The organism is Kitasatospora sp. NPDC127111 (assembly GCF_042677465.1).
Taxonomy (GTDB): domain Bacteria; phylum Actinomycetota; class Actinomycetes; order Streptomycetales; family Streptomycetaceae; genus Kitasatospora.
The window spans coordinates 57,672-151,686 of sequence record NZ_JBHXTG010000005.1 but is presented as its reverse complement, the minus strand read 5'-3'; the positions used below and the strand labels follow the sequence as shown (position 1 = coordinate 151,686).

Genomic DNA, 94,015 nt, shown 5'->3' with positions numbered 1-94,015 from the left:
GGTGTCGGTTCCTCTCCCGTCGGTGCGTCGTGGGCGCCGGGCGGGAAGCGGCCGGGGCCCCCTGCCCGCGCGGTCCTCCTACTTCCCGGGGCGGACGGTGATCTCGGTGATCTCCGCGTCCCGCGGCAGGTCGAGCGCGGTGAGCAGGGCCCTCACCACGGACTCCGGGTCGATCCAGCGCTCGGCGTCGTACGCCTTGCCCTCCTGCTGGTGCACCTTCACCTGCATCGGCGTGGCCGTGCGCCCCGGGTAGACCGAGGTGACCCGGACGCCGCCCGCGTGCTCCTCCTGGCGCAGCGAGTCGGCGAGCGCCTTCAGGCCGTGCTTGCTCGCCGCGTACGCCGACCACTCGGCGCCCGCGCTGAGGCCGGCGCCGGAGTTCACGAACACCACGTGGCCCTTGGCCAGTCGCAGCGAGGGCAGCAGCAGCCTGGTCAGCTCGGCGGGGGCGACCAGGTTGACGTTCAGGGTGTCCTGCCAGGCCTTGACCGGCAGGTCGCCGACCCGGCCGAGCTCCACGACGCCCGCCACGTGCAGCAGGGAGTCCAGCTCGACCGGCAGCGCCTGGTGGCCGAAGGCCCAGGAGAGCTTGGCCGGATCGGCGAGGTTGCCGACCAGGGTCTTCGCCGCGGGGAAGCGCTCGCGCAGCTCGGCGGCCCGGCGGGCGTCGCGGGCCAGCAGCCAGAGGTCGTCCCCGCGCTCGGTGAGGCGCTCGGCGAGGACGGCGCCGATGCCGGAACCGGCGCCGGTGATCAGATGTGCAGCCATGGTCCCGATCCTCTCAGGCCTTGAGCTGTTCGAAGACCTGCGCGGGGGTGTCGGCGAAGGTGATCAGCTCGCCGAGCGGGCGCGGCAGGAAGCCCTCGGCGTCCATCCGCTCCAGCTGGGTGCGCAGGCCCGCGTAGAAGCCCTCGGTGTCGAGGACGACCACCGGCTTGTCGTGCAGCACGTGCTTCTTGAGCTCCAGCACCTCGGTGACCTCGTCCAGCGTCCCGAGCCCGCCGACCAGGACGACGACCGCGTCGGCGCGCATCAGCAGCTGCGCCTTGCGCTCGGCGAGGTCCTTGGTCATGACGAGCTCGTCGGCGCCCTCGTAGCCCTTGTGCCTGAGCAGCTCGACGAGGATCCCGACGAGCTTCCCGCCGGCCTCCTTCACCCCGTCGGCGAGCAGGCCCATCAACCCGGCATTGGAGCCGCCCCACACCAGGGTGTGCCCGCCCTCCCCCAGCAGCCGGGCGAACTCGGCGGCGGGGCCGGTGTAGCGGTCGTCGAGGGAGTACGCGGAGCAGAAGACAGTGATGTTCATAGTGTCAACTGGTCTATCACGCGCCCACGCCCCCGCTCACCGGCTTTACGCCCTGCTATCCGACCAGGTGCCGGCCGTCATGGGTACGGACGCTGGGCGCGGCATCGCCCCGAAGAGCGTCCAGCAGCCGCACGGCGTACACCTCGGCCATCCGGTCGGACACCTCGGCGGGCGTGAGCCAGTCGACCGCGGTCGACTCGGCCGAGAGCTGCTCGGTTCCGCCCTCGGGGTGGCAGCGGAAGACCAGCGCGACGATTCCGCGATTCACGTTCTTGTAGACGCCGGTCAGCCGCTCCACGCCGACCTTGATCCCCGTCTCCTCGTAGATCTCGCGCCGCACGCCGTCCTCGACGGCCTCGGACAGCTCCAGCACCCCGCCCGGCGGCTCCCAGGCGCCGTTGTCGGCCCGGCGAATCGCCAGCACCCGGCCGTCCTCGCGCACGACTGCCCCCGCAACGGACACCGAGTGGAGTGGCGTTGACTGGGGCTTCCCGTCGCTGTTACTCATGTGCAGGAGAATAGGAGCCCTGAAGGACTATGGCGAGTGGTGACGTGGCCTCCTCGGCCAAGGCGAAGTATCTGCAGATCGCGGATGACCTCGCCGCACAGATCAAGTCGGGAGCCCTCACTGCTGGTGCGGCCGTACCGAGCGAAGCCGAACTCATGCAGCGGTACGGAGTCGCGTCCGGCACGGCCCGCAAGGCCGTCGCCGAACTCCGGACGGCTCAGCTGATCGAGACGCACCACGGCCGCGGTTCCTTCGTCCGCTCCCGCCCACCGGTGCAGCGCAAGTCATCCGATCGCTTTCGACGCGCCCATCGCAAGGCCGGCAAAGCCGCCTACCTCGCGGAGGCGGAGGTGTCCGGCGGCGTCCCGTCCGTGACCGTGTTGTTCGTCGGCCCCACCGAGGCCCCTCCGGAGATCGCCGAGCGACTGGATCTCCCCGTCGGTACCCAGGTGCTGGCGCGCAAGCGCCGGTACTTCCGAGATGGCGTACCGACCGAAGAAGCCACGTCGTACCTACCGTGGGACGTGGTGAAGGACATCCCGGAGGTCTTCGCCGAGAACCCCGGCGGCGGTGGCATCTATGCCCGCCTCGAAGAACACGGGCATTCCCTCACCGAGTTCACCGAATCCGTACGCGCTCGGCTGGCGACCAAGCCCGAGACCGCAGCACTGGCGTTGAGCCCCGGTTCGCCTGTGATCCATCTCGTCCGGGACGCGATCACCGCAGACGGCCGCGTCGTGGAGGTGTGTGACACAGTCATGGCCGCCGACCAGTTCGTTCTGGACTATCGGTTCCCTGCGCGCGACTGACGCCTGATCAACTACCCCTGCCCACTTCGGGATTCTCTCCACGGCGGCTTGACTCATGTACAGGAGTCGGGCACTCTTCTACTCGTCACTCCTGCACATAAGTACAGGATGGCGCCTCGTCTATAGGAGATGGTCGCCATGGCCACGTTTCCCGTGCAGCGCACGCTGTTGGAGGGCCGGACTCCTCCCCGTCTCGAATCGCCGCCGCTTCTGAGGGCGGATGAAGTGCTGCTGGCCTACCGGCCCGAATCGGTAGGCCAAGCCCGACGGCTGGTTCGACGCCAGCTGATGAACTGGGGGCTGCCCCGCCTGATCGACACCGCCGAGTTGGTCACCAGTGAACTGGTCACCAATGCGGCGAAGACGGGCTGCCAGCTGTTCATGACGGTCACCGTCACGCTGATCGCTGATGCCACCGTGCGGATCTCGGTGCGCGACGGGTCGCGGGCCCTTCCGGTGTTGATCCGGGCTTCGGACGACGACGAAGGCCATCGCGGGCTCGGCCTCGTCCACCAACTCACCAACGGGCGGTGGGGAGTCACGGTCGAGCCGCTCGGCAAGGTCGTCCACGCCGACATTGCTCGATGACTGCACCGCCGGTGAGGCAGTACTCCGACGACGTCGAAGCCGTCGAACCCATCCGTGTCTGGAGTGCCTACGCCGTGTCGGTGACGGCCCTCCTACAGCTCGCGGCTGTCGCGGTGGTGTTGTCCATGCGCGGCCACTGAATTCCCGCCCGAGCCGCCGGACCGGTAGCGCCAGGCAGATCAAGCCGGCAGCAACCAGTAACCACGACGACAGCGGAAACGTCCCCGCGGGCGGTCACGCGCCCTCGGGGAGCTGCTGCCCGGCATTCCTCCAGGAGGATGCGATGGGCGGCGAGGCAACACCCGGGCAGGCACTCGCCTGTCGGGCCGACCAGCACAGAGGAGCAGAGATGGGCAAGCACGGAGGCGGCTCCGGCGACGGCAAGGGCGGCGGGCAGCAGGACGACAGCAACAAGGGCGCCGGGCACGGCGGCGGAGGTTCGGACGAGGGCGGGAACACCTCCGACGGTTCGGCCCCGGCGGGCGGCGGCAAGTGACCGGCGAGACGCACAAGGAGGCGGGCCCCCTGGGGCTCGCCTCCGCGCTGGTGGCCGGCGGCGCCCTTTCCTCGGACTGGCTCCCCTCCTTCAAGGCAGTGCCCCGCGAGCTGTTCGTCCCGGACCGCATCTGGCCGGGCACCGCGAACGGCACCGAGCAGAACCCCGTGGTCCACCGCTCGCGGGACCCCGAGGCGTGGCGGAGAGCGGTCTACTCGGACATCCCGCTGACCACACAGTGGGACGACGGGGACCACGAGGGCGACGCACTCGGTACGACCCCGAGCTCGTCCAACTCCATGCCGACCATGGTCTTCTCAATGCTTCAGGACCTCGACGTGCGCCCGGGCGACCGGGTCCTGGAGGTCGGCACCGGGACGGGGTGGAACGCCGGCCTGCTGGCCCACCGGCTGGGCGGCTCCAACGTGGTCACCGTCGAGTACGACCCGGACGTCGCCCACCACGCCCGGGAGAACCTGGCCCGGGCCGGACTCAAGCCTGTCGTGGTCGAGGACGACGGTCGCTCGGGGTGGGCCGAGGGTGCTCCCTACAACCGTCTCATCGCCACGTGCTCCCTCCTGGAGATTCCTCCGGCCTGGCTGGAGCAGACGGCCCCCGGCGGGGTCATCGTCGCTCCGTTCGGCACCGAGTACGGCGGCGAACAGATCGTCCGCCTCACGGTCGGCGCGGACGGAACCAGCGCGAGCGGGCGGTTCACCCGGGGCTCCGCGTTCATGCGGCTGCGGCAGCAGCGCACGGACCGGCCGCCCTTCGAGAACTACCTGCACGGGCGGGAATGGCCGGCCGACGGGGTGCGGAGCACGACCGCCCTCGCCCCTCCGGACACCGGAGGGTGGTTCGAGCAGTTCGTCATCGGGGCCGGCGTGCCCGCCGCGTTCTGGCGCGCGGAACGCTACGAGGACGGCGCGTACACGCTGTGGCTCTACAGCCGGGACACCCTCTCCTGGGCCTCCGCCGAGTACGAGCGGGGTCGCACGGAGTACGAGGTGTACCAGTCCGGCCCCCGCAGGCTCTGGGACGAGGTGGCCGACGCGTACCGGTGGTGGGCCGACCAGGGCCGTCCCGGTTGCGAGCGGTTCGGCCTGACGGTCACCTCGGAGGGTCAGTACCTCTGGCTGGACTCCCCGGACAACCTGGTTCCACGGCGCTGAGCAGCCCGGCCGTCCGCTGCGGACGGCCGGGCCCTGAAAACCGGACTACGCGCGGACCGCCGGGCGTTCCGTGGTCGCGATGGTCGCGGAGCCGACGACGCGGGTGCCGTCGTACAGCACGACGGCCTGGCCGGGGGCGATGCCGCGGGCGGGGGTGTCGAGGGTGACGCGGAGCTCGCCGTCGACGACCGACGCCGTGACCGGCACCTCCTCGCCGTGGGCGCGCAGCTGGGCGGTGTAGCGGCCGGCCACGAGCTCCTCGGTGCCGCACCAGCGGGGCCGGATCGCGGTGAGCGCGGTCACGTCCAGGCCCTCCACCGGCCCGACCGTGACGGTGTTGTTCACCGGGGAGATGTCGAGGACGTAGCGCGGCTTGCCGTCCGCCGCCGGGCGGCCGATCCGCAGGCCCTTGCGCTGGCCGATGGTGAAGCCGTACGCGCCGTCGTGCTCGCCGAGCTTGGTGCCGTCCACGTCGAGGATGTCGCCGGTGGCGGTGCCCAGGTGCTTGGCCAGGAAGCCCTGGGTGTCGCCGTCGGCGATGAAGCAGATGTCGTGGCTGTCCGGCTTCTTCGCCACCGCCAGGCCGCGGCGCTCGGCCTCCTCGCGGATGACGTCCTTGGTGGTGTCGCCGAGCGGGAAGAGCGAGTGGGCGAGCTGGTCCGCGTCGAGCACGCCGAGGACGTAGGACTGGTCCTTCGCCGCGTCCACGGCCCGGTGCAGCTCGCGCGAGCCGTCCGGCAGGTCGATGATCCGGGCGTAGTGGCCGGTGCACACGGCGTCGAAGCCGAGGGCGATCGCCTTGTCGAGCAGCGCGGCGAACTTGATCTTCTCGTTGCAGCGCAGGCAGGGGTTGGGCGTCCGGCCGGCCGCGTACTCGGCGACGAAGTCGTCGATCACGTCCTCGCGGAAGCGCTCGGCGAGGTCCCAGACGTAGAAGGGGATGCCGATCACGTCGGCGGCCCGCCAGGCGTCCCGGGAGTCCTCGATGGTGCAGCAGCCGCGCGCCCCCGTGCGGAAGGACTGCGGGTTGGCCGACAGCGCCAGGTGGACGCCGGTCACCTCGTGCCCCGCTTCGACGGCGCGGGCGGCGGCGACGGCGGAGTCGACTCCGCCGGACATCGCCGCGAGCACGCGCAGGCGGCCGGTGGACGGAGTGGTCGGGGCACCCGGGAAATCAGTCATGATGCGTCCAAGCGTACGTGCTGCGCCGGCTGTTCCCCGAGCGGATATCGGCGCCGCGGCTCAGCGCCGGACCGACGCCAGGCCCGCGTTCCGCGCCCGCTGCACCACCGGGGCGATGGCCTCGGCGAGCGCCGCCACGTCCGCCCGGGTCGACGTGTGCCCGAGCGAGAAGCGGAGCGACGCCCGGGCCAGCAGCGGGTCGACGCCCATCGCCAGCAGCACGTGGCTGGGCTGCGGGACGCCCGCCGAGCAGGCCGAACCGGTGGAGCACTCGATGCCCCGCGCGTCGAGCAGCATCAGCAGCGCGTCGCCCTCGCAGCCGGGGAAGGAGAAGTGCGCGTTGGCGGGCAGCCGGCCCTCGGCCGCCGGGTCGCCGTTGAGGACGGCGTCCGGGACGGCGGCCAGCACCGAGGCGACCAGTTCGTCCCGCAGCGCGCCCAGCTCCACGGCGTGCTCGGCCCGCCGTTCGACGGCCAGCGCGGCCGCGACCGCGAAACCCGCGGCGGCGGGCGCGTCCAGCGTGCCGGAGCGGACGTCGCGCTCCTGGCCCCCGCCGTGCAGCAGCGGGACGGGGGCGGCACCGCGGGACAGCAGCAGGGCGCCGATGCCGTACGGGCCGCCGATCTTGTGGCCGGTGACGGTGAGCGCGGTGAGCCCGGACTCGGCGAAGGAGACCGGCACCTGGCCGAGCGCCTGGACGGCGTCGGCGTGCATCGGGATGCCGTACTCGGCGGCCACGGCGGCGAGTTCGACGACCGGCTGGACGGTCCCGACCTCGTTGTTGGCCCACATCACGGTGACCAGGGCGACGGACGCCGGGTCGCGCTCGATCGCCTCGCGCAGCGCCGCCGGGTGCACCCGGCCGAGCGCGTCCACCGGCAGGTACTCGACGGTGGCGCCCTCGTGCTCGGAGAGCCAGTGCACCGCGTCCAGCACCGCGTGGTGCTCGACCGGGCTGCTGAGGACCCTGGTCCGGGCCGGGTCGGCGCCCCGGCGGGCCCAGTACAGGCCCTTGACGGCGAGGTTGTCGGACTCGGTGCCGCCACCGGTGAGGACGATCTCGCTCGGGCGCGCGCCCAGCGAGTCGGCGAGCGACTCGCGGGCCTCCTCGACGACGCGGCGGGCCCGGCGGCCGGACGCGTGCAGGGAGGAGGCGTTGCCGACGACCCCCAGGTGCGCCGTCATCGCGGCGATCGCCTCGGGCAGCATCGGCGTGGTCGCCGCATGGTCCAGGTATGGCATAACCATCCGATTGTAGAGGGCCGCCCGGTGCCGCCAGGGCCACCAGCGCAATCCGGCCACGGCCCGGTGACGGAGGCCCACCGATCGGACGTCCGCGTCCGGTTCCGGTTTGGCCGGGTGCCGGGGCGAACCGTTAGCCTGACGATCCACCGCACATGGGGCCGAACGGGACAGGACTGGGGGAAGGGTGTCGCAGTCGGTCGATCGCGCGCTCACCATCCTCGGCTCCCTCGGCGACGGCCCGGTGACCCTCGAACAGGCCGCGACCAGCATCGGCGTGCACAAGTCCACCGCGCTGCGGCTGCTGCGCACGCTGGAGGAGCACGGCTTCGTCCACCGCCAGTCCGACCGCCGCTACCGGCTCGGCGGCCGGGTGCTCTCGCTGGCCCACCGGGCCCTGGAGGAGATCGACGTCCGGCAGATCGCGGCGCCCTACCTGGCGGCGCTGCACCGGCGCTTCGGCGTGACCGTCCAGCTCGCGGTGCTGCAGGACGGCGAGGTGCTCTACCTGGACGAGCTGGCCGGCCGGTGGCGGGCGGGTTCCGCCCGGCCGTCCCGGATCGGGCGGCGGGCACCGGCGGCCGGCACCGCGATCGGCCGGGTGCTGCTGGCCGGCCTGCCCGAGGACGGGCTGCGCGAGGAGGAGCTGCCCGCCGAGCTGGCCAAGGTCCGCCGCCAGGGCTGGGCGGCCGAGTCGGCCGAGCTCAGGGAGCCGGTGGCCTGTCTGGCCGCGCCGGTGGCCGGCAGCGCCGGACGGCCGGTGGCCGCGTGCGCGGTGAGCGCCCCGACCTACGAGATGGCCCCGTTCGAGCTGGTCCGGCTGCTGCCGGAGCTGCTCTGCACGGCCGAGGCGATCTCGCTGGCGTACGGCGGCTCGCCTACTCCTCGCTGGTGCGAGAACCGTTGCGGTGCCACGCCCGCGGTGCGCGCCAGCCGTACTTGAGGGCGAGCATCCGGAGCAGGAAGGCGGTCAGCGCGGCGGCGGTCCCGGTGAACGCGGTGAGGTGGTCGGCGGCGATCAGCGCCGCGACCAGCGCGGAGCCGACCAGCGCCGGGACGGCGTAGATCTCCCGGTCCCAGCGGAGCAGCGAGGGGATCTCGCCGGCCAGGACGTCGCGCATCACGCCGCCGCCGGCGGCGGTCACCATGCCGAGCGCCACCGCGGCGACCGCGCCGAGGCCGTAGTCGTGGGCCTTGGCGGTGCCGGTGACGCAGAACAGGCCGAGGCCGAGCGCGTCCAGGGTCTGCACCGCGCGGTTGATCCGCTCGACCTCGGGGTGCAGGAAGAACACCACCAGGCCGGCCGCGAGCGGGGTGACGAAGTACCCCAGGTTGGTGAACGCGGCCACCGGCGTGGCCCCGATGACGAGGTCGCGCATCACCCCGCCGCCCAGCGCGGTGACCTCGGCGAGCACGCAGATCCCGAAGATGTCCATGTTCTTGCGGACGGCGAGCAGCCCTCCGGAGAGGGCGAAGACGAAGATGCCGACCAGGTCGAGCGTCTGCTGGATGTCGGAGGGGAAGATCTGCGAGGTCACCGCACAACTATGGACCCGCGGAACCTTCCCCTCCGCATCGCGCCGGGCGGAGGCCCGGGCCCCCACCCGGGGCCCGGGGCGCCTCAGGCCGAGGCGAGCTCCTTCTCCCCCCGCACCCGACGGCGCGTTCTCCGGGCTGTGCTACTCGTTCCCCTCGCTCCGCTCCGGGCTGTGCTACTCGTTCCCCTCGCTCCGCTCCGGGCTGTGCTACTCGTTCCCCTCGCTCCGCTCGGGGCTGTGCTGCTCGTTCCCCTCGCTCCGCTCGGGGAAGTGACACGCGACCTGGTGCCCGGTCTTGAGCGCCGCGAGCGGCGGCTCCTGCGTGGCGCAGATCTCCTGGGCCTTCCAGCAGCGGGTGCGGAACCGGCAGCCGGACGGCGGGTTGATCGGGGACGGCACGTCGCCCTTGAGCAGGATCCGCTCCCGGCCACCCTGGTGCCGGCGGCGCGGGTCGGGCACCGGCACCGCGGACATCAGCGCGTTGGTGTACGGGTGCATCGGGCTGCTGTAGAGGGAGTCCCGGTCGGCGACCTCGACGACCTTGCCGAGGTACATCACCGCGACCCGGTCGGAGACGTGCCGGACGACCGAGAGGTCGTGCGCGATGATCAGGTAGGTCAGGCCCAGCTCCTGCTGCAGGTCGTCCAGCAGGTTGACCACCTGCGCCTGGATCGACACGTCGAGCGCGGAGACGGGCTCGTCCGCGACGATCATCTTGGGCCGCAGGGCGAGCGCCCGGGCGATGCCGATGCGCTGGCGCTGGCCGCCGGAGAACTCGTGCGGGTAGCGGTTGTAGTGCTCCGGGCTGAGCCCGCACAGCTCCAGCAGTTCCTGGACGGCCTTCTTGATCCCGCCGGCCGGCTCCGCCTTCTGCAGCCGGAACGGCGCGCCGACGATGGTGCCGACGGTGTGCCGGGGGTTCAGCGAGGAGTACGGGTCCTGGAAGATCATCTGGATGTCGCGGCGGAGCGGCCGCATCGCGCCGACGCCCAGGTGGGTGATGTCGGTGCCCTCGAACTCGATCTTCCCGCCGGTGGGTTCGTCGAGCCGGGTGACCAGCCGGCCCATGGTCGACTTGCCGCAGCCGGACTCGCCGACGACGCCGAGGGTCTCCCCCGCGTTGACGGTGAGGTCGATGCCGTCGACGGCCCGCACCGCGCCGGTCTGCCGCCGGAGCAGCCCGCCGCGGATCGGGAAGTGCCGGGTCAGGCCGGTCACCTTGAGCAGCGGCTCGCGGTCCGGCGCGGGGGTGGGCGCCGGGACCTTCTTCGCGGGTTCGTGGGCCGCGGCCTGAGTGTCCGTCATCGGTTGTCTCCAGAATGGTGGTACGAGGCCGGGCTCACAGCCGGGGCGCGATCTCTTCGGTGAAGATGCGGTGCCGGTCGGCGGCGGCGAGGTGGCAGGCCGCGTGGTGTCCGGGCGCGGCCTCGGCCAGCACGGGGGTCTCGCTCGTGGAGCGCCCGCCGGTCAGCTCGGCGTAGGGGCAGCGCGGGTGGAAGGCGCAGCCGGAGGGCACGTTGATCAGGCTGGGCGGGGTGCCCTTGACCGGGATCAGCCGGTCCTGAAGCTCGCGGTCGAGGCGCGGCATCGAGCCCAGCAGGCCCCAGGTGTAGGGGTGTTCGGGCGCGTCGAAGAGGGTTTCGGCCGGGCCGCGCTCGACGCACTTGCCGCCGTACATGACCAGGATGTCGTCGGCGAGCTCGGCGACCACCCCGAGGTCGTGGGTGATGATGATGACGGCGGAGCCGAACTCCTCCTGGAGGTCGCGGATGAGGTCCAGGATCTGCGCCTGGACGGTGACGTCCAGGGCGGTGGTGGGCTCGTCGGCGATCAGCAGCGAGGGGTCGTTGACCAGGGCCATGGCGATCATGGCGCGCTGGCGCATGCCGCCGGAGAACTGGTGCGGGTAGTCGTCCACCCGGCGGTCCGGCTGCGGGATGCCGACCCGGTCGAGCAGTTCGATCGCGCGGGTGCGGGCCTGCTTCTTGGTCGCCTGCGGGTGGTGCACCCGGTAGGCCTCGATGATCTGCGCGCCGACCGTGTAGTACGGGTGCATCGCGGTCAGCGGGTCCTGGAAGATCATCGCCATCTGGCGGCCGCGCAGCTGCCGGACGCGCTCCGGCCCGGCCGCGATCAGCTCCTCGCCGTCCAGCCGGATCTCGCCGCTGATCCGGGCCCGCTTGGAGCGGTGCAGGCCCATGATGCCGAGCGAGGTGACGGACTTGCCGGAGCCGGACTCGCCGACGATGCCGAGGGTCCTGCCCTTGTGCAGGTCGAAGCTGACCCCGTCCACCGAGCGGACCAGGCCGTCGTCGGTGTCGAAGTGGATCCGCAGGTCCCGGACGGAGAGGAACGGGTCCCCGGTCGGGGCGGCCGTCGGCGCCGGGGTCTTCTGGAGCTCGGTCACGACAGCCTCACCCGGGGGTCGACAGCGGCGTACAGGAGGTCAACCACGAGGTTGCAGAGGACGATGAAGAAGGCGCCGAGCAGGGTGACGCCGAGGATCTTCGGCAGGTCGTTGTCCTTGATGGCGGCGACCGCGAAGGCACCGACGCCCTGGAGCGAGAACACCTGCTCGGTGATCAGCGCACCGCCGAGCAGCAGGCCGAGGTCCATGCCGAAGATGGTGACGACCGGGGTGAGCGCGGAGCGCAGCCCGTGCTTGACGACCACCTTGCGCTCGATCAGGCCCTTGGCCCGGGCGGTGCGGATGTAGTCCTCGCTCATCGTCTCCAGCATTCCGGCGCGGGTGAGCCGGGCGTAGAGCGCGGAGTAGAGGAAGGCCAGCGAGATCCACGGGAGGATCAGGTTGCGGGCCCACATCAGCGGGTCGTCGGTGAAGTCGACGTACTGGAGGTTGTCCAGGATCGGCCACTCGTAGCTGAAGAGCGTGAGCAGCAGCGCGCCGGTGAAGAAGACCGGCAGCGAGACGCCGGCCAGCGCGATGCCCATGGAGAGCCGGTCGAAGATCGACCGCGGCTTGAGGGCGGAGACGACGCCGGTGGCGACGCCGGAGGTCAGCCAGAGCAGCGCGGCACCGATGGCCAGCGACAGCGTGATCGGGATGCGCTTGGTGAGCTCGGGCCAGACCTCGATGTGGTTCTTGAACGAGTAGCCGAAGCAGGGCACGTGGCAGGTGGCCGCGTCCGGACCGAACTTGTACTCGGCACCGGTGACCAGCGCCTTCAGGAAGCGCCCGTACTGGACGTAGATCGGCTGGTCGAAGCCGAGGTTCTTCTTGACCGCCGCGATCGCCTCGGGGGAGGGGTTCTTCCCGATGTACTGGGTGGCCAGCTGGTCGGGCGTCTCGCCGGCGAGGCGCGGCAGCAGGAAGAAGATCGCGAAGGTGACCGCGCTGACCACCAGGAGCAGCACCACGGCCGCGAGCGTCCTGCGGAGGATGTAGGCAAACACAGTTGGGCGGCTCCGGCGGCCCGCCGCCGTCCGGGATCTTCCGGACGGCGGCGGGCGCCGCTGCCTTCACCTGCCTTCAGGGATACGGAGCCAGGCTCTTACTTGGTCGTACCGATGTTCAGGTAGTCGTACTCACCCGAGAAGGCCGAGGTGGACACCAGGTTGGTGGCGCTGTCCGGGCGGTACAGGAAGACCTTGAAGTAGGTCAGCGGGACGTAGACGGCCTGCTCCATGACCTTCTTGTCGATCTCGGAGTAGATCTTCTCGCGGGCCGCCTTGTCGGTGTTGACGGCGGCGTCGTCGATCAGCTTGTTGATCGCGGGGTCGTTCAGCGAGGCCAGGTTGCTGTTGCCCGACTCCTTGATGGCCCGGCCGTCGACGATCTGCTGCAGGAAGCCGTAGCCGGTCGGCCAGTCGGCGCCCCACTGCATCATCATCAGGCCGATGTTCTTCTCCTTGTTCTTCGCCGGCACGCCGACGTTGTCGGAGAGGTACTTGCCCTGCGGGAACTGCTGGATCTCGGCGTTGATGCCGATCTTCTTCAGCGCGGCCTGGATCGAGGTCGCGGCGGCGATCTCGGTGGCGCGCTCGGTGCGGGCGGAGAGGACGGTGGAGAAGCCCTCCGGCTTGCCGCAGGCCTTCAGGGCGTCCTTGGCCTTGCCCTCGTCGCCCTTGTTGTCCTTGGTCTCGTACAGGTTGATGTCCTGGTGGCCCGGGATGTCGGCCGGGAGGACGCTGTCGGCGATCTGGCCGCGGATCGGGCCGCCGATCGCGGTCTGCACCGAGACCTTGTCGATCGCGTACTGGACGGCCTTGCGGCAGTCGACGTTGTCGAACGGCGCGACGTGGCTGTCGATCGCCATGTAGACCAGGCGGCCGCCGTAGGCGTTGTCCGTCTTCGCCTTGAGCTTCTGGTCCTTGAGGATCTGCGCCTGGGTCTGCGGGTCGACGCCGCCGCCGACGAGGTCCACCTGGGCGTTGCCGGCCAGCAGGTCCTTGTCGATGGTGGACTGCTCGATGTTCATCTTGAGCAGGATCTTGTCCGCGAGCTGCTTGCGGATCGGGTCGGTCTTCGCGTCCCAGTTGGTGTTCGGCACCAGCGTGAGCTGCTTGCCGTCCTCGTAGGACTCGAACTTGTACGAGCCCGAGGCGAGCGGGTGCTTGACGTAGTCGGCGCCCTTGTCCTTGTCCTTCGGGACCGGGACGGTCTGCGGGGCGGAGACCAGGTAGTCGAAGTCCGCGAAGGCGTGCTTCAGGTGGAAGACGATGGTCAGGTCGTCCGGGGTCTCGATCGACTTGAGGTCGCCCGACGGGTCCTTGTAGGGGCCCTCGTAGGGGGTCGGGTTGTCGACCAGCAGGTCGTGGAAGTACGTCGGGCCGTTGGCGAACACGTCCGGCGCCCAGTTGGAGCGCTCCACCGCGTACTTGACGTCCTTGGCGGTGATCGGCGTGCCGTCCTCGTACTTGAGGCCCGCGCGCAGCTTGTACGTCCAGCTCAGGCCGTCGGCGCTGGGCTGGCCCATCGACTCGGCGAGGTCCGGGACGAGCTTGTTGCCCTCCTCGCCGGGGCCCGGCGCGAAGGTGGTCAGCGGACGCCCGTACAGGCGGGAGAAGTTGTAGATGTAGGCGTAGTACGTGTTGCCCGGGTCCAGGGAGTCCGGGGTGCCCTTCATCTCGTAGGTGACCGTCCCGCCCTTCTTGTCCGAGGCGTTCACGACCCCCTTGGTGGCCGCGTCGGCGCCGGCGCCGGCGGCCGAGGACGAGTTGCTGTCCCCGCTCTTGGAGGAGCCGGACGAACAGCCGGTGATGACCAGGACCGCGGCGGCGGCCGCGGCGGTCAGCGCGACGGTACGGGACCTACGCATGGTGGGATCAACCCCTTGAGGAAGTGATGGCGGATCGAAGGGTACTGACGGAACGTCAGTTGCTCTTGGGATCGAGGGCGTCACGCAGCCCGTCGCCGAGCAGGTTGAAGGCGAGCACGGTGAGGAAGATCGCCAGACCGGGGACCACCATGTACTGGGGGTCGACCTGGTAGTAGTTGATCGCCTCGTTGAGCATCCCGCCCCAGGAGGCCTGCGGGGCCTGGATGCCGACTCCGAGGAAGCTGAGGCCGGCCTCGAAGAGGATGTTGGTCGGGATCAGCAGGGTCGAGTAGACCAGGATCGGACCGACCAGGTTGGGCAGCAGCTCCTTGAACAGGATGAACGGGCCGCGGGCGCCCAGGCTGCGGGCGGCGTAGACGAACTCGCGCTCGCGCAGCGAGAGGGTCTGGCCGCGCACGATCCGGCCCATGTAGGGCCAGTTGAAGAAGCCGATCACGAAGATCAGCACCATGATGTGCAGCGGGAGGCCGTGCAGGCCGAAGGCGCCGCCCTGGAGCGAGGCGGAGATCGCGATGGCGAAGAGCAGCAGCGGGAAGGCGAGGAAGACGTCCATCACCCGGCTGATCACCGCGTCCACCCAGCCGCCGTAGTAGCCGGCCATCACGCCGAGCACGGTGCCGATGGTGTTGGAGAGCAGGGTCGCCCCGAAGGCGACGAGCAGCGAGACCCAGGAGCCCTCGATGACCCGGGAGAGCAGGTCACGGCCGTACTGCGGGTCGACGCCGAGCGGGTGGTCCGCGCTCATGCCGCCCCAGTCCCCGAACGGCAGGCCGCCGAGGTTGGCGTCCAGCAGGTCCTGGTTGAGTGCGTCGGGATCCAGGCCGAAGACCGACTCGATCGGCTTGGCCAGCACGGCGAGCAGGATCAGCAGGATCACCACGATGCCGCCGGCGACGGCGGCCTTGTCCCGCTTGAAGCGGGTCCAGGCGATCTGGCCGAGCGAGCGGCCCTCGATCTTCTTGGCCGGGCTCGCGGCGGCGGCTGCCTCCGGTTCGTTCCCGGCGGTCTTGACGGGTGCGGTCATGGTCAGTTCGGTCCCCTCGCCGACGGTGGCCGGCCCACGGGTGCCGGTCGCCGGATCGGCGGTACGGCTAATGCGGACGTGCGGAGGTGCGGACGTGCGGAGGTACAGGACGGTGTTTCAACAGCGGTACGACGTGCGGTACTGCGTGCTCGGGTACTGCCGCCACGCGGGATGGGCATCGCGTGGATCTAGCGGTCCGCCTGCGCGTTCGCCTTTGTGAGGCGCCAACCACGCGCGGTGCGTTGTTGCAGAACTCTCTGCCATGCGAACTGGCTTGCGCCAGCCCTGACAACCGACAGATGCCCAACTGTGATCTGCACGCATACGCTTCCCGAGCTTCCGCATAGCGCGCTTCACACGGCTGTTACATCCATGTCAAGAGTCGAAACGGGACTTCCCCGCGGAAACGGCCGGAAACGCCGCAGGACCGGCCTGACGTGGCGTCAGACCGGTCCTGCGGAACGGTTTCGGGCGTGATGCCCGGTTCGTACCCCGGCGGCGGGGCGGCGGATCAGCGACCCGGGTAACCGGGCCACGGCTGCTGCGGCGGCTGGTGCCCCTGCCAGCCCGGGGCGGGCGCCTGGGTGCCGTAGCCGTACCCCGGGCCCGCCTGCGAGGCGTACGGCGGCGGGGGCACCGGCGGGTACGGCCCGGTCTGCGGACGGCCGTGGCCGGCCGCCTCGCGGTCGTAGAACGGCCGCGCGTTGGCCCGCATCCACAGCGCCACCGGGTCGTACTCGTCCCCCATCGCCACCGTGGAGACGGCCAGCCCCTCCGGCGCGACCGCGATCGCGCGCTGCATCAGCGCCCGGACGGCCTCCACCGCGGGTGGTGAACTCTCGTACAGCTCAAGACCGATGGCCAGGTACGGTTCGCCCACGGAGGGCTGCACCCAGGCCCGGCGCAGCGCCTTGACCGCGCGCACCTCGACCGCCTGCCGCTCCAGCAGCGCGAAGAACTGCTGCGCGGGCACCTGCGGTTCGCTCAGCTTCAGCGGCCCGGCCGGCAGCCGGTCCAGACCGGCCGCGATCCGCCGCAGGTCGGCCCAGGGCACGCCGACCCCGCCGCCGGGCGCGTGCGGGTTCAGCCAGAGGCCCCAGCGGGTCCGGTACAGCGAGGCGGCGATCTCGCGCCCCGAGATCACCTCGTGCGCCCGCGCCCAGCCGGAGGCCGCGAGCTGCTCGGGCGAGGTGACCGCCGGCGCGTAACCGTGGCCGCTGATCTCCATGTTCCCGTACTGGGCGTCCGGGCTGCCCGGAGTGCCGTGCCAGAGCAGCATCCAGACCTGGCCCTCGGCGAGGGCGTGCAGCAGCTTCTCGTACGCCTCCCAGCGCTCCGGCGCGACCTCGCGCAGGGCGTGCTCCAGCGCTCTCGGATCCGCGCCGGGGCGCCCGGCGGGTGCCTGGCCCCAGGGCCCCGGTGCACCGCCGCCTACCGCTCCCGCACTCATGCGCCCACCTCGCTGCGCCTCTTCTTTCCCTCACCCGCCGCCGGCCCGAAGGGTGTCTGCACGCACCCTATGGGGCGCCACCGACCACCGCCACGCCGACGTGCCTGCCTTGAGCCCCTCCCACCCGTTGGCGGGCCGCCCGACGACGGGCGGGGAGGGGGCGGGCTCACATCCGTGTGTAGAACGGCTGGACCCGGTTGAGCAACCACTCGACCACGGGGTCGTCCGCGAGGTCGAGCAGCACGAGGTGGACGCCGCCCGGCAGCGGCGCGGTTCCCAGCGCGCGGCCCAGCGCCTCGTTCACGGCGGCCGGGTCGGCCGGGGAGAGCTGGTCCAGCTGGACCCCGACGAACATCACGGTCGGCTCGCCCTCGACGCTGGCCAGCGCCCGCCGGGCGGTCAGCACCCCGGGCAGCGCCGACAGCTCGGCCCGGCAGGCGGCCAGGAAGGCCTCCGGGTCCTCGCCCGGCACCGGCTCGCGCAGCGCCACCCGGCCGCCGGTCGGCGCGGCCGGGTCCTCGGCGGCGTCCCAGCGGTCCCCGCGCGGCCCGCGCCGCAGCTCGGCCACGCCCTGCGGCGGCACCGGGATGCCCACCGGCGCCTCCGGGTTCACCGCGATGCCCACGCCCAGCGGCAGTCCGCGGGCGAACTCCCAGACCGGCGCGATCGCGAAGGCCATCCCCGGCGCCTGCTGCAGGAAGACCTCCTGCGAGGAGAAGACCGGCACGTACGGCTCGCCGGCCAGCTCGATGGTCGGCAGGTCCAGCGACTGCCCCTGCGGGTCGGCCCCGGCCGGCAGCGGGATCCACACCTGGCTGCGGGCCAGCACCTCGAACACCCGGGGGGTGGCGCCCGGGTCGCCGAGCGCGGCGGTGAGCACCTGCTCCAGCTCGTTGGCAGGCCATCCACCGCCCGGCGGCGCCGCCTCCGGGCCGCCCCACCCCCGCTGCTGCTCCGGGATCCCCATCTGTCCTGGTACCGCCTCACTGGCTCGTCGACGCGTGCAGCCTAGCGGGCCGCCCGGGGCCCCTCTCCCGCGCGGGCGCCGGACGTGCCATGATGTGCGCGTCCCGCGTGCTTCCGTGCGTTCCCGCCGGGACGCCCCCCAACTCCATATCGGCCGCTCGAACCCGCGCGGGAGAGTCCGGAGTGCCGCCCCAGGCGGTACGGCCGGCGCCGAAGGAGCAAGTCCTCCCCGGAATCTCTCAGGCCCCCCTACCGCACGGGTTAGGCACATCTGGAAAGCGGCGCACGGCCCTGTCGCGCGCCCACCCACGGTGCAAGCCGCCATGCTGTCCTGTTAGCTGTAAGGAGCTGCGGGCCCGCGACGGTGAAGCTCTCAGGTACGACGACAGATGGGGAGACCCAGCCGCCGCATGCCCGCGCGCAGGTCAGGTCCCTCCCCGAGCGGGACCGGTCCGGCGTGCGCACCCCTGAGTGCCCAGACCGAGGAGTTCCAGGCCATGTCGTCCCTCCGCCTCACCGCGCTCGACGCGCTCCACCGCGCCCTCGGCGCGACCATGACCGACTTCGCCGGCTGGGACATGCCGCTGCGTTACGGCAGCGAGCGCGAGGAGCACCTCGCCGTCCGCACCAAGGCCGGCCTCTTCGACCTCTCCCACATGGGCGAGATCACCGTCACCGGCCCGCAGGCCGGCGAGATGCTGGACCACGCGCTGGTCGGCTTCGTCTCCGCGCTGGGCGTGCTGCGCGCCCGCTACACCATGATCTGCGCCGAGGACGGCGGCATCCTGGACGACCTGATCGTCTACCGCCTGCGCGAGGACGCCTTCCTGGTCGTCGCCAACGCCTCCAACGCCCAGCTGGTGCTGGACGAGCTGATCGCCCGCGCCAAGGGCTTCGACGCCGTCGTCACCGACGACCGCGACACCTACGCGCTGATCGCCGTCCAGGGCCCGGAGTCCACCGGCATCCTGGCCGACACCACCGAGGCCGACCTGCCCGGCCTCAAGTACTACGCGATCCTCCCCGCCCAGGTGGCCGGCCGCGACGTGCTGCTCGCCCGCACCGGTTACACCGGCGAGGACGGCTTCGAGATCTTCTGCAACCCGGGCGACGCCGAGCACATCTGGCGGGCGCTGACCGAGGCCGGCGCCGAGCGCGGCCTCGTCCCCTGCGGGCTGTCCTGCCGCGACACGCTGCGCCTGGAGGCCGGCATGCCGCTGTACGGCCACGAGCTCTCCACCGAGCTGACCCCGTTCGACGCCGGCCTCGGCCGGGTGGTCCGCTTCGACAAGACCACCAACGAGGGCAAGTTCATCGGCCGCAAGGCGCTGGAGAAGGCCGCCGCCGAGGCCGAGGCCAACCCGCCGCGGGTGCTGGTCGGCCTGGTCTCCGAGGGCAAGCGCGTGCCGCGCGCCGAGTACTCCGTGGTCTCCGCGGACGGCGAGCCGATCGGCCGGATCACCTCGGGCGCCCCCTCCCCCACCCTCGGCAAGCCGATCGCCATCGCGTACGTGGACGCGGCGCACGCCGCCCCCGGCACCACCGTCGCCGTGGACGTCCGCGGCAAGCACGAGCCGGTCCAGGTCGTGGCGCTGCCGTTCTACAAGCGCGCCCGCTGACCCCTTCCCCCTTCCGAGGCACACCCGGCTCCCGGGGCGCTTCGTCGTACCCGCTTCCCATCCTGGAGAATGACGCCATGAGCAACCCCACGCACCTGCAGTACACCAAGGAGCACGAGTGGCTGACCGCCGCCGAGGACGGTGTCTCCACGGTCGGCATCACCAAGCACGCCGCCGACGCCCTCGGTGACATCGTCTACGTGCAGCTGCCCGAGGTCGGCGACACCGTGACCGCGGGTGAGACCTGTGGCGAGCTCGAGTCGACCAAGTCGGTCAGCGACCTGTACTCGCCGGTCACCGGTGAGGTCGTCGAGGTCAACGAGGCCGTCGCGGACGACAACAGCCTGGTCAACAGCGACCCGTTCGAGGCCGGCTGGCTGTTCAAGGTGCGCGTCGAGTCGACCGACGAGCTGCTGAGCGCCGCCGAGTACGACGCGCTCACCAACCCGTCGGCCTGAGCCACCCGTCGGGGCGGCCGCAGCGCGGCGGCCGCCCCGGCGCCGGGCCGACTGCCGCCGGCCGCCCCCGCACTCCCTCCTCCCGGGAAGACCACACCATGACGGTTCTCAACCAGTCCCTGCACGCTCTCGACCCGGAGATCGCCGCCGCGGTCGACGCCGAGCTGCACCGCCAGCAGACCACCCTGGAAATGATCGCCTCCGAGAACTTCGCCCCGGTGGCGGTCATGGAGGCCCAGGGTTCGGTGCTGACCAACAAGTACGCCGAGGGCTACCCCGGCCGCCGCTACTACGGCGGCTGCGAGCACGTCGACGTCGTCGAGCAGATCGCGATCGACCGGATCAAGGCCCTGTTCGGCGCCGAGCACGCCAACGTCCAGCCGCACTCCGGCGCGCAGGCCAACGCCGCCGCGATGTTCGCGCTGATCCAGCCGGGCGACACCATCCTGGGCCTGAGCCTGGCCCACGGCGGTCACCTGACCCACGGCATGAAGATCAACTTCTCCGGCAAGCTCTACAACGTGGCCGCGTACCACGTGGACGAGAAGACCGGCCAGGTCGACATGGCCGAGGTCGAGCGCCTCGCCAAGGAGCACCAGCCGAAGCTGATCATCGCCGGTTGGTCCGCCTACCCGCGCCAGCTGGACTTCGCCGAGTTCCGCCGGATCGCCGACGAGGTCGGTGCCCTGCTGATGGTCGACATGGCGCACTTCGCCGGTCTGGTCGCCGCGGGCCTGCACCCGAACCCGGTGCCGTTCGCGGACGTGGTCACCACCACCACCCACAAGACCCTGGGCGGCCCGCGCGGCGGCGTCATCCTCTCCAAGGCCGAGTGGGCCAAGAAGATCAACTCCGCGGTCTTCCCGGGCCAGCAGGGCGGTCCGCTGGAGCACGTGATCGCCGGCAAGGCGGTCGCCTTCAAGGTCGCCGCCTCGGAGGAGTTCAAGGAGCGCCAGCAGCGCACCCTCGACGGCGCCCGGATCCTCGCCGAGCGCCTGCTCCAGGCCGACGTGGCCGAGGCCGGTGCCTCCGTGCTGTCCGGCGGCACCGACGTCCACCTGGTCCTGGTCGACCTGCGCAACAGCCAGCTGGACGGCCAGCAGGCCGAGGACCGCCTGCACGAGGTCGGCATCACGGTCAACCGCAACGCCATCCCGAACGACCCGCGCCCGCCGATGGTCACCTCCGGCCTGCGGATCGGCACCCCGGCCCTGGCCACCCGCGGCTTCCAGGCCGAGGACTTCCGCGAGGTCGCCGACATCATCGCCGAGGCCCTGAAGCCGGCCTTCGACGAGACGACCGCCACCGCGCTGAAGGCCCGGGTCACCGCCCTGGCCGAGAAGTACCCGCTGTACCCGAACCTCTGATCGTTCGGCCTGGGTGACCGGCCTCACGCCGGTCGGCCACCTGCTGTTTCCGGGGCACCGCGCACACTGGAAAGTGCGCGCGGTGCCCCGTTCCGTGTACCGCCCCTGCTGTCCCACCAGCAGCCCTCCACGAGACCAGACAAGGACGTCCTCCGTGGCCATCAGCGTCTTCGACCTCTTCTCCATCGGCATCGGCCCGTCGAGCTCCCACACCGTCGGCCCGATGCGCGCCGCCCGGATGTTCGCCCGCCGCCTGAAGTCCGAGGGCCTGCTGACCGACGTGGCGAGCGTGCGCGCCGAGCTGTACGGCTCGCTGGGCGCCACCGGCCACGGCCACGGCACCCCGAAGGCCGTCCTGCTCGGCCTGGAGAACAACTCCCCGCGCACCGTCGACGTCGACCGGGCCGACCTGGACGTCGAGCGGATCACCGCCGAGAAGCGGATCAACCTGCTCGGCGTGCACGCCATCGACTTCGACCCCGACACCCAGCTGGTCCTGCACCGGCGCCGCTCGCTGCCCTACCACGCCAACGGCATGACCCTCTGGGCCTTCGCCGCCGACGGCTCGCCGCTGCTGGAGAAGACCTACTACTCGGTCGGCGGCGGTTTCGTGGTGGACGAGGACGCGATCGGCGCCGACCGGGTCAAGCCCGACGACACCGTGCTGAAGTACCCGTTCCGCACCGGCGAGGAGCTGCTCCGGCTCACCCGCGAGACCGGCCTGTCCATCTCCGGCCTGATGCTGGAGAACGAGAAGGCCTGGCGCACCGAGGAGGAGATCCGGGCCGGCCTGCTGGAGATATGGCGGGTCATGCAGGAGTGCGTCCGGGCCGGCATGTCCCGCGAGGGCATCCTCCCCGGCGGCCTCAAGGTCCGCCGCCGGGCCGCCGCGGCCGCCCGCGCCCTGCGCGCCGAGGGCATCGGCCCGGCCAACGCGATGGAGTGGGTCACCCTCTACGCGATGGCCGTCAACGAGGAGAACGCCTCCGGCCGCCGCGTCGTCACCGCCCCCACCAACGGCGCGGCCGGCATCATCCCGGCCGTCCTGCACTACTACCTGAACTTCATCCCCGGCGCCGACGAGGACGGCATCGTCCGCTTCCTGCTCGCGGCCGGCGCGATCGGCATGCTGTTCAAGGAGAACGCCTCCATCTCCGGCGCCGAGGTCGGCTGCCAGGGCGAGGTCGGCTCGGCCTGCTCGATGGCGGCCGGCGGCCTGGCCGAGGTGCTCGGCGGCACCCCCGAGCAGGTCGAGAACGCGGCCGAGATCGGCATCGAGCACAACCTCGGCCTCACCTGCGACCCGGTCGGCGGCCTGGTCCAGATCCCCTGCATCGAGCGCAACGGCATGGCGTCCGTGAAGGCCGTCACCGCCGCCCGGATGGCCCTGCGCGGCGACGGCCGGCACCACGTCTCCCTCGACAAGGCGATCAAGACCATGAAGGAGACCGGCGCGGACATGAAGATCAAGTACAAGGAGACCTCGCGCGGCGGCCTCGCCGTCAACGTCATCGAGTGCTGACCGGCTCCACCGCCGCGTGAGCCCCCGGACGACCGCCCTGCCGGCGGCGTCCGGGGGCTCACGCGTTCCCGGGACCCGGGCGCTCCCGTGCGCTCAGGCGTTCCGCTTCGCCGACTCGTTCTCCTGGGCCAGCCTGCGCAGCGACAGCAGGACCGGCTCCATCATCACGGTCAGGACGAGGGCGCGCTCGGCCTGTTCGAGCGGGTCCACGGTGCCGGCGATCCGGTCGAGGTCGACCTCGGCGATGCGCCCGGCCAGTTCGGCGTACCGGAGCAGGGACTCCCGGTCGACCGGCTCGCCGAGCGAGCGCAGGCTCTCCAGGGTCTCCCCCAGCACCCCGCGGGCCGGGGCGTGCTCGGACACCTCCCAGCCCAGCTCCGCGATCAGCGCGTCCACCTCGGCCGCGCCGGGCCCGGGGGCCGGCTCCGCGGCCTCGTCGACCGGCCGCGCCCCCATGACCAGGCCGAGCACCTGGTGCCGCTCGGCCCGGTGCGCCGCGACCGCCCCCAGCACCGCCTTGGTCTCGCTCACGCTGAGCCCCCGGACCCCGATCAGCGCCCGGACCAGCCGGAGCCGGCGCAGATGGGTCTCGTCGTACTCGGCCTGGGTCGCGGTGACGGAGCGGCCCGGCGGCAGCAGCCCCTCCCGCAGGTAGTACTTGATCGTCGCGATCGGGACCTCGCTGCGGCGGCTCAACTCGGAGATGCGCACGGCACCCTGCCTCCCTCTAGCCATTGGATACCGCCACTGTCTAACATAGATAGTGCCACTACCCAACAAGGAAGGCGCGCATCAGCCATGCCCACGCTCCCCTGGATCACCCCGAACCCGGCCACCCCCGGCACCGGCGCCGTCGTCATGGCCTCCCGCTTCGAGGTCCGCTCGCTCCGCGACGTCCCGCGCTTCTTCCTGAAGTCGCTCGCGGTCTGGCGCCAACTGCGCACGGCCCCCGGCGCCCTCGGCGCCTCCCTGGTCGCCCAGCCCCTGAAGCGGACGTTCTACACCCTCTCCGCCTGGGAGAGCCGCGACGCCCTCAACGCCTTCGCCGGCAGCGAGCCCCACCGCTCGGCGATGACCGGCCTGCGCTCCACCATGAAGGACGCCACCTTCACCTTCTGGGACACCCCGGTCGAGCGGCTCCCCATCGCCTGGCCCGACGCCCACGAACGCCTCGCCGAGCAGCGCGGCCGCGAAGCGGCGGCCTGACCCGGGAAAGTGGGACGGGCGAGCTCGGCGGCTTTGCATCGATCATGAATAATCTCAGGTCCGGGCGTTAACCTATGCAAATTCCAAAGGTGAAGCAGGTGACAAACCTTGTAATCAAAGATTCCCGGTTTGCCCACATGCTGAGATTCGTGCGATAGTCGAGGCAGCCCAACGGCGGGCGGGAACGACTCCGCCGCGGGCGCGCGGACTACGGCTGGCCCGACCTGGCACGGCCGTCGCCCATCGCTCGGCACGCACCCCCTTGGCCGGCGCGATGACTTGCAGGGGCCCCCAGCTGCCGGACCACGGCACACTCGGGGGCCCCGCGTGTTTTCCGGGCCGGAGGGAGGGCCCGACGATCAGGACCGGCTCGGATCCGGCTCGGACCCGGCCCGGGACCGGCGATCAGGCCCGGCTCAGTGCTGCCGCTCGCGGATCTTCAGTTCGAACCACACGCCCTTGCCGCGCGGCAGCAGGTCCGCGCCCCAGCGGTCGGCGAGGTCGTCGACGATCTTCAGGCCGCGCCCGCGCTCGGTGGGCGGCAGCGGGTCGGCCAGGATCAGACAGGGCAGCGCCCGCGAGGAGTCCCGCACCTCGACCCGCAGCCAGCCGGGCTTGCGCGACACCTGGAGGCCGATGGTCCGCCCGGCCGCGTGCCGCACGGCGTTGGCGACCAGCTCGGCGGTGAGTAACTCGCCGACCTCCAGCTGCTGGTGCAGGTCCCAGGACTCGAGGACCGAGAGCACCAGTCGGCGGGCCACCGGACCGGACTCCGGCCGGGAGGGCAACCGCACCTCGCCCGGCTCCGACTCGTCGCACAGCCTGCCGAAGTACATCCGCTCCAGCTCCTCCGAGCTGAGCCGCTCCAGGGCCGCGAGCGCGTCTTGGAAGCACATCCACGACGCGTCAGCGACCAGGCTGGACCCAGGAAGTGATGACTGATCTATTTCGCCCCAACCCGCCATGCGAACCATCATTGCGGAACGCAAGCAGCCGCGTACGGACAATGAGCAAACGATCACCACGCTCCGGGCATATGCCGCGTGCAACCCGGGCCGGGGTTCCGTCAAGCCCGGGTTGCCGCGAACGGGCTCCTACCAGGCACTCCAGGCCAGGTTCCAGCCGCTGAGGCCGTTGTCCGGCTCCACCTGGCCGCGCGAGGAATTCTTCACGGTCACGATGTCGCCGATCAGCGAGTCGTCGTAGAACTTGCCCGCCGACGTGCCGGAGCCGCCGCCCTTGACGTCCTTCAGGCCGACGCAGCCGTGGCTGACGTTGTCCTCGCCGAAGGCGTTGCTCCAGTAGTTTCCGTGCACGTACGTCCCGGACGTGGTCAGCCGCATCGAGTGCGGCACCATCAGGTCGTACGGCGCGCCGGTCATCCCGGGCATGCTGCTGGACTGCATCCGCACCGTGCCCTCCTTGGACATCACGACCATCGTGCCGTTCCAGGTCGGGTGCTCCGGCGAACCGGAGGTGATGTCGATGACCGAGGACTGGCCGTCGCGGATCACCGTCATCCGGTGGGTCTTGGCGTCAACCTCCGAGACCTGCGATCGCCCGATCGTGAAGGGCTCGTCCCGGTCCACCCCGCCGTAGACGCCGGGGGCGATCTCCACGCTCTTCAGCCGGTAGTGCACGGTCACCTTGGTGCCGGGCTTCCAGTACGCCTCCGGGCGGAAGTCCAGCCGGCGGTCGCCGAACCAGTGGCCCTTCACCACGGTCCCGTTGTCGGTCTCGATGCTGATGCCCTTGGCGACGGCGTCCTTGTTCTTGACGTCCTTGTCGAAGTCCACCGAGACGATCATGCCGACGCCGTAGGTCGCGTTGTCCTCGACGTTGTCGCTCGCCTTCGCCTCGCGCTCCGGCGTCAGCGTGGTGAAGCTGCTGTCCGCGGTGGCGACCACGCCGTTGGCGTCCGCCGCCATCGCGCTCACCTGGTAGGCGGTGCCGACCGCCAGGCCGGCGGACGGGGTCCAGCTGCTGCCGTCGGCGGCGATGGTGCCGGCCACCTCCTTGCCGGTCTTGTCGCTCACCTTGACCGTGGTGAGCTTGCCCCCCGCCACCGAGACCTTCAGCGCGCCGTTCGGCGCCACGTCCACCGCGCCGCTCTTCGGCTGGATGTCCACCACCGCGGCGGAGGTCTTCGGCGTCGCCGTCGAAGCCGGTGCGGACGCCGCCCCGGACGCGGACGCCGACGCGGTCGACGCGGCCCCCGCGGCCGCGCCGCCCCCCAGGTCGGCCTTGGCCGCGCTCCCGCTGCCGCCGCCGCTGCACGCACTGGTCAGCACCAGCGCACCGCCGAGAAAGCCGGCGGCCATGATCTTGCGTATCGACCTCACGTCGACTCCCTCCCTCGATCCCGCCCGGTGCTCCCGGCGGGGTCCGACAGATACACGCCGCAGCCAACGGAAAGGTTGCGCCATTCGAGGGGCAATTACCCCATGAACGACGACCGGCCCGACCCCAACGAGTGAGGATCGGGCCGGTCGTTACCGAACCGGGACTAGCGGGGCCACCACGGGGGTAGACCCGATCGGTTGGACGGCCGCCAACCGGCCTGCCGGGCGGCCTACCAGTTGGCCCAGGCGATGTTCCAGCCGCTCAGCCCGTTGTCGGGCGCGACCGTCTTCTCCTTGGTGTTCACGATCTTGACGACGTCGCCGATCATCGAGTCGTTGAAGAACTTGCCCGCCACCGAGGTGTCGCTGCCGCCCTTCTCGTCGGCCATCGAGACGCAGCCGTGGCTCGCGTTGGTCTTGCCGAAGGGGTTGGCCCAGTAGTTTCCGTGCACGAAGGTGCCGGAGGTGGTCAGCCGCATCGCGTGCGGAACGTCCTGGATGTCGTACTCGCCGCCGAGACCGACGGTCTGCGAGTTCATCCGGGTGACCTTCTCCTTGGACATGATCACCATGGTGCCGCCCCAGGACGGGGTCGCGTCCGCGCCGAGCGTGACCGGCACGGTGTGGCTCTGGCCGTCCCGGACCACCGTCATCTGGTGCGACGCGGCGTCGGCCGTGGAGACCTGCGAACGGCCGATGGTGAACGGCTCGTCCTTGTCCACGTCGCCGTAGATGCCGGGCGCGACCTCGACGTTCTTCAGCCGGTACTTGATGGTGACCTTGGTGCCCGGCTTCCAGTACTCGGCCGGACGGAAGTCCAGCCGGCGGGTGCCGAACCAGTGGCCCTTGACCTCGGTGGAGCCGTCGCTGGTCTCGAAGGTGATGCCCTTGACGACCGCTTCCTTGTTCTTGACGTCCTTGTTGAAGACGACCGAGACGATCATGCCGACGCCGTAGGTGGCGTTGTCGGCGATGTTGTCGTTGGTGGAGACCGTCTTCGCCGGGGTCAGCGTGGTGAAGGAGGTGGTCGAGGCGGCCACCAGTCCCTCCGCGTCCTTGGCCTGCGCGTTCACCTTGTAGGCCATGCCGACGGCCAGCGCGCCGCTGGGCTTCCAGGCGGTGCCGTCCGGGGTGATCGCCCCGGCGACCGGCTTGCCGTCCTTGTCGGTCACCTCGACCGTGGCGAGCTTGCCGTTGGCCACCGACACGTTCAGCCCGTTGGTGGGCGGCACGTCCTGGGCGCCGTCCTTCGGCTCGACGGTCAGCACGGCGGCCGAGGTCTTCGGCGCCGCCGAGGTCTGGCCGGGCGCCGGGGTGCCGCTGGCACCCGCCGTCGCGGCCGCGTCACCGCCACCGCTCCCGTTGTCGCCGCCCTTGTCGTCTCCGCAGGCCGCGGTGAACAGCAGCACCCCGCCCATGGCCAGCGCCACCGCACTACGGCGTACGGCGCGGCCGCGGCGGTTGGTGGTGGTGGTGCGTATCGCGGCGTCGGCCGCCCTTACCGGCTTCACGGTCTCTCCCCTCCCGGTGTCCACCCTGGTGGACGCGTTGACTGCCGGGACAGGTTGCACCGGACCGGCGATCTTCCACGCCGAGCGTCGGCGCGCAAGCAGGATAGCTAAGCCGAATGAGTGAACCCCGGGGGGAGGGTGGTGAACCCGGGGTGGCGCCGGTGTGAAGGGTGGGACGCCTGTGGCCCGTGGCGGGCCGGTGCGCGGGCCCGTGCGTGGGTCAGTGCGTGGGTCAGTGCGTGGGTCAGTGCGCGACCGCGCTGCCGGCCCGCCACCGGTCCCAGGGCAGGTTCCAGCCGTTCAGCCCGTTGTTCGGCGGGACGAAGTCCCCCGTGGCGGCCTTCACCTCCAGCACGTCCCCCGGGATGGTGTGCTCGAACAGCCAGCCCGCCGGGGAGTCCTTGCTCGCCCCGCCCTTGACGTCGGCCAGGCCGATGCAGCCGTGACTGGTGTTGGCGGTGCCGAACACCTCCGGGTCGGCCCAGTAGTTGCCGTGGATGAAGGTGCCCGAGCTGGTCAGCCGCATCGCGTGCGGGACGTCCTTGATGTCGTACTCGTCACCCATCCCGACGGTCTGCGAGTTCATCCGGGTCACCTTGTACTTCTCCGACACCACCAGCACGCCGCGGTACGTCGCGTGCTTGGGATCGCCGCCGGAGACCTTGAGCTCCTTCAGCACCGTGCCGCCCCGGCCGGCCCGGACGGTCAGCGTGTGGGCGTCCAGGTCCACCGTGGACACCTGCGCCCGACCCACGGTGAACCGGACCTCCCTCACCTGGGTGCCGAACTCGCCCGGCGCGCCCTGCACGCCCTTCAGCCGCAGCGCCACCGTCACCTTGGTGCCCGCCTGCCAGAACTTCTGCGGACGGAAGTCCAGCCGCTGGTCGCCGAACCAGTGCGCGGCCACCTCGACGGGCGGGTCGGCGGTCACCTCGACCGCCTTCTCGACGGCCCCGCGGTCGGCGATCGGGCGGCTGAAGCGCAGCGAGACCGGCATGCCGACCCCGACCGTGGAGCCGTCCTCCGGGGTGAAGAAGGCGACGAAGGTGTGCGCGCGGGCCGCCGTCGAGAAGGCCGTGTGCCGGGCCGCCTTCCGGCCCTGCCCGTCCTCGGCCACCGCGTCCAGGGTGTAGGCGGTGCCCAGCGGGAGCAGGCCGTCCGGCGTCCAGGTCGAGCCGTCCTCGGAGATGGTGCCGGCCACCTCGGTGCCCCTGCGGTCCGCCAGCCGGACCGAGACCAGCCTGCCCTCGGCCACCGTCACCCGGACCGGGCCCTCCGGCGGCACGTCGCGGGCGTCGTCGGCGGGCAGCGCGGTGATCGACGCCCCGGAGGCGGGCGGCGGCGCGTGGCTCGGGCCCGGGGAGGCCGCGCCGGTGTGCGGCGGCGTGCCGCCCCCGCCGGCGCAACCGGTGAGCACCGCCAGGCACCAGGCCAACGCCCCCGCGCGCCGTGCCCAAACCCGTCCTCCGGGCCGCATTCCGGGGCCTCCCCACCGTTCCGTCCGATATCCGGCACAACGAGATCGGGACGGGCAGGACACGCGGAAGGACACCCGGAGGGCCCGGTAGCCGCACCCGGCGGGAGCAGCCCGCGGGACGGTGAGGGCGAGGAGCCGGGGCGGGGCGAGGAGCCGGGGCGGGGCGAGGAGCCGGGGCGGTCGGGCCCCCCGCCCTGGGCCCCCGCCCCCGCCCCCGCTCACGCGCCGCGGGCACCCCCTCGCCGTCAATCCCCCCGCAAGCCTCCGTTCAGCGGGCTTCCCGTCAGTGGGATCAGGGAAAGAGAAGGTGAACGGGGTCCGGGACACCCCGGTTCAGGGAGGGTACGGCCATGGCGTCAGGGCAGGAGCTGGAAGCCGGAGTGCGGCCGCACGGCGGGCCGACCGCCGAGCCGCCGTGGCCCGGCAGCTGGCAGCCGCTCGGCGCCCGCTTCCGGACCGACCCGCAGGGCCGCCAGGGCACCAACTTCGCGCTCTGGGCGGCCGGCGCCGAAGCCGTCGACCTCTGCCTCTTCGACGACGACGGCCGGGAGAGCAGACACCGCCTCACCGAGCAGAACTTCCAGATCTGGCACGGCTTCCTCCCCGGCGTCCGCCCCGGCACCCGGTACGGCTTCCGCGTGCACGGCCGCTGGGACCCGTGGACCGGCGCCCGCTGGAACCCCGCCAAGCTGCTGCTCGACCCGTACGCCCGGGCCATCGACGGCTGTTACACCTCCCACGACGCGGTCTGCGCCGCCGTCCGCAACTGGCCCGAGGCCGACGTCGCCGACACCGTCCGGGACAACCGCGACTCGGCGCCGTACGTGCCCAGGTCCGTGGTCGTCCACGACGACGACGACTGGTACGACGACCACCGCCCCAAGACCCCGTGGGCCGAGACCGTCCTGTACGAGATGCACGTGCGCGGCTTCACCATGCGCCACCCCGACATCCCGCCGCGGCTGCGCGGCACCTACGCCGGCCTGGCCCACCCCGCCGCGATCGGCCACCTCACCACGCTCGGCGTGACCGCCGTCGAGCTGCTGCCGGTCCACCAGTACGCCGACGAGGACCACCTGCAGGCCCGCGGGCTGGTCAACTACTGGGGCTACAACACGATCGGCTACTTCGCCCCGCACGCCGGGTACTCCGCCTCCGGCGGCCGCGGCGGCCAGGTCGGCGAGTTCAAGCGGATGGTGCGCGCGCTGCACGCCGCCGGGATCGAGGTGATCCTCGACGTGGTCTACAACCACACCGCCGAGGCCGCCGAGCTCGGGCCGAGCCTGTCCCTGCGCGGCATCGACAACGCCGGCTACTACCGCCTCCCGCCGAACCGCCCGCGCGGCTACGCCGACTACACCGGTTGCGGCAACACCCTGGACACCCGCCGCCCGCAGGTCGTCCGGCTGGTCACCGACTCGCTGCGGTACTGGGTGACCGAGATGGGCGTGGACGGCTTCCGCTTCGACCTCGCGGCCGCGCTCGCCCGGGGCGGCGACGGCGTCGACATGGACCACCCCTTCCTCGCCGCCGTCTCGCAGGACCCGGTGCTCAGCCGGGTGAAGCTGATCGCCGAGCCGTGGGACGTCGGCGCGGGCGGCTACCAGGTGGGCGGTTTCCCGCCGCTGTGGGCCGAGTGGAACGACAAGTACCGCGACACCGTGCGGGACTTCTGGCGCGGCGCCCGCCCGGACGTCCGCGAGCTGGGCTACCGGCTCTCCGGCTCCTCCGACCTCTACCAGCGCGGCGGGCGGCGCCCGTACGCCTCGGTCAACTTCGTCACCGCGCACGACGGCTTCACCCTGCGCGACCTGGTCTCCTACAACCGCAAGCACAACGAGGCCAACGGCGAGGCCAACCGGGACGGCACCGACGACAACCGGTCCTGGAACCACGGCGCCGAGGGCGAGACCCCGGACCCGGCGGTGAACGCCCTGCGGCTGCGTCAGCTGCGCAACCTGATGGCCACCCTGCTGCTCTCCACCGGCGTCCCGATGATCACCGCGGGGGACGAGTTCGGCCGCACCCAGGGCGGCAACAACAACGCGTACTGCCAGGACAACGAGATCGGCTGGGTGGACTGGTCGCTGCTGGACGACCCGCGCTGGGCCGGGCTGTCCGCCCTCACCGCCCGCCTCGTCCGGCTCCGCCGCGCCCACCCGGTGCTGCGGCAGCGGGCGTTCTTCTCCGGCCGGGCCGCGGTGCCCGGCGGCCAGCCCGACCTGGCCTGGTTCACCCCGCGCGGCAAGGAGATGACCGAGGCCGACTGGTTCGGCCCGACGGCCTGCCTCGGCATGCTGCTCTCCGGCGCCGCGATGTCCGAACGCGACCAGTACGGGCGCCCGCTGCGCGACGACAGCTTCCTGCTGCTGCTCAACGCCGGACCCGACCCGGTCCCCTTCACCCTCCCGGGCGAACCCTGGGCCGCGCCCGGCGCGCGGTACCGCACGGTGCTGGACACCGCCGCCGACGAGACCGGCAACGGCACCCACCGCCACCGCCCGCAGGACGCCGTCACGCTGGCCGGGCGCTCGCTGCAACTGCTGCGCACGCCCGCGCCCGGCGTCTGAACCGGGGTTGGCCGGTTCTCGCCGGTCCGCCCGGTAAGGGCCGAAAAACCTGGTGAGAAATGACAGGTCCCCGACCTACTCTCGGCCCCGATGGCCGAGAAACAGCTCCCCCACCCCGAAGCCCACCCCGAGCCGCGATCCGAGCCCCCGTCCGAGGCCCACCCCGAGCCCCGGTCCGGCCCCCGGACCGACGCCCCCCGCCGCTCGACGGTCCGCTCGCTGCTGCGCCTGTGGCCGTACGCGCGCGCGATCCGCTGGCGGCTGGCCACCTCGGTGACCGCCGCCGTCGTCGCCATGCTCAGCGTGCTGGGCGTCCCGATGGTGCTCCAGCGGATCGTCGACGGCCCGCTCGCCGACCACGACCTCGCCGCTCTCCGGCCGCTGATCGGCCTGCTGGTCGTCCTCGGCCTGGTCGAGGCCGCCCTGTTCTACACCCGCCGGGTCGTGCTGGCCCGACCGCTGGCCGGGGTGGAGACCGCGATGCGCGGGGACCTCTTCGCCAAGCTCCAGCGCCTGCCGGTCTCCTTCCACGACCGCTGGGGATCCGGCCAACTGCTCTCCCGGGCCACCGCCGACATGTACACCATGCGGCTGTTCCTCGCCTTCCCGCTGGTCTTCCTGATCGTCAACACCGTGATGTTCCTGGCCGGAACGGCGGTGATGTTCACCCAGGACTGGCGGCTGGCCCTGATCGTGCTGCTGCCCGCCGTGCCGCTGCTGGTGCTCACCCGGCGGTTCGAGGCCGGCTACTCGGGCGCCGCCCGCCTCGCCCAGGACCAGAACGGCGACCTCGCCACCGTGATCGAGGAGTCCGTCCTCGGCATCCGCATCCTCAAGGCCTTCGGCCGCCACCGTTCCATGGCGGAGCGCTTCCGCGAGCAGGCGCGCCTGCTGCGCCGCACCGAGCTGCGCAAGGCCGGCCTGCTGGCCAACCTCTGGTCGGTGATCGTCGGCCTGCCCGAGCTGGCGCTCGGCTGCGCGCTCGCGGTCGGCTGCTACCTGGTCGCCCACGACGAGCTGAGCACCGGCACCCTGGTCGCGTTCCTCTCCACCGCGCTCGCCCTGCGCTGGCCGGTGGAGTCGCTGGGCTGGCTGCTCGCCTACGCCAACGAGGCCGCCACCGCGGCCGACCGCTTCTTCGAAGTGCTGGACGAGCCCCTGCCGGACGACCCCCCGGCCGACGCACCGCCGTCCGACGAGTCGGCGCGGCCCGCGGGCGCCCCCGCGGCGGCCGGGGCGGCGCGCGACGGCATCCGGCTCACCGGCGTCCGCTTCCGCTACCCGGACGCCCCGCCCGACACCCCCGACCTGCTGAGCGGCGTCGACCTGCACGTCCGCAGCGGCGAGACGATGGCCCTGGTCGGCGCCACCGGCAGCGGCAAGACCACGCTCACCGCCCTCCTCCCCCGGCTGTACGACGCCACCGGCGGCACCATCACCCTGGACGGCCGGGACATCCGCGAGCTGTCCCGGGAGCGGCTGCGCGAGCTGGTCGCGGTCGCCTTCGAGGAGCCCACCCTGTTCTCGGCCACCGTCCGGGAGAACGTGCTGATGGGCGCTCCCGGTGCCGGCCCCGACCGGCTGGCCGCCGCGCTCGCCACCGCCCAGGCCGGCTTCGTCGAGAAGCTGCCGGACGGCGTGGAGACGGAGGTCGGCGAGCAGGGCCTGAGCCTCTCCGGCGGCCAGCGCCAGCGGCTCGCGCTGGCCCGCGCGGTGGTCGGCGACCCGGCCTTCCTGGTGCTGGACGACCCGCTCTCCGCGCTGGACGTGCACACCGAGGCGCTGGTCGAACGGGCGCTGCGGCAGGTGCTCGGCTCGACCACCGCGCTGGTGGTCGCCCACCGGCCGAGCACCGTGCTGCTCGCCGACCGGGTCGCGGTGCTGGCGGACGGCCGGATCGAGGCCGTCGGCACCCACCAGGAACTGCTGCGCGCTTCGGCGCGCTACCGCGAACTGATGTCGGGCGAGGCCGCCCTCGTACCGGAGGGGAGCCCCGCCCGATGACCACCACGATCGAACCCGCCGAGCAGGCCGCGGCCGAGGGACCGCGGGACGACCTGCCGCCCCCGCCGGCCGACGAGGAGGACATCCCCGTCCCGCCGGGCGCGCCCCGCGCGCTGCTGCGCTCGCTGCTCGGCCCGCACCGGGCCCGGATCACCGTGGCGATGGTGGTGATCCTGCTCCAGCAGGCGGCGCTGCAGTCGGGCCCGCTGCTGGTGGCGGTCGCGATGGACCGGGGCATCCCCGCGCTGCGCGAGCACGACGCCGGCCCGCTGATCGCGGTGATCTCCGCCTACCTCGGCTTCGCGCTGCTCAGCACCCTGCTGCAGTGGTCGTTCATCAGGATCAGCGCCCGCATCAACCAGGACATCCTGCTGGAGCTGCGCGGCCGGATCTTCCGGCACGCCCAGCGGCTCAGCCTGGACTTCCACGAGCGCTACACCTCGGGCCGGATCATCTCGCGCGCCACCAGCGACGTGGACGCGTTGCGCGAGCTGCTCTCCGAGGGCCTCCAGGAGCTGCTGAGCGTCTTCCTCTCGGTCTGCTACATCTCGGTGCTGCTGCTGGTGCTGGACTGGCGGCTCGGCCTGGCGTCGCTGGCCTCCTTCGTGCCGCTGTTCCTGATCGCCCGGTCCTTCCGGCGCCGCTCGCGCCGGGTCTACCGCCGCTCCCGCACCTCGGCCGCCTCGCTGATCGTCCGCTTCACCGAGACGATGAACGGCATCCGCCCGGTGCAGGCGTTCCGCCGCGAGCGGACCAACGACGCCGCGTTCGGCGTGGTCAACCGGCAGTCGGCCGCCGCCACCGCGGACGGCCTGCTGGAGATCGCCCGGTACGTCGGCCTCTCCCGTGCCACCGCCAACCTCTGGACGGCCGGCGTGGTGCTGCTCGGCGCCTTCCTGGTCACCGACGACGTGGTGGAGCTGGGCGTGCTGACCGCCTTCGTGCTCTACCTGCGCCGGCTGTTCGACCCGATCGACCAGCTGGCGATGTTCCTGAACAGCTACCAGTCCGCGGCCGCCGCCCTGGAGAAGATCGCCGGCCTGCTCGCCCACGAGCCGACCGTCACCGAACCGGCCGAGCCCGTCCGGCTGCCGGAGTCCCGGACGAAGGGGCGGGAGGTGCGCTTCGAGAAGACGCGGTTCGGCTACCGCACCGGCAAGGAGGTGCTGCCCGCCTTCGACCTGGTGCTGCCGGCCGGTCGGACCGTGGCGGTGGTCGGGGCGACCGGCGCGGGCAAGTCGACCGTCGCCAAGCTGCTGGCCCGCTTCTACGACCCGACCGGCGGCCGGATCACCCTGGACGGCGTGGACCTGCGCGACCTCGCCACGCCCGAACTGCGCCGCGGGGTGGTGATGGTGACCCAGGAGTCCTTCCTGTTCTCCGGCACCGTCGCCGAGAACATCGCGATCGGCCGGCCCGGCGCCACCCGCGAGGAGGTCGAGCAGGCCGCCCGGGACATCGGCGCGTACGAGTTCATCGCCGCGCTGCCGGACGGCTTCGACACCGACGTGCGCAAGCGCGGCGGCCGGATCTCGGCCGGCCAGCGCCAGCTGGTGGCGTTCGCCCGGGCCCTGCTGGCCGACCCGGCGGTGCTGATCCTCGACGAGGCGACCAGCTCGCTCGACGTGCCGGGCGAGCAGGCCGTCCAGCGGGCGATGCGCACGGTGCTGGCCGGGCGGACGGCGGTGATCATCGCGCACCGGCTCTCCACCGTCGAGATCGCCGACCGGGTGCTGGTGATGGACCAGGGCCGGATCGTCGAGGACGGCACCCCGCAGGAGCTGATCGACGGCTCCGGCCGGTTCGCCGAGCTGCACCGGGCCTGGCGGGACAGCCTCGTGTGAGACCGGGGACCGCCGGGGTGGGGCCAAGGCCTCCCCCGGCGGTCCCCCGGTTCAGCGCAGCAGGCCCGCGTCCATCCCGGCCGACTCGGCGGGCAGCGCGACCAGGCCGAGCTCGGCCGGCGAGGCCAGCCGCGGATGGGCCGGCAGCACCCGGACGGTGTAGCCGAACGGACCGGTCCGGCAGAGCTCCAGCGAGCCCTCGTACCGGGTGCGCCCGTCGAGGTCCGGCCCGCCGACCGGCTTCAGCGCGAGCAGGCAGACGTCCGAGATGCCGTCCGACTCGTCCACCCGCCCGGAGACGGCCTGCACCTCGACGTCGCCCGGCTCCAGCGTGCCGAGCGTGACCTGCACCCGCAGCGCCAGCGAGCTGCCCAGCTCCTGCGCCTCGTCCGGGCAGTCCGCCTCCACGTGCTCGACCCGGACGGCCGGCCAGGCCTCCCGCACCCGCGCCTTCCAGGCGGCCAGCTCGCGCGCCCCGGTGTACCGGGCGGCCGCCAGCTCGCGCTGGGCCAGTGCGGCCGGCGTGTACAGCCGGTCGACGTACTCGCGGACCATCCGCCCGGCCAGCACCTTGGGCCCGAGGGTGACCAGGGTGTGCCGGACCATGGCGATCCAGCGGTGCGGCAGCCCGTCCTCGCCCCGGTCGTAGAACCGGGCGGCCACCTGGTGCTCGATCAGGTCGTACAGCGCGGCGGACTCCAGGTCGTCCCGCCGCTCGGCCTCGCTGCTCTCCGGGTCGAGGACCCCGCCGGTCTCGTCGGCGGTCGGGATCGCCCAGCCGTTCTGGCCGTCGTACCACTCGTCCCACCAGCCGTCCAGGACGGACAGGTTGAGGCAGCCGTTGAGCGCGGCCTTCATCCCCGAGGTGCCGCAGGCCTCCAGCGGGCGGAGCGGGTTGTTCAGCCAGACGTCGCAGCCCGGGTAGAGGTGCCGGGCCATCGCCATGTCGTAGTCCGGCAGGAAGACGATCCGGTGCCGGACGGCCGGGTCGTCGGCGAAGGCGACCAGCTGCTGGATCAGCCGCTTGCCGCCGTCGTCGGCCGGGTGGGCCTTGCCGGCGACCACGATCTGCACCGGGCGGGTCGGGTGCAGCAGCAGCGAGCGCAGCCGCTCCTGGTCGCGCAGCATCAGGGTGAGCCGCTTGTAGGAGGGCACCCGGCGGGCGAAGCCGATGGTCAGCACGTCCGGGTCGAGCACCGTGGAGACCCAGCCCAGCTCGGCCTCGCCGGCGCCGCGCTGGTGCCAGGAGGCGCGCAGCCGGCGGCGGGCCTCGTCCACCAGCTGGGCGCGCAGGGCGCGGCGCAGCTCCCAGATGTCGGTGTTGCCGATCCTCTCCAGGCCCGTCCAGCGCTTGGCGTCGCCGGTGGTCATGGCGTCCTCGGCGCGGTCGGCGCCGATCTCCGCGGCGCCGAGCCGGACCACCGCCGGGTCGATCCAGGTGGCGGCGTGCACGCCGTTGGTGACGGAGGTGATCGGTACCTCGGCGGCGTCGAAGCCGGGCCAGAGGCCGTTGAACATCGACCGGCTGACCTCGCCGTGCAGGGTGGAGACGCCGTTGGCCCGCTGGGCGAGCCGCAGGCCCATGGCGGCCATGTTGAACAGCTTCGGGTCCCCGCCGCGCCAGGTCTCGGCGCCGAGCGCGAGCACCTGCTCGACCGGGACGCCGGGCAGCGCGGCGTCGCCGCCGAAGTGACGGGCGACCAGGTCGCGGTCGAAGCGGTCGATGCCGGCCGGGACGGGGGTGTGGGTGGTGAACAGGGTGCCGGCCCGGACGGCCTCCAGGGCGGCGGCGAAGTCCAGCCCGGCGTCCGCGATCAGCTCGCGGATCCGCTCGACGCCGAGGAAGCCGGCGTGGCCCTCGTTGGTGTGGAAGACCTCGGGGGCGGGGTGGCCGGTGAGCCGGCCGTAGGCGCGGACCGCGCGGACGCCGCCGATGCCCAGGAGCATCTCCTGGAGCAGCCGGTGCTCGCTGCCGCCGCCGTAGAGGCGGTCCGTGACGTCGCGTTCGGCGGGCGAGTTGGCCTCGATGTCGGAGTCGAGCAGCAGCAGCGGGACGCGCCCGACCTGGGCCTTCCAGACGTGGGCGGCGAGGGTGCGGCCGCCGGGCAGCGGGAGGTCGACCCGGCAGGGGGTGCCGTCGCCCTCCCGGAGCAGGGTGACGGCGAGTTCGTCCGGGTCGAGGAGCGGGTAGCGCTCCTGCTGCCAGCCGTCCCGGTTGAGGGACTGCCGGAAGTAGCCGTGCCGGTAGAACAGCCCCACGCCGATGACCGGGACGCCGAGGTCGCTGGCGGCCTTGAGGTGGTCGCCGGCCAGGATGCCGAGTCCGCCGGAGTACTGGGGCAGTGCCGCGGCGATGCCGTACTCGGGGGAGAAGTAGGCGATGGCGGCGGGCTGGGCGGCGCCGGCGGCCTCCTGATCGGGGCTCTGCCGGTCGGCCTGGTACCAGCGCGGGCCGGACAGGTACTCGCGCAGGTCGTCGGCGAGGTCGCCGAGCCTGCGCAGGAAGCGCCGGTCGGTGGCGAGCGCGGCGAGCCGGGCGGCCGGGACCTCCCCGAGCAGGCGCACCGGGTCCTCGCCGGTCGCGGCCCAGACCTCCGGGTCCACGGACCGGAAGAGGTCCCTGGTCTCGGGGTGCCAGGACCAGCGCAGGTTGAGGGCCAGCTCGTGCAACGGCTGGAGTTGTTCGGGCAGGACGGTGCGGACGGTGAATCTGCGGATTGCCTTCACGGCGTGAAGCGTAGCCCCGGCCGCTGTCACGATGGTGCGTCAAGTGGGCTATTGGGCCTCCGTTCGGCCTATTGGTGAGATCGCATTCGGCGCATTGGACTGCACGGGGGGCGCGCGAGGCGCACTTTCCGGCGCGCCGCGCTACCAATACGTGAACATCGCGGAACAGCTCCATTTCCGGCCGCGGATCCTCCCCTTCCGCGCGCCGAAACTACTGTCGTACCGCTGCGAAAGTCTTGTCCCCGGTGCGACTATGAACCAAGGTCGTTGATGCTGTGGGGAGTGCGGCGACGGGTGGCGCCCTCCTCGAAGCAGCACGTCCGAATCCTTTTCGCGTTGATCGTTTCCCGACCTCCTTAGCCCATTCGGCGCTCACCGCACCCCGATGCGTGTCCTCGAACTCGGCCTGCTCGTTCACGGGTGGGTTGGGTCACCCAGGGGCGTGCCCCGGGAGGCGTGCGCCGGGACGCGCGCGGGCTCCCGGGCTGCCCGTCACGGGCTCGGCGGGAGCGGGGCAGGTTGCCGGGGACGGCGGCGCGGGCAGGCTTCCGGTCGCACGGCCTCCCCACCCAGCAGTCCCCCCGGTACTCCCCCGGCCCGTGCGGCCCGCGGGAGCTGCCGCCGATCTCGGGCAGGAGCTTGGCATGCACGGCGACACGCGGGACCAGTCCACACCGGTGGCCGACACCTTCGACGCGGCGGTCGCGGAATCCGCCGGACGGATGGATTCTGACACCCGGACAGACGCGCCGATGCCGGCGCCCCGGGGCGCCGGGGCTATCCGTACGGAGCAGCACTCCGAACCGGCCCGACAACCCGGGGCCGAGGAGAGCCGGACCGCGGCACCGCGCAAGCGCACCACCACGCGCCGCGCCACCGCCACGAGCACCGCCACCGCGAAGGCCGACGCCGGCTCACCCCCGAAGGCCCGTGTGGCGAAGGCCACCACCGCGAAGGCCACCACCGCGAAGGCCGACGCCGCGAAGGCCGACGCCGCGCCGCGCAAGGCGCCCGCCCGCAAGACCGCCGCCCGCAAGACGACAGAGAGCGACACCGTGATCGGCCGCATCCCCGTCCTGGACGTCAGCCCCCTCGTAGACGCCGGCCGCCGCCCGGCCAAGGCCGTGGTCGGCGAGACCTTCCTGGTCACCGCCACCGTGTTCCGCGAGGGCCACGACGCGGTGAACGCCAACGTCGTCCTGCGCGACCCGCGCGGGCGCAGCGGCCCCTGGACGCCGATGCGCGAACTCGCCGAGGGCACCGACCGTTGGGGCGCGTACGTCACCCCGACCGCGCCCGGCCGCTGGTCCTACCTGGTGGAGGCGTGGAGCGACCCGGTGGCCACCTGGCGCAGGACCGCCGCGGTGAAGCTGCCGGCCGGGATCGACACCGCGCTGGTGCTGGAGGAGGGGGCCCTGCTGCTGGAGCGGGCGGCCGGCGGCGTGCCGAAGAAGGAGGGCCGGGCGCACGTGCTGGCCGCGGTGGACGCGCTGCGCGACACCGGCCTGCCGCCGCTGTCCCGGCTGGCGGCCGCGCTCGCCCCCGAGGTGCTGGACCTGCTGGACCGCTTCCCGCTGCGCGAACTGGTCAGCGCCTCCCGGCCGCTGCCGCTCCAGGTGGACCGCGAGCGGGCGCTGTACGGCTCCTGGTACGAGTTCTTCCCGCGGTCGGAGGGCGCGGTGGTCGACCCGTCCGGGGTCGAGCCGCCGCGCTCGGGCACCCTGCGCACCGCCGCCGAGCGGCTGCCGGCCGTGGCCGCGATGGGCTTCGACGTGGTGTACCTGCCGCCGGTCCACCCGATCGGCCGAGCCTTCCGCAAGGGGCCGGACAACACCCTGACGGCCGGTCCGCACGACGTCGGCTCGCCGTGGGCGATCGGCTCGCCGGAGGGCGGGCACGACGCGATCCACCCGGACCTCGGCACCATCGAGGACTTCGACCACTTCGTGGCCGAGGCCCAGGCGCTGCACCTGGAGGTGGCACTGGACTTCGCGCTGCAGTGCTCGCCGGACCACCCGTGGGTGAACAAGCACCCCGAATGGTTCAGCCACCGCGCCGACGGCACCATCGCCCATGCCGAGAACCCGCCGAAGAAGTACCAGGACATCTATCCGATCAACTTCGACCAGGACATGGACGGAATCGTCAAGGAGACGATTCGAATCCTCAGGTTCTGGATGTCCCACGGCGTGCGGATCTTCCGGGTCGACAACCCGCACACCAAGCCGGTGGTGTTCTGGGAGAAGGTGCTCGGCGACATCGCCCGCACCGACCCGGACGTCGTGTTCCTGGCGGAGGCGTTCACCCGCCCCGCGATGATGCACACCCTGGGGAAGATCGGATTCCACCAGTCGTACACGTACTTCACCTGGCGCAACACCAAGCGGGAACTCACCGAGTACCTCACCGAGCTCTCCGGCGACGCCGCCGCGTACATGCGGCCGAACTTCTTCGCCAACACGCCGGACATCCTGCACGCCTACCTCCAGACCGGCGGCCGGGCCGCGTTCGCGATCCGCGCGGTCCTGGCCGCCACCCTCTCCCCCAGCTACGGCGTCTACGCCGGCTACGAGCTGTACGAGAACGAGCCCGCCCACCCCGGCTCCGAGGAGTACCTCCACTCGGAGAAGTACGAGCTGCGCCCGCGCGACTGGACCCGGACGGACACCCTGGCCCCGCTGCTGACCGCGCTGAACCGGCTGCGCCGCCGCCACCCCGCCCTCCAGCAGCTGCGCTCGCTGCGCTTCCACCCCACCGACAACGACCAGGTGCTCGCGTTCTCCAAGACCGCGACCACCGCCGAAGGCCTCACCGACCACGTCATCACCGTGGTCAACCTGGACCCGCACCGCGTCCAGGAGGCGACCGTCACCCTCGACGGGGACGGGCCCTTCGCGGTGCACGACGAGCTCACCGGCGCCGCCTACACCTGGGGCCGGCACAACTACGTCCGGCTCGACCCCTCAGCCGAGCCGGCTCACCTCCTCACGGTTCGGAGGAACCCAGCGTGACAGTGAACGAGCCCGTCCCCGACACCTTCCCCGAGACCTCGAAGAAGAACCTGGACCCCGAGTGGTTCAAGCGTGCGGTCTTCTACGAGGTGCTGGTGCGGTCCTTCCAGGACAGCAACGGCGACGGGGTCGGGGACCTCAAGGGGCTCACGTCCAAGCTCGACTACCTGCAGTGGCTCGGGGTCGACTGCCTCTGGCTGCCGCCGTTCTTCGCCTCGCCGCTGCGCGACGGCGGGTACGACGTGGCCGACTACAAGGCGGTCCTGCCGGAGTTCGGCGACCTCGCCGACTTCATGGAGTTCGTGGACGCCGCGCACGCCCGCGGCATGCGCGTGATCATCGACTTCGTCATGAACCACACCAGCGACCAGCACCCGTGGTTCCAGGCCTCCCGGGAGGACCCGGACGGCCCGTACGGCGACTTCTACATGTGGGCCGACGACGACAAGCAGTACCCCGACGCCCGGATCATCTTCGTCGACACCGAGACCTCCAACTGGACGTACGACCCGGTGCGCAAGCAGTACTACTGGCACCGGTTCTTCTCCCACCAGCCGGACCTCAACTACGACAACCCCCGGGTCCAGGACGAGATGATCGCCGGACTGCGGTTCTGGCTCGACCTCGGCATCGACGGCTTCCGGCTGGACGCGGTGCCGTACCTGTTCGCCCGCGAGGGCACCAACTGCGAGAACCTGCCGGAGACGCACGAGTTCCTCCAGCGGGTCCGCAAGGAGATCGACGCCAACTACCCGGACACCGTGCTGCTCGCCGAGGCCAACCAGTGGCCCGAGGACGTCGTCGACTACTTCGGCGACTTCGCCTCCGGCGGCGACGAGTGCCACATGGCGTTCCACTTCCCGGTGATGCCGCGGATCTTCATGGCGGTCCGCCGGGAGTCCCGCTACCCCGTCTCGGAGATCCTGGCCAAGACCCCGCACATCCCCAACGGCTGCCAGTGGGGGATCTTCCTGCGCAACCACGACGAGCTGACCCTGGAGATGGTCACCGACGAGGAGCGCGACTACATGTACGCGGAGTACGCCAAGGACCCCCGGATGCGCGCCAACGTGGGCATCCGCCGCCGGCTCGCCCCGCTGCTGGAGAACGACCGCAACCAGATCGAGCTGTTCACCGCCCTGCTGCTCTCCCTGCCCGGCTCGCCGGTGCTCTACTACGGGGACGAGATCGGCATGGGCGACAACATCTGGCTGGGCGACCGGGACGGCGTGCGCACGCCGATGCAGTGGACCCCGGACCGCAACGCGGGTTTCTCCTCCGCCGACCCGGGCAGGCTCAGTCTGCCGCCCATCATGGATCCGGTGTACGGCTACCAGGTGACCAACGTCGAAGCGCAGCAGAGCAGTTCGAGTTCGCTGCTGCACTGGACGCGTCGCATGATCGAGATCCGCAAGCTCAACCCGGCGTTCGGCCTCGGCACGTACACCGAACTGCCCTCCAGCAACCCCGCGGTGCTGGCCTTCGTGCGTGAGTACGAGGGCGACCTGGTCATGTGCGTGAACAACTTCTCGCGGTTCGCGCAGCCGACCGAACTGGACCTGCGGCAGTACGGCGGGCGGTACCCGGTCGAGCTGATCGGCGGGGTGCGCTTCCCCTCGATCGGCGAGTGGCCGTACCTGCTCACCCTGGCCGGCCACGGCTTCTACTGGTTCCAGCTCCGCCGGCCCCCGCGGTTGAGCGGCACCAGGCGATCGAAGTAACGATCCGTCGGCGACCCGCCCCTCCGGGTCGCACCGGCACCACCAAACCCTCCGGGGGCGCGAGTTGAACCTCACGCGCCCCCGGAGGTCTCTGCACCACCGCGTACGGAGAACAGCCCAACGGCCACCCACACGAAGGCGTGACACCCGAGCACCGCTCGCGTGCCGTCGCCGCCGCGCCGCCGAATTCCGGAAGACTGACGGACCCGGCCAGACCCGTCGGGCAGTCCGCCCGCTTCCGGGGAAAGGGAGTCATGTCCGAAACCTCCCGTTCTCAGGCCCACGTGCACCGCGACACCCCCGCCGGCTCCGCGCCGGTGGGCACCCGCGGGGCCGCCGGGGCCCGGAGAACCGCTCTGGGGGTCAGCGAACTCGTCCAGGCGGCCCTGCCCCTGATCGCCGACTGGCTCCCCACCCAGCGCTGGTACGCCGGCAAGGGACGGCCCATCACCGGTCTCACCCCGGTGGTCGGCACCCCGCTCCAGGTCGGCGACCCGGCCCTGCTGCACCTGCTGCTGCGGGTCGAGCACGCCACCACCGCCGGCGCCCCGCACGGGGACATCTACCAGCTGCTGCTCGGCGTCCGGTCCCAGGGCCCGGCGGACATCGAGCCGACCGCGGTCCTCGGCCGGCTCACCCAGGGCCCGTACGACGGCGCCGCGCTGTACGACGCGGTGCACGACCCCGAACTGACCGGGCGGCTGCTGGAGCACCTCGCCACCGGTGACCGGTTCGGGTCACTGTCGTTCCGCCGCACCCCCGGCTCCGGGCTGCCGGCCAACCTGCCCGGGCGCGCCTCCACGGCCGAGCAGTCCAACAGCTCGGTCATCTACGGCACCTCGTACATCCTCAAGCTGTTCCGCCGCATCCATCCCGGCACCAACCCCGACCTGGAGCTCTCGCTGGCGCTCTCGCGGGCCGGCTCCACCCGGATCCCCCGGGTCGCCGCGTGGTTCGAGAGCCGGCTGGAGCGCGCCGAGCCGGCCACCCTCGGGCTGCTCCAGCGCTACCTGCCCGAGGCCGAGGACGGCTGGGAGCTGGCGCTCGACCAGGTCGGCCGGCTCAAGGGCGACCCGTCGCCCGGCAACTTCGCCATCGAGGCGCACCGGCTCGGCCGGGCCACCGCCGAGGTGCACCGGGTGCTGGCCCGCTCGATGCCGGTCGCCCGGCTGGACCGCACCCAGACCCGCCAGCTGGCCACCGCGATGGCCGACCGGCTGGACAGCGCGGTGGCCGCCGTCCCCGGGCTGATGCGGTACCGGGCCGCGCTGCGCACCGCCTTCCAGCAGCTCGCCGACGCCCACCCGGACGGCATGCCGGTCCAGCGCATCCACGGCGACCTGCACCTCGGCCAGGCCATGCGCACCCCGCACGGCTGGGTGCTGCTGGACTTCGAGGGCGAGCCCGCCAAGTCCGTCGCCGAACGGCGCGAACCGCAGACCGCGCTGCGGGACGTCGCCGCGATGCTCCGCTCCTTCGACTACGCCGCCGCCCACCTGTTGGCCGGCGGCCCGCCCGACCCGGAGCTGGCCCACCTGGCCGCCGCCTGGGCGCAGCGCAACCGCACCGCCTTCTGCGCCGGCTACACCGCCGGCGGCGGCATCGACCCGGCCGCCTCGCCCGAGCTGATGCGGGCGCTGGAGATCGACAAGGCGGTCTACGAGGTGGTGTACGAGGCCCGGCACCGGCCGAGCTGGCTGCCGATCCCGCTGGCCGCGATCAACCGGCTCGCGCTCACCGTCTGACCCCCGCCCCGCCGCACCACCCGCCTGTCCGCCGCCCCGGAGTTCACCCGCACCCCCGCCGCCGACGTTCCCGCGACCACCCCGATCCCGCAGGAGGACCACGCCGTGACGCCGCTCGACCCGACCGGCCGCACCACCCGTTCCGTGCCCGCCACCTTCCTGGCGGCCGCGGCGTCCCCGCAGCGCGAGCCCGCGGCGCCCCGGCGGTCCGAGCCGCGCGCGACGGCGCGCCCCGCGCCCGGCGGCCAGGCCCCGGCCCCGGCCCACCGCGCACCGGCGGGCCCCGCCCCCGTACCCGCACCCGCGCCCGGCGGCGTGCTGCGGCTGCCCGAGGCGCCGCTGCCACCGGCCGAGGTGGACCGGCTGGTCGGCGGGCAGCACCACGACCCGCACGCCCTGCTCGGCGCCCATCCGGTGCTCGGCGGCACCGCGATCCGGGTGCTGCGCCCGTTCGCCGAGCGGGTCGTGGTGGAGACCGCGCACGGCCCGGCCGAGCTCACCCACCAGCAGGGCGGCCTGTTCACCGGACTGCTGGCCGGCGACGGGGTGCCGGACTACCGGCTGCTGGTGACCTACCCCGGCGGCGACCCGATCGCCCAGCACGACGGCTACCGCGTCCCGCCCACCCTCGGCGAGCTGGACCTGCACCTGATCTCCGAGGGCCGGCACGAGCAGCTCTGGCAGGCGCTCGGCTCGCACGTGCGCACCGTCGACGGGGTGGCCGGCACCGCCTTCGCGGTCTGGGCCCCCAACGCGGTCGGCGTCCGGCTGATCGGGGACTTCAACCACTGGGACGGCACCGGGCACCCGATGCGCTCGCTCGGCTCCTCCGGCGTCTGGGAGCTGTTCGTGCCGGGCCTGGCCGAGGGCACCCAGTACAAGTACGAGATCCACACCCGGCAGGGCTGGGTGCTCGACAAGGCCGACCCGCTGGCCCGGGCCGCCCAGGTCCCGCCCGGCACCGCCTCCGTCGTCACCTCCTCCGCCTACCGCTGGCAGGACGGCGAGTGGATGGCCCGCCGCGCCCGCGCCGCGCACCACCGGGCGCCGATGTCGGTGTACGAGCTGCACCTGCCGTCCTGGCGGCCCGACCTCACCACGTACCGCGCGATCGCCGAGGAACTCCCGCGGTACCTCAAGGAGTTGAACTTCACCCACGTGGAGTTCATGCCGGTCATGGAGCACCCCTTCGGCGGCTCCTGGGGTTACCAGGTGTCGGGCTACTACGCCCCCACCGCCCGGCTCGGCAGCCCCGACGACTTCCGCTACCTGGTCGACGCCCTGCACCGGCACGGCATCGGCGTGATCGTCGACTGGGTGCCCGCGCACTTCCCCAAGGACGACTTCGCGCTCGCCCGCTTCGACGGCCACCCGCTGTACGAGCCGTCCGACCCGCTGCGCGCCGAGCACCCCGACTGGGGGACGCTGGAGTTCGACTACGGCCGCACCGAGGTGCGCAACTTCCTGGTCGCCAACGCGGTCTACTGGTGCGAGGAGTTCCACATCGACGGCCTGCGGGTGGACGCCGTCGCCTCGATGCTCTACCTCGACTACTCGCGCGAGGGCGGCGCCTGGACGCCCAACCAGTTCGGCGGCCGGGAGAACCTGGACGCCGCCGCGTTCCTGCAGGAGATGAACGCCACCGTCTACCGCCGCTGCCCCGGCGTGATCACCGTCGCCGAGGAGTCCACCGCCTGGAACGGCGTCACCCGGCCCACCGACAGCGGCGGCCTCGGCTTCGGCCTGAAGTGGAACATGGGCTGGATGCACGACTCGCTGGTCTACATGTCCAAGGAGCCGGTGCACCGGAAGTACCACCACAACGAGATCACCTTCTCGATGGTGTACGCCTACTCGGAGAACTACATCCTGCCGATCTCGCACGACGAGGTGGTGCACGGCAAGCAGGCGCTGGTCGCCAAGATGCCCGGCGACTGGTGGCAGCAGCGCGCGAACCACCGCGCCTACCTGGGCTTCATGTGGGCCCACCCGGGCAAGCAACTCCTCTTCATGGGCCAGGAGTTCGCCCAGGGCGCGGAGTGGGACCACGAGCACGGCCCGCAGTGGTGGGTGCTCGACGAGCAGTGGCCGGCCCACGAGGAGCACCTCGGCGTGCGGCGCCTCGTCCGCGACCTCAACCGGCAGTACCTCGACGCCCCCGCCCTCTGGGAGCAGGACACCACCCCCGACGGCTTCCGCTGGCTCGACGGCGGCGCGGCCGAGGACAACCTGCTCTCCTTCGTCCGGTACGCGGCCGACGGCACCCCGCTGGTCGCCGTCTGCAACTTCTCCCCCGTCGTCCGCCACGGCCACCGGGTCGGCCTGCCCGCCCTCGACGGCCGCGAGCAGCTCTGGGAGGAGGTGCTCAACACCGACGCCGAGACCTACGGCGGCAGCGGCATCGGCAACTCCCGCCCGATCAAGGCCGAGGCCACCGGGTGGAACGGCCAGCCGCGCAGCGCCGAACTGGTCCTCCCGCCCCTCGCCACCCTCTGGCTCCGACCGGCCTGAAGCATCTAGGCTCCCCGCCTGAGACCGATCATCGGCAGGCGGGGGGCTTGCTCGTGTCACTGGTACTGGGATTGCTCTACCTGCTGCTGCCCGCGGCCTGCTGGGCCTTCGTGGTGCGCACCCGGGTCGTCGGGGTGACCGTCTTCACCGTCCTCACCGGCCTGGCCGTCGCGCTCGTCGGCCTGGAGGACGACTGGTACTTCACCCGCGCCACCGCCGAGATCGAAGCCGGCTACCCGCTCGTCTGCGGCCTGGTCATCCTGGCCGGCGGGCTGGCCGAGCGGCGGCTGCGCGGCCCCCGGCCGAAGAAGGAGTCCAACGACCCGGCCGTCGGGGCGGCCGTCGCGCTCACCGCCCACGCCCTGGTCGGCTGCGTCATCGGCGTCGGCTACCAGCTCCTCGGCTTCGAGGCCTTCCTCCCCGACGCCGGGGAGCTGTCGCTGCCGCCCGGGCTGACCGTCGTCTCCGAGACCGACGGCTACTGCGGCTCGAACTTCTGCTCCCGGACCCTTCTCGTCGGCAGCACCACCGGTCTGCCACCGGCCGAGGTGGCCGCCCGCCTGCGGGCCGCGCTCGCCGCCGACGGCTGGACCCCCGGCCCCCGCAACACCCTGCGGCGGCCGCACGGCTGGCTGCTAGACGGGCGCCTGTCGGACATCTCGATCGGCGAGGACCCGCGCGGAGCCGCCGTGGACCTCGCCGGCTCGGAAATCGACGCGGGATCCGGCCGCCCCTGATCCCGGCCCCGCCCGACGTGACCTTCGCCCCTTGCGCCCGCCGGGCGGCTCTGCTCGCGAACGGATGGTCCCGGTGCGAAGGTATGGTCGATATGACCACTTCCTGAGACGACGGGACGGAGACAGCCGCGTGGCGCGCAGCGTGTACGTGACCGGGATCGACCGGGGAGACGGCCGCCAGGCGGTCGAACTCGGGGTCATGGAACTGCTCACCCGCCAGGTGGACCGGGTCGGGGTCTTCCGGCCGCTGGTGCACGCGCACGCGCCCGGCGAACCCGGCTCGGACCACGTCGTCGAGCTGCTGCGCACCCGCTACCGGATCGACCTGCCGGCCGACGAGCTGTACGGGCTCACCTACGAGGAGGCGGCCGCGCTGCAGGCCGCCCAGGGGCAGGACGAGCTGGTCTCCGTCCTGGTCGACCGGTTCCGCACGGTGGAGCGGCGCTGCCAGGCGGTGCTGGTGCTGGGCACCGACTTCGCCGACACCAACATCCCGGACGAGCTGGCCTTCAACGCCCGGCTCGCCAACGAGTTCGGCGCGGCCGTGCTGCCGGTGGTCGGCGGGCACGCCGAGGACGCCGAAGCCGTGATCGCCGACGTCCGCAACGCCCACCGCGCGTACACCGATCTCGGCTGCGAGACCCTGGCGATGGTCACCAACCGGGTCGCGCCGGGCGCCAAGCAGCGGATCCAGCGCGCGCTCACCGAGAAGCTGCCGATCCCCGCGTACGTCATCCCGGAGGAGCCGGCGCTGGCCGCGCCGACCGTCGCGCAGCTGGTCGAGGCCACCGGCGCCGAGGTGCTGCTCGGCGACGCGGCCGGCCTGGCCCGGGACGTCCGCGGCTTCGTCTTCGGCGGCGCCATGCTGCCGACCTTCCTGGACGCGCTGACCGACGGCGCCCTCGTCGTCACCCCCGGGGACCGCGCCGACCTGGTGATCGGCTCGCTGGCCGCCCACGCCGCCGGCGCCCCGCCGATCGCCGGCGTCCTGCTGACGCTCGGCCAGCACCCCGGGCCGAACGTGCTGGCGCTGGCCGCCCGACTCGCCCCCGGCACCCCGGTCGCGGTCGTCCCCGAGGGCAGCTGGCCCACCGCCGCCACCCTCACCCATCTGGAGGGCAAGCTCTCCGCGGCCAGCCCGCGGAAGGCCGAGATCGCCCTCGGCCTGTTCGAACTGCACGTGGACACCGCCGAGTTGACCAACCGGATCGAGGTCGGCCGGTCCGAGCGGGTGACCCCGATGATGTTCGAGCACGAGCTGCTGGAGCGGGCCCGCTCGGAGCGCCGGCACGTGGTGCTGCCCGAGGGCACCGAGGAGCGGGTGCTGCGCGCCGCCGAGATCCTGCTCCGCCGCAACATCTGCGACCTCACCCTGCTCGGCGACGTCGACGCCGTCCGCCGCAAGGCCGCCGCGCTCGGCATCGGCCTCGACGTGGACCGGGCGGCCGACCGCGCCCAGCTCCGGATCGTCGACCCGGCCACCAGCCCGCTGCGCCGCCAGTTCGCCGAGCTGTACGCCGGCCTCCGCGCGCACAAGGGGATGACCGTCGAGCTGGCGCTGGACGTGGTCACGGACGTCAGCTACTTCGGCACCCTGATGGTCCAGGAGGGCATCGCCGACGGCATGGTCTCGGGTGCGGTCCACTCCACCGCCGCCACCATCCGGCCCGCCTTCGAGGTGATCAAGACCTCGCCGGGCGCGGCCATCGTGTCGAGCGTCTTCTTCATGTGCCTGGCCGACGAGGTGCTGGTCTACGGCGACTGCGCGGTCAACCCCGACCCGGACGCCCAGCAGCTCGCCGACATCGCCATCCAGTCCGCCGCCACCGCCGCCCAGTTCGGCGTCGAGCCGCGGGTCGCGATGCTCTCGTACTCGACCGGCACCTCCGGCTCAGGCGCGGACGTCGACAAGGTCCGCAAGGCCACCGAGCTGGTCCGCGAGCTGCGCCCGGACATCCTGGTCGAGGGACCGATCCAGTACGACGCGGCGGTGGACGAGCACGTCGCGGCCACCAAGCTGCCCGGCTCGCCGGTGGCCGGCCGGGCCACCGTGCTGATCTTCCCGGACCTCAACACCGGCAACAACACGTACAAGGCGGTCCAGCGCTCGGCCGGCGCGGTGGCCGTCGGCCCGGTCCTGCAGGGCCTGCGCAAGCCCGTCAACGACCTGTCGCGCGGCGCGCTCGTCGAGGACATCGTCAACACGGTGGCGATCACGGCCATCCAGTCGCAGGAACGCAAGGAGCGGAGCAACGGTGAGTGAAGGTACGCGCGTTCTCGTCCTGAACGCCGGCTCCTCGTCGGTGAAGTACCAGCTGATCGACATGCTCGACGGCGCCCGGCTGGCCTCCGGGCTGGTCGAGCGGATCGGCGAGGCCAACGGCCGGCTGGTGCACACCCCGCGCACCGGGGAGAAGCGGGAGGCCCTCCAGGTCGTCCCGGACCACTCCGCCGCGCTGAAGGCGGTCGCCGACGAGCTGGCCGCCGACGGCCTGGGCCTGGACTCCCCCGAGCTGGCCGCGATCGGCCACCGGGTGGTGCACGGCGGCCTGCGGTTCACCGCGCCGACCGTGATCACCGACGAGGTGCTCGCCGAGATCCGCCGGCTCATCCCGGTGGCCCCGCTGCACAACCCGGCCAACATCACCGGCATCGAGGTGGCCCGGGCGCTGCGGCCGGACCTGCCGCAGGTCGCCGTCTTCGACACCGCCTTCCACGCCTCCATGCCCGAGCACGCGGCCCGGTACGCGGTGGACAAGGCGGTCGCGGACGAGCACCGGGTGCGCCGGTACGGCTTCCACGGCACCTCGCACCAGTACGTCTCGCGGGCCACCGCCCGGCTGCTCGGCAAGGACCCGGCCGAGGTGAACGTGATCGTGCTGCACCTCGGCAACGGCGCCTCGGCGTCGGCCGTCAGCGGTGGCCGCTGCGTCGACACCTCGATGGGCCTCACCCCGCTGGAGGGCCTGGTCATGGGCACTCGTTCGGGTGACATCGACGCGGGCGTGGTGTTCCACCTGCACCGGGTCGGCGGCCTGTCCGTCGACGAGATCGACGACCTGCTGAACCGCCGCAGCGGCCTGCTGGGCCTGTGCGGCGACAACGACATGCGCGAGATCACGCGCCGGGCGGACGAGGGCGACGCCGACGCGCGGCTGGCCTTCGACGCCTACGTCCACCGGCTGCGCAAGTACATCGGCGGCTACTACGCCGTCCTCGGCCGGGTGGACGCGATCGCCTTCACCGCGGGGGTCGGCGAGAACGCCGCCGCGGTGCGCGCGGCGGCCACCGCCGGGCTGGAGGAGCTGGGCATCGCGGTGGACCCGGAGCTGAACTCGGTGCGCTCCGGCGAGGCCCGGATCATCTCGTCCGGGTACTCCCGGGTGGCGGTCGCCGTGGTGCCCACCGACGAGGAGCTGGAGATCGCGCGACAGGCCTTCGCCCTGGTGCACGGGCAGTCCGGGAACTGACGGCCGTCCGGGGACTGACACTCCGTCGTCTCGCTCCTCGGAATCCTTCGTCGGCGATTCCTCGCGTTTCGTGCCGAATGCACCTATAACACGAACGGATAGACTGACCCATATGCGCCGAGCGAAAATTGTCTGCACCCTGGGTCCGGCGACGGACTCCTACGAACAGCTGAAGGCCATCGTCGAGGCGGGCATGAACGTCGCCCGACTGAACATGAGCCACGGCACCCACGCGGACCACGAGGAGCGGTACCGCAAGGTCCGCCAGGTCTCGGAGGACACCGGCAAGGCCATCGGCGTCCTGGCCGACCTCCAGGGTCCCAAGATCCGTCTGGCGACCTTCGCCAACGGTCCGGTGACCGTCGACAACGGCGACGAGTTCACCATCACCACCGAGGACGTCCCCGGTGACCAGCACATCTGCGGGACCACCTACAAGGGCCTGCCCGGCGACGTGAAGCCCGGCGACCCGATCCTGATCAACGACGGCGTCATCGCCCTGGAGGTCGTCAGCGTCGACGGCCCGCGGGTGAAGACCGTGGTGGTCGAGGGCGGCGTGCTCTCGAACAACAAGGGCATCAACCTGCCCGGCGCGGCCGTGAACGTGCCCGCGCTCTCCGAGAAGGACAAGGAGGACCTGCGCTTCGCGCTGGCCCTGGGCGTCGACATGGTCGCCCTCTCCTTCGTCCGCAACGCGGCCGACATCAAGGACGTCCACGCGGTCATGGACGAGGTCGGCATCCGCGTGCCGGTCATCGCCAAGATCGAGAAGCCGCAGGCCGTGGAGGCGATGGAGGAGATCGTCCTCGCCTTCGACGCCATCATGGTGGCCCGCGGCGACCTGGCCGTCGAGTACCCGCTGGAGCGGGTGCCGCTGGTCCAGAAGCAGCTGATCACCCTGGCCCGCCGGAACGCCAAGCCGGTCATCGTCGCCACCCAGATGATGGAGTCGATGATCCACGCCTCGCGCCCGACCCGCGCCGAGGTCTCCGACGTCGCGAACGCCATCCTGGACGGCACCGACGCGGTGATGCTCTCCGCCGAGTCCAGCGTCGGCAAGTACCCGGTCGAGACCGTGCGCACGATGAGCCGGATCGCCGAGAAGGCCGAGGAGGAGCTGCTCGCGCAGGGCCTCCAGCCGCTGAACCCGGGCCGCAAGCCGCGCACCCAGGGCGGTTCCATCGCCCGCGCCGCGTGCGAGCTGGGCGACTTCCTCAACGGCAGGGCGCTGGTCGCGTTCACCAAGTCCGGTGACACCGCGCGCCGGCTCTCCCGGTACCGCTCGCCGATCCCGGTGATCGCGTTCACCCCGGACCACGCCACCCGCAACCAGCTCTCGCTGAGCTGGGGCGTCGAGGCGCACGTCACCGAGCAGGTCGGCTCGACCGACGAGATGGTGGCCCAGGTCGACCGCGAGCTGCTGCGCATCGGCGAGCTGGGCGAGGGCGACACCGTCATCGTCACCGCCGGCTCGCCGCCCGGCATCCCCGGCAACACCAACATGGTCCAGGTGCACCACCTGGGCACCCGGGGCGAGTAGGCGCCCGGAACACGCCCGTGGGGCGGTCCCTCCGCAGTGGAGGGGCCGCCCCACGGGCGTTGTCGCACCGGCCTACCGGTTGCCGACGTACGGCTTGTCGTCGTTGTAGAGCTGCATGCCGGGGATCTTCAGCGTGCCGCCGAACTGGCCGGACTGGATCGCGGTGACGTTGGTCATCTGCATCCAGAGCGGGATCTCCAGCTTGCCGATCAGGTCGTACAGCCACTGCGGCAGCGGGCCGTCCGGGGTGAGGGTGAGCTCGCCCAGGTCGATCGGGATCGGGATGCCCAGCACCTGGGACAGGTGGCCGGACATCCGCTCCACGTACATGGTGATCGGGCCCTTGCGCATGGTGGAGACCGAGCCCGGCGCGCCCTTGACGTGGAAGGTCTTGCCGTTGCCCTCCAGTGTCGACATGTCGAGGTTCTCGATGTCCACGCTCTCGACCACGAACTTCAGCACCCGCTTGGTGGTGGTCGGCGTCTGGACCTTGACCACGCCCATCAGGACGGCGTGGTTCAGGGTCAGCCGGCTGGTCTGCAGGGTCCAGTTCTGGTCCGGGACCAGGATCGGATTGTCCGCCGAGTCACCGGCGGCCAGGCCCTTCAGCGGGACCAGGCAGTTCGGGTCCTTGCTCGGCGTCGCCGAGGCGGACGGCGTCGCGGTGGAGGAAGCGGACGGCGTGGCCGAGCCGGTGGCCTTCGCGCTCGCGGACGGCTTGGCGGTGGCGGTGGCCTTGCCGCTCGGCGCGGCGGACGCCGCCGGGCTCGGCGCGCCCGCCGGAGCGGCCGGAGGCGTCGTGGCGGCGGAGGACGGCGCGGGCGCGGCGGGGGCCGCGAGCGGGGCCACCGCCCGGTCGCCGGCGGCCGGCGCGGACGCCGACGGGCTCGCCGTGGTGGCGGAGGCCGACGGGCTCGGCGAGGCGCTCGGGTGGATCAGGTTGGTGATCCCGCCGACGATGTCGTCGATGAGCCCGGCCTGGACGACCCCGCCGGAACCCGAGCCGGTGGTCGCGGACCGGACCGGCGCCGAGGCCGGCGTCGACGCGGGCGCCGGAGCCTGGGTGGCCGGGGCCGGAGCCGGAGGCACCGTGGTGGGCGTGGTGGGCGTGGTGGGCGTGCTCGTCGGCGCGGCCGTCGGGGTCGCCGGGAGCGGCACCGACGGGCCGGGCAGCGGCGGGGGCAGCTCGCTCTTCGGAACGGGCGTCTCCGCGATGATCGGCCCGGCGTCCGGCGCGGTGGCGCACGGCTTGCCGGCGGCGGTCTCGGCGACCGCCGCGTTCGGCGTGTAGGCGGCGGCCATCAGCAGCGCGGTCGGCACCGCGGCCATCGCCAGCGCCCGGCCTCTCAGCCGGACCCGGACCGGCGTCCGGGGCGCCGCGTGCCGCCCGGAGCGCTGCTCCGGCAGGGCCGGCCGGCCCTGCTGCTCCTCCGGCGCGGTCACCGTGCCTCCTCGGGCTCACCGGGCTGCTGCGGGACGGTGCCCTCGGCGGCGGGGCCCTTCTCCAGGAGCGGCGACCCGCCCTGGCCGGGCACGGCCGGCAGCGGGGCGGTGGCGGCCTCGGCGGCCGGGGCGGCCTCGGCGGTGGCGGGCTGCACGGCGGTGGCGGACCCGGCCGACGACGGCGGGACCGTCGCCTGGGCGGCGGCCGCGGCGACCGGCCCGGCCTCGGCCCCCGGCTGGACCGGGTTCGGCGCCCAGGCGACCATCAGCGCGCCGCCGATCAGACCGGGCAGCAGGGCGAGGCCGAAGCCCGCCAGGTTGGAGACCGGGATCGAGATCAGCGTGAGCAGCATGGTGGCAACGCCGGCGAAGACCCGGACGGCCGGTTGGAACCAGGCGGTCAGGCCGAGCACGACCAGCAGGATGCCGATGATCAATGACCCGGCGCCGGCCGTCGTCGCCATGGTCACCGTCATGCCGTTCAGCGACAGCTTCGCGTACGGGAAGTACATGATCGGGACGCCGGCAAGCATGGCCAGCAGGCCGCCGTAGTACGGCCGCGTCCGGCGGAAGGTACGGAACACCCGGCGCACCCACTGGGCGGGGTTCTCGTGCTCGGCGGGCCGGTATTCGGCAAGGGCGCTGGACACGATGCAGCTCCTCGATGGTGTGAACGAGGGGGAAAACGGAAGGGGGAGGACCGGGGACGGCGCACACGCCGCCCCCGACCCCCCGGGGTGCCACGGTCGGGCGGCGGATCGGGACGACCCGCCGCCGGTCAGCGGCTCAGTAGCACTCGTGCCCGCCGTCGGTGTGCAGGTTGAGCTTCAGGCCCTGGAGCTTGAAGGTGCCGGCCGAGGTGGCCCAGGCGGTCTGCTGCACGTTGGACAGGTCGGCCTTGTCGGCGGCCTGGGCGAAGCCGACGCCGCCGGAGGGCAGGCCGGTGCCGAGGCGGGACTTCCAGCCCTGGACGGCGGAGCCCTTCAGGGTGGAGGCGTCCTGGCCGATGTTGATGTTGGTGAACTCGGCGTCCGCGTTCAGCTGGTCGAGGTCGATCAGCAGGTTCTTCGCGGAGACCTGCTTCGCCGGGTCGTCGCTCTGGCCGGCCTCGAGGCGCAGGGTGATCTTGGGCAGCTTCCACGGCAGACCGGGGATGATGTTCGGGTCGGTCACCACCGACTGGCAGAGGCCCTTGATGGTGGCCGAGTCGAAGGCCGAGACGGCGACCGGGTGCGGCGTGCCGTTCACCTCGGCGTCGATCGAGCCGAACTGCGCGAAGTTGGTGCCGTGCAGCTCCTGCGTGGTGACCTTGAAGTTCTGGCCGGAGACGCTGAACGAAGCCGCCAGCGCGTTGTTCGCCATCGCGACACCGACCGCGGCGGTGGCGGCGATGCCCGGCACCATCACCAGGGCGAAGCGCTTCCAGCGGGTCTTGCCGTAGGTCTGGGACATGCGAGTCCTCCTTCTAGGACGTACATCTCCGGCGCCCGGCGGTGCGTCCCGCACCGGTGGGGGCCTGGGATGGGAGAGAGCTACGTCCTCGGTAGCGGAAAGCGCCGTGGGCGTCGTCGGACGCGGGAGCGGCCGGCACCCGGCGGCACTCCCGTCCCTTCACCGACCACCCTCGTGGGGCGGCGGGCAGGACCGACGACAACGGCGATCACCCCCGAGCGACAACCAGCGACCGCGCGGGCCGCGCGGCCGGATCGAAGGACAGGAACCGCCGTGGGACCGCGGATACCCCCCTGCCCTCCCTGCCGACGGCCTCGGCCGACGGCTCGCCCGGTGGGGATCCCTCGCTCCGCTCGCCGACCGGCTGCCGGAGGGGTGGAGTCTGGGACCGGGCGTCGCCGATGCTGCTTGAATCCCGGGCGAAGCACAAGGGGTTCATTACTGACGGGTAATCCAACATCCAATGTCGGCGATCATGAATTTCGCCACACGCGCACCCTGAGTGACGGATTGGAGGAATCGTGACGAAGAAATCCGCCCGAAACACGAGCGAAACACCCGTGGGTGGTCACGCGAAGTGACCACCCACGGGTGTTGTCAAGATTTGGTAAACCTCTGACGCGATGACCGTATTGTCGCCAAATCTCCAGCGACACCGCAGGTCATCCGCCGTGCCAGGGACGCCCGATCAGAACAGGACGCGGGCCAGCGCGGTGCGCGCCGCCGTGACCCTCGGGTCGTCCGCGCCGATCACCTCGAACAGCTCCAGCAGCCGGAGCCGGGCGGCGTCCCGGTCCTCGCCGAAGGTCCGCCCGACGGTGTCCACCAGGCGCCCGAAGGCGTCCTCGACGTGACCGCCGGCCAGGTCCAGGTCGGCCGCGCGGAGTTGGGCCTCGACGTCCTTCGGGTCGGCCGCGGCCGCCGCCCGGACGGTCTGCAGGTCCAGCCCCTCCACCCGGCGCAGCAGCTGCGCCTGGGCCAGGCCGGCCTTCGCCTCGGCGTTGCCCGGCTGGTCGGCCAGCACGTTCTCGAACGCCTGGATCGCGCCGCCCAGGTCGCCGCGGACCAGCGCCTCGTGCGCGGCCACCAGCGCCGGGTCCTCCGGCACGTACGACGGGGCCCCGCCGGCGGCACCGCCGGGCACTCCCGCGCCGCCGACCACGCCGAAGCGCTGCTCGGCGACCAGGATCAGCTGGTCCAGCACCTTGCGGACGTTGGCCTCGTTCTCGGCGCCCTGGAACAGCGGCACCAGCTGGCCGGCCACCACGGCCATCACGGCCGGGATGCCCTGGATGCCGAACTGCTGCGCGATCAGCTGGTTGGCGTCGACGTCGATCTTGGCGAGCACGATCCGGCCGGCGTACTCCTCGGCCAGGCGCTCCAGGATCGGGCTGAGCTGCTTGCAGGGCCCGCACCACTCGGCCCAGAAGTCGATGACCACCGGCACTTCGGTGGACCGCTGGACGACCTCGGCCTCGAAGGTGTCCTCGGTGACGTCGATGACGAGCTCGTACGGGGCCTGGGCGGGTGCCACCCCGGCCGCCTCGGCGGCGGCCGCCTGACGGGCCCGCTCGGCCCGGGCCTGCTCGGCCTTCTGGGCAGCCTCGCCGGCTGCCTTCACTGCGGCGAGGTCGACCGCACCGCGCAGGGCGGAGCTGTTGAGACGCGAATTCCGTGGCTGCATGGCACCATCCTCCCCCGTCCGCGCTGCTGGCGGGCACCAACCTCCGGGAAAGTCGCGCCGCGCGGGCTGCGCGGCACCGAATCCCGGGGTGGACGACCCGTCCCCCGGTAGCCTGAACCGTTCGGCGCGGATCCCCACCCGCGCCCGCGCCGCTCCCGTCCCACGGGTCACGGCGCCTGGTTGTCACTGCTTTCGCTACGAGTCGTAGCGTAACTGGACCGTGGGCCCCCGCCGCAACCCCATCCCCGCTTCCGGGGACGTGAGCTGTCCCACTTTCCCGGGCGGCCGGGCTGACCCGGGGCGCGGGGAGTCGCTACCGTTACCGGTCCCACCCAAGTTACTTACCAGTAAAACCCAAGGAGGCCAGGTGCCGGCCACCCAGCCCCCCACGCCCCCGGCACGCCCGACGGGCCGGGAGCGCCTCCCGGAAGCCGCTCCGGACGCCCTGGAGGCCCTGGACGAGGCCCCCGGGAGCCCGGAGGGGCCCGAGGGCGCCACCACCCGCGCCAAGGGCCGTCCGCGCAGCGCCGCCGCCGACCTCGCCATCCTGGACGCCACCCGCGAGGCCCTGGCCGAGCTCGGCTGGGGCGGGCTGACCATGGGCCACGTGGCCACCCGCGCCAAGGTCGCCAAGACCACCCTCTACCGCCGCTGGCCGTCCAAGAACGAGCTGGTGGTGGACGCCGTCGCCAGCCTCTTCGACGAGCTGGTGATGCCGGACCTCGGCAGCCTGCGGGCCGACATCGAGGCGGTCGTCGCCCAGTTCGCCGACCTGCTGGCCCGGCCGGAGACCCAGGCCGCACTGCTCGCGCTGTTCGCCGAGGGCACCCGCGACCGGCAGCTGCGCCGGCGGATCCGGGAGGCGATCGTCGACCCGCAGAAGCGGCTGGTCCGCCAGGGCCGGGCGGCCGCCCAGGCGCGCGGCGAACTCGCCCCGGACGCCGACGAGGTGGCCGCCGGCGAGGAGATCGACATCATCTTCGACACCATCGCCGGCACGGTCGAGCACCGGGTGCTGGTCAGCGGCGAGCCGATCACCGCCGACTGGACCCGGCGGTTCACCAACCTGCTGCTCGGGCCGTTCCCGAGCCTGACGACCGGCTGAGCCGGCCGACGGGCCGCACGCCGGCCGGCCCACGGAACGCCGAACCGCCCCGCACGAGGACCGTGCGGGGCGGTTCGCCCCGGGGCGCGCCCGAGGACCGCGTGCTCAGAACGCGGCGGTCTCCCGGTAGATCCCCCACTCCTCGCGCAGCGCGTTGCAGATCTCGCCCAGGGTGGCCTCGGCCCGCACCGCGTCCAGCATCGGCGGGATCATCGACTCGCCCGAACGCGCCGCCGCGAGCATCGCGTCCAGCCCGGCCCGCACCGCCGCCTCGTCCCGGCCGGCCTTCCGCTCCGCCAGCACGCGCACCTGCTCGCGCTCGACCTCGTGGCTGACCCGCAGGATCTCCAGCTCGGGGGTGACGCTGCGCGGGTGGCAGTTGACGCCGACGACCCGCTTGTCGCCCTTCTCCACGGCCTGCTGGTACTGGAAGGCCGCCTCGGCGATCTCCCCGGTGAACCAGCCCTCCTCGATCCCGCGCAGGATGCCGGAGGTGACCGGGCCGATCTCGTGGTCCTCGCGGCCCTTGTCCAGGATCCGCTGGAAGATCGCCTCGGCCTGCTCCTCGATCCGGTCGGTGAGCGCCTCGACGTACCAGGAACCGCCCAGCGGGTCGGCCACGTTGGTGACGCCGGTCTCCTCCATGATCACCTGCTGGGTGCGCAGGGCGATCTCGGCGGCCTGCTCGGACGGCAGCGCCAGGGTCTCGTCCAGGGCGTTGGTGTGCAGCGAGTTGGTGCCGCCGAGCACCGCCGAGAGCGCCTCGACGGCGGTGCGGACCACGTTGTTGTACGGCTGCTGGGCGGTCAGCGACACCCCGGCGGTCTGGGTGTGGAAGCGCAGCCACTGCGCCTTGTCGGTCTTGGCGCCGAAGCGGTCGCGCATCCAGCGGGCCCAGATCCGGCGGGCGGCGCGGAACTTGGCGATCTCCTCGAAGAAGTCCAGGTGGGCGTCGAAGAAGAAGGAGAGGCCGGGCGCGAACACGTCCACGTCCAGGCCGCGGGAGAGGCCCAGCTCCACGTAGGCGAAGCCGTCCGCCAGCGTGTACGCCAGCTCCTGCGCGGCCGTCGCCCCGGCCTCGCGGATGTGGTAGCCGGAGACGGAGAGCGGCTTGTACGCCGGGATGCCCTGGGCGCAGTAGGCCATCAGGTCGCCGATCAGGCGCAGGTGCGGCTCGGGGGCGAAGAGCCACTCCTTCTGGGCGATGTACTCCTTGAAGATGTCCGTCTGCAGGGTGCCGTTGAGCACCGCCGGGTCGACGCCCTGGCGCTCGGCCGCGACCAGGTACATGCAGAAGATCGGGACGGCCGGGCCGCTGATCGTCATCGAGGTGGTGACCTCGCCGAGCGGGATGCCCTTGAACAGGACCTCCATGTCGGCGGCCGAGTCGATGGCCACACCGCAGTGGCCGACCTCGCCGAGCGACTTCGGGTCGTCGGAGTCGTAGCCCATCAGGGTGGGCATGTCGAAGGCGACCGAGAGGCCGCCGCCGCCCGCCTCCAGGATCATCCGGTAGCGCTCGTTGGTCTGCTGGGCGTTGCCGAAGCCGGCGAACTGGCGGATGGTCCACGTCCGGCCGCGGTAGCCGGTCGGGTGCAGGCCGCGGGTGAACGGGTACTCGCCCGGCCAGCCGATCCGCTCGAAGCCCTCGACGGGCTGTCCGGCGGGCGGGCCGTAGACCGGCTCGACCTCGTCCCCGGAGAGGGTGGTGAAGTCCGCGTCCCGCTTGCGGGCGCTGTCGTACCGCTGCTGCCAGCGCTGCCGCCCGCGCTCGATCTCCTCGGCGTCCATGGCTCCGAACTCCGCTCCGTACGGCCGCCACGGCACCGGGACGGCACAGCTATTAGGACGTCCTACTAATTTACTCGGACGTCCTAGTACTTGTCGACGGCAACCCGGCCCGACATGCGAAAGGGCGCCCTCCCCCCGGTCGGGGAAGGGCGCCCTTCGGCATGACGGTCAGACGCCGGCGGCCTGCCGCTCGGCGGCGGCACCGGCCGGGAGCTTCGCGGCGGCCTCGGCGACCACCTTGCGCTCGGCGAAGAAGGAGGCGAACGGGATGCAGCCCGCGGCCAGGGTGAAGATCATCCGGCCGAGCGGCCACTTGAGCTTCTGGCCGAGCAGGAAGGTCACCACGAAGTACCCGATGTAGAGGTAACCGTGCAGCATCGCGACGTAGGTGGTCACGTCCTCGGCGGTGCCGAAGCCGTACTTCGCGACCATGAAGCCGCAGAACACCAGCAGCGCCACACCGGTCGCAATGGCCAGGGCCCGGTACCAGCCCAGCAGGGGGGTCGCCTTCATACTCTTCATCGCCTCGCTCGGCAGGATCGGCCGGTGCGTCCGGAAAGCTGCGCACCGCTCCGAACGAGGGTAGCCGCCGCTTACGGGTGCGCCGCGCGGCGCCCCGGGGCCGCCGGGCGGATCAGTCCCCGGCCGCGGCCGCGTCCGGCTCGGTGAAGTCGCCGGCGGCGATCCGCAGCGGCCGGAGCAGCTCGAACACCTGTCGGCACTGGTCGGCGTCGTACTCCTCCAGGCCGAACTCCATCGCCATCAGCTCCCGGGTGGCCTCCTCCACCGTCGCGCGGCCGCGGTCGGTGATCGAGGCGAGCACCCCGCGGCCGTCCAGCGGGTTGGGGCGGCGGGCGACCAGACCGGCCCGCTCCAGGCGGTCGACGGTGTTGGTGACGCTGGTGGGGTGGACCATCAGCCGCTCGCCGATCTTGGAGAGCGAGAGCTCGCCGGTCCGGCTGAAGGTCAGCAGCACCAGCGCCTCGTAGCGGGCGAAGGTCAGACCGTACGGCTTGAGCACCGCGTCCACCCGCGAGAGCAGGATCTGGTGGGCGCGCATGATCGAGGTGATCGCCGCCATCGAGGGGACCCCGCCCCAGCGGCGGGTCCAGAGCTCGTCGGCGCGGGCGATCGGGTCGAAGTCGAGTGCGAGGGGCTTGGCCACCTCCTTACCGTACCGGCGGGTGGGGCCGCTGCTATCAGGCGTCCTGATGGTGGACAAGCGCGACGCGTGGCGGGATCCCGCCAGTGGGACGGGCTGGTCCGTACCAGGACGTTGCGGGGATGTGAACGCCCGCCAATCCGCCCGGGCGGGGCCGTTGTTGGTCGCCGCCCCGGCCTCCGGCCCGCTATCAGGCCTCGGTTCGGGCGGTAACCCGCTGAAAGACGGGGCGATTCGCCCGGTTTGTCGTTCTGTTCACAATCCGCCGGGCTGGCGAGACCTGGCCAATCGGTGAACCAGACCTGTCATTTCACTTGTTGGATTGTCATGCTTTCGGCCAGCCCCGTCCGGCGGCCACCGCCCCACTCACCGGTGGCCCGCCGCTCGACCGCACGGAGCTGCCCGCCAGCGCCCGTTCCGCCCCTCAGGTGCCAACCCCGGCACCCCGGGACGAGGCGCGCCCGCGCACACGCGGTTTCCCGGAAGGACCTGTACGTGAAGCGAAAGCTCGCAGCCGGCGCCGTACTCTCCGCCACCGCCCTCCTCACCGGCGTCATCCAGGTGAGCACCGCCGCCCAGGCCGCCCCGACCCCCTCGGCCCAGGCGCAGGCCGCGCAGCAGCAGGAGGCCGTCCTCGCCGTGGCGAAGGGTCAGGCCGACCCGCTGGCCAAGGCGCTCGCGCTGGGCGGCCAGGAGAAGCTGGTCGCCAAGGACGCCGTGGTGGACGCCGACGGCACCCGTCACCTCCGCTTCGAGCGCACCTTCGCGGGCCTGCCCGTCCTCGGCGGCGACCTGGTGGTGCACCAGGCCGCCGACGGTGCGGTGAAGACCGTCGACAAGGCCGTCACCGCCAAGATCGAGGTGTCGAGCCTCACTCCGAAGATCCCCGCCGACCAGGCGGCCGCGCAGGCCTCCGGCGCCGTGCAGGCCACCGTCGGCATCGCCGCCGACCGGGACGAGTCGCCGCTCCAGGCGGTCCACCAGACCGGCGCCGCCCAGCTCGTGGTCTGGGCCGCGGACGGCAACCCGCGCCTGGCCTACCGCACGACCGTCGAGGGCGTGCGCGCCGACGGCACCCCGTCCAGCCAGCTGCTGGTCACCGACGCCGCCACCGGCGCGGTCCTCTCCACCCACGAGCAGGTGCAGACCGCCTCCGGCAGCGGCACCGGCGTCTTCGTCGGCACCGTCCCGCTGACCACCACCGCGGTCAGCGGCGGCTACTCGCTGAAGGACGCCACCCGCGGCGGCCAGTCCACCGTCGACTTCAAGAACCGGACCTCCGGCTCGGGCACCCTCTACACCGACACCGACAACGTCTGGGGCAACGGCAGCGTCTCCAGCGGCCAGTCCGCCGCCGTGGACGCGCAGTTCGGCGCGGCGGCCACCTGGGACTACTACAAGAACTCCTTCGGCCGCAACGGCATCAAGAACAACGGCGTCGGCGCCACCAGCCGGGTCCACTACGGCAAGAACTACGTCAACGCCTTCTGGTCCGACCAGTGCTTCTGCATGTCGTACGGTGACGGCGCGAGCAACACCCACCCGCTGACCGAGATCGACGTGGCCGGCCACGAGATGACCCACGGCGTCACCTCCGCCACCGCGGGCCTCAACTACTCGGGCGAGTCCGGCGGCCTCAACGAGGCCACCTCGGACATCTTCGGCACCATGGTCGAGTTCTCCGCCAACCTCGCCACCGACACGCCGGACTACCTGATCGGCGAGGAGATCGACCTCAACGGCGACGGCACGCCGCTGCGCTACATGGACAAGCCCTCCAAGGACGGCGGCTCCGCCGACTACTGGTCCTCCGGCGTGGGCAGCCTGGACGTCCACTACTCGTCGGGCGTCGGCAACCACTTCTTCTACCTGCTGGCCGAGGGCAGCGGCGCCAAGACCATCAACGGCGTCAGCTACAACAGCCCGACCTCCAACGGCTCGACCGTCACGGGCATCGGCCGGGACAAGGCCGCGGCCATCTGGTACCGCGCCCTGACCGTCTACTGGACCTCCACCACCAACTACAAGGGCGCCCGCACCGGCACGCTGAGCGCGGCGGCCGACCTGTACGGCGCGGGCAGCGCCGAGTACAACGCGGTGGCGGCCGCGTGGAGCGGCGTCAACGTCAACTGACGTCCGCGCGAACGGCGCCCGGGGCCCTCACTGGGAGGGGAGGCCCCGGGCGTCGGCGCGTCCGGGGGCGGCCCGGGTGCCGCGCGCGTAGCAAGGGGGGCCGGACCCGGCAAGGCCGTCCGCTGGCGGGATCCCGCCAGCGGGGCGAACCGCCCGGAACGGGCATCCGTCGCACCCGACCCACCCGCACCGGCGTCTGGCGAGACCTGGCCAATCCCCGTCGGCGCCCTGTCCTTCCACCCCGGCCGGTTGTCATGCTTCTGTCCAAGCCCCGTTCGACGGCCGTCACCCCCACCCACCGACCGGCCGTCAAGGACCGCACGGGAGCAGCACGTCAGCGCCCTACCGCCCCACGGCGCCACCCCCGGCGCCCCGGTATGCGGCGCGACCGCGCACACGCGGTTTCGTGGAAGGAACCCCGTACGTGAAGCGAAAGCTGACAGCCGGAGCCGTACTCTCCGCCACCGCCCTGCTGGCCGGCGCGATCCAGGTCGCCGCCGCGCCCGCCCAGGCCGCCGCCCCCTCCGTCGCCCAGCAGCGCGACGCCCTGATCGCCCTGGCCGGCGGGCAGGCCGCGCCGGTGGCGCAGGCGCTCGCGCTCGGCGGCCAGGAGCGGCTGGTCGCCAAGGACGCGGTGCTGGACGCCAACGGCGACCGCCACCTGCGCTACGAGCGGACCCTGGGCGGCCTGCCGGTGCTCGGCGGCGACCTGGTGGTGCACCAGAAGGCCAACGGCACGATCACCTCGGTGGACCGGGCCTTCACCGGGCAGCTGTCGCTGCCGAGCCTCGCCCCGGCGCTCTCCGCCGACGCGGCGGCCGGCCAGGCGCTCGGCGCGGTCCGGGCCACCGTCGGCATCGCACCCGACGAGGACGAGGCGGCGATCAGCCGGGTCGACGCCGCGGGCGCGCCGCAGCTGGTGGTCTGGGCCGCGGACGGCAGCCCGCGGCTGGCGTACCGGACGGTGGTGAAGGGCGAGCGGGCCGACGGCACCCCGAGCAGCCAGCAGCTGGTCACCGACGCGGCCACCGGCGCGGTGCTCTCCACCCACGAGGAGTTCCAGACCGCGACCGGCAGCGGAAAGGGCGTCCACGTCGGCTCGGTCACCCTGACCACCACCCAGAGCGGCTCGACCTACCAGCTCAAGGACGCCTCCCGCGGCAACCAGTGGACGGGCAACGCCGCGAGCGGGAACGCGCTGTACACCGACGCGGACAACGTCTGGGGCAACGGCCTCGCCTCCAACACCCAGTCCGCCGCCGTGGACGCCCAGTTCGGCGCCGGCGCGACCTGGGACTTCTACAAGAACACCTTCGGCCGCAACGGCATCAAGAACAACGGCGTCGGCGCGAGCAGCCGGGTGCACTACGGCAACGCCTACGTCAACGCGTTCTGGAACGACTCCTGCTTCTGCATGACGTACGGCGACGGCACCAACAACAGCAACCCGCTGACCGCGATCGACGTGGCCGGCCACGAGATGACCCACGGCGTCACCTCGGCCACCGCCGGGCTGGTCTACTCGGGCGAGTCCGGCGGCCTCAACGAGGCCACCTCGGACATCTTCGGCACCATGGTCGAGTGGTACGCCAACCTGCCCGGGGACGTGCCGGACTACCTGATCGGCGAGAAGATCAACATCTTCGGCAACGGCAAGCCGCTGCGCTACATGGACCAGCCCTCCAAGGACGGCAAGTCCAAGGACTCCTGGTACTCCGGGGTCGGCAACGTCGACGTCCACTACTCGTCCGGCGTGGCCAACCACTTCTTCTACCTGCTGGCCGAGGGCAGCGGCGCCAAGACCATCAACGGCGTCAGCTACAACAGCCCGACCTCCAACGGCTCCACGGTCACGGGCATCGGGCGGAACAAGGCGGCCGCGATCTGGTACCGCGCGCTGACCGTCTACATGACCTCCACCACCAACTACAAGGCCGCCCGCACCGCGACCCTGAAGGCGGCTTCCGACCTGTACGGCGGCACGGGCAGCACCGAGTACAAGACCGTGGCCGCGGCCTGGAGCGCGGTCAACGTCAACTAGCGGTCAACGTCGACCAGGCGCCCCGCGGAACGGGCGAGGCTGCCGGGGCCCGGCCCCGGCAGCCCGTCGGGCTGCCGCCGGGAGGTCCGGCCGGCGGAAGGCCCCGACCGGGGAGGTTCAGGCGGCGGCGGGCTCGCGCACGGGGGCGGCCCCGCCGCGCTCCTCCTTCTTGAGCATCCGCTCGGCGAAGAAGCCGCCGGTGGGCAGCACCGAGAGGACGAACAGCAGGGCGCCGCGCTTGGCGTCCCACTTCTGCGCCTGCCAGGCCATGATCCAGAACACCACGTAGAGGATGAACAGGATCCCGTGGACCATGCCCATCACCGGCACGGCGTCGAAGCTGGTGGTCCGCTTGAGCACCGAGCAGACCAGGAGCAGCAGGAAGGACAGGCCCTCGGGGCCGGAGACCAGGCGCAGGCGGTGGACGGCACTGCTGTTCACGATGGGCACCTCGATGCGGGGGTCGGAGATCGCTTGTGAACCGGCTCACAAGCATCCCGCCATTATCACCGAGCACACGTCCGGACCCACTGCCGGGGTGCCCGGCCGTGCCCGATCTCACAGCGCCCCGTCCCGCGGCACCCCGCCCCGCGGCACCCGGTCGCGCGGCACCCGGTCCCGCCGGACCGCGTCCGCGGATGTCACAGCCGTGCAGCAGATCGCCCCCGGTCGCACCGCGATGCCCGCCGCCACCCCTATCCTGCTGCCGCGCGCCCGGCGACCCGGGCGCCGTCCGCATCACACACGGGGGTACGACCGATGTTCAAGCTGGACTGGGACCGGAGGACCTGCGCCCGGCGCGGCCACCTCACCTACGCGCCGACCGAGCCCGAGCTGAACCGCCGCCTGCACGCCGCCACCGCGCTCGGCGACGCCTGGCGCTGCCTGCGCTGCGGCGACTTCACGCTCGGCGCCCCGCACGGTTCCGGGCCGGCCGACGAAGCGCCGCTGGTGCCGCGCGGCAAGGCCCTGCGGGACCTCTTCATCCTGCGCTTCCTGGCCGTCGAGCGGCTGCTGCGCGGCCTGCTGATAGTCGTGGTGGCCTGGGGCGTGTGGAAGTTCTCCAACAGCCAGGACGCGGTGCGCCGGGTCTTCGACGAGAACCTGACGGTCTTCAAGCCGGTCACCGACCACTTCCACTGGGACCTCGAACACTCCCCGATCGTCGACACCATCCGCAAGACCTTCGACTACGAGCACAAGACCCTGCTGATCGTCGCGGGCGCCCTGCTGGTCTACGCCCTGATCGAGATCGTCGAGGCGTACGGGCTCTGGCTGGGCCGGCGCTGGGCCGAGTACCTCACGGTGGTGGCCACCGCGGCCTTCCTCCCGCTGGAGGTGTACGAGCTGACCGAGCACGTCAGCGCGCTGAAGATCTGCACGCTGGCGCTGAACATCGTCGCGGTGCTCTGGATCCTGCTCTCCAAGCGCCTGTTCGGGCTGCGCGGCGGGGTGGTGGCCTTCGAGGCCGAGCGCCACTCGGCCTCGCTGCTGGAGGTGGAGCAGGCCGCCGGGACCGTGCCGCACGGCGCCCACGCCGTGGCCTGACCCGGGCATTTGTCGCAGACCCGTACCAGAACGGCGACGCCCTCTCCCCGGTCACGGCCGGATCCGGCTACATTTCGGCCGTGGCACAGTTTCGACTCCAGGGGTCCAAGACGCTCGCCGTCGACATGACGGGCGACGGCGTCAAAGCCAGAAACGGCTCGATGGTCGCGTACACCGGCCAGATGAGCTTCAAGAAGCTCACCGGCGGCGGTGACGGCCTGCGCGGCATGGTCACCCGCCGGCTGACCGGTGAACAGATGACGGTCATGGAGGTCAAGGGGCAGGGCACCTGCTACTTCGCCGACAAGGCCACCGAGATCAACCTCGTCCGGTTGAACGGCGAGACGCTGTACGTCGAGTCGGAGAACCTGCTCTGCACCGAGGGCACGCTGAAGACCGGCACCTCGTTCACCGGCCTCAACGGCATCTCCTCCGGCAACGGCCTGTTCACCACCAAGGTCGAGGGCCACGGCTGGGCCGCCGTCACCTCCAAGGGGCCGGCGATCATCCTGCGGGTCTCCCAGGGCATGCCGCTGAGGGTGGACCCGGGGGCGTACGTGGCGCACACCGGCAACCTGAACCGCAGCCTGAAGTCCGGGGCCGGCTGGACGACGTTCATCGGCGAGGGCGGCGGCGAGGCCGTCCAGGTCGAGTTCACCGGCGAGGGCCTGGTGTACGTGCAGCCGTCCGAGAAGCTGACCATCGGGGGCGACGTCTGATGCCGTTCACCAGGATCAACAACAAGATGATCGAGGCCCGGGTGGTCCCCGGGCAGCGGCTGTTCAGCCAGCGCGGCGCGATGCTCGCGTACACCGGTGAGGTCCGGTTCACGCCGAACCTCACCGGCGGGCAGGGCGGGCTGATGTCGATGATCGGCCGCCGGGTGGCCAACGAGGACACCCCGCTGATGACGGTCGAGGGCCAGGGCACCGTGATGTTCGGCCACGGCGGGCACCACGTGCACGTCATCGACCTGGCCGGCGACACCCTGTACGTCGAGGCGGACCGGCTGCTGGCCTTCGAGGGCTCGCTGCAGCAGTCCACCATGTTCATGGGCTCGCAGGGCGGCGTGATGGGCATGGTCCGCGGCCAGGTGACCGGCCAGGGCCTGTTCACCACCAAGCTGGACGGCCACGGCTCGGTCGCGGTGATGGCCCACGGCGGCGTCTTCGAGCTGCCGATCACCCCGCACCAGCCGGTGCACGTCGACCCCCAGGCCTACGTCGCGCACCGCGGCCAGGTCCAGAACAAGCTGTCCACCGCGCTGGGCTGGCGCGACATGATCGGACGCGGCTCCGGCGAGGCGTTCCAGCTGGAGCTGTCCGGGAACGGCACGGTGTTCGTGCAGGCGAGCGAGGAGAAGCTCTGATGTCCTACCCGCCGCAGCCCGGCTACGGGCAGCCGAACGACCCGTACGGCCAGCAGCAGCCGTACGGCCAGTCGCCGTACAACCAGCCGACGCAGCCCGGCTTCCCGGTGCCGCCGCCGCCCGGCTACGGCCCGCCGCCCGGGCAGGGCTACCCGCCGCCCCCGTCGCCGCAGGGCTACCCCGCGCAGCCGCCGCAGCAGTACGCCCAGGAGCAGTTCGGCGGCGCCCAGGCCCCGCTGCCCAAGGCGCACGACGGCGCCGCCGGCCCGGTGGTGCACGACGCGCACAGCCTGCCGGTCAACGACAACGTCAACCCGTACGCCTTCTCGGTGGACCTGAACGGGTCGTACTTCCTGCAGAAGGGCAAGATGATCGCCTACTACGGCGACATCTCCTTCAAGGGCGTCGGCGCCGGCGCGATCGACCGGATGCTCGGCATGCACTTCAACTCGCCGATGCACGCGGCGGACTGGGTGGTCGCCGAGGGCCGCGGCAAGCTGCTGCTCGCCGACCGCGCCTTCGACCTCAACTCCTACGACCTGGAGGAGGGGAACCTGACCGTCCGTTCGGGCAACCTGCTGGCCTACGAGCCGACGCTGCGGCTCAAGCAGTCGATCATCCCGGGCTTCCTGACCCTGATCGGCACCGGCAAGTTCGTCGCCGCCTCCAACGGCCCGGTGCACTTCGTCGAGCCGCCGATCCGGGTCGACCCGCAGGCGCTGGTCGGCTGGGCCGACTGCCCGGCGCCGTGCCACCACTACGACCACGACTACATGCACGGGGTGATCGGCGGCATCCGCCGGCTGACCGGGCTGGGCGGGGCGTCCGGCGAGGAGCACCAGTTCGAGTTCATCGGCGCCGGCCAGGTGCTGCTGCAGTCGACCGAGGTGCTGATGGCCGAGCGCGCGGTCGGCCAGGTGCACGCCGAGGCGGGCGTCCCGATGGGCGGGGTGCCCTCGCAGCACGCTTCCGGCCACGGGAGCCAGTTGCCGAACGTCAACGTGCCGGGCCTCGGTAACCTGGGCGACCTCGGGCGACGTTTCGGCCTGTAAATTTGTACAAGATTTAACTAAGTGCGGTATGCTGTCCGCATGGATACGCACACGACCGACGCCGCGGACGTCTCCCCCTCGGAGCCCGAGGAGGAGACTCCCTGGCTGACCGCCCGCGAGCAGCGGATGTGGCGCGCCCATCTGGAGGTCGCCAAGCTGCTGGACTACCAGCTCAGCCGCGAGCTCCAGCCGCACAACCTGGCCATCAACGACTACGAGATCCTGGTCGTCCTCTCCGAGGCCCCCGAGCGGCGGATGCGGATGACCGACCTGGCCACCGCCACCCTCCAGTCCAAGAGCCGGCTCTCGCACCAGATCACCCGGATGGAGACGGCCGGGCTGGTGCTGCGCCAGGAGTGCCCCGGTGACCGGCGCGGGCTCTACGCCCACCTCACCGAGCACGGCTGGGCGACCATGCAGAAGGTGGCGCCGGACCACGTCCGCAGCGTCCGGGCGCACTTCATCGACCGCTTCACCCCCGAGCAGCTGGACGCGATGTACGAGGCGCTCGCCCCGATCGCCGAGCACCTGCGCGGCCTGCGCGGCCGCGCGTAGCGGTAACTCGCGCGCTGGCCTCCTCGCTTCTCCCTTTCGGCACCGGCGCGGCCCTTCGGCGCGGCGCGGGCCTTCCGCTCGCCGTGGCCGGCCGCGGACACACCGAGGGCCGGTTCCCCGCACGCGGCGGGGAACCGGCCCTCCTGGCGTCCGGTCAGCCCCGGGTGAGCCCGGCGACCAGCTCGTCGGCGGCGCCGTACGGGTCCAGCTCGCCGGCCACCACCCGCTCGGCCAGCGTGGTCAGGTGGCGGTCGCCGTGCAGGTCGCCGATCCGGGACCGCAGCGCGGCCAGCGCGATCGCCTCCACCTCGTCGGCGGCCCGGCGGCGGCGGCGCGCGGCCAGCTCGCCGTGCTCCTCCAGCCAGGCGCGGTGCTTCTCCAGCGCCTCGACCACCTCGTCCACGCCCTCGCCGCGGGCCGCGACGGTCTTCACGATCGGCGGACGCCAGTCCCCCGCCTCGCGGGCCTCGCCGAGGCCGAGCATGTGGTTCAGCTCCCGCGCGGTGGCGTCCGCGCCGTCCCGGTCGGCCTTGTTGACCACGAACACGTCGCCGATCTCCAGGATCCCGGCCTTGGCCGCCTGGATGCCGTCGCCCATGCCGGGGGCCAGCAGCACCACCGTGGTGTCCGCCTGGGCGGCGATCTCCACCTCGGACTGGCCGACGCCGACGGTCTCGACCAGGATCACGTCGCAGCCGGCCCCGTCCAGCACCCGCAGCGCCTGCGGGGCGGCCCAGGACAGGCCGCCGAGGTGACCGCGGGTGGCCATCGAGCGGATGAACACCTCCGGGTCGGTGGCGTGGTCCTGCATCCGGACCCGGTCGCCGAGCAGCGCGCCGCCGGAGAACGGCGAGGACGGGTCGACGGCCAGCACCCCGACCCGCTTGCCCAGCCGCCGGTAGGCGGAGACCAGCGCGGACGTCGAGGTCGACTTGCCGACACCCGGCGACCCGGTCAGCCCGACGGTGTAGGCCCGGCCGGTGTACGGCGCGAGCGCGGCCATCGCCTCGCGCAGCTGCGGGGCGGCGTTCTCGACCAGCGAGATCAGCCGCGCGACGGCCCGCGGACGGCCCTGCCGCGCCTGCTCGACCAGCGTCGGCACATCGATCATCGGGGATCTCTCCTTACGAATCGGGGCCGCGGCCCGCTTGTGGCGGTCCGCAGCCCCGAAGGTATGTCAGACGATCAGGCCTTCGGAACCCTGACGATCAGGGCGTCACCCTGGCCGCCGCCGCCGCACAGCGCGGCCGCGCCGACGCCGCCGCCGCGCCGCTGGAGCTCCAGCGCCAGGTGCAGCACCACGCGGGCGCCGGACATGCCGATCGGGTGGCCGAGCGCGATCGCGCCGCCGTTGACGTTGACGATCTCCGAGGAGACGCCCAGGTCCTTCATCGACTGGTGGGCGACGGCCGCGAAGGCCTCGTTGATCTCGATCAGGTCGAGGTCACCGACCTCCAGGCCCTCCTTGGCCAGCGCGTGCTTGATCGCGTTGGACGGCTGCGACTGCAGCGAGTTGTCCGGGCCCGCGACGTTGCCGTGCGCGCCGATCTCGGCGATCCAGCTCAGGCCCAGCTCCTCGGCCTTGGCCTTGCTCATCACGACCACCGCGGCGGCGCCGTCGGAGATCTGCGAGGAGGTGCCGGCGGTGATCGTGCCGTCCTTGGTGAACGCCGGGCGCAGCTTGGCCAGGCCCTCGACGGTGGTGTCCGCGCGGATGCCCTCGTCCTGGCTGAAGACGACCGGCTCGCCCTTGCGCTGCGGGATCTCGACCGGGACGATCTCGGCCTCGAAGACGCCGTTCTGCTGCGCCTTGGCGGCCCGCTGGTGCGAGGCGGCGGCGATCTCGTCCTGGACCTCGCGCGGGATGCCCAGGCGGGCGTTGTGCTTCTCGGTGGACTCGCCCATCGGGATGTTCTCGTAGGCGTCGGTCAGGCCGTCGTGCGCCATCGCGTCCAGCAGCTCGATCGCGCCGTACTTGTAGCCCTCGCGGGACTTCGGCAGCAGGTGCGGGGCGTTGGTCATCGACTCCTGGCCGCCGGCCACCACGATGTCGAACTCGCCGGCGCGGATCAGCTGGTCGGCCAGCGCGATGGCGTCCAGACCGGAGAGGCACACCTTGTTGACGGTGAGCGCCGGGACGTTCATCGGGATGCCGGCCTTGACGGCGGCCTGGCGGGCCGGGATCTGGCCGGCGCCGGCCTGCAGCACCTGGCCCATGATCACGTACTGGACCTGGTCACCCGTGATGCCGGCCCGCTCGACCGCGGCCTTGATCGCGAAGCCGCCGAGGTCGGCGCCGGAGAAGCCCTTGAGCGAGCCGAGCAGGCGCCCCATCGGGGTCCGCGCACCGGCAACGATCACAGAGGTGGTGTTGGTCATGGGACGAGCCCCTTCGCACGTCGTGGCCAGGTGAGGATGCGCTCAATGTACTGACCTGTTACCCGCCCGTCACCGGAGCGACGGTGTGATCGAGCGCACTGGCACTGTCCAGTCAACACCGTGTCAACCCGATCCGGGTGAACCGGGCCGCGCGCCCTGCCGTGTGAGCAGGCTCGCAACCGGCATCGCTGGCGCGCCCAGGCCGCATGCGCTGCACTGTTGCCGTCCCGTTGCCCGCCCCGACCCCGGAGGCCACCGTGCTGACCCGCATCGACCACATCGGCATCGCCTGCCGCGACCTCGACAAGACGGTCGAGTTCTACCGCGCCACCTACGGCTTCGAGGTGTTCCACAGCGAGGTCAACGAGGAGCAGGGCGTCCGTGAGGCCATGCTCAAGATCAACGACACCGGCGACGGCGGCGCCTCGTACCTCCAGCTGCTGGAGCCCACCCGGCCCGACTCCACCGTCGCCAAGTGGCTGGAGAAGAACGGCGAGGGCGTCCACCACATCGCGTTCGGCACCGCCGACGTGGACGGCGACTCCGAGGACATCCGGGCCAAGGGCATCCGGGTCCTCTACGAGCAGCCGCGGATCGGCTCGATGGGCTCGCGGATCACCTTCCTGCACCCGAAGGACTGCGGCGGCGTGCTGACCGAGCTGGTCACCTCCGCCGAGCCGGGCGAGCACGACGCGCACTGAGCCCGCCCGCCGGCTCCGCACGCCCTGAGTGCGTACGCCATCGACTCCGCACGCCGCCGGGCCCGCACGGCCTCCGGCGCCGCCGGCGGGTGCCGCTCCCGGGTGGCACCCGCTGGTGACTCGTCAGTAATGTGGCCCTCTGCCCGGAAATCCCCCACGCGGCCATTCCCCCGCAGGGCGCTCCCACTACAATGCCCAGGTGCGCGAAGACTCCGGGGGACGGGGACGACGAGCACGGCCGAAGACAGGCCCGTCCGCCCTCAGGCGGTCGGCCCGTCGCAGGGGAGTCCATTACGCGGGCACGGCTGAACAGTCGCAGTTCGGATCTGTCACCATTCTCCACAGGCAAGAGTTCGCCCAGAAGTCCACCCGGACGGGGGAACGCGGAACGACCGCGCTCCCACCGGCCAGGACTTCGACGACCGTGGCGGACGCCCCCGGCTGAGCAGGGGTCGTCCACCGGCTGCGGATGCAAGGACCAGTCGGACCGGGGCCCCGGACAGCGGGAGCCCTGGATCGGCCGGGTCGAGGACGCGACCAGGAGATGGATGGGACCGCGGAGTGCGGGGCTACGACCGCTACGAGGTTGACGATCACCTCTCCCAGTTCGAGGCCGAGATGGATCGGACTCGAAAGGAGCGGGACAAGGCCGTCGAGCATGCCGAGGACCTCGCCTACCAGGTGGAGGTGCTCCGGGCCAAGCTGCACGAGTCCCGCCGCATGCTCGCCCAGCCGCGCGCCTTCGACGCCGTCTCGGGCCAGGCCGAGCAGATGCTCCGCACCGCCGAGATGCAGGCCCAGCAGCTGCGCGCCGACGCCGAACGGCAGCTGCGCGACTCGCAGGCCGCCACCCAGCGGATCATGGCCGAGGCCGCCGAGCGCACCGCCCGGCTGGAGGCCGAGCTGGCCGCCCGCCGCCGCCAGCTGGAGGACGAGCTCACCGAGCTGCGGCGCAGCGCCGAACAGCACGTCAAGGAGAACGTCAGCTGGGCCGAGCAGACCCGGGCCGGCCACGAGCAGGAGGCCCAGCGCCTGCTCCAGGAGGCCCGCGCCGAGGCCGACCGGATGATGGCCGCCGCCCGCGCCGAGGCCGCCGCGCTGGCCGACCAGGCCCGCGCGCAGACCGCCGCCGACGTGGACGCCGCCCGCGGTGAGGCCCAGGCCGCCGCCGAGGCCGCCCTCCAGCGTGCCCAGAACGACGCCGAGCGGCTGCTCCGCGCCGCCTCCGAGCAGGCCCAGCAGGCCGGCGCCCAGGCCGCGGCCGACGTCGACGCCGCCCGCGGCGAGGCCCAGCAGCAGCTCGCCGCAGCCCGTGGTGAGGCCCAGCAGCAGCTGGCCGCAGCCCACGCCGCCGCCGAGCAGCAGCTCGCCGCCGCGCAGGCCGAGATCGGCCGGCTCAAGGAGCACGCCGCCGCCGAGCAGCAGCGCGCCCAGGAGGCGCTCGCCCACGCCCAGGCCGAGATAGAGCGGCTGCGCGCCGAGGCGATCGCCGAGGCCGAGCGCACCCGCCGGGAGGCCGCCGAGCTGCGCGCCCAGGCCGAGGCGGCCGCCGAGCAGCTGCAGGCCGACGCCGAGGCCGCGGCCGAGCGCAAGGTCGCCGACGGCGAGGCCGCCAGCGAGCAGCGCTCGCAGACCGCCCGGGCCGAGGTGGCCCGGATGGTCGCCCAGGCCACCAAGGAGGCCGAGGCGATCAAGGCCGAGGCCGCCACCAAGCAGGCCGAGGCCGAGGCCGCCAAGGCCGCCGCCGCCGAGGAGAGCGAGCGGCTGCGGGCCACCGCCGAGTCGGTGGCCGGGGAGCTGCGGGCCGAGGCCGAGGCCGCCATCGCCGAGATGCGGGCGCGGGCCGAGCGCGACGTCGCCGAGCTGCGGGCGCAGGCCGAGGCCGCTGCCGCGCAGCTGCGCAGCGAGGCCGAGGAGGCCGGCCGGGCGGCCGGCGCCAAGGACGCCACCGTCCACCTCGCCAAGGCCGCCAAGACGGCCGAGGAGGTGCTCGCCCGCGCCAACCAGGACGCCGAGACGGCCCGGACCGACGCCGCCACGGAGGCCGAGCGGATCCGCGCCGAGGCCGCCGCCGAGGCGGAGCGGCTGCGCGAGCAGGCCCGGGCCGCCGTCGAGCAGGCCCAGAACGCCGCCCTGGACGACGCCGCGGCCATCCGCGAGCGGATCCAGGAGATGCAGGACGAGGCCGCCCGGCTGCGGGCCGAGGCGGAGGAGCTGCGCGCGCAGGCCGCCGCCGAGGCCGACCGGGTCCGCGGCGAGGCCCGCCGCCAGGCCGTCGTCCAGATCGAGGAGTCGGCGAAGAACGCCGAGGAGCTGCTCACCAAGGCCAAGGCCGACGCGGACGAGCTGCGCGCGGGCGCGGCCGCCGAGATCGAGCGGCTGCGCGAGCAGGCCAAGGAGCAGGCCGCCGAGACCCAGGGGCGCGCCGAGCAGACGCTGGGCCGGGCCCGCGCCGAGGCCGAGAAGACCGTCGCCGCCGCCGAGCAGCAGGGCCAGGACGCGCTCGCCGCCGCCAAGGCCGCGGCCGCCGAGAACCGGGCCGCCGCCGAGCGGGAGACCGCCGAACTGCGCCGCGAGGCAGCCGAGTTCGACCAGCGGGTGCGGACCGAGGCGACCGCCGCCGCGGAGGCGCTGCTGGCCGACGCGCAGGCCGAGGCCGGCGCCGTCCGGGACGCCGCGGTCGCGGACGCCGAGCGGGTGCGTACGGAGGCCGACGCCGAGGCCGCCCGTTCCCGGGCCGAGGCCGAGGCCGCCGCCGACGCGCTGCGTGAGGAGAGCCGGCGCGAGCGCGAGGAGGCCGCCGCCGGACTGCGCCGCGAGCGCGAGGAGACCGCCGAGCAGCTGGCCGCCGCCCGGGCCGCCCGCGAGCAGGCCGAGACGGCCGCGGCGGAGCTGACCGAGCGCACCGCCGTCGAGACGGCCGCCGCCCGGGAGGCCGCCGAGGCGTACGCCGACCGCGTCCGCACCGAGGCCGAGCGGACCGCCGCCGAGCTGACCGAACGCACCGCCGTCGAGACGGCCGCCGCCCGGGAGGCCGCCGAGGCGTACGCCGACCGCGTCCGCACCGAGGCCGAGCAGGCCGCGGCGGAGCTGACCGAGCGCACCGCCGTCGAGACGGCCCGGCTGCACGCCGAGGCCGAGGAGGCCCTGGAGGGCGCCCGCGCCACCGCCGAGCGGCTGCGGACCGAGGCCGAGGCGGCCGCCGAGGCGCTGCGCGAGCGGGCCCGGGCGGACCTCGCACTGGCCTCCGAGCAGGCCGAGACGGTCCGGGCCGAGGCCGGCCGGGAGCTGTCCGAGGCCCGCGCCACCGCCGACGCCGTCCGGGCCGAGGCCGAGGCCGCGCTGGAGCAGGCCCGCGCCGACGGCGCGGAGCTGGTCGCGGCCGCCGGGGCCGAGGGCGCCCGGCTGGTGTCCGTCGCCGAGGACGAGGCCGCCGAGGTCCGCCAGTCGGTGGCCGGGATGCACGAGGCCGCCTCGCAGCAGATCGCCGAGCTGCGGGCCACCGCCGAGGCCGAGGCCGCGGAGACCCGCCGGGCCGCCGAGCAGGACGCCGCCGAGCTGCGGGCCCTCGCGGACCGCGAGACCGCCGAGCTGCGGGACACCGCCGAGCGGGAGACCGCCGAGCTGCGCGAACGGACCGACCGTGCCGTCGCCGAGCAGCACGAGACCGCCGACCGGGAGACCGCCGAGCAGCGGGCCCTCGCGGACCGCGAGACCGCCGAGCTGCGGGACACCGCCGAGCGGGAGACCGCCGAGCTGCGGGCCCGGACCACCGCCGAGACCACCGCCCTGCGCGAGCACACCGAGCTGGAGCTCGCCGCCGAGCGCGAGGCCGCCGAGGCCGAGCTGAGCCGGCTGCGCGCCGAGGCGCGGGCCTACGACGAGCAGCTGCGCGCCGACGCCGAGGCCGAGCTGCGGTCCGCCCAGGACGCCGCCGAGCAGCAGCGCGCCGACGCCGAGGCGCAGGCCGCCCGGACGGTGGCCGCCGCCGAGGAGCGGGCCGCCGCCGCGATCGCCGAGGCCGAGGAGTTCGCGGCCTCGCTGCGGGCCGAGGCCGAGGAGTACGCGCTGGCCACCCGCACCCTCGCGGACGAGTACGACGCGGCCACCCACGCCCGCGCCGACGCGTACGACGCCGACATCCGCGAGGCCGCCGAGCAGTTCGACAAGGCCACCCGCGAGCAGGCCAAGTCCGTGCTGGAGAAGGCGTTCGCCGACGCCGAGGCGCTCGGCGAGGACGCCCAGACCACCGCGCTGGCCACCACCGCCGCCGCCGAGGAGCAGGCGGACGCGATGGTCGCCGCGGCCCGCAAGGAGGCCGACCGGCTGGTCGCCGCCGGCGAGGCGGCCGGCCAGGCCGAGGTCGAGAAGGGCCGCGCCGACGCCGACGCGCTGCTCTCCGAGGCCCGCCGGGACGCCACCGGGATCCGCGAGCGCGCCGAGGAGCTGCGCGAGCGCACCGACGCCGAGGTGGAGGCCCTGCACGAGCGCGCCCGCAAGGAGAACGCGCAGGCCATGAAGTCGGCCGGCGAGCGCGTCGACGCGCTGGTGACGGCCGCCCAGGAGCAGCTGACCGAGGCCGAGGAGCAGGCGGTGGCCACCGTCGCCGAGGCCGAGGAGCGGGCGGCGGCGCTGGTCGCGGCCGCCGAGGACCGCGCCAACGAGCTGACCTCGGAGGCGTCCGCCGAAGCCAGCAAGGTCCGGATCTCCGCCGTCCGCAAGGCCGAGGGCCTGCTGAAGGAGGCCGAGACCAAGCTCGCCGACTCGACCGACCGCGCCGAGGCCCTGATCGTCAAGGCCGAGGCCAAGCTGGCGGCGGCCGAGGCGGAGGCGCAGGAGAAGGTCGAGACCGCGGCGGCCGAGGCGGAGAAGCGGCTGCGGGCCGCCGACGAGGCCGCGGACGAGCAGATCGAGCTGGCGAAGGCGGAGGCCGACCGGCTGCTCAGCGAGGCGCGGGCCGAGGCCGAGCGGGTCACCGACGAGGGCCGGCGCGAGCTGGACGAGCTGGTGCGCCGCCGCAAGGACATCAACACCGAGATCTCCAGGGTGCAGGACGTGCTGTCCGCCCTGGAGGCGTTCGAGGCACCGTCACCGGTCGCCCAGACCAACGGGGGAAGCAACACCAAGAAGGACGGGGGCGCCAAGGCGGGTGCCGGAGTCGGCGCTCCCCGGTCGGGTGGCAATCGCTCCAAGAACGCACCACCCGATTGAGCGGACATTGTCCGCGAGACATCGGCGTTTCGCCGTAGACACTCCGGTACCGTGTCAGGATTCCCTCAACCACCTCAGCGGTTTGACGACAGGAAGCCCAGAACCCCATGAGCGACAGTCACTCCCCTCACGGCTTCGACCTGGTGCGCCGTGGGTACGAGCGCGCCCAGGTCGACGAGCGGATCACCAAGCTGGTGGCCGACCGTGACAGTGCCTTGACCCGGATCAGTGCGCTGGAGAAGCGCATCGAGGAGCTCCACCTGGAGACCCAGACCGCCCAGGCGGCGGTCACCGAGGCGGAGCCCTCGTACGCCGGTCTCGGCGCCCGGGTCGAGAAGATCCTGCGACTGGCCGAGGAGGAGGCCAAGGACCTGCGCGACGAGGCGCACCGCGCCGCCGAGCAGCACCGCGAGCTCGCCGAGGCCGCCGCCCAGCAGGTCCGCACCGAGGCCGAGAACTACGCCAAGGACCGCAAGGCCAAGGCGGAGGACGAGGGTCTGCGGATCGTCGACAAGGCCAAGAGCGACAGCGCCCAGCTGCGCGCCGAGGCCAACAAGGACGCCCAGAACAAGCGCGAGGAGGCGGACGCCCTCTTCGAGGAGACCCGCACCAAGGCCGCCCAGGCCGCGCTGGAGTTCGAGACCAACCTGGCCAAGCGCCGCGAGCAGTCCGAGCGCGACCTGGCGGCTCGTCAGGCCAAGGCCGAGAAGCGCCTGGCCGAGATCGAGCACCGGGCCGAGCAGCTCCGCCTGGAGGCCGAGAAGCTGCGCACCGACGCCGAGCGCCGGGCCCGCCAGACCGTCGAGACGGCCCAGCGCCAGTCCGAGGACATCGTGGCGGACGCGAACGCCAAGGCCGACCGGATCCGCAGCGAATCCGAGCGCGAGCTGGCGGCGCTCACCAACCGCCGCGACAGCATCAACGCCCAGCTGACCAACGTCCGCGAGATGCTGGCGACGCTGACCGGCGCGGCCGTGGCCGCCGCCACGCTGCCGAACGACGACACCATGGGCGTGCCCGCCCAGCAGTCGCGCTGACGCCGCTCCCGCACGAGCCGACGGGCCCTCACCCTTCCGGGGTGGGGGCCCGTTCCGCCGCGGCCGCGGCTCAGCGCGGGTAGGCCCCGTCCGGCCGCTGGTGGCCGCAGCTCAGCTGGTTGCCGTCGTCGTCCGAGACGGTGCCGAACCACGAGGTGCACCAGACCGACACCGAGTCCGGCCAGTACTGCACCTCGAAGGGGTGCCCGGGGCCGTAGTCGCCGTACGAGGTGACGATGAAGGTCTCGCCGGGGCGCAGCCAGTAGTCCTCGCCGAGCGGCTCCAGGGTCAGCTCGACCAGGCTCTCGCCGCGGTTGGTGACGGGCATCCGGCCGGTGACCTCCAGCGCCGAGAAGTCCCAGCTGCCCGGCTCCGCCCTCCGCTCCCCGCTCATCGGCCCACCCGGTCCAGCAGCCGGCGCACGGCGGCGTTGAACGCCTCCGGCGCCTCCAGGGCGCTCAGGTGGCCCACGCGCGGGACGACGGTCAGCTCGGCGTCCGGCAGGGCCCGCACCATCAGCTCGGCCTCGGTGAGCGGCGTCAGCCCGTCCTCGGCGCCCGCCACGACGGCGGCCGGCACCCGCACCCCGGCCAGCACGTCCAGGGCGTCCGGGCGGGCCGCCATCGCCCTTTGCGCCCACGCGACCGCGGCCGGCGGCGCCGCGGCGATCATCCCCTGCACCCGCTCGACCAGGTGCCCGGACTCCGGCCCGAGCTGGCCGGCCGCCACCTTCTCGTCCAGCAGCAGCTGGACGCTGTCGCGGGCCAGCACCGCGGCGGCGATCCGCTCGCGGTTGGCCCGGGCGGCCTCGGTGTCCGCGGTGGCCTTGGTGTTGGCCAGCAGCAGGCCGGCCAGCCGCTGCGGGTGGCGGCGGGCGAAGGCCAGCGCGACGTAGCCGCCCATCGAGATGCCGCCGATCACCGCCCGGTCGATCCCGGCCGCGTCCAGCAGCAGGGCGACGTCGTCGGCGACCGCGTCCAGCGAGGGCTCGCCGGCTCCCAGCTCGGTGCCGCCGAAGCCGCGCTGGTCGGGGGCGAGCACCCGGGCGTCGTGGCCGGTCGGTCCGGGCAGGGCGTCCAGTTGGGCGGACCACATCGAGGCGTTGAGCGGAAATGCGTGCAGCAGCACGAGGGGTGTTCCGGTACCGCTCTCGCGGACCGACACTGCGGAGGGGAGCTGGGTCATGGGCCCACCGTATTCCGGTGTGCCCGGCGGGCCCACTCAGCGGGCCACCCCGTCCGCTTTGTCATAGCCTGACGGAGAGTAAGGGAGCGCGAATGATCGAGTTGCACGACCTGACCAAACGTTACGGCAAGACCCTCGCCGTGGACCGGCTGAGCTTCCAGGTGCCGCAGGGCGTGGTCACCGGGTTCCTCGGCCCCAACGGCGCGGGCAAGTCCACCACCATGCGCATGATCCTCGACCTGGACCGGCCCACCGCCGGCCGGGTCACCATCGACGGCAAGCGGTACGGGCAGCTCAGCGAGCCGCTCAAGTACATCGGCGCGCTGCTGGAGGCCAAGGCCGTCCACCCCGGCCGCAGCGCCCGCGACCACCTGCTCTGGCTCGCCCAGAGCAACCGCATCCCGGTCTCCCGGGTGGACGAGGTGCTCGCCCTGGTCGGCCTCACCCCGGTCGCCCGCAAGCGCGCCCGCGGCTTCTCGCTCGGCATGGGCCAGCGGCTCGGCATCGCCTCCGCCCTCCTCGGCGACCCCGAGATCGTGATGTTCGACGAGCCGGTCAACGGGCTGGACCCGGAGGGCATCCTCTGGATCCGCAACCTGATGAAGCGGCTCGCCGGCGAGGGCCGGACCGTCTTCGTCTCCTCCCACCTGATGAGCGAGATGGCCGTCACCGCCGACCACCTGGTCGTCATCGGCAAGGGCCGGCTGCTCGCCGACATGCCGATGGCCGACTTCATCCGGCGCAACTCGCGCTCCGCCGTCCGGCTGCGCACCCCGCAGCCCGAACGGTTGCTGGACGTGCTGGCCGGCGCCGGCCTGCGCCACGAACCGGGCCCGGGCGGCTCGTACGAGGTGGTCGACGGCGACCTCGCCGAGCTCGGCGAACTGGCCGCCACGCACGGGGTGGTGCTGCACGAGCTGAGCCCCCAACAGGCCTCCCTGGAAGAGGCGTTCATGCAGATGACGGCCGACTCGGTGGAGTACCACGCCGGGGACGGCGAGGGCCGCGACGCGGCCGGCGCACCCGGCACCTGGGGCGCCGGCTGGCAGAGCGGCGCGGCACGGCAGAGCGGCGCGGCACGGCAGCCGGCGTCCAGCGGCACGGAGGAGAACTGAGATGGCGTCCTTCCCGGCGGTCCTGCGCTCCGAGTGGACCAAGATCCGCAGCGTCCGCTCGACGGTCTGGACGCTCGCGCTGGCCTTCGTGGTCACCCTCGGCCTCGGCGCCCTGCTCTCGCTGCTCACCAACAAGAACTTCGAGGAGTTCCGCAGCACCGACACCCCGTTCGACGCCACCGGGACGGCCTTCTCCGGCATCATGCTCGGCGAACTGGCCATCATCGTCTTCGGCGTGCTGGCGGTCGGCAACGAGTACAGCAGCGGGATGATCAGGGTCACCCTGGCCGCCGTCCCGCAGCGCGGCACCCTGCTCACCGGCAAGGCGGTGGTGCTCGGCTGCCTGGCCTTCGCGGTCTCCCTGGTCACCGCGTTCATCACGTTCTTCGTCGGCCAGGCGCTGCTCGGCGAGCACTCCACCAGCCTCTCCGAACCGCACGTGCTGCGCGCGGTGTTCGGGGCGGCGTTCTACCTGACCATGCTCTGCCTGTTCTCGGCCGGCGTCACCGCGATGCTGCACAACCAGACGCTGGCGCTCGGCGTGCTGGTGCCGTTCTTCTTCCTGCTGTCGCCGATCCTCTCGGCGGTGCCGAAGGTCAAGGACGTGGCCCACTACTTCCCGGACTACGCGGGCTCGCGGATGCTGCTGGTGTACGAGCAGCACGGCCAGCCGTACGGGCCCTGGGCCGGCTTCGCGATCTGCCTGGCCTGGACGCTGGCCGCCCTGGTCGGCGGCGCGCTGGTGCTGAAGAAGCGCGACGCCTGACCGTCGCCGGACCGGAGCGCCTCCAGGGACCGGTACCGGCTCAGTACCTGGGGGCGCCGCGGCCGCGCTGGAGGTTGGCGGCCCGGCGCTCGCGGGCGCCCCAGCAGGCGCGGTGCCAGTGCCGCCGGTCGTCCACCCCGGCACCGTGGGCCGGCCAGGCCACCACGTGGCCGACACCCGGCGGGATCTCCTGGTCGCACCCCGGGCAGCGGTAGAACCGGCCGGCCGTGCCGGCCACCGTCTGCACCACCCAGTCGTCGCCCCCGTAGCTCTCGGTGCGGCGCAGCGAGCCGCCGAGCGGGGCGGCCGGCTCCGCGGTCTCGCGGTCGGCGGCGCTCTTGATCCGGTTGCGGCGGGGCGACACGTCGGGCTACCTCTCTGCGGTGGGGTCGGGACCGTCCCAGCCTACGGCCGACGGCCCGCTCCCCGGACGGCTATCGGCCTCTATCACGGCATCGTCCGGCGCTCCGGTGTTTCCCGTGATATCCACCCGTTCTCCCGTGAAATTAGTGGTTCGGCGTGCCATTGGCACATGACATCGGTTACTCACGAGGGGACAGGCGGGGCCCGCAACCCCTGCGCGCACCCGAGGAGGCCCAAGGATGACCAAGACCAGCGCCCGAGCCGAGACCCGCCGGCCCGTCGGGGTCCGCCCGCCCGCCCCCGGCCCGACGCTCGCCGCCACCCCGGTGGCCGCCACCGTCGGCGCCCCGCTGCCCGCCCCGGCCCGCGCGGGCGCGCTCCCCCCGGACACCGCGCCGGTCCGGGTCGGCGCCTTCCTGCTCTCGGCGCAGTTCCCCGGGCAGACCCACGGCGAGGCGCTCGACCGCACCGTCCGCGCCGCCGTCGAGGCCGAACGCGCGGGCCTGGACAGCGTCTGGCTGGCCGAGCACCACTTCGTGCCGTACGGGGTCTGCCCGAACGCCGCCACGCTCGCCGCGCTGCTGCTCGGCCGCACCCGCCGGATCGGCGTCGGCACGGCGGTCAGCGTGCTCTCCACCACCCACCCGGTGGCGCTCGGCGAGCAGGCCGCGCTGCTGCACCTCACCTCCGGCGGGCGCTTCACGCTCGGGGTCGGCCGCGGCGGGCCGTGGATCGACCTGGACGTGTTCGGCAGCGGCGTGGACGCCTTCGAGCAGGGCTTCCCCGAGCGCCTCGACCTGCTGCTGCGCTGGCTGCGCGGCTCCCGGGTGGGCGCGGACGGGCCGCAGTTCAGCTTCCCGGAGGTGGCCGTGGTGCCGCGCGCCACCGAGCCGCCGCGCCGGCCCGAACTCGGTACCTGGCTCGGCCTCGGCGACCAGTCCGGGCTGCTGCGCTTCCCCCGTCAGCGGGTGGACGCCGACGGCTCCGGCGAGGAGCCCGGCACCGCGGGGCGCCCGGCGGCCGGCCCGCCGGTGGTGGTCGCCTGCACCTCCCCCGGCGGGGTCCGGCTGGCGGCCGAACGCGGGCTGCCGATGCTGCTCGGCATGCACTCCGGCGACGAGGACAAGCTCGGGATGCTGGAGCTGTACCGGACCGCCTGGCTGGCCGCCGGGCGCGGCGAGGAGCAGCTGCGCCGGGTGAACCGCCAGCACGTCGCGGCCGGCGTGGCCCAGGTGGACGACCGCACGTCGACGGCCCGGGCCACCCTGCTGCGGGCGATGCCCGGCTGGTTCGAGTACGGGCTCGGCGCGCACCGCACCGTCGACGGCCGGGAGCGCAAGATGCGCGACCCGCACCAGTACACCGAACTCCTCTGCGACCTGCACGCGGTGGGCACGCCGAAGCAGTGCGCCGACCGGCTGCTGGCCACCGCCGAGCGGACCGGGATCCGCCGCTTCGCGCTGCTCGCCGAGGGCAGCGGAGACCGCGAGGCGACCCTGCACAACATCGCCCGGCTCGGCTCCGAGGTGCTGCCGCAACTCGGCTGAGGCCCGTGCGCGACGGCCCGGCCCCGGCGAGCGGGCGGGTCACCGGGCAGCGCCCGGGCCGCCCCTCCCCCTCGGCGGGGGCGGGGCGGCCCGGTGGCGGTGGCGGGCGCCGGGAGGCGCTCCCGAAGACCGGTCAGCAGTCGCGGAGTTCCTCGGACTGGTTGAGCAGCTGCTCCCGGACGGACGTGAAGCGCTCGAACCGCGCCTCGTTGGAGTCCGACGGCAGGAACACCGCCACCCGGTGACAGTTCTGGAAGGCCAGCCGGACGCCGAAGTGGCGCTGCAGCGCACCCCGGATCGCGTCGCTGGCGAGCGCCCGGAGGAGCTGGCCGCGGGCCTGCTCGCTGGGCGGCGGTACGTGGTTGTCGGCGAAGTCGGTGCCGTCGACCTTCGCCTGGGCGACCAGCGAACTGATCAGCTCCCAGGCGTACGGCAGCGAGACGCGGACGCAGTCGACGAATTCCCGCTCGTCGACCTCGCCCCGCTCGGCCTTTTCCAGCAGGGCCGGTGAGACGTCGAGCGACATGGGTTCTCCTCTCGCGGTCCACCCGCGCGGCGGCTCGGGTGGTGATGCGTGGTCCAAGCTGAAGGTGAGGGTGGGCTTCGCACCTGGTGTCCGGAACGCCGTCGGACGGCTGTTTCCGGCACCGTGCGGAGGCGTCGGCGCCGAGGACCTGTCGAGGGACGTGTCGGCGGCGCCGGCCGCTCAGAACAGCGTGGCAGTCAACGGAGGGCCGGGCCGGTCATTCCTTCGGATTGCTCCGGAAATACGCCCCTGTGCACCAGATTGGCCTGATCCCGTCGGACCGTTCATCTGAAGTCTCCGTCCCCGTTGACAACGATCCTGCGAGCATGCCGTCACACACCGTAGCGGGCCGAGGGCGGGCGCGCCAGAGTGCCGACCACCAGTTGGCCGGATCGCCGAGCCTCCATGTTCGCGGGCTTCGCGGATTCTTCACCCGGTCGTCGCGGAATCGCATCAACTGGCCCCGGTGGGCTAGCGTGGTCGACCGTGCGTCTCGTAATTGCCCGCTGCTCAGTCGACTATGCCGGTCGGCTCTCCGCCCACCTGCCCTCCGCCACCAGGCTCATCCTGGTCAAGGCCGACGGCAGCGTCAGCATCCACGCCGACGACCGCGCCTACAAGCCGCTCAACTGGATGTCCCCGCCGTGCGCCCTCAAGGAGGCCGACGGGGTCTGGACGGTGGAGAACAAGGCCGGCGAGAAGCTCATCATCACGTTGGAGGAGGTGCTGCACGACTCCTCCCACGAGCTCGGGGTGGACCCGGGCCTGATCAAGGACGGCGTCGAGGCGCACCTGCAGGAGCTGCTCGCGGACCGGATGGAGGTGCTCGGTGCCGGCTGGTCGCTGATCCGCCGCGAGTACCCGACCGCGATCGGCCCGGTCGACATCCTCTGCCGCGACTCCGACGGCGCGACGGTCGCCGTCGAGATCAAGCGCCGCGGCGAGATCGACGGCGTCGAGCAGCTCACCCGCTACCTGGAGCTGCTCAACCGCGACCCGCTGCTCGCCCCGGTCAAGGGCGTCTTCGCCGCGCAGGAGATCAAGCCGCAGGCCCGCGTCCTGGCGACCGACCGCGGCATCGGCTGCGTGGTGCTGGACTACGACGAGCTGCGCGGCATCGACGACGACAAGCTGAAGCTGTTCTGACCCGGGACCTCCCGGCGCTCACGACCCCGACGGTGTGGCACTCCCCGATGGAGAGGCCGTCCCCGTCGGGGTCGTCGCACTCGGGGTGGGCGAACCGGCCGGAGACGTCGTGCTGGGTGCGGGGCTGGGCTGGGTGACCGGGACCGACGGCTGCGGCTGCCCCGGGGCGGGCGGCTGCGGCTGCCCCGGCGCCGGTGGCTGAGGCTGGCCGGGCGGCTGGGACTGCGCGGTGGTCTCCCCGGGGCTCGGCGACCTGCTCGGCTTCTTCGACGCCGACGCCGACGCCGACGGCGAGTGCGAGGCCCCGCCGGTGCTCGCCGACGGCTCCGGGCCGGACTCCTCCGCCGCCGGGGAGCCGCCCTGGCCCTCCTCACCGCCGGAGCCGGTCGCGGACGGGCTGAGGCTCGGCCGGGGCGTCGGCCGGCTCGTCGGCAGACCGCTGCCGTCGTCCGTGCCGCTGCGCGGGCCGGTGCCGCGGTGCTCCTCCGGGCCGGCCACGCTCAGCCCGACCGCCGTGCCGAGGACGCCGAGCGCCAGCACCGCCGCCGAGGCCGCGATCGCCGTCCGCCGGTTGCGGCCGCCGGTGCCGGGGGTGGTCTTGAACCGCCAGGGCACCTGCGCGATCGCCCGGATGACGGGCCGTCGCGGGGGCACCGGCCCGGCGGGGCCGGCGGCGGGCAGCTGCCGGCCGTCGGCGCGCAGCAGGTCGAGCATCCGGCGGGCGCCGGCGACCCCGCGCTGCTCGCCGAGGGCGGCTCGCAGGGCCAGCGCGCTCTCCAGTTCGGCGGCCGCCCGCGAGGGCTCCCGGACGCACATCGCGTGGACGCCCAACTCGTGGTGGAACCAGGCCTCGTCGGCCCGGGAGCCGGTCTGCCGGGCGGCCTCCAGGCCGAGCAGCAGGGCGCGCTCCCAGGCGCCCCAGCGCAGCGCCAGCGCCAGCGCCGGGCCGGCGGCCCGGGCGAGCCGGACGACGGCGGCGTGCCGGCCGGCGGCGCGGTCCGCCAGCAGCACGCCGATCACCACCTCGGCCTCGGCCGCGATCTGCTCGGTGGAGACCGAGCTGTGCCCGACCCACCAGGCGAAGTGCTGGGCGGCGCCGTCCATGCTGGTGCCGGCCGGCCAGTGCGGGACGAGCAGTTCCAGCGCGCCCGCGGTGAGCCGGTGGTGGCCGCCGATGGACACCGCGAGCCCGGCGTCGGCGAGTTCGTGCAGGGCGCTCTCGCCCTGGCCGACGTCGATCAGCGCGGGCAGGTGCGGCGCCGTCGGGCACTCCCCGCCGAGCGCCACGGCGAGCCGCAGGACGGCCTGGGCCGGCTCGCTCAGGCCCTCGGCGAGCCGGACGGCGGGTGAGGCGCTCTCGGCGACGGACGGCAGCGGCACCGTCCGGCGCAGCTCGCCCTCGCGGACCGCCGGGTCCGGGTCGTGCTCGGGCGCGCGGACCGCGCCGAAGACGTCGAGCCGGTCCTCCTCGGCGGCCACCAGCGCGTCCACCGCGACGTCCCGCTGCCGCAGCAGCGCGGCGGCCTGGACGAAGCGCAGCGGCAGCCCCTCGGACTCGAACCAGAGGTCGACGGCCCAGGCCTTCTCGGCCGCGTCCAGCGGGCGGCCGGCCAGCCGGGCGGCGAGCGCGAGGCAGGCCGGGCGGGAGAGGCCGGCGACCAGGTGGTCCTGGAGGCGGGAGTCCGCGGGCAGCGGCGGGCTGTCGGGGGCGACGGAGATCAGGAAGGCGCACTTGGGGGCGGCGGCGAGCAGCTCCTCCAGCTCGGGGCCGGCCGGCTCCACCTCGTCGATCACCACGACCGCGCCGACCCGGCCGAGGTGCTCGGCGAGCTGGCCCGGGTCGGGGCGGAAGCCGGGGGCGTGGTGGGTGGCGGCGAAGAGGTCCTGGAGCAGGTCGGCGGCGGTGCGGCGGTGGCCGCAGAGCTGGACGACGCCACCCGGCGCGAGGTCGGCGGCGGCCTCGGCGACGGCCGACAGCAGCGCGCTGCGGCCGGAGCCGGCCTGGCCGACCAGGCGTATCGAGCGCCCCTCGGCGAGCAGGCCGAGCAGCTGGGCTATGTCGGCCTCGCGGTCGAGCAGCGGCAGGTCGGCGGGGCCGGCACCGAGGGCGAGCGGACCGACCGCGCGGCCGGGGCCGCCGACCGGACCGCGGGCGGGTTCGCTGCGCTCCGTCCGGCGCGGACGGGGGCGCCACTCCTCGGGGCAGGGACGGACCTCGGAGCCCTCCGGAGTGCCGACGGTCACCAGCAGGCCACCGGTGACCAGCTCACCGCCCCGGGTGCGTACGGCCTCCTGCCGGAACTCACCGGATGGCTGTCCCACGATCTGCTCCGCCCCTGTTCGCCGACGACTTCGCGCGGCCGCTTCCGGGCCGGGGCCCCTCCCCGCCCAAGGCTGAGGGCGCTGGAGTGCGGCCCGGCGGCCGTCTTCTGACGGCAGACTCTTGCACATCCGCGCCCGGCCGCGCAGCGCGGTCCCGCCCCTGACCGCGGCGCCACGCCGGGATCGCCGGAACGCGAAGGGGAGAGGAAGGGCGGAGGGGACGCGGAAGGCGAAGCGGAGGAGCTAGGGCGTCCCGAAGGCGGGCAGGGTCGCGCCGCGCGGCTCGGCGACGACGCCCTCGACGGCGAGGATGCGGTGCAGCCGGGTCGCCACCAGCAGCCGCTGCAGCTGGGCCGGGACGGAGCGCAGCACCAGCCGGCGGCCGATCCGGCCGGCCCGCCGGTGCGTGCCCATGATCACGCCGAGGCCGGTGGCGTCCCAGAACTCCAGCCGGGTGAGGTCGAGGACGAGGTCGCCCAGCCCGCCGTCGACGGCCTGGTGCAGCCGGACCCGCGCGTCGGCGGCGGTGCGCACGTCGAGGCGGCCCTCGATGGCCAGCGCGGCGTGGTCGCCCGTGATGCGCATGGTCTCCTCCTCCGCCTGGCGGGTCACTGGTACGGGTTGTCCCGCCCCGGGCCGCGCCTGGTCCGGGAACGGGTGTCCAACGGTGTCCATCCGGGCGGGCCTGAAGCCCCGCGCCCGGGCCCGGCCGCGGCGTCGTCAGCCTGGGCCGGGTTCCCCCTCATCTGACGGTGAACCAGGTCCGCAGGTTGCTGGTTCCGGCCAGATCTGAAGCAACTTCACTCGTCCGAGGGAATATACGCAGGAACTCTCCACACCTACGCTCGATTACCGCCCAAATCACCCGTCTGCGGCACCCGGCGTGAGGAAACTCACCCGTCCTCGGCAGGACGGGCCGTACGATGCTCCGATCGCACGGCCCGTCCGGTCACTCCGCTTCGTGGCTCACTTGCCCGGGTACGGGTAGAAGCCGCGGCCGCTCTTGCGGCCCAGGTCACCGGCGGTGACCATGCGCGCCATGATCTCCGGCGCGGCGAACTTCTCGTCCTGGGTCTCGGCGTAGATGTTCCGCGCGGCGTGCAGCAGGATGTCGACACCGGTCAGGTCCGCGGTCTCCAGCGGGCCCATCGGGTGGCCGAAACCGAGCCGGCAGGCGGTGTCGATGTCCTCGGCGGTGGCGACGCCCGACTCGTACAGCTTGGCGGCCTCGACGACCAGCGCGGTGATCAGGCGGGTGGTGACGAAGCCGGCCACGTCACGGTTCACCACCACGACGTCCTTGCCGACGCCCTCGGCGAAGGCGCGGGCGCGGGCCAGCGTCTCGTCGCTGGTCTTGTAGCCGCGGACCAGCTCGACCAGCTTCATCAGCGGCACCGGCGAGAAGAAGTGCACGCCGACGACCGACTCGGGGCGCTGCGTGGCGGCGGCGATCCGGGTGATCGGGATGGCGGAGGTGTTGGAGGCCAGCACGGCGCCGTCCTTCGCGAGCTTGTCGAGCTCCTTGAAGACGCCCTCCTTGACCTCGAGCTTCTCGAAGACCGCCTCGACCACGATGTCGGCCTCGGCGACCGCGCCCAGGTCGGTGGTGGTGGTGATCCGGCCGAGCGCGGCCTCGGCGTCCTCGGCGCTGAGCCTGCCCTTGGCGACGAACTTCTCGTACGAGGCGCGGATGCCCGCGAGGCCGCGCTGCAGCGCCTCCTCGGTGACGTCCCGCAGCACCACCGGGTGCCCCGCCTGGGCGGACACCTGGGCGATGCCGGCCCCCATCAGGCCGGCGCCGATCACGGCGATCTGCTGGCTGGACGCATTGCTCATGGCTGGGTCTCCCGGATGCCGTCGCCGCCCTGCGGGCGGGCCCTGAAGGCGGCTCAGCGCAGGGGTCACCCGCAAGAGCCGCGTCGCTCTATTCTCCCGCCTCGCTCCCGCTCGGCGGTCGCATTCGCGAAGCGCGCAGCTGTTCGGCTCCGTTCGCTCCGCTCGCTACGGGCGGACTCTAACGCCCCTCACGCGCCCGTGGTGCCATCCGAGAGTGTGATCTGCGCCCGAACCCGCCGACGGGGAGCGCCGCGGTCAGATGGTCAGATGCCCAGCCCGAGGTCCTGGGCCAGGATCGCCGCCTGCACCCGGCTGCGCAGCCTCAGCTTGGCCAGGATCCGGCTGACGTGGGTCTTGGTGGTCGCCTCCGCCATCGCCAGCCGCCCGGCGATCTCGCCGTTGGAGAGCCCGGCGCCGATGCACGCCAGCACCTCGCGCTCGCGCGGGGTGAGCCCGGCCACCGCCTCCTGGACGTCCGGCCCGACGGTGCGCCCCGGGCGGGCGAAGCTGCCGATCAGCCGCCTGGTCACCGAGGGCGCCAGCATGCCGTCCCCGCGCGCCACCGTGCGGATCCCCTCGACCAGCGTGTCCGCCTCCAGGTCCTTCAGCAGGAACCCGGCCGCGCCGGCCCGCAACGCGCCGTAGACGTACTCGTCCAGGTCGAAGGTGGTCAGCACCAGCACCTGGGCCGCTCCGGCGGCCACCACCTGGCGGGTCGCCGAGACGCCGTCCAGCCGGGGCATCTGCACGTCCATCAGCACCACGTCGGGCCGCAGCTCCAGCGCGAGCCGCACCGCCTCCTCGCCGTCGGCGGCCTGCCCGACCACCTCCAGGTCCGGTTCGGCCCGCAGGATCATCACCAGCGCCGCCCGGACCGCCGCCTGGTCCTCCGCCACCAGCACCCGGATCGTCATGCCCGCCCCTTCCCGCCCTCGGTCACCAGCGCCCGCGGCAGCACCGCGCGTACGCTCCAGCAATCCCCCTCCGGACCGGCGGTGAAGCTGCCGCCGAGCAGCCCGGCCCGCTCCCGCATGCCCACCATGCCCGCCCCGGCGCCGGGCAGCTCCCGGCCCGCGCCGCGGCGGTACGGGCTGTCCACGGCGATGCACAGCTCCTCCGGCCGGTACTCCAGCTCCACCCGGACGTGCCCCGGCCCGGCGTGCTTGAGCGCGTTGGTCAGCGACTCCTGCACGATCCGGTACGCCGCCAGGCCGACCGGCACCGGCAGCTCCCCCCGGTCGCCACGCTCGGTGAGCGCGAACTCCAGCCCGACGTCCTGGCCGGCCGCCCGGGCCTTGGCCAGCAGCGCGTCGACGGCGTCCAGGTCGGGGGCGGCGTAGGACTCGTCGGCCTCTCCCCCGCCGCTGTCGCGCAGCAGCCCGATCATGCGGCGCATTTCGGCCAATCCCTGGACGCTGTTCGCCCGGATCACCGTGAGCACCTCCACCAACGGGTCGTCCTCGGCCCGCCGCTGGCGCCTCGCGACCGACTGCGCACCGGTGGCGTGGATCGCGATGGCGGACAGGTGGTTGGCCACCACGTCGTGCAACTCCCGCGCCATCCGGGCCCGTTCGGCGACGACCGCCTCGCGCCGGTCCATCTCGGACAGCAACGCGGTCTGCTCGGCCCGCAGCCGCTGGGCCACCGCCTCCTCGCGGTGCTTGCGCACCAGGTCCCCGGTCCAGACCGGCGCGAGGTAGATCAGCGTGGTGAGCACCACCACGGCCACCGCGTTGGACGCGTCGCTGTAGACCAGCACCAGCGAGGAGAGCACGAGGACCGAGGCCGCGCCGGTCAGGTGCAGGATCCGCGACATCCTGGGGCTGCCGTAGAGCACCGCGGCGTACAGCAGGTCCGTGTACATCAGGCTGGTCGCCAGCAGGGCGCCGCAGAAGATGCTGGCGGCGAAGGCGAGGCCGCCGAGGGTGACGGTCAGCACCGGCCTGGTCCGCCGGAGCAGCTCCAGCGCGGCCATCACCAGCAGCGGCGGGACGGCCGCCCAGCGCGGGATCGCCGAGGCGTGGTCGTACACCTTGAGGGCGATCAACAGCAGCCCGCCGAGCAGCCCGAAGAGCGCGATCGCCCGGTCTTCCTGCCGCGGGGTGAGTGTGGGTCTGGGCACGACCACCATCAGATCATCCCCGGACCGCCGCCCGGCTCCGGTCGGCGGAGGAGCCGCGGTACATCGAAAGATGCAGACCCGGCTCGGCTCCGGCGACGACGACGCGCGGGCCCGGCTCCGGAAGGCTGGAGGCACCGTCGAGAGCTGCGGAGTTCACCATGATCGTCACCCTCGTCCTCGCCGCCGAAGTCGCCTTCTGGGTGGTCCTCGGCCTCGGGCTGGCCACCCGCTACCTGCTGCGGTGGCGCACGGTCAGCACCGTGCTGCTGGTCGGGCTGCCCGTGATCGACCTGGTGCTCTTCCTGCTGACCCTGTTCGACCTGCGCGGCGGCGCCACCGCCTCCTGGACGCACGCGCTCGCCGCGAGCTACCTGGGCTTCTCGGTGGGCTACGGGCCGTCCGTGGTCCGCTGGGCCGACGCCCGCTTCCTGCACCGCTTCGGCGGCGGCCCGAAGCCGCCGCCCGCGCCCAAGTACGGCGCCGCCCGCAGCCGCCACGAGTGGCAGGTCTGCCGGCGCACCCTGGTCTCCGCGGCGATCACGGTCACCCTGATCACCGCGCTGAAGGTCTGCACCGACGCCCCCGGCACGGAGGTGTTCACGCAGTGGTACTGGAAGCTGGGCCTGGCCGCGCTGATCAACACCGCGGTCGCGGCCAGCTTCACGATCTGGCCCAAGGAGCCCCCGGCCGGCGCGATCGTCGAGGACGGCCGGGTGGTCGGCTGGAAGATCCCGGAGAGCCGGCCCTAGCGGTTCTCGCCCGGCACCCAGAGGACGTCGCCCTGCTCCTTGTTGGCCGTCCGGGCCAGGATGAACAGCAGGTCGGAGAGCCGGTTCAGGTACTTGGCGGTCAGCGGGTTGACGCTGTCGCCGTGCACGTCGATGGCGGCCCAGGTGGCCCGCTCGGCCCGGCGGACGACCGTGCAGGCCAGGTGCAGGTACGCGGCTCCGGGGGTGCCGCCGGGGAGGATGAAGCTGCGCAGCTTCTCCAACTGCTCCAGGTAGTGGTCGCAGTCGGCCTCCAGCCGGTCGATGTAGGACTGCAGCACCCGCAGCGGCGGGTACTTCGGGTCCTCGACCACCGGGGTGGCCAGGTCGGCGCCGACGTCGAAGAGGTCGTTCTGCACCCGGGTGAGCACCGCTGCGATGTCCTCGGCGAGACCCCCGGCGGCGATCGCCACCCCGATCGCCGCGTTCGCCTCGTTGGTGTCGGCGTACGCGACCAGGCGCGGGTCGGTCTTGGTCGTACGGCTCATGTCACCGAGCGCGGTGGTGCCGTCGTCGCCGGTACGGGTGTAGATGCGCGTCAGATTGACCATGTCCCCACCCTAGCGACGCGGTTAAGCCACGTTAACCCGCCCCGGGGCTCCCGCCGCTACGCGACGTTGACCCGCTGGCCGGGCGGGGCGGCCTCCAGCCACGCCAGGAAGCCGGTCAGCGCGTCCTCGCTCATCGCCAGCTC

General features: G+C 72.8%; 77 protein-coding genes and 1 riboswitch (1 of these 78 running past the window's edge). Of the genes, 37 read left to right on the top strand and 40 right to left on the bottom strand.

Features of this window, described 5'->3' with window-relative positions:
* Nucleotides 1-78: 78 nt before the first annotated feature.
* Genes ACFVHB_RS05580 through ACFVHB_RS05570 form a run of 3 tightly spaced genes read right to left on the bottom strand, consistent with a single transcriptional unit; the run spans nt 79 to nt 1,826 of the window.
* Complete coding sequence (locus tag ACFVHB_RS05580) at nt 79-768, bottom strand: SDR family oxidoreductase (protein ID WP_380315522.1); 690 nt, start codon at nt 766-768, stop codon at nt 79-81.
* Between the two features lie 13 nt (nt 769-781).
* The gene (locus ACFVHB_RS05575; protein ID WP_380315519.1) at nt 782-1,306 is read right to left on the bottom strand and encodes a TIGR00730 family Rossman fold protein; all 525 of its coding nucleotides are present in this window, start codon (nt 1,304-1,306) and stop codon (nt 782-784) included.
* 55 nt (nt 1,307-1,361) lie between these two features.
* On the bottom strand, nt 1,362-1,826 hold the full coding sequence (locus tag ACFVHB_RS05570) for an NUDIX hydrolase (RefSeq protein ID WP_380315588.1): 465 nt from the start codon (nt 1,824-1,826) through the stop codon (nt 1,362-1,364).
* A 17-nt stretch (nt 1,827-1,843) separates the two neighbouring features.
* Here ACFVHB_RS05570 and ACFVHB_RS05565 point away from each other — a divergent pair, with 17 nt between their 5' ends.
* The 4 genes from ACFVHB_RS05565 (at nt 1,844) to ACFVHB_RS05550 (ending at nt 4,879) form a co-directional block, all read left to right on the top strand.
* Complete coding sequence (locus ACFVHB_RS05565; RefSeq protein WP_380315516.1) at nt 1,844-2,623, top strand: GntR family transcriptional regulator; 780 nt, start codon at nt 1,844-1,846, stop codon at nt 2,621-2,623.
* 138 nt (nt 2,624-2,761) lie between these two features.
* On the top strand, nt 2,762-3,211 hold the full coding sequence (locus tag ACFVHB_RS05560; protein WP_380315513.1) for an ATP-binding protein: 450 nt from the start codon (nt 2,762-2,764) through the stop codon (nt 3,209-3,211).
* Nucleotides 3,212-3,560: 349 nt separating this feature from the next.
* Nucleotides 3,561-3,707, top strand: a complete 147-nt coding sequence (locus ACFVHB_RS05555) for a hypothetical protein (RefSeq protein WP_380315510.1) — start codon at nt 3,561-3,563, stop codon at nt 3,705-3,707.
* Entirely contained in the window at nt 3,704-4,879 is a 1,176-nt protein-coding gene (locus ACFVHB_RS05550; protein ID WP_380315507.1) for a methyltransferase domain-containing protein, read from the top strand. The genes ACFVHB_RS05555 and ACFVHB_RS05550 overlap by 4 nt, the downstream gene beginning before the upstream one ends.
* Before the next feature lie 45 nt (nt 4,880-4,924).
* Here the strand turns inward: ACFVHB_RS05550 and mnmA are convergent, their stop codons facing one another.
* Together mnmA and ACFVHB_RS05540 are read right to left on the bottom strand one after the other, a co-directional pair.
* The gene (mnmA, locus tag ACFVHB_RS05545) at nt 4,925-6,061 is read right to left on the bottom strand and encodes a tRNA 2-thiouridine(34) synthase MnmA (RefSeq protein WP_380315504.1); all 1,137 of its coding nucleotides are present in this window, start codon (nt 6,059-6,061) and stop codon (nt 4,925-4,927) included.
* 60 nt (nt 6,062-6,121) lie between these two features.
* On the bottom strand, nt 6,122-7,303 hold the full coding sequence (locus tag ACFVHB_RS05540; RefSeq protein WP_380315501.1) for a cysteine desulfurase family protein: 1,182 nt from the start codon (nt 7,301-7,303) through the stop codon (nt 6,122-6,124).
* Between the two features lie 187 nt (nt 7,304-7,490).
* Here ACFVHB_RS05540 and ACFVHB_RS05535 point away from each other — a divergent pair, with 187 nt between their 5' ends.
* Nucleotides 7,491-8,246 (top strand): IclR family transcriptional regulator, encoded by a 756-nt coding sequence (locus ACFVHB_RS05535; protein ID WP_380315498.1) that lies wholly within the window; start codon nt 7,491-7,493, stop codon nt 8,244-8,246.
* Here the strand turns inward: ACFVHB_RS05535 and ACFVHB_RS05530 are convergent.
* The 8 genes from ACFVHB_RS05530 to ACFVHB_RS05495 all read right to left on the bottom strand — a co-directional run bounded on the left by ACFVHB_RS05530 (nt 8,182) and on the right by ACFVHB_RS05495 (nt 17,582).
* Nucleotides 8,182-8,841 (bottom strand): trimeric intracellular cation channel family protein, encoded by a 660-nt coding sequence (locus tag ACFVHB_RS05530; RefSeq protein WP_380315495.1) that lies wholly within the window; start codon nt 8,839-8,841, stop codon nt 8,182-8,184. The genes ACFVHB_RS05535 and ACFVHB_RS05530 overlap by 65 nt on opposite strands.
* A gap of 207 nt (nt 8,842-9,048) precedes the next feature.
* Nucleotides 9,049-10,146 (bottom strand): ABC transporter ATP-binding protein, encoded by a 1,098-nt coding sequence (locus tag ACFVHB_RS05525; RefSeq protein ID WP_380315492.1) that lies wholly within the window; start codon nt 10,144-10,146, stop codon nt 9,049-9,051.
* Nucleotides 10,147-10,180: 34 nt separating this feature from the next.
* Nucleotides 10,181-11,248 carry an ABC transporter ATP-binding protein gene (locus tag ACFVHB_RS05520; RefSeq protein ID WP_380315489.1) on the bottom strand — a complete coding sequence of 356 codons (1,068 nt, stop codon included), beginning with the start codon at nt 11,246-11,248 and terminating at the stop codon, nt 10,181-10,183.
* A complete protein-coding gene (locus ACFVHB_RS05515; RefSeq protein ID WP_380315486.1) occupies nt 11,245-12,255 on the bottom strand; it encodes an ABC transporter permease in 1,011 nt (336 codons plus the stop codon). Before ACFVHB_RS05515 ends, ACFVHB_RS05520 begins: the two co-directional genes overlap by 4 nt.
* Before the next feature lie 98 nt (nt 12,256-12,353).
* Nucleotides 12,354-14,120, bottom strand: coding sequence for an ABC transporter substrate-binding protein (locus ACFVHB_RS05510; RefSeq protein ID WP_380315483.1), 1,767 nt, complete (start codon nt 14,118-14,120; stop codon nt 12,354-12,356).
* 55 nt (nt 14,121-14,175) lie between these two features.
* Nucleotides 14,176-15,165, bottom strand: coding sequence for an ABC transporter permease (locus ACFVHB_RS05505; protein WP_380315480.1), 990 nt, complete (start codon nt 15,163-15,165; stop codon nt 14,176-14,178).
* Nucleotides 15,166-15,676: 511 nt separating this feature from the next.
* On the bottom strand, nt 15,677-16,615 hold the full coding sequence (locus tag ACFVHB_RS05500) for an enhanced serine sensitivity protein SseB C-terminal domain-containing protein (protein ID WP_380315477.1): 939 nt from the start codon (nt 16,613-16,615) through the stop codon (nt 15,677-15,679).
* Nucleotides 16,616-16,781: 166 nt separating this feature from the next.
* A complete protein-coding gene (locus ACFVHB_RS05495) occupies nt 16,782-17,582 on the bottom strand; it encodes an enhanced serine sensitivity protein SseB (RefSeq protein ID WP_380315474.1) in 801 nt (266 codons plus the stop codon).
* Between the two features lie 158 nt (nt 17,583-17,740).
* A riboswitch (glycine riboswitch) is annotated at nt 17,741-17,846 on the top strand.
* A gap of 232 nt (nt 17,847-18,078) precedes the next feature.
* On the opposite strand from ACFVHB_RS05495, the gene gcvT reads away from it, so the two are divergent.
* From gcvT to ACFVHB_RS05475, 4 genes are all read left to right on the top strand, one after another.
* The gene (gene gcvT, locus ACFVHB_RS05490; RefSeq protein WP_380315471.1) at nt 18,079-19,200 is read left to right on the top strand and encodes a glycine cleavage system aminomethyltransferase GcvT; all 1,122 of its coding nucleotides are present in this window, start codon (nt 18,079-18,081) and stop codon (nt 19,198-19,200) included.
* 77 nt (nt 19,201-19,277) lie between these two features.
* Entirely contained in the window at nt 19,278-19,658 is a 381-nt protein-coding gene (gcvH, locus tag ACFVHB_RS05485; protein ID WP_380315468.1) for a glycine cleavage system protein GcvH, read from the top strand.
* A gap of 98 nt (nt 19,659-19,756) precedes the next feature.
* Nucleotides 19,757-21,025, top strand: coding sequence for a serine hydroxymethyltransferase (gene glyA / locus ACFVHB_RS05480; RefSeq protein ID WP_380315465.1), 1,269 nt, complete (start codon nt 19,757-19,759; stop codon nt 21,023-21,025).
* Between the two features lie 154 nt (nt 21,026-21,179).
* Nucleotides 21,180-22,547: an L-serine ammonia-lyase gene (locus ACFVHB_RS05475; protein WP_380315462.1), complete on the top strand. Its 1,368-nt coding sequence runs from the start codon at nt 21,180-21,182 to the stop codon at nt 22,545-22,547.
* Between the two features lie 93 nt (nt 22,548-22,640).
* On the opposite strand, the gene ACFVHB_RS05470 is transcribed toward ACFVHB_RS05475, so the two are convergent.
* Nucleotides 22,641-23,258 (bottom strand): MerR family transcriptional regulator, encoded by a 618-nt coding sequence (locus tag ACFVHB_RS05470; protein ID WP_380315459.1) that lies wholly within the window; start codon nt 23,256-23,258, stop codon nt 22,641-22,643.
* A gap of 87 nt (nt 23,259-23,345) precedes the next feature.
* Between ACFVHB_RS05470 and ACFVHB_RS05465 the strand changes: the two genes are divergently transcribed.
* Nucleotides 23,346-23,753, top strand: a complete 408-nt coding sequence (locus ACFVHB_RS05465; protein ID WP_380315456.1) for an antibiotic biosynthesis monooxygenase — start codon at nt 23,346-23,348, stop codon at nt 23,751-23,753.
* Between the two features lie 416 nt (nt 23,754-24,169).
* Here the strand turns inward: ACFVHB_RS05465 and ACFVHB_RS05460 are convergent, their stop codons facing one another.
* From ACFVHB_RS05460 to ACFVHB_RS05445, 4 genes are all read right to left on the bottom strand, one after another.
* Nucleotides 24,170-24,730, bottom strand: a complete 561-nt coding sequence (locus ACFVHB_RS05460; RefSeq protein ID WP_380315453.1) for an ATP-binding protein — start codon at nt 24,728-24,730, stop codon at nt 24,170-24,172.
* A 117-nt stretch (nt 24,731-24,847) separates the two neighbouring features.
* Nucleotides 24,848-26,095, bottom strand: coding sequence for an Ig-like domain-containing protein (locus tag ACFVHB_RS05455; protein WP_380315450.1), 1,248 nt, complete (start codon nt 26,093-26,095; stop codon nt 24,848-24,850).
* 230 nt (nt 26,096-26,325) lie between these two features.
* Nucleotides 26,326-27,606 (bottom strand): Ig-like domain-containing protein, encoded by a 1,281-nt coding sequence (locus ACFVHB_RS05450; RefSeq protein WP_380315447.1) that lies wholly within the window; start codon nt 27,604-27,606, stop codon nt 26,326-26,328.
* Between the two features lie 244 nt (nt 27,607-27,850).
* The gene (locus ACFVHB_RS05445; protein ID WP_380315444.1) at nt 27,851-29,023 is read right to left on the bottom strand and encodes an Ig-like domain-containing protein; all 1,173 of its coding nucleotides are present in this window, start codon (nt 29,021-29,023) and stop codon (nt 27,851-27,853) included.
* Between the two features lie 410 nt (nt 29,024-29,433).
* On the opposite strand from ACFVHB_RS05445, the gene glgX reads away from it, so the two are divergent.
* The 3 genes from glgX (at nt 29,434) to ACFVHB_RS05430 (ending at nt 35,501) form a co-directional block, all read left to right on the top strand.
* The gene (glgX, locus tag ACFVHB_RS05440; protein WP_380315442.1) at nt 29,434-31,653 is read left to right on the top strand and encodes a glycogen debranching protein GlgX; all 2,220 of its coding nucleotides are present in this window, start codon (nt 29,434-29,436) and stop codon (nt 31,651-31,653) included.
* Nucleotides 31,654-31,743: 90 nt separating this feature from the next.
* Nucleotides 31,744-33,657 (top strand): ABC transporter ATP-binding protein, encoded by a 1,914-nt coding sequence (locus tag ACFVHB_RS05435; RefSeq protein WP_380315439.1) that lies wholly within the window; start codon nt 31,744-31,746, stop codon nt 33,655-33,657.
* Nucleotides 33,654-35,501 (top strand): ABC transporter ATP-binding protein, encoded by a 1,848-nt coding sequence (locus ACFVHB_RS05430; RefSeq protein WP_380315436.1) that lies wholly within the window; start codon nt 33,654-33,656, stop codon nt 35,499-35,501. The genes ACFVHB_RS05435 and ACFVHB_RS05430 overlap by 4 nt, the downstream gene beginning before the upstream one ends.
* A 51-nt stretch (nt 35,502-35,552) precedes the next feature.
* Here ACFVHB_RS05430 and glgP read toward each other — a convergent pair whose 3' ends face one another.
* Nucleotides 35,553-38,228 carry an alpha-glucan family phosphorylase gene (gene glgP / locus ACFVHB_RS05425; protein WP_380315433.1) on the bottom strand — a complete coding sequence of 892 codons (2,676 nt, stop codon included), beginning with the start codon at nt 38,226-38,228 and terminating at the stop codon, nt 35,553-35,555.
* Between the two features lie 1,055 nt (nt 38,229-39,283).
* On the opposite strand from glgP, the gene ACFVHB_RS05420 reads away from it, so the two are divergent.
* The 8 genes from ACFVHB_RS05420 to pyk all read left to right on the top strand — a co-directional run bounded on the left by ACFVHB_RS05420 (nt 39,284) and on the right by pyk (nt 52,963).
* A complete protein-coding gene (locus ACFVHB_RS05420) occupies nt 39,284-41,239 on the top strand; it encodes an alpha-1,4-glucan--maltose-1-phosphate maltosyltransferase (RefSeq protein ID WP_380315585.1) in 1,956 nt (651 codons plus the stop codon).
* Complete coding sequence (gene treS / locus ACFVHB_RS05415) at nt 41,236-42,960, top strand: maltose alpha-D-glucosyltransferase (protein ID WP_380315430.1); 1,725 nt, start codon at nt 41,236-41,238, stop codon at nt 42,958-42,960. The genes ACFVHB_RS05420 and treS overlap by 4 nt, the downstream gene beginning before the upstream one ends.
* 254 nt (nt 42,961-43,214) lie before the next feature.
* On the top strand, nt 43,215-44,705 hold the full coding sequence (locus ACFVHB_RS05410) for a phosphotransferase (RefSeq protein ID WP_380315427.1): 1,491 nt from the start codon (nt 43,215-43,217) through the stop codon (nt 44,703-44,705).
* A gap of 105 nt (nt 44,706-44,810) precedes the next feature.
* Nucleotides 44,811-47,216 carry a 1,4-alpha-glucan branching enzyme gene (gene glgB / locus ACFVHB_RS05405; protein ID WP_380315424.1) on the top strand — a complete coding sequence of 802 codons (2,406 nt, stop codon included), beginning with the start codon at nt 44,811-44,813 and terminating at the stop codon, nt 47,214-47,216.
* Nucleotides 47,217-47,269: 53 nt separating this feature from the next.
* Nucleotides 47,270-47,953, top strand: coding sequence for a hypothetical protein (locus ACFVHB_RS05400; RefSeq protein ID WP_380315421.1), 684 nt, complete (start codon nt 47,270-47,272; stop codon nt 47,951-47,953).
* A gap of 130 nt (nt 47,954-48,083) precedes the next feature.
* The gene (gene pta / locus ACFVHB_RS05395) at nt 48,084-50,216 is read left to right on the top strand and encodes a phosphate acetyltransferase (protein WP_380315418.1); all 2,133 of its coding nucleotides are present in this window, start codon (nt 48,084-48,086) and stop codon (nt 50,214-50,216) included.
* Nucleotides 50,209-51,423 (top strand): acetate kinase, encoded by a 1,215-nt coding sequence (locus ACFVHB_RS05390; protein ID WP_380315415.1) that lies wholly within the window; start codon nt 50,209-50,211, stop codon nt 51,421-51,423. The genes pta and ACFVHB_RS05390 overlap by 8 nt, the downstream gene beginning before the upstream one ends.
* Before the next feature lie 112 nt (nt 51,424-51,535).
* Nucleotides 51,536-52,963 carry a pyruvate kinase gene (gene pyk / locus ACFVHB_RS05385; RefSeq protein ID WP_380315412.1) on the top strand — a complete coding sequence of 476 codons (1,428 nt, stop codon included), beginning with the start codon at nt 51,536-51,538 and terminating at the stop codon, nt 52,961-52,963.
* A gap of 72 nt (nt 52,964-53,035) precedes the next feature.
* On the opposite strand, the gene ACFVHB_RS05380 is transcribed toward pyk, so the two are convergent.
* The 4 genes from ACFVHB_RS05380 to ACFVHB_RS05365 all read right to left on the bottom strand — a co-directional run bounded on the left by ACFVHB_RS05380 (nt 53,036) and on the right by ACFVHB_RS05365 (nt 57,542).
* Nucleotides 53,036-54,406: a hypothetical protein gene (locus ACFVHB_RS05380; RefSeq protein WP_380315409.1), complete on the bottom strand. Its 1,371-nt coding sequence runs from the start codon at nt 54,404-54,406 to the stop codon at nt 53,036-53,038.
* Nucleotides 54,403-55,056 carry a DUF6114 domain-containing protein gene (locus tag ACFVHB_RS05375; RefSeq protein ID WP_380315406.1) on the bottom strand — a complete coding sequence of 218 codons (654 nt, stop codon included), beginning with the start codon at nt 55,054-55,056 and terminating at the stop codon, nt 54,403-54,405. The genes ACFVHB_RS05380 and ACFVHB_RS05375 overlap by 4 nt, the downstream gene beginning before the upstream one ends.
* A 136-nt stretch (nt 55,057-55,192) precedes the next feature.
* Nucleotides 55,193-55,858: a DUF6230 family protein gene (locus tag ACFVHB_RS05370; protein ID WP_380315403.1), complete on the bottom strand. Its 666-nt coding sequence runs from the start codon at nt 55,856-55,858 to the stop codon at nt 55,193-55,195.
* A 688-nt stretch (nt 55,859-56,546) separates the two neighbouring features.
* The gene (locus ACFVHB_RS05365; RefSeq protein WP_380315400.1) at nt 56,547-57,542 is read right to left on the bottom strand and encodes a tetratricopeptide repeat protein; all 996 of its coding nucleotides are present in this window, start codon (nt 57,540-57,542) and stop codon (nt 56,547-56,549) included.
* Between the two features lie 454 nt (nt 57,543-57,996).
* On the opposite strand from ACFVHB_RS05365, the gene ACFVHB_RS05360 reads away from it, so the two are divergent.
* Complete coding sequence (locus ACFVHB_RS05360) at nt 57,997-58,647, top strand: TetR/AcrR family transcriptional regulator (RefSeq protein WP_380315582.1); 651 nt, start codon at nt 57,997-57,999, stop codon at nt 58,645-58,647.
* A 105-nt stretch (nt 58,648-58,752) separates the two neighbouring features.
* Here ACFVHB_RS05360 and ACFVHB_RS05355 read toward each other — a convergent pair whose 3' ends face one another.
* The 3 genes from ACFVHB_RS05355 to ACFVHB_RS05345 all read right to left on the bottom strand — a co-directional run bounded on the left by ACFVHB_RS05355 (nt 58,753) and on the right by ACFVHB_RS05345 (nt 61,603).
* Nucleotides 58,753-60,438 (bottom strand): methylmalonyl-CoA mutase, encoded by a 1,686-nt coding sequence (locus ACFVHB_RS05355; protein WP_380315397.1) that lies wholly within the window; start codon nt 60,436-60,438, stop codon nt 58,753-58,755.
* A 168-nt stretch (nt 60,439-60,606) separates the two neighbouring features.
* Nucleotides 60,607-60,951 carry a DUF3817 domain-containing protein gene (locus ACFVHB_RS05350; RefSeq protein ID WP_380315395.1) on the bottom strand — a complete coding sequence of 115 codons (345 nt, stop codon included), beginning with the start codon at nt 60,949-60,951 and terminating at the stop codon, nt 60,607-60,609.
* A 121-nt stretch (nt 60,952-61,072) separates the two neighbouring features.
* Nucleotides 61,073-61,603 carry a MarR family winged helix-turn-helix transcriptional regulator gene (locus ACFVHB_RS05345; protein WP_380315392.1) on the bottom strand — a complete coding sequence of 177 codons (531 nt, stop codon included), beginning with the start codon at nt 61,601-61,603 and terminating at the stop codon, nt 61,073-61,075.
* 492 nt (nt 61,604-62,095) lie between these two features.
* Here ACFVHB_RS05345 and ACFVHB_RS05340 point away from each other — a divergent pair, with 492 nt between their 5' ends.
* Entirely contained in the window at nt 62,096-63,733 is a 1,638-nt protein-coding gene (locus ACFVHB_RS05340) for a M4 family metallopeptidase (protein WP_380315389.1), read from the top strand.
* Between the two features lie 424 nt (nt 63,734-64,157).
* Nucleotides 64,158-65,774, top strand: a complete 1,617-nt coding sequence (locus ACFVHB_RS05335) for a M4 family metallopeptidase (RefSeq protein ID WP_380315386.1) — start codon at nt 64,158-64,160, stop codon at nt 65,772-65,774.
* Nucleotides 65,775-65,891: 117 nt separating this feature from the next.
* Here the strand turns inward: ACFVHB_RS05335 and ACFVHB_RS05330 are convergent, their stop codons facing one another.
* Nucleotides 65,892-66,224: a DUF3817 domain-containing protein gene (locus ACFVHB_RS05330; RefSeq protein ID WP_380315383.1), complete on the bottom strand. Its 333-nt coding sequence runs from the start codon at nt 66,222-66,224 to the stop codon at nt 65,892-65,894.
* Between the two features lie 309 nt (nt 66,225-66,533).
* Between ACFVHB_RS05330 and ACFVHB_RS05325 the strand changes: the two genes are divergently transcribed.
* The 5 genes from ACFVHB_RS05325 to ACFVHB_RS05305 all read left to right on the top strand — a co-directional run bounded on the left by ACFVHB_RS05325 (nt 66,534) and on the right by ACFVHB_RS05305 (nt 70,298).
* Nucleotides 66,534-67,322, top strand: coding sequence for a DUF2127 domain-containing protein (locus ACFVHB_RS05325; RefSeq protein ID WP_380315381.1), 789 nt, complete (start codon nt 66,534-66,536; stop codon nt 67,320-67,322).
* Nucleotides 67,323-67,402: 80 nt separating this feature from the next.
* Nucleotides 67,403-68,041 carry an AIM24 family protein gene (locus ACFVHB_RS05320; RefSeq protein ID WP_380315378.1) on the top strand — a complete coding sequence of 213 codons (639 nt, stop codon included), beginning with the start codon at nt 67,403-67,405 and terminating at the stop codon, nt 68,039-68,041.
* Nucleotides 68,041-68,691 (top strand): AIM24 family protein, encoded by a 651-nt coding sequence (locus tag ACFVHB_RS05315; protein ID WP_360188606.1) that lies wholly within the window; start codon nt 68,041-68,043, stop codon nt 68,689-68,691. Before ACFVHB_RS05320 ends, ACFVHB_RS05315 begins: the two co-directional genes overlap by 1 nt.
* A gap of 236 nt (nt 68,692-68,927) precedes the next feature.
* Nucleotides 68,928-69,743 carry an AIM24 family protein gene (locus ACFVHB_RS05310; RefSeq protein ID WP_380315579.1) on the top strand — a complete coding sequence of 272 codons (816 nt, stop codon included), beginning with the start codon at nt 68,928-68,930 and terminating at the stop codon, nt 69,741-69,743.
* Between the two features lie 39 nt (nt 69,744-69,782).
* On the top strand, nt 69,783-70,298 hold the full coding sequence (locus tag ACFVHB_RS05305) for a MarR family winged helix-turn-helix transcriptional regulator (RefSeq protein WP_380315375.1): 516 nt from the start codon (nt 69,783-69,785) through the stop codon (nt 70,296-70,298).
* Nucleotides 70,299-70,452: 154 nt separating this feature from the next.
* On the opposite strand, the gene meaB is transcribed toward ACFVHB_RS05305, so the two are convergent.
* A complete protein-coding gene (meaB, locus tag ACFVHB_RS05300; RefSeq protein ID WP_380315372.1) occupies nt 70,453-71,409 on the bottom strand; it encodes a methylmalonyl Co-A mutase-associated GTPase MeaB in 957 nt (318 codons plus the stop codon).
* 74 nt (nt 71,410-71,483) lie between these two features.
* Nucleotides 71,484-72,677 carry an acetyl-CoA C-acetyltransferase gene (locus ACFVHB_RS05295; RefSeq protein ID WP_380315370.1) on the bottom strand — a complete coding sequence of 398 codons (1,194 nt, stop codon included), beginning with the start codon at nt 72,675-72,677 and terminating at the stop codon, nt 71,484-71,486.
* A gap of 257 nt (nt 72,678-72,934) precedes the next feature.
* Between ACFVHB_RS05295 and mce the strand changes: the two genes are divergently transcribed.
* The 3 genes from mce (at nt 72,935) to ACFVHB_RS05280 (ending at nt 79,626) form a co-directional block, all read left to right on the top strand.
* Nucleotides 72,935-73,378, top strand: a complete 444-nt coding sequence (gene mce / locus ACFVHB_RS05290) for a methylmalonyl-CoA epimerase (RefSeq protein ID WP_380315576.1) — start codon at nt 72,935-72,937, stop codon at nt 73,376-73,378.
* Nucleotides 73,379-73,939: 561 nt separating this feature from the next.
* A complete protein-coding gene (locus ACFVHB_RS05285; protein WP_380315367.1) occupies nt 73,940-78,589 on the top strand; it encodes a hypothetical protein in 4,650 nt (1,549 codons plus the stop codon).
* 107 nt (nt 78,590-78,696) lie between these two features.
* Nucleotides 78,697-79,626 (top strand): cellulose-binding protein, encoded by a 930-nt coding sequence (locus ACFVHB_RS05280; protein WP_380315364.1) that lies wholly within the window; start codon nt 78,697-78,699, stop codon nt 79,624-79,626.
* Nucleotides 79,627-79,696: 70 nt separating this feature from the next.
* On the opposite strand, the gene ACFVHB_RS05275 is transcribed toward ACFVHB_RS05280, so the two are convergent.
* Both ACFVHB_RS05275 and ACFVHB_RS05270 read right to left on the bottom strand, forming a co-directional pair.
* Entirely contained in the window at nt 79,697-80,020 is a 324-nt protein-coding gene (locus tag ACFVHB_RS05275; RefSeq protein ID WP_380315361.1) for a hypothetical protein, read from the bottom strand.
* Nucleotides 80,017-80,811: an alpha/beta fold hydrolase gene (locus tag ACFVHB_RS05270; protein ID WP_380315358.1), complete on the bottom strand. Its 795-nt coding sequence runs from the start codon at nt 80,809-80,811 to the stop codon at nt 80,017-80,019. Before ACFVHB_RS05270 ends, ACFVHB_RS05275 begins: the two co-directional genes overlap by 4 nt.
* Before the next feature lie 92 nt (nt 80,812-80,903).
* On the opposite strand from ACFVHB_RS05270, the gene ACFVHB_RS05265 reads away from it, so the two are divergent.
* Nucleotides 80,904-81,926: an ABC transporter ATP-binding protein gene (locus ACFVHB_RS05265; protein WP_380315355.1), complete on the top strand. Its 1,023-nt coding sequence runs from the start codon at nt 80,904-80,906 to the stop codon at nt 81,924-81,926.
* 1 nt (nt 81,927) lies between these two features.
* Nucleotides 81,928-82,692 (top strand): ABC transporter permease subunit, encoded by a 765-nt coding sequence (locus ACFVHB_RS05260; protein WP_380315352.1) that lies wholly within the window; start codon nt 81,928-81,930, stop codon nt 82,690-82,692.
* A gap of 40 nt (nt 82,693-82,732) precedes the next feature.
* On the opposite strand, the gene ACFVHB_RS05255 is transcribed toward ACFVHB_RS05260, so the two are convergent.
* Complete coding sequence (locus ACFVHB_RS05255; RefSeq protein ID WP_380315349.1) at nt 82,733-83,056, bottom strand: ATP/GTP-binding protein; 324 nt, start codon at nt 83,054-83,056, stop codon at nt 82,733-82,735.
* 238 nt (nt 83,057-83,294) lie between these two features.
* Here ACFVHB_RS05255 and ACFVHB_RS05250 point away from each other — a divergent pair, with 238 nt between their 5' ends.
* Nucleotides 83,295-84,602 (top strand): LLM class flavin-dependent oxidoreductase, encoded by a 1,308-nt coding sequence (locus tag ACFVHB_RS05250; RefSeq protein WP_380315346.1) that lies wholly within the window; start codon nt 83,295-83,297, stop codon nt 84,600-84,602.
* 133 nt (nt 84,603-84,735) lie between these two features.
* Here ACFVHB_RS05250 and ACFVHB_RS05245 read toward each other — a convergent pair whose 3' ends face one another.
* Nucleotides 84,736-85,128, bottom strand: a complete 393-nt coding sequence (locus ACFVHB_RS05245; RefSeq protein WP_360187371.1) for an SCO5389 family protein — start codon at nt 85,126-85,128, stop codon at nt 84,736-84,738.
* Between the two features lie 486 nt (nt 85,129-85,614).
* Between ACFVHB_RS05245 and nucS the strand changes: the two genes are divergently transcribed.
* Nucleotides 85,615-86,274: an endonuclease NucS gene (gene nucS / locus ACFVHB_RS05240; protein ID WP_030057515.1), complete on the top strand. Its 660-nt coding sequence runs from the start codon at nt 85,615-85,617 to the stop codon at nt 86,272-86,274.
* An 18-nt stretch (nt 86,275-86,292) separates the two neighbouring features.
* On the opposite strand, the gene ACFVHB_RS05235 is transcribed toward nucS, so the two are convergent.
* From ACFVHB_RS05235 to ACFVHB_RS05215, 5 genes are all read right to left on the bottom strand, one after another.
* Nucleotides 86,293-88,596, bottom strand: a complete 2,304-nt coding sequence (locus ACFVHB_RS05235; protein WP_380315342.1) for an ATP-binding protein — start codon at nt 88,594-88,596, stop codon at nt 86,293-86,295.
* Nucleotides 88,597-88,839: 243 nt separating this feature from the next.
* Nucleotides 88,840-89,181: an STAS domain-containing protein gene (locus ACFVHB_RS05230; protein WP_380315339.1), complete on the bottom strand. Its 342-nt coding sequence runs from the start codon at nt 89,179-89,181 to the stop codon at nt 88,840-88,842.
* Nucleotides 89,182-89,562: 381 nt separating this feature from the next.
* Nucleotides 89,563-90,432: a 3-hydroxyacyl-CoA dehydrogenase family protein gene (locus ACFVHB_RS05225; protein WP_380315336.1), complete on the bottom strand. Its 870-nt coding sequence runs from the start codon at nt 90,430-90,432 to the stop codon at nt 89,563-89,565.
* A 263-nt stretch (nt 90,433-90,695) separates the two neighbouring features.
* Entirely contained in the window at nt 90,696-91,346 is a 651-nt protein-coding gene (locus tag ACFVHB_RS05220) for a response regulator (RefSeq protein ID WP_380315333.1), read from the bottom strand.
* Nucleotides 91,343-92,563 (bottom strand): sensor histidine kinase, encoded by a 1,221-nt coding sequence (locus tag ACFVHB_RS05215; protein ID WP_380315330.1) that lies wholly within the window; start codon nt 92,561-92,563, stop codon nt 91,343-91,345. Before ACFVHB_RS05215 ends, ACFVHB_RS05220 begins: the two co-directional genes overlap by 4 nt.
* A gap of 149 nt (nt 92,564-92,712) precedes the next feature.
* On the opposite strand from ACFVHB_RS05215, the gene ACFVHB_RS05210 reads away from it, so the two are divergent.
* Entirely contained in the window at nt 92,713-93,303 is a 591-nt protein-coding gene (locus tag ACFVHB_RS05210) for a hypothetical protein (protein WP_380315327.1), read from the top strand.
* Here the strand turns inward: ACFVHB_RS05210 and ACFVHB_RS05205 are convergent.
* Nucleotides 93,300-93,872, bottom strand: coding sequence for a cob(I)yrinic acid a,c-diamide adenosyltransferase (locus tag ACFVHB_RS05205; RefSeq protein WP_380315324.1), 573 nt, complete (start codon nt 93,870-93,872; stop codon nt 93,300-93,302). The two genes, ACFVHB_RS05210 and ACFVHB_RS05205, sit on opposite strands and share 4 nt — an antisense overlap.
* A 56-nt stretch (nt 93,873-93,928) precedes the next feature.
* Nucleotides 93,929-94,015, bottom strand: partial view of a DUF2550 domain-containing protein gene (locus tag ACFVHB_RS05200; protein ID WP_363554847.1) — the final stretch only. 414 nt of this gene lie beyond the right edge of the window; the window shows 87 of its 501 coding nt (coding positions 415-501); the start codon falls outside the window, past its right edge; its stop codon occupies nt 93,929-93,931.

Excerpts from the sequence above, each read along its gene's own strand:
- ACFVHB_RS05580 (WP_380315522.1), bottom strand. The coding sequence starts at position 768 with ATGGCTGCACATCTGATCACCGGCGCCGGTTCCGGCATCGGCGCCGTC.
- ACFVHB_RS05575 (WP_380315519.1), bottom strand. The coding sequence starts at position 1,306 with ATGAACATCACTGTCTTCTGCTCCGCGTACTCCCTCGACGACCGCTAC.
- ACFVHB_RS05565 (WP_380315516.1), top strand. The coding sequence starts at position 1,844 with ATGGCGAGTGGTGACGTGGCCTCCTCGGCCAAGGCGAAGTATCTGCAG.
- ACFVHB_RS05560 (WP_380315513.1), top strand. The coding sequence starts at position 2,762 with ATGGCCACGTTTCCCGTGCAGCGCACGCTGTTGGAGGGCCGGACTCCT.
- ACFVHB_RS05555 (WP_380315510.1), top strand. The coding sequence starts at position 3,561 with ATGGGCAAGCACGGAGGCGGCTCCGGCGACGGCAAGGGCGGCGGGCAG.
- mnmA (WP_380315504.1), bottom strand. The coding sequence starts at position 6,061 with ATGACTGATTTCCCGGGTGCCCCGACCACTCCGTCCACCGGCCGCCTG.
- ACFVHB_RS05540 (WP_380315501.1), bottom strand. The coding sequence starts at position 7,303 with ATGCCATACCTGGACCATGCGGCGACCACGCCGATGCTGCCCGAGGCG.
- ACFVHB_RS05525 (WP_380315492.1), bottom strand. The coding sequence starts at position 10,146 with ATGACGGACACTCAGGCCGCGGCCCACGAACCCGCGAAGAAGGTCCCG.
- ACFVHB_RS05510 (WP_380315483.1), bottom strand. The coding sequence starts at position 14,120 with ATGCGTAGGTCCCGTACCGTCGCGCTGACCGCCGCGGCCGCCGCCGCG.
- ACFVHB_RS05505 (WP_380315480.1), bottom strand. The coding sequence starts at position 15,165 with ATGACCGCACCCGTCAAGACCGCCGGGAACGAACCGGAGGCAGCCGCC.
- ACFVHB_RS05500 (WP_380315477.1), bottom strand. The coding sequence starts at position 16,615 with ATGAGTGCGGGAGCGGTAGGCGGCGGTGCACCGGGGCCCTGGGGCCAG.
- ACFVHB_RS05495 (WP_380315474.1), bottom strand. The coding sequence starts at position 17,582 with ATGGGGATCCCGGAGCAGCAGCGGGGGTGGGGCGGCCCGGAGGCGGCG.
- gcvT (WP_380315471.1), top strand. The coding sequence starts at position 18,079 with ATGTCGTCCCTCCGCCTCACCGCGCTCGACGCGCTCCACCGCGCCCTC.
- gcvH (WP_380315468.1), top strand. The coding sequence starts at position 19,278 with ATGAGCAACCCCACGCACCTGCAGTACACCAAGGAGCACGAGTGGCTG.
- glyA (WP_380315465.1), top strand. The coding sequence starts at position 19,757 with ATGACGGTTCTCAACCAGTCCCTGCACGCTCTCGACCCGGAGATCGCC.
- ACFVHB_RS05465 (WP_380315456.1), top strand. The coding sequence starts at position 23,346 with ATGCCCACGCTCCCCTGGATCACCCCGAACCCGGCCACCCCCGGCACC.
- ACFVHB_RS05460 (WP_380315453.1), bottom strand. The coding sequence starts at position 24,730 with ATGATGGTTCGCATGGCGGGTTGGGGCGAAATAGATCAGTCATCACTT.
- glgX (WP_380315442.1), top strand. The coding sequence starts at position 29,434 with ATGGCGTCAGGGCAGGAGCTGGAAGCCGGAGTGCGGCCGCACGGCGGG.
- ACFVHB_RS05435 (WP_380315439.1), top strand. The coding sequence starts at position 31,744 with ATGGCCGAGAAACAGCTCCCCCACCCCGAAGCCCACCCCGAGCCGCGA.
- ACFVHB_RS05430 (WP_380315436.1), top strand. The coding sequence starts at position 33,654 with ATGACCACCACGATCGAACCCGCCGAGCAGGCCGCGGCCGAGGGACCG.
- ACFVHB_RS05410 (WP_380315427.1), top strand. The coding sequence starts at position 43,215 with ATGTCCGAAACCTCCCGTTCTCAGGCCCACGTGCACCGCGACACCCCC.
- pyk (WP_380315412.1), top strand. The coding sequence starts at position 51,536 with ATGCGCCGAGCGAAAATTGTCTGCACCCTGGGTCCGGCGACGGACTCC.
- ACFVHB_RS05370 (WP_380315403.1), bottom strand. The coding sequence starts at position 55,858 with ATGTCCCAGACCTACGGCAAGACCCGCTGGAAGCGCTTCGCCCTGGTG.
- ACFVHB_RS05365 (WP_380315400.1), bottom strand. The coding sequence starts at position 57,542 with ATGCAGCCACGGAATTCGCGTCTCAACAGCTCCGCCCTGCGCGGTGCG.
- ACFVHB_RS05355 (WP_380315397.1), bottom strand. The coding sequence starts at position 60,438 with ATGGACGCCGAGGAGATCGAGCGCGGGCGGCAGCGCTGGCAGCAGCGG.
- ACFVHB_RS05350 (WP_380315395.1), bottom strand. The coding sequence starts at position 60,951 with ATGAAGGCGACCCCCCTGCTGGGCTGGTACCGGGCCCTGGCCATTGCG.
- ACFVHB_RS05325 (WP_380315381.1), top strand. The coding sequence starts at position 66,534 with ATGTTCAAGCTGGACTGGGACCGGAGGACCTGCGCCCGGCGCGGCCAC.
- ACFVHB_RS05315 (WP_360188606.1), top strand. The coding sequence starts at position 68,041 with ATGCCGTTCACCAGGATCAACAACAAGATGATCGAGGCCCGGGTGGTC.
- ACFVHB_RS05305 (WP_380315375.1), top strand. The coding sequence starts at position 69,783 with ATGGATACGCACACGACCGACGCCGCGGACGTCTCCCCCTCGGAGCCC.
- meaB (WP_380315372.1), bottom strand. The coding sequence starts at position 71,409 with ATGATCGATGTGCCGACGCTGGTCGAGCAGGCGCGGCAGGGCCGTCCG.
- ACFVHB_RS05295 (WP_380315370.1), bottom strand. The coding sequence starts at position 72,677 with ATGACCAACACCACCTCTGTGATCGTTGCCGGTGCGCGGACCCCGATG.
- ACFVHB_RS05280 (WP_380315364.1), top strand. The coding sequence starts at position 78,697 with ATGAGCGACAGTCACTCCCCTCACGGCTTCGACCTGGTGCGCCGTGGG.
- ACFVHB_RS05275 (WP_380315361.1), bottom strand. The coding sequence starts at position 80,020 with ATGAGCGGGGAGCGGAGGGCGGAGCCGGGCAGCTGGGACTTCTCGGCG.
- ACFVHB_RS05270 (WP_380315358.1), bottom strand. The coding sequence starts at position 80,811 with ATGACCCAGCTCCCCTCCGCAGTGTCGGTCCGCGAGAGCGGTACCGGA.
- ACFVHB_RS05265 (WP_380315355.1), top strand. The coding sequence starts at position 80,904 with ATGATCGAGTTGCACGACCTGACCAAACGTTACGGCAAGACCCTCGCC.
- ACFVHB_RS05260 (WP_380315352.1), top strand. The coding sequence starts at position 81,928 with ATGGCGTCCTTCCCGGCGGTCCTGCGCTCCGAGTGGACCAAGATCCGC.
- ACFVHB_RS05250 (WP_380315346.1), top strand. The coding sequence starts at position 83,295 with ATGACCAAGACCAGCGCCCGAGCCGAGACCCGCCGGCCCGTCGGGGTC.
- ACFVHB_RS05245 (WP_360187371.1), bottom strand. The coding sequence starts at position 85,128 with ATGTCGCTCGACGTCTCACCGGCCCTGCTGGAAAAGGCCGAGCGGGGC.
- ACFVHB_RS05230 (WP_380315339.1), bottom strand. The coding sequence starts at position 89,181 with ATGCGCATCACGGGCGACCACGCCGCGCTGGCCATCGAGGGCCGCCTC.
- ACFVHB_RS05225 (WP_380315336.1), bottom strand. The coding sequence starts at position 90,432 with ATGAGCAATGCGTCCAGCCAGCAGATCGCCGTGATCGGCGCCGGCCTG.
- ACFVHB_RS05220 (WP_380315333.1), bottom strand. The coding sequence starts at position 91,346 with ATGACGATCCGGGTGCTGGTGGCGGAGGACCAGGCGGCGGTCCGGGCG.
- ACFVHB_RS05215 (WP_380315330.1), bottom strand. The coding sequence starts at position 92,563 with ATGGTGGTCGTGCCCAGACCCACACTCACCCCGCGGCAGGAAGACCGG.
- ACFVHB_RS05210 (WP_380315327.1), top strand. The coding sequence starts at position 92,713 with ATGATCGTCACCCTCGTCCTCGCCGCCGAAGTCGCCTTCTGGGTGGTC.
- ACFVHB_RS05205 (WP_380315324.1), bottom strand. The coding sequence starts at position 93,872 with ATGGTCAATCTGACGCGCATCTACACCCGTACCGGCGACGACGGCACC.